This is a genomic window from Salmonella sp. 3C (assembly GCF_025426275.1).
GTDB lineage: Bacteria > Pseudomonadota > Gammaproteobacteria > Enterobacterales > Enterobacteriaceae > Salmonella > Salmonella enterica.
Genome location: NZ_CP104858.1, coordinates 4,312,585 through 4,427,927 on the forward strand (window position 1 = coordinate 4,312,585; position 115,343 = coordinate 4,427,927).

General features: G+C 50.3%; 114 protein-coding genes, 2 tRNA genes, 1 other RNA gene and 5 pseudogenes (2 of these 122 only partly in view). 62 read left to right on the plus strand and 60 right to left on the minus strand.

Translation table 11 applies throughout. From position 1 onward, the window contains the following. The 4 genes from ompS2 to tus all read left to right on the plus strand — a co-directional run. Positions 1-925: the 3' portion of a porin OmpS2 gene (gene ompS2 / locus N7E69_RS20840; protein ID WP_000824320.1), read on the plus strand. Its footprint begins 227 nt before the window's first position; the window shows 925 of its 1,152 coding nt (coding positions 228-1,152); its start codon lies beyond the left edge, outside the window; it ends in the stop codon at positions 923-925. A gap of 152 nt (positions 926-1,077) precedes the next feature. Further along, complete coding sequence (locus N7E69_RS20845) at positions 1,078-2,784, plus strand: amidohydrolase (protein ID WP_000928671.1); 1,707 nt, start codon at positions 1,078-1,080, stop codon at positions 2,782-2,784. Positions 2,785-2,894: 110 nt separating this feature from the next. After that, positions 2,895-4,196 carry a two-component system sensor histidine kinase RstB gene (gene rstB / locus N7E69_RS20850; protein ID WP_000732946.1) on the plus strand — a complete coding sequence of 434 codons (1,302 nt, stop codon included), beginning with the start codon at positions 2,895-2,897 and terminating at the stop codon, positions 4,194-4,196. A gap of 75 nt (positions 4,197-4,271) precedes the next feature. Then, positions 4,272-5,201 carry a DNA replication terminus site-binding protein gene (tus, locus tag N7E69_RS20855; protein WP_000092497.1) on the plus strand — a complete coding sequence of 310 codons (930 nt, stop codon included), beginning with the start codon at positions 4,272-4,274 and terminating at the stop codon, positions 5,199-5,201. Here tus and fumC read toward each other — a convergent pair. Together fumC and fumB are read right to left on the minus strand one after the other, a co-directional pair. Then, a complete protein-coding gene (gene fumC / locus N7E69_RS20860) occupies positions 5,198-6,601 on the minus strand; it encodes a class II fumarate hydratase (protein ID WP_000259117.1) in 1,404 nt (467 codons plus the stop codon). The two genes, tus and fumC, sit on opposite strands and share 4 nt — an antisense overlap. Positions 6,602-6,768: 167 nt before the next feature. Further along, positions 6,769-8,415 (minus strand): class I fumarate hydratase, encoded by a 1,647-nt coding sequence (fumB, locus tag N7E69_RS20865; RefSeq protein ID WP_000066611.1) that lies wholly within the window; start codon positions 8,413-8,415, stop codon positions 6,769-6,771. Positions 8,416-8,614: 199 nt separating this feature from the next. Here fumB and manA point away from each other — a divergent pair, with 199 nt between their 5' ends. The 5 genes and pseudogenes from manA to add all read left to right on the plus strand — a co-directional run bounded on the left by manA (position 8,615) and on the right by add (position 13,108). Continuing rightward, complete coding sequence (gene manA / locus N7E69_RS20870) at positions 8,615-9,790, plus strand: mannose-6-phosphate isomerase (RefSeq protein ID WP_001751495.1); 1,176 nt, start codon at positions 8,615-8,617, stop codon at positions 9,788-9,790. 102 nt (positions 9,791-9,892) lie between these two features. Beyond that, the gene (locus N7E69_RS20875) at positions 9,893-11,401 is read left to right on the plus strand and encodes a YdgA family protein (RefSeq protein WP_108610893.1); all 1,509 of its coding nucleotides are present in this window, start codon (positions 9,893-9,895) and stop codon (positions 11,399-11,401) included. Positions 11,402-11,519: 118 nt separating this feature from the next. After that, positions 11,520-11,740, plus strand: a pseudogene (locus N7E69_RS20880) (glucose PTS transporter subunit EIIB); the annotation flags it as partial. Between the two features lie 9 nt (positions 11,741-11,749). Then, a pseudogene (locus N7E69_RS20885) lies at positions 11,750-11,881 on the plus strand (transcriptional regulator); the annotation flags it as partial. A gap of 225 nt (positions 11,882-12,106) precedes the next feature. Continuing rightward, positions 12,107-13,108, plus strand: coding sequence for an adenosine deaminase (gene add / locus N7E69_RS20890; protein ID WP_000565572.1), 1,002 nt, complete (start codon positions 12,107-12,109; stop codon positions 13,106-13,108). 74 nt (positions 13,109-13,182) lie between these two features. Here the strand turns inward: add and N7E69_RS20895 are convergent, their stop codons facing one another. Further along, positions 13,183-14,223: an oxidoreductase gene (locus N7E69_RS20895; RefSeq protein WP_000998243.1), complete on the minus strand. Its 1,041-nt coding sequence runs from the start codon at positions 14,221-14,223 to the stop codon at positions 13,183-13,185. Between the two features lie 207 nt (positions 14,224-14,430). Between N7E69_RS20895 and blr the strand changes: the two genes are divergently transcribed. From blr to gstA, 12 genes are all read left to right on the plus strand, one after another. Next, positions 14,431-14,556, plus strand: a complete 126-nt coding sequence (blr, locus tag N7E69_RS20900) for a division septum protein Blr (protein ID WP_001708800.1) — start codon at positions 14,431-14,433, stop codon at positions 14,554-14,556. A 309-nt stretch (positions 14,557-14,865) separates the two neighbouring features. Further along, the gene (gene ydgT, locus N7E69_RS20905; RefSeq protein WP_000217946.1) at positions 14,866-15,081 is read left to right on the plus strand and encodes a transcription modulator YdgT; all 216 of its coding nucleotides are present in this window, start codon (positions 14,866-14,868) and stop codon (positions 15,079-15,081) included. An 88-nt stretch (positions 15,082-15,169) separates the two neighbouring features. Then, entirely contained in the window at positions 15,170-15,610 is a 441-nt protein-coding gene (locus N7E69_RS20910; RefSeq protein WP_000214061.1) for a DUF2569 domain-containing protein, read from the plus strand. Positions 15,611-15,686: 76 nt separating this feature from the next. Then, complete coding sequence (gene rsxA, locus N7E69_RS20915; RefSeq protein WP_000133179.1) at positions 15,687-16,268, plus strand: electron transport complex subunit RsxA; 582 nt, start codon at positions 15,687-15,689, stop codon at positions 16,266-16,268. Further along, positions 16,268-16,846: an electron transport complex subunit RsxB gene (gene rsxB, locus N7E69_RS20920; protein WP_001092597.1), complete on the plus strand. Its 579-nt coding sequence runs from the start codon at positions 16,268-16,270 to the stop codon at positions 16,844-16,846. Before rsxA ends, rsxB begins: the two co-directional genes overlap by 1 nt. Continuing rightward, positions 16,839-19,046, plus strand: coding sequence for an electron transport complex subunit RsxC (gene rsxC / locus N7E69_RS20925; RefSeq protein ID WP_058113774.1), 2,208 nt, complete (start codon positions 16,839-16,841; stop codon positions 19,044-19,046). The genes rsxB and rsxC overlap by 8 nt, the downstream gene beginning before the upstream one ends. Next, positions 19,047-20,105 carry an electron transport complex subunit RsxD gene (rsxD, locus tag N7E69_RS20930; RefSeq protein ID WP_000231964.1) on the plus strand — a complete coding sequence of 353 codons (1,059 nt, stop codon included), beginning with the start codon at positions 19,047-19,049 and terminating at the stop codon, positions 20,103-20,105. 3 nt (positions 20,106-20,108) lie between these two features. Beyond that, positions 20,109-20,729, plus strand: a complete 621-nt coding sequence (gene rsxG / locus N7E69_RS20935) for an electron transport complex subunit RsxG (RefSeq protein WP_000920822.1) — start codon at positions 20,109-20,111, stop codon at positions 20,727-20,729. A gap of 2 nt (positions 20,730-20,731) precedes the next feature. Continuing rightward, a complete protein-coding gene (locus tag N7E69_RS20940; protein WP_001752000.1) occupies positions 20,732-21,424 on the plus strand; it encodes an electron transport complex subunit E in 693 nt (230 codons plus the stop codon). Further along, positions 21,424-22,059 carry an endonuclease III gene (nth, locus tag N7E69_RS20945; protein WP_001030327.1) on the plus strand — a complete coding sequence of 212 codons (636 nt, stop codon included), beginning with the start codon at positions 21,424-21,426 and terminating at the stop codon, positions 22,057-22,059. Before N7E69_RS20940 ends, nth begins: the two co-directional genes overlap by 1 nt. A gap of 601 nt (positions 22,060-22,660) precedes the next feature. Further along, positions 22,661-24,166 (plus strand): dipeptide/tripeptide permease DtpA, encoded by a 1,506-nt coding sequence (gene dtpA / locus N7E69_RS20950; protein ID WP_000100903.1) that lies wholly within the window; start codon positions 22,661-22,663, stop codon positions 24,164-24,166. A 103-nt stretch (positions 24,167-24,269) separates the two neighbouring features. Then, complete coding sequence (gstA, locus tag N7E69_RS20955; protein WP_000765727.1) at positions 24,270-24,875, plus strand: glutathione transferase GstA; 606 nt, start codon at positions 24,270-24,272, stop codon at positions 24,873-24,875. Positions 24,876-24,933: 58 nt separating this feature from the next. Here the strand turns inward: gstA and pdxY are convergent. From pdxY to anmK, 5 genes and pseudogenes are all read right to left on the minus strand, one after another. After that, positions 24,934-25,794, minus strand: a pseudogene (pdxY, locus tag N7E69_RS20960) (pyridoxal kinase PdxY). 59 nt (positions 25,795-25,853) lie between these two features. Next, complete coding sequence (gene tyrS / locus N7E69_RS20965; RefSeq protein ID WP_000168626.1) at positions 25,854-27,128, minus strand: tyrosine--tRNA ligase; 1,275 nt, start codon at positions 27,126-27,128, stop codon at positions 25,854-25,856. A 126-nt stretch (positions 27,129-27,254) separates the two neighbouring features. Further along, positions 27,255-27,911: a pyridoxamine 5'-phosphate oxidase gene (pdxH, locus tag N7E69_RS20970; RefSeq protein WP_001282334.1), complete on the minus strand. Its 657-nt coding sequence runs from the start codon at positions 27,909-27,911 to the stop codon at positions 27,255-27,257. A gap of 58 nt (positions 27,912-27,969) precedes the next feature. Further along, a complete protein-coding gene (mliC, locus tag N7E69_RS20975; protein WP_001132086.1) occupies positions 27,970-28,299 on the minus strand; it encodes a C-type lysozyme inhibitor in 330 nt (109 codons plus the stop codon). A gap of 87 nt (positions 28,300-28,386) precedes the next feature. Then, positions 28,387-29,508 (minus strand): anhydro-N-acetylmuramic acid kinase, encoded by a 1,122-nt coding sequence (gene anmK, locus N7E69_RS20980; RefSeq protein WP_000835011.1) that lies wholly within the window; start codon positions 29,506-29,508, stop codon positions 28,387-28,389. Positions 29,509-29,780: 272 nt separating this feature from the next. Here anmK and slyB point away from each other — a divergent pair, with 272 nt between their 5' ends. Beyond that, positions 29,781-30,248: an outer membrane lipoprotein SlyB gene (gene slyB, locus N7E69_RS20985; protein ID WP_000597179.1), complete on the plus strand. Its 468-nt coding sequence runs from the start codon at positions 29,781-29,783 to the stop codon at positions 30,246-30,248. A gap of 47 nt (positions 30,249-30,295) precedes the next feature. On the opposite strand, the gene slyA is transcribed toward slyB, so the two are convergent. Next, on the minus strand, positions 30,296-30,736 hold the full coding sequence (slyA, locus tag N7E69_RS20990) for a transcriptional regulator SlyA (RefSeq protein WP_000764553.1): 441 nt from the start codon (positions 30,734-30,736) through the stop codon (positions 30,296-30,298). Between the two features lie 201 nt (positions 30,737-30,937). Between slyA and N7E69_RS20995 the strand changes: the two genes are divergently transcribed. From N7E69_RS20995 to N7E69_RS21005, 3 genes are read left to right on the plus strand one after another with little or no spacing between them, the layout of a single operon-like run. Further along, entirely contained in the window at positions 30,938-31,174 is a 237-nt protein-coding gene (locus N7E69_RS20995) for a DUF1656 domain-containing protein (protein WP_000649755.1), read from the plus strand. Between the two features lie 2 nt (positions 31,175-31,176). Further along, entirely contained in the window at positions 31,177-32,037 is an 861-nt protein-coding gene (locus N7E69_RS21000) for an HlyD family secretion protein (protein WP_001531609.1), read from the plus strand. Beyond that, a complete protein-coding gene (locus N7E69_RS21005; protein WP_000777629.1) occupies positions 32,037-34,076 on the plus strand; it encodes an FUSC family protein in 2,040 nt (679 codons plus the stop codon). Before N7E69_RS21000 ends, N7E69_RS21005 begins: the two co-directional genes overlap by 1 nt. Here N7E69_RS21005 and sodC2 read toward each other — a convergent pair. The 3 genes from sodC2 to N7E69_RS21020 form a co-directional block, all read right to left on the minus strand. Next, positions 34,052-34,573, minus strand: a complete 522-nt coding sequence (gene sodC2, locus N7E69_RS21010; RefSeq protein WP_000826822.1) for a superoxide dismutase [Cu-Zn] SodC2 — start codon at positions 34,571-34,573, stop codon at positions 34,052-34,054. The two genes, N7E69_RS21005 and sodC2, sit on opposite strands and share 25 nt — an antisense overlap. Before the next feature lie 79 nt (positions 34,574-34,652). Beyond that, on the minus strand, positions 34,653-35,549 hold the full coding sequence (locus tag N7E69_RS21015) for an aldo/keto reductase family oxidoreductase (RefSeq protein ID WP_000250727.1): 897 nt from the start codon (positions 35,547-35,549) through the stop codon (positions 34,653-34,655). Between the two features lie 50 nt (positions 35,550-35,599). Next, positions 35,600-35,839 carry a DUF1289 domain-containing protein gene (locus N7E69_RS21020; protein WP_001538148.1) on the minus strand — a complete coding sequence of 80 codons (240 nt, stop codon included), beginning with the start codon at positions 35,837-35,839 and terminating at the stop codon, positions 35,600-35,602. Between the two features lie 102 nt (positions 35,840-35,941). Here N7E69_RS21020 and N7E69_RS21025 point away from each other — a divergent pair, with 102 nt between their 5' ends. From N7E69_RS21025 to rnt, 4 genes are all read left to right on the plus strand, one after another. After that, positions 35,942-36,541 carry a TetR/AcrR family transcriptional regulator gene (locus tag N7E69_RS21025; protein ID WP_001041823.1) on the plus strand — a complete coding sequence of 200 codons (600 nt, stop codon included), beginning with the start codon at positions 35,942-35,944 and terminating at the stop codon, positions 36,539-36,541. 58 nt (positions 36,542-36,599) lie between these two features. Then, on the plus strand, positions 36,600-37,697 hold the full coding sequence (locus N7E69_RS21030) for an alkene reductase (RefSeq protein ID WP_000092939.1): 1,098 nt from the start codon (positions 36,600-36,602) through the stop codon (positions 37,695-37,697). 68 nt (positions 37,698-37,765) lie between these two features. After that, positions 37,766-38,173: a lactoylglutathione lyase gene (gene gloA / locus N7E69_RS21035; RefSeq protein WP_001237787.1), complete on the plus strand. Its 408-nt coding sequence runs from the start codon at positions 37,766-37,768 to the stop codon at positions 38,171-38,173. A 100-nt stretch (positions 38,174-38,273) separates the two neighbouring features. Next, on the plus strand, positions 38,274-38,921 hold the full coding sequence (gene rnt / locus N7E69_RS21040) for a ribonuclease T (RefSeq protein WP_001282272.1): 648 nt from the start codon (positions 38,274-38,276) through the stop codon (positions 38,919-38,921). Between the two features lie 77 nt (positions 38,922-38,998). Here the strand turns inward: rnt and grxD are convergent, their stop codons facing one another. Next, entirely contained in the window at positions 38,999-39,346 is a 348-nt protein-coding gene (grxD, locus tag N7E69_RS21045; RefSeq protein WP_000108176.1) for a monothiol glutaredoxin 4, read from the minus strand. Between the two features lie 335 nt (positions 39,347-39,681). Between grxD and N7E69_RS21050 the strand changes: the two genes are divergently transcribed. Next, positions 39,682-40,503 carry a C40 family peptidase gene (locus tag N7E69_RS21050; protein WP_001520344.1) on the plus strand — a complete coding sequence of 274 codons (822 nt, stop codon included), beginning with the start codon at positions 39,682-39,684 and terminating at the stop codon, positions 40,501-40,503. Positions 40,504-40,629: 126 nt separating this feature from the next. Next, positions 40,630-41,211, plus strand: coding sequence for a superoxide dismutase [Fe] (sodB, locus tag N7E69_RS21055; protein WP_000007300.1), 582 nt, complete (start codon positions 40,630-40,632; stop codon positions 41,209-41,211). Between the two features lie 82 nt (positions 41,212-41,293). On the opposite strand, the gene N7E69_RS21060 is transcribed toward sodB, so the two are convergent. Beyond that, on the minus strand, positions 41,294-41,383 hold the full coding sequence (locus N7E69_RS21060; protein ID WP_000102277.1) for a YnhF family membrane protein: 90 nt from the start codon (positions 41,381-41,383) through the stop codon (positions 41,294-41,296). 295 nt (positions 41,384-41,678) lie between these two features. Here N7E69_RS21060 and purR point away from each other — a divergent pair, with 295 nt between their 5' ends. Beyond that, positions 41,679-42,704: an HTH-type transcriptional repressor PurR gene (gene purR, locus N7E69_RS21065; protein ID WP_000190993.1), complete on the plus strand. Its 1,026-nt coding sequence runs from the start codon at positions 41,679-41,681 to the stop codon at positions 42,702-42,704. Here purR and punR read toward each other — a convergent pair. Next, positions 42,701-43,633: a DNA-binding transcriptional activator PunR gene (punR, locus tag N7E69_RS21070; protein ID WP_000269523.1), complete on the minus strand. Its 933-nt coding sequence runs from the start codon at positions 43,631-43,633 to the stop codon at positions 42,701-42,703. The genes purR and punR overlap by 4 nt on opposite strands. A 112-nt stretch (positions 43,634-43,745) precedes the next feature. Here punR and punC point away from each other — a divergent pair, with 112 nt between their 5' ends. Together punC and cfa are read left to right on the plus strand one after the other, a co-directional pair. Then, positions 43,746-44,951, plus strand: a complete 1,206-nt coding sequence (gene punC, locus N7E69_RS21075) for a purine nucleoside transporter PunC (protein ID WP_001182316.1) — start codon at positions 43,746-43,748, stop codon at positions 44,949-44,951. Between the two features lie 289 nt (positions 44,952-45,240). After that, a complete protein-coding gene (cfa, locus tag N7E69_RS21080; protein WP_000098879.1) occupies positions 45,241-46,389 on the plus strand; it encodes a cyclopropane fatty acyl phospholipid synthase in 1,149 nt (382 codons plus the stop codon). Positions 46,390-46,430: 41 nt separating this feature from the next. Here cfa and N7E69_RS21085 read toward each other — a convergent pair whose 3' ends face one another. Further along, positions 46,431-47,072: a riboflavin synthase gene (locus N7E69_RS21085; protein WP_000493971.1), complete on the minus strand. Its 642-nt coding sequence runs from the start codon at positions 47,070-47,072 to the stop codon at positions 46,431-46,433. A 216-nt stretch (positions 47,073-47,288) separates the two neighbouring features. Between N7E69_RS21085 and mdtK the strand changes: the two genes are divergently transcribed. From mdtK to N7E69_RS21100, 3 genes are all read left to right on the plus strand, one after another. Then, entirely contained in the window at positions 47,289-48,662 is a 1,374-nt protein-coding gene (gene mdtK / locus N7E69_RS21090) for a multidrug efflux MATE transporter MdtK (RefSeq protein WP_001175077.1), read from the plus strand. A gap of 151 nt (positions 48,663-48,813) precedes the next feature. Then, positions 48,814-48,890: transfer RNA gene (locus tag N7E69_RS21095), tRNA-Val, on the plus strand. 10 nt (positions 48,891-48,900) lie between these two features. After that, positions 48,901-48,977, plus strand: a tRNA-Val gene (locus N7E69_RS21100). 157 nt (positions 48,978-49,134) lie between these two features. On the opposite strand, the gene ssaU is transcribed toward N7E69_RS21100, so the two are convergent. The 30 genes from ssaU to spiC form a co-directional block, all read right to left on the minus strand. Then, the gene (ssaU, locus tag N7E69_RS21105; RefSeq protein ID WP_001291719.1) at positions 49,135-50,193 is read right to left on the minus strand and encodes an SPI-2 type III secretion system apparatus protein SsaU; all 1,059 of its coding nucleotides are present in this window, start codon (positions 50,191-50,193) and stop codon (positions 49,135-49,137) included. Continuing rightward, positions 50,190-50,969, minus strand: coding sequence for an SPI-2 type III secretion system apparatus protein SsaT (ssaT, locus tag N7E69_RS21110; protein WP_000068761.1), 780 nt, complete (start codon positions 50,967-50,969; stop codon positions 50,190-50,192). The genes ssaU and ssaT overlap by 4 nt, the downstream gene beginning before the upstream one ends. Continuing rightward, positions 50,970-51,236: an SPI-2 type III secretion system apparatus protein SsaS gene (gene ssas, locus N7E69_RS21115; RefSeq protein WP_000999979.1), complete on the minus strand. Its 267-nt coding sequence runs from the start codon at positions 51,234-51,236 to the stop codon at positions 50,970-50,972. Then, complete coding sequence (ssaR, locus tag N7E69_RS21120) at positions 51,233-51,880, minus strand: SPI-2 type III secretion system export apparatus protein SsaR (RefSeq protein WP_000056367.1); 648 nt, start codon at positions 51,878-51,880, stop codon at positions 51,233-51,235. Before ssaR ends, ssas begins: the two co-directional genes overlap by 4 nt. 67 nt (positions 51,881-51,947) lie before the next feature. Continuing rightward, positions 51,948-52,916, minus strand: coding sequence for an SPI-2 type III secretion system cytoplasmic ring protein SsaQ (gene ssaQ, locus N7E69_RS21125; RefSeq protein ID WP_000944195.1), 969 nt, complete (start codon positions 52,914-52,916; stop codon positions 51,948-51,950). Further along, positions 52,897-53,271 (minus strand): SPI-2 type III secretion system apparatus protein SsaP, encoded by a 375-nt coding sequence (gene ssaP / locus N7E69_RS21130; protein WP_001223304.1) that lies wholly within the window; start codon positions 53,269-53,271, stop codon positions 52,897-52,899. The genes ssaQ and ssaP overlap by 20 nt, the downstream gene beginning before the upstream one ends. Then, positions 53,252-53,629: an SPI-2 type III secretion system apparatus protein SsaO gene (gene ssaO, locus N7E69_RS21135; protein ID WP_000449091.1), complete on the minus strand. Its 378-nt coding sequence runs from the start codon at positions 53,627-53,629 to the stop codon at positions 53,252-53,254. Before ssaO ends, ssaP begins: the two co-directional genes overlap by 20 nt. A gap of 2 nt (positions 53,630-53,631) precedes the next feature. Continuing rightward, complete coding sequence (gene ssaN, locus N7E69_RS21140; protein ID WP_000787214.1) at positions 53,632-54,933, minus strand: SctN family type III secretion system ATPase SsaN; 1,302 nt, start codon at positions 54,931-54,933, stop codon at positions 53,632-53,634. Continuing rightward, on the minus strand, positions 54,923-56,968 hold the full coding sequence (gene ssaV / locus N7E69_RS21145; RefSeq protein WP_001258231.1) for an SPI-2 type III secretion system apparatus protein SsaV: 2,046 nt from the start codon (positions 56,966-56,968) through the stop codon (positions 54,923-54,925). The genes ssaN and ssaV overlap by 11 nt, the downstream gene beginning before the upstream one ends. Next, complete coding sequence (ssaM, locus tag N7E69_RS21150) at positions 56,953-57,321, minus strand: SPI-2 type III secretion system apparatus protein SsaM (RefSeq protein ID WP_000383703.1); 369 nt, start codon at positions 57,319-57,321, stop codon at positions 56,953-56,955. Before ssaM ends, ssaV begins: the two co-directional genes overlap by 16 nt. A gap of 57 nt (positions 57,322-57,378) precedes the next feature. Further along, positions 57,379-58,395: an SPI-2 type III secretion system apparatus protein SsaL gene (gene ssaL / locus N7E69_RS21155; RefSeq protein ID WP_000238880.1), complete on the minus strand. Its 1,017-nt coding sequence runs from the start codon at positions 58,393-58,395 to the stop codon at positions 57,379-57,381. Further along, positions 58,361-59,035 carry an SPI-2 type III secretion system apparatus protein SsaK gene (gene ssaK / locus N7E69_RS21160; protein ID WP_000011203.1) on the minus strand — a complete coding sequence of 225 codons (675 nt, stop codon included), beginning with the start codon at positions 59,033-59,035 and terminating at the stop codon, positions 58,361-58,363. The genes ssaL and ssaK overlap by 35 nt, the downstream gene beginning before the upstream one ends. Beyond that, positions 59,032-59,580, minus strand: coding sequence for a type III secretion system domain-containing protein (locus N7E69_RS21165; protein WP_001526945.1), 549 nt, complete (start codon positions 59,578-59,580; stop codon positions 59,032-59,034). Before N7E69_RS21165 ends, ssaK begins: the two co-directional genes overlap by 4 nt. 17 nt (positions 59,581-59,597) lie before the next feature. After that, positions 59,598-60,347, minus strand: a complete 750-nt coding sequence (gene ssaJ, locus N7E69_RS21170; RefSeq protein WP_000862875.1) for an SPI-2 type III secretion system apparatus lipoprotein SsaJ — start codon at positions 60,345-60,347, stop codon at positions 59,598-59,600. Beyond that, positions 60,344-60,592, minus strand: coding sequence for a SctI family type III secretion system inner rod subunit SsaI (gene ssaI / locus N7E69_RS21175; RefSeq protein ID WP_001574409.1), 249 nt, complete (start codon positions 60,590-60,592; stop codon positions 60,344-60,346). The genes ssaJ and ssaI overlap by 4 nt, the downstream gene beginning before the upstream one ends. 11 nt (positions 60,593-60,603) lie before the next feature. Continuing rightward, positions 60,604-60,894, minus strand: a complete 291-nt coding sequence (locus N7E69_RS21180) for an EscG/YscG/SsaH family type III secretion system needle protein co-chaperone (protein WP_000444713.1) — start codon at positions 60,892-60,894, stop codon at positions 60,604-60,606. Next, complete coding sequence (ssaG, locus tag N7E69_RS21185; RefSeq protein WP_000350226.1) at positions 60,872-61,087, minus strand: type III secretion system needle filament protein SsaG; 216 nt, start codon at positions 61,085-61,087, stop codon at positions 60,872-60,874. Before ssaG ends, N7E69_RS21180 begins: the two co-directional genes overlap by 23 nt. Before the next feature lie 93 nt (positions 61,088-61,180). Continuing rightward, the gene (gene sseG / locus N7E69_RS21190; RefSeq protein WP_000805846.1) at positions 61,181-61,870 is read right to left on the minus strand and encodes a pathogenicity island 2 effector protein SseG; all 690 of its coding nucleotides are present in this window, start codon (positions 61,868-61,870) and stop codon (positions 61,181-61,183) included. Next, the gene (sseF, locus tag N7E69_RS21195) at positions 61,867-62,649 is read right to left on the minus strand and encodes a type III secretion systems effector SseF (protein WP_000690716.1); all 783 of its coding nucleotides are present in this window, start codon (positions 62,647-62,649) and stop codon (positions 61,867-61,869) included. Before sseF ends, sseG begins: the two co-directional genes overlap by 4 nt. Before the next feature lie 15 nt (positions 62,650-62,664). Further along, positions 62,665-63,099 carry a SycD/LcrH family type III secretion system chaperone SscB gene (sscB, locus tag N7E69_RS21200; protein WP_000979963.1) on the minus strand — a complete coding sequence of 145 codons (435 nt, stop codon included), beginning with the start codon at positions 63,097-63,099 and terminating at the stop codon, positions 62,665-62,667. Positions 63,100-63,150: 51 nt separating this feature from the next. Then, positions 63,151-63,567, minus strand: coding sequence for an LcrR family type III secretion system chaperone SseE (sseE, locus tag N7E69_RS21205; protein WP_000249606.1), 417 nt, complete (start codon positions 63,565-63,567; stop codon positions 63,151-63,153). Positions 63,568-63,569: 2 nt separating this feature from the next. Further along, complete coding sequence (sseD, locus tag N7E69_RS21210) at positions 63,570-64,157, minus strand: SPI-2 type III secretion system translocon protein SseD (RefSeq protein ID WP_000388329.1); 588 nt, start codon at positions 64,155-64,157, stop codon at positions 63,570-63,572. Between the two features lie 15 nt (positions 64,158-64,172). Further along, the gene (sseC, locus tag N7E69_RS21215; protein ID WP_001079751.1) at positions 64,173-65,627 is read right to left on the minus strand and encodes an SPI-2 type III secretion system translocon protein SseC; all 1,455 of its coding nucleotides are present in this window, start codon (positions 65,625-65,627) and stop codon (positions 64,173-64,175) included. A 2-nt stretch (positions 65,628-65,629) separates the two neighbouring features. Then, the gene (sscA, locus tag N7E69_RS21220) at positions 65,630-66,103 is read right to left on the minus strand and encodes a SycD/LcrH family type III secretion system chaperone SscA (protein WP_000711026.1); all 474 of its coding nucleotides are present in this window, start codon (positions 66,101-66,103) and stop codon (positions 65,630-65,632) included. Next, positions 66,100-66,690, minus strand: a complete 591-nt coding sequence (sseB, locus tag N7E69_RS21225) for an SPI-2 type III secretion system translocon protein SseB (RefSeq protein ID WP_000094422.1) — start codon at positions 66,688-66,690, stop codon at positions 66,100-66,102. The genes sscA and sseB overlap by 4 nt, the downstream gene beginning before the upstream one ends. Before the next feature lie 6 nt (positions 66,691-66,696). Continuing rightward, on the minus strand, positions 66,697-67,023 hold the full coding sequence (gene sseA, locus N7E69_RS21230) for an SPI-2 type III secretion system chaperone SseA (protein WP_000972855.1): 327 nt from the start codon (positions 67,021-67,023) through the stop codon (positions 66,697-66,699). 202 nt (positions 67,024-67,225) lie between these two features. Continuing rightward, entirely contained in the window at positions 67,226-67,468 is a 243-nt protein-coding gene (gene ssaE / locus N7E69_RS21235; protein ID WP_000210202.1) for a YscE family type III secretion system co-chaperone SsaE, read from the minus strand. Between the two features lie 7 nt (positions 67,469-67,475). Then, positions 67,476-68,687 (minus strand): SctD family type III secretion system inner membrane ring subunit SsaD, encoded by a 1,212-nt coding sequence (ssaD, locus tag N7E69_RS21240; RefSeq protein ID WP_000323791.1) that lies wholly within the window; start codon positions 68,685-68,687, stop codon positions 67,476-67,478. Then, complete coding sequence (spiA, locus tag N7E69_RS21245) at positions 68,668-70,161, minus strand: SPI-2 type III secretion system protein SpiA (protein ID WP_000261279.1); 1,494 nt, start codon at positions 70,159-70,161, stop codon at positions 68,668-68,670. The genes ssaD and spiA overlap by 20 nt, the downstream gene beginning before the upstream one ends. A 1-nt stretch (position 70,162) precedes the next feature. Continuing rightward, a complete protein-coding gene (spiC, locus tag N7E69_RS21250) occupies positions 70,163-70,564 on the minus strand; it encodes an SPI-2 type III secretion system protein SpiC (protein WP_001562740.1) in 402 nt (133 codons plus the stop codon). A 400-nt stretch (positions 70,565-70,964) separates the two neighbouring features. On the opposite strand from spiC, the gene N7E69_RS21255 reads away from it, so the two are divergent. The 4 genes and pseudogenes from N7E69_RS21255 to mlrB all read left to right on the plus strand — a co-directional run bounded on the left by N7E69_RS21255 (position 70,965) and on the right by mlrB (position 76,433). Continuing rightward, positions 70,965-73,727 (plus strand): two component system sensor kinase, encoded by a 2,763-nt coding sequence (locus N7E69_RS21255; protein ID WP_001050775.1) that lies wholly within the window; start codon positions 70,965-70,967, stop codon positions 73,725-73,727. A gap of 30 nt (positions 73,728-73,757) precedes the next feature. Next, positions 73,758-74,396: a two component system response regulator gene (locus N7E69_RS21260; protein ID WP_000666335.1), complete on the plus strand. Its 639-nt coding sequence runs from the start codon at positions 73,758-73,760 to the stop codon at positions 74,394-74,396. A gap of 178 nt (positions 74,397-74,574) precedes the next feature. Beyond that, positions 74,575-75,302, plus strand: a pseudogene (locus N7E69_RS21265) (MerR family transcriptional regulator). Between the two features lie 171 nt (positions 75,303-75,473). Beyond that, positions 75,474-76,433: a transcriptional regulator MlrB gene (gene mlrB / locus N7E69_RS21270; RefSeq protein ID WP_001060733.1), complete on the plus strand. Its 960-nt coding sequence runs from the start codon at positions 75,474-75,476 to the stop codon at positions 76,431-76,433. A gap of 121 nt (positions 76,434-76,554) precedes the next feature. Here mlrB and fumD read toward each other — a convergent pair whose 3' ends face one another. The 3 genes from fumD to ttrS all read right to left on the minus strand — a co-directional run bounded on the left by fumD (position 76,555) and on the right by ttrS (position 79,238). Beyond that, entirely contained in the window at positions 76,555-76,767 is a 213-nt protein-coding gene (fumD, locus tag N7E69_RS21275) for a fumarate hydratase FumD (RefSeq protein WP_000165779.1), read from the minus strand. A gap of 97 nt (positions 76,768-76,864) precedes the next feature. After that, complete coding sequence (ttrR, locus tag N7E69_RS21280; protein ID WP_000190927.1) at positions 76,865-77,485, minus strand: tetrathionate respiration response regulator TtrR; 621 nt, start codon at positions 77,483-77,485, stop codon at positions 76,865-76,867. After that, positions 77,460-79,238 carry a tetrathionate respiration histidine kinase TtrS gene (gene ttrS / locus N7E69_RS21285; protein WP_001214400.1) on the minus strand — a complete coding sequence of 593 codons (1,779 nt, stop codon included), beginning with the start codon at positions 79,236-79,238 and terminating at the stop codon, positions 77,460-77,462. Before ttrS ends, ttrR begins: the two co-directional genes overlap by 26 nt. 181 nt (positions 79,239-79,419) lie before the next feature. Here ttrS and ttrB point away from each other — a divergent pair, with 181 nt between their 5' ends. The 10 genes from ttrB (at position 79,420) to N7E69_RS21335 (ending at position 91,533) form a co-directional block, all read left to right on the plus strand. Then, positions 79,420-80,154, plus strand: coding sequence for a tetrathionate reductase subunit TtrB (ttrB, locus tag N7E69_RS21290; RefSeq protein ID WP_001523928.1), 735 nt, complete (start codon positions 79,420-79,422; stop codon positions 80,152-80,154). Continuing rightward, the gene (ttrC, locus tag N7E69_RS21295; RefSeq protein WP_000149758.1) at positions 80,155-81,177 is read left to right on the plus strand and encodes a tetrathionate reductase subunit TtrC; all 1,023 of its coding nucleotides are present in this window, start codon (positions 80,155-80,157) and stop codon (positions 81,175-81,177) included. Further along, a complete protein-coding gene (gene ttrA, locus N7E69_RS21300) occupies positions 81,170-84,232 on the plus strand; it encodes a tetrathionate reductase subunit TtrA (protein ID WP_000002382.1) in 3,063 nt (1,020 codons plus the stop codon). Before ttrC ends, ttrA begins: the two co-directional genes overlap by 8 nt. Before the next feature lie 322 nt (positions 84,233-84,554). Further along, positions 84,555-85,781 carry a PfkB family carbohydrate kinase gene (locus N7E69_RS21305; RefSeq protein ID WP_000471803.1) on the plus strand — a complete coding sequence of 409 codons (1,227 nt, stop codon included), beginning with the start codon at positions 84,555-84,557 and terminating at the stop codon, positions 85,779-85,781. An 11-nt stretch (positions 85,782-85,792) separates the two neighbouring features. Further along, entirely contained in the window at positions 85,793-86,530 is a 738-nt protein-coding gene (locus N7E69_RS21310; protein ID WP_000697179.1) for a glutamine amidotransferase, read from the plus strand. A 58-nt stretch (positions 86,531-86,588) separates the two neighbouring features. Continuing rightward, positions 86,589-87,482: a proline iminopeptidase-family hydrolase gene (locus N7E69_RS21315; RefSeq protein WP_001000514.1), complete on the plus strand. Its 894-nt coding sequence runs from the start codon at positions 86,589-86,591 to the stop codon at positions 87,480-87,482. Between the two features lie 21 nt (positions 87,483-87,503). After that, a complete protein-coding gene (locus N7E69_RS21320; RefSeq protein ID WP_000756074.1) occupies positions 87,504-88,847 on the plus strand; it encodes an APC family permease in 1,344 nt (447 codons plus the stop codon). Positions 88,848-89,248: 401 nt separating this feature from the next. Then, positions 89,249-90,661, plus strand: coding sequence for a pyruvate kinase PykF (gene pykF / locus N7E69_RS21325; protein WP_000751447.1), 1,413 nt, complete (start codon positions 89,249-89,251; stop codon positions 90,659-90,661). Positions 90,662-90,971: 310 nt separating this feature from the next. After that, positions 90,972-91,208 (plus strand): murein lipoprotein Lpp, encoded by a 237-nt coding sequence (lpp, locus tag N7E69_RS21330; protein WP_001082307.1) that lies wholly within the window; start codon positions 90,972-90,974, stop codon positions 91,206-91,208. Between the two features lie 82 nt (positions 91,209-91,290). Then, positions 91,291-91,533, plus strand: coding sequence for a major outer membrane lipoprotein (locus N7E69_RS21335; RefSeq protein WP_001082333.1), 243 nt, complete (start codon positions 91,291-91,293; stop codon positions 91,531-91,533). A gap of 65 nt (positions 91,534-91,598) precedes the next feature. Here N7E69_RS21335 and N7E69_RS21340 read toward each other — a convergent pair whose 3' ends face one another. The 7 genes from N7E69_RS21340 to sufA all read right to left on the minus strand — a co-directional run bounded on the left by N7E69_RS21340 (position 91,599) and on the right by sufA (position 98,274). Next, positions 91,599-92,600 (minus strand): L,D-transpeptidase family protein, encoded by a 1,002-nt coding sequence (locus tag N7E69_RS21340; protein ID WP_000817059.1) that lies wholly within the window; start codon positions 92,598-92,600, stop codon positions 91,599-91,601. Between the two features lie 154 nt (positions 92,601-92,754). Further along, positions 92,755-93,171: a cysteine desulfuration protein SufE gene (gene sufE, locus N7E69_RS21345; protein ID WP_000729468.1), complete on the minus strand. Its 417-nt coding sequence runs from the start codon at positions 93,169-93,171 to the stop codon at positions 92,755-92,757. A gap of 12 nt (positions 93,172-93,183) precedes the next feature. Continuing rightward, on the minus strand, positions 93,184-94,404 hold the full coding sequence (gene sufS / locus N7E69_RS21350; RefSeq protein ID WP_000143871.1) for a cysteine desulfurase SufS: 1,221 nt from the start codon (positions 94,402-94,404) through the stop codon (positions 93,184-93,186). Continuing rightward, on the minus strand, positions 94,401-95,672 hold the full coding sequence (gene sufD, locus N7E69_RS21355) for a Fe-S cluster assembly protein SufD (protein ID WP_000907943.1): 1,272 nt from the start codon (positions 95,670-95,672) through the stop codon (positions 94,401-94,403). The genes sufS and sufD overlap by 4 nt, the downstream gene beginning before the upstream one ends. Next, entirely contained in the window at positions 95,647-96,393 is a 747-nt protein-coding gene (sufC, locus tag N7E69_RS21360; RefSeq protein WP_000948904.1) for a Fe-S cluster assembly ATPase SufC, read from the minus strand. The genes sufD and sufC overlap by 26 nt, the downstream gene beginning before the upstream one ends. Positions 96,394-96,409: 16 nt before the next feature. Next, positions 96,410-97,897, minus strand: coding sequence for a Fe-S cluster assembly protein SufB (gene sufB, locus N7E69_RS21365; protein ID WP_000089384.1), 1,488 nt, complete (start codon positions 97,895-97,897; stop codon positions 96,410-96,412). Positions 97,898-97,905: 8 nt separating this feature from the next. Next, positions 97,906-98,274, minus strand: a complete 369-nt coding sequence (gene sufA, locus N7E69_RS21370) for a Fe-S cluster assembly scaffold SufA (RefSeq protein ID WP_000418970.1) — start codon at positions 98,272-98,274, stop codon at positions 97,906-97,908. A gap of 426 nt (positions 98,275-98,700) precedes the next feature. Between sufA and N7E69_RS21375 the strand changes: the two genes are divergently transcribed. Beyond that, on the plus strand, positions 98,701-100,047 hold the full coding sequence (locus N7E69_RS21375) for an L-cystine transporter (protein ID WP_000261863.1): 1,347 nt from the start codon (positions 98,701-98,703) through the stop codon (positions 100,045-100,047). Between the two features lie 287 nt (positions 100,048-100,334). Here N7E69_RS21375 and N7E69_RS21380 read toward each other — a convergent pair whose 3' ends face one another. The 3 genes from N7E69_RS21380 to N7E69_RS21390 form a co-directional block, all read right to left on the minus strand. Then, entirely contained in the window at positions 100,335-100,523 is a 189-nt protein-coding gene (locus N7E69_RS21380; RefSeq protein WP_001537749.1) for a YdiH family protein, read from the minus strand. A gap of 98 nt (positions 100,524-100,621) precedes the next feature. Then, on the minus strand, positions 100,622-101,032 hold the full coding sequence (menI, locus tag N7E69_RS21385; RefSeq protein ID WP_000637930.1) for a 1,4-dihydroxy-2-naphthoyl-CoA hydrolase: 411 nt from the start codon (positions 101,030-101,032) through the stop codon (positions 100,622-100,624). Then, the gene (locus N7E69_RS21390; RefSeq protein ID WP_000612922.1) at positions 101,029-104,085 is read right to left on the minus strand and encodes an FAD-binding and (Fe-S)-binding domain-containing protein; all 3,057 of its coding nucleotides are present in this window, start codon (positions 104,083-104,085) and stop codon (positions 101,029-101,031) included. The genes menI and N7E69_RS21390 overlap by 4 nt, the downstream gene beginning before the upstream one ends. A gap of 264 nt (positions 104,086-104,349) precedes the next feature. On the opposite strand from N7E69_RS21390, the gene ydiK reads away from it, so the two are divergent. The 9 genes from ydiK to N7E69_RS21435 all read left to right on the plus strand — a co-directional run bounded on the left by ydiK (position 104,350) and on the right by N7E69_RS21435 (position 113,817). Further along, positions 104,350-105,468: an AI-2E family transporter YdiK gene (ydiK, locus tag N7E69_RS21395; RefSeq protein ID WP_000248551.1), complete on the plus strand. Its 1,119-nt coding sequence runs from the start codon at positions 104,350-104,352 to the stop codon at positions 105,466-105,468. Positions 105,469-105,650: 182 nt separating this feature from the next. Then, positions 105,651-105,758: antisense sRNA RprA (rprA, locus tag N7E69_RS21400), an RNA gene on the plus strand. A 167-nt stretch (positions 105,759-105,925) separates the two neighbouring features. Continuing rightward, on the plus strand, positions 105,926-106,285 hold the full coding sequence (locus N7E69_RS21405; RefSeq protein WP_000980452.1) for a YdiL family protein: 360 nt from the start codon (positions 105,926-105,928) through the stop codon (positions 106,283-106,285). A 140-nt stretch (positions 106,286-106,425) separates the two neighbouring features. Beyond that, on the plus strand, positions 106,426-107,568 hold the full coding sequence (locus N7E69_RS21410; RefSeq protein WP_000797674.1) for an MFS transporter: 1,143 nt from the start codon (positions 106,426-106,428) through the stop codon (positions 107,566-107,568). 363 nt (positions 107,569-107,931) lie between these two features. Further along, positions 107,932-109,167 carry an MFS transporter gene (locus tag N7E69_RS21415; RefSeq protein ID WP_000081213.1) on the plus strand — a complete coding sequence of 412 codons (1,236 nt, stop codon included), beginning with the start codon at positions 107,932-107,934 and terminating at the stop codon, positions 109,165-109,167. Positions 109,168-109,233: 66 nt separating this feature from the next. Beyond that, positions 109,234-110,100, plus strand: coding sequence for a quinate/shikimate dehydrogenase (gene ydiB, locus N7E69_RS21420; RefSeq protein WP_000383488.1), 867 nt, complete (start codon positions 109,234-109,236; stop codon positions 110,098-110,100). Between the two features lie 44 nt (positions 110,101-110,144). After that, positions 110,145-110,903 carry a type I 3-dehydroquinate dehydratase gene (gene aroD / locus N7E69_RS21425; RefSeq protein WP_000860224.1) on the plus strand — a complete coding sequence of 253 codons (759 nt, stop codon included), beginning with the start codon at positions 110,145-110,147 and terminating at the stop codon, positions 110,901-110,903. A gap of 153 nt (positions 110,904-111,056) precedes the next feature. After that, on the plus strand, positions 111,057-112,652 hold the full coding sequence (locus N7E69_RS21430; RefSeq protein ID WP_000700599.1) for an acyl CoA:acetate/3-ketoacid CoA transferase: 1,596 nt from the start codon (positions 111,057-111,059) through the stop codon (positions 112,650-112,652). Positions 112,653-112,665: 13 nt separating this feature from the next. After that, positions 112,666-113,817 (plus strand): acyl-CoA dehydrogenase, encoded by a 1,152-nt coding sequence (locus N7E69_RS21435; protein WP_108610901.1) that lies wholly within the window; start codon positions 112,666-112,668, stop codon positions 113,815-113,817. A gap of 75 nt (positions 113,818-113,892) precedes the next feature. On the opposite strand, the pseudogene N7E69_RS21440 reads toward N7E69_RS21435, so the two are convergent. Then, positions 113,893-114,447: pseudogene (locus N7E69_RS21440) on the minus strand (helix-turn-helix domain-containing protein); the annotation flags it as partial. A 492-nt stretch (positions 114,448-114,939) separates the two neighbouring features. On the opposite strand from N7E69_RS21440, the gene N7E69_RS21445 reads away from it, so the two are divergent. Next, positions 114,940-115,343, plus strand: partial view of an electron transfer flavoprotein gene (locus N7E69_RS21445; protein ID WP_001751923.1) — the 5' portion only. Its footprint extends 361 nt past the window's final position; the window shows 404 of its 765 coding nt (coding positions 1-404); the start codon lies at positions 114,940-114,942; the stop codon falls past the right edge of the window.

The following is a 115,343-nucleotide window of genomic DNA, read 5'->3' on the forward strand; positions in this document are numbered from 1 at the left end:
GTGGGAATATAACGTTCAGGCTAACACTACCGAAGGCGAAGGCGCTAATTCCTGGACTCGTCTGGCATTCGCCGGCCTGAAATTCGGCGACTACGGCTCATTCGACTATGGTCGTAACTACGGCGTCCTGTACGACGTAGAAGGCTGGACCGATATGCTGCCTGAGTTCGGCGGCGACTCCTATACTTACGCTGACAACTACATGACCGGTCGTGCTAACGGCGTGGCCACCTACCGTAACACTGATTTCTTCGGTCTGGTAGACGGTCTGAACTTCGCGTTGCAATATCAGGGTAAAAATGAAAGCCAAAGCGCTGACGATGTAAATATCGGTACCAATAACCGTAATAATGGCGACGATATTCGTTACGATAACGGTGATGGCTTCGGTATTTCTACTACCTATGATATTGGCATGGGCTTCAGCGCAGGCGCTGCGTATACCACTTCCGATCGTACTAATGAGCAAGTCAATGCTGGCGGCACGATTGCTGGCGGCGACAAAGCGGATGCATGGACAGCTGGCTTGAAATATGATGCCAACAACATCTATTTAGCGACTATGTATTCTGAAACCCGTAATATGACGCCTTATGGTAAAACGGATGCGGGTTATGCTGGCGGCGTAGCAAACAAAACGCAAAACTTCGAAGTTACAGCCCAATATCAATTTGATTTCGGTCTGCGCCCGGCGGTTTCTTTCCTGATGTCTAAAGGTAAAGATCTGACCTATAACAACGTTAATGGCGATGATAAAGACCTGGTTAAATATGCTGATGTAGGTGCTACCTACTATTTCAACAAAAACTTCTCCACCTATGTTGATTATAAAATCAACCTGCTGGATGATGACGACCAGTTCTATAAAGATGCCGGTATCAGCACTGATGATATCGTCGCGCTGGGTATGGTTTACCAGTTCTAATTATTCATTAATTCTTCTCAAGCCCGCCGTTTCGGCGGGCTTTTCTTTTTTTATCACCACCGTTCTAAAAACAGAACGCACTGTTCCCTGGGCACAGATTGAACAATTCTTGTTCGCTCTCTATGGTTTGCTTATCGCCCGACAAAAGGAACATGCTAATGATCAGTCTCGTCCCGCCTCTGCTTTCCAGAACCGCGCTTCTCTTTCTGCTCACGGCCACAGGCGCAGCCACCGCCGCCCGCCCGGCAGCGGATATTATTTTGCATAACGGTAATATCATCACTCTGAATGATGCCCAGCCGCAGGCCAGCGCGCTGGTGATTTCCGGCTCGCGGATTGTGGCGATTGGCGATGATACGGCGACAGATGAATGGCGCGGCGACCATACCCGTACCATCGATTTACAGGGTAAAACCGTGATACCCGGCCTGACCGATACCCACATCCACGCCATTCGCGGCGGACAAACCTGGACATTCGAAACCTACTGGTACGACAGCCCTTCGCTTAAAGACGCGCTGGATAAATTACGCGCCGACGCTAACCGTCGTCCCCACGATCAATGGGTAGCCGTAGTGGGATCGTGGATACCGGCGCAATTTGCAGAAAACCGGGCGCCGACGGTAGCCGAATTGAGCCACGCCCTTCCCGATCATCCGGCTTATATTCAGTATCTTTACGACTATGCTTTAGTGAATCAGCGCGGTATAGACGTACTTGGCCTTAACGACACCCCTCCTCCTGATTTAGCGGGAATCCGCGTAGAGCGCGACGCAAAAGGTAGCGCCACGGGGAAATTATTTGGTGACATCGCCGCGTTTAACCAGCTTTTTGCCAGCATAAGTAGTAACGCCGATCGCGAGGGCGGTCTGCGACAATTTTTCGCTGATATGAACGCTCGCGGCGTGACCGGCATCATTGACCCCTCTGCCGGGCCTGCCGCCGCTTATGAGCCTTTATTTGCAATGCGAAACCAGGGGGATTTACCGCTGCGCGTGGGGTATCGCATTCCGGTACAGCCAGAAGCGAAAGGTCATGAAGCGCAGTGGTTCAGCAACCTGATGGCCTTTCGCCCGGCGCGTGCCGATGACGGGCAACTGGCTTTTCTTGGCCTGGGGGAAAGCCTGGTGGCCGGAATGAATGACGGCGTGCGGATGGCCCCAGGGTTTTCTTCCTCAGAGCAGGACAAAACCGCGCTTCGCCAGGTCGCGACATTTGCGGCAAAACGGGGAATACCGCTTGAGATCCACGCCTATACCGATGACAGCGCCGACGCGATATTGACGATTTTTGAGCAGGTAGCGCAGCAGTACGATCTGCGCCCTCTCCGCTGGTCTATTGCGCATCTGAATACCGGTTCGCCACAGACGCTTGAGCGAATGCGTAAGCTGGGTCTGGCATACACTGTGCAAATGGGGCCTTACTTTGAGGGGCTTGCCATCCGTGACGCCAATCCACCCGGCGCGACGGACAATTCGCCGCCGGTTCGACTGGCGCTGGATAAAGGGCTTGTCGTAGCTGGCGGTACCGATTCGACGCGTATTGGCATTGCCGGTGTCTGGCACGCTATCGAATATCATATCATCGGTATAGCGTCAGGCGGTTCCGTGCGTAAACCCGCCAGCGAGCGGCTCACGCGTCTGGAAGCGCTAGCGTTATATACACGTCATGCCGCCTGGCTCGCCTTTGCCGAACAACACCGGGGCCAGCTTCGCGTCGGAAAACAGGCCGATCTGGCGGTACTCAATCAGCCATTTATGACGATGCCGGAAGACAGAATTGATACCATTCGCGCTGTTTTGACGCTTGTCGATGGACGCATTGTTCACGAAAGTCCGGACCTTAACGCCGGACAATGAGGTTGTCAGTTGACGCAAAGCCTGCTTTTATAACCCACCAGCGGCGCTGACGGGAAATCTTTTTCGTCAGCGCGCGATAGAGCTAATGTATTGAGATCCGGTGGGCGTTGATGAAAAAGCTGTTTGTGCAGTTTTACCTTTTGCTGTTCGTCTGTTTTCTGGTCATGACCTTATTGGTCGGACTGGTGTACAAATTCACCGCCGAACGCGCGGGCAGGCAATCGCTCGACGATCTGATGAAAAGTTCGCTCTATCTGATGCGCAGCGAACTGCGGGAAATTCCGCCGCGTGAATGGGGGAAAACGTTAAAAGAGATGGACCTGAACCTCTCTTTCGATTTACGCGTTGAACCGTTAAATCACTATAAGCTTGATGCCGCCACCACGCAGCGACTGCGTGAAGGCGATATTGTCGCGCTTGACGATCAATACACCTTTATTCAGCGTATCCCGCGCAGCCATTACGTCCTGGCGGTTGGCCCGGTTCCCTATCTCTATTTCCTGCATCAAATGCGACTGCTGGATATCGCCTTAATGGCGCTCATTGCCTTTTCTCTCGCCTTTCCTGTGTTTATCTGGATGCGCCCGCACTGGCAAGAAATGCTCAGGCTCGAATCCGCCGCGCAGCGCTTTGGCGAGGGTCATTTGACTGAACGCCTGCACTTCGATAATGGCTCCAGTTTCGAACGTCTGGGCGTCGCGTTCAACCAGATGGCGGATAACATTAATGCCCTGATCGCCAGTAAAAAACAGCTGATTGACGGTATCGCCCATGAGCTTCGCACGCCGCTGGTACGTTTACGCTATCGGCTTGAAATGAGTGAAAATCTGACACCGCCGGAATCACAGGCGCTCAATCGCGATATTGGTCAACTGGAAGCGCTGATTGAAGAACTGCTCACCTATGCGCGCCTTGACCGACCACAAAATGAACTGATGTTGACCGAACCCGACCTCCCCGCATGGTTGCTCGCGCATTTGCAGGATGTGCAGAGCGTGACCCCGGAACGTGCCGTAAACCTTCTCACATGTGTAATCGGCGATTATGGCGCGCTTGATATGCGGTTAATGTCGCGAGTGCTGGATAACCTGCTGAATAATGCGTTGCGCTACAGTCGTACCACCGTTCAGGTCAGCCTGTTACTCGACGGCAGTCAGGCAACGTTGATAGTCGAAGATGATGGCCCCGGCATTGAAGCGGATGCGCGTGAGCGCATATTTGAACCTTTTGTCAGACTCGACCCCAGTAGAGACCGGGCGACAGGCGGCTGCGGGCTTGGACTCGCCATCGTACACTCTATCGCCCTGGCGATGGGCGGTAGCGTCGTCTGTGACGAGAGCGAACTGGGCGGCGCAAAATTTAGTTTTCGCTGGCCGGTCTGGCACGCGATGCCCGACATGACCGCTGCCTGACGCATTTTGCACGCTGGTTGAGCGGCGGGAACTGTGCTATATAGATAGTATGTTGTAACTAAAGTGAGTGATACCATGTCCCGCTACGATCTCGTTGAACGCCTGAATGGCACTTTTCGCCAGATAGAACAACACCTGGCGGCGCTGACGGATAATCTACAGCAGCATTCGCTACTTATCGCCCGTGTCTTTTCACTGCCGCAGGTGACCAAAGAGGCGGAACATGCGCCGCTGGATACTATCGAGGTAACGCAACATCTGGGGAAAGAGGCCGAAACGCTGGCGCTACGTCACTATCGCCATTTGTTTATTCAACAGCAGTCCGAAAACCGCAGCAGTAAAGCCGCCGTCCGCCTGCCTGGCGTTTTATGCTATCAAGTGGATAATGCGACACAGCTAGATCTGGAAAATCAGGTACAGCGCATTAACCAGTTGAAAACCACCTTCGAGCAGATGGTTACGGTAGAGTCCGGTCTTCCCTCAGCGGCACGTTTTGAGTGGGTGCATCGGCATCTACCCGGCTTAATTACGCTGAACGCTTACCGCACGCTGACGCTTATCAATAACCCCGCCACCATACGTTTCGGTTGGGCAAATAAACATATTATTAAAAATTTAAGCCGGGATGAGGTTCTGAGCCAGTTGAAAAAAAGCCTCGCGTCGCCGCGCAGCGTCCCGCCGTGGACGCGCGAACAATGGCAATTCAAGCTGGAACGGGAATATCAGGATATCGCTGCCTTACCGCAGCAGGCCCGACTCAAGATTAAGCGTCCGGTTAAAGTACAGCCGATCGCCCGCATCTGGTATAAAGGCCAGCAAAAACAGGTGCAACACGCCTGCCCCACGCCGATTATCGCATTAATCAACACGGACAACGGCGCTGGCGTGCCGGATATTGGCGGGCTGGAAAACTATGACGCCGACAATATTCAGCACCGTTTTAAACCACAGGCGCAGCCGCTGCGACTGATTATTCCGCGACTGCACCTGTATGTGGCGGATTAACGTCCCGGCGTCATACTGCCAACCATCAACTCCGGACGTACCCAGGCGTCGAACTCCTCGTCGCTAAGGTATCCTAATGCCACGGCTGAGGCTTTGAGCGTCAGCCCTTCTTTATGCGCCTTCTTCGCAATCTCCGCCGCTTTATCGTAACCGATGTGCGTATTGAGCGCAGTGACCAGCATCAGCGACTCATTCAGCAACTGCGTAATACGCTCGCGGTTTGGCTCGATTCCTGACGCACAGTGTTGATTGAAACTCGCCATGCCATCGGCCAGCAGGCGCACCGTTTGCAGAAAATTATGAATAACCATCGGACGATAGACGTTGAGCTCAAAGTTGCCCGATGCGCCCCCCATATTGATGGCCACATCGTTACCCATCACCTGGCAACATAGCATCGTTACCGCTTCACACTGGGTCGGATTCACTTTACCAGGCATAATGGAACTGCCTGGCTCATTCTCCGGGATAGCAATCTCGCCAATGCCGCAGCGCGGGCCGGACGCCAGCCAGCGAACATCGTTGGCGATTTTCATCAGCGAGGCCGCCAGTCCTTTTAATGCGCCATGCGCCTGTACCAACGCGTCACAGGTCGCCAGCGCTTCGAATTTATTCGGGGCGGTAACAAACGGCGCCGCGGTAATCGTCGCCAGTTCCTCGGCCACGCGCCGGGCATATTCCGGGTGGGTATTAAGCCCTGTCCCTACTGCGGTTCCGCCGAGCGCCAGTTCCGCGACGTGCGGTAAACTGTGCTCAATATGCCTGAGGTTATGTTCCAGCATGGCTACCCAACCGGAAATCTCCTGGCCTAAGGTGAGCGGCGTCGCGTCCTGCAGGTGAGTACGGCCAATTTTGACAATATCGGCGAAAGCGTGGGATTTATCGCGAAGCGTATCCGTTAATGCGGATAATTGCGGGATAAGGTGTTCGCGTAACGCCAGTAACGCCGCCACGTGCATGGCGGTTGGGAACACATCGTTTGAGCTTTGACTCTTATTGACGTCATCATTGGGATGCACCTTGCGTTCCATACCGCGAACGCCGCCCAAAATTTCACTGGCGCGGTTCGCTAACACCTCATTCATATTCATGTTGCTTTGCGTACCGGACCCGGTCTGCCAAATCGCCAGCGGAAACTCATCAGCATGTTTTCCCGCCAGCACTTCATCAGCCGCCTGGATAATCGCGCTGGCTTTTTCCGCCGCCAACAACCCTAAGTCCTGGTTGACCTTCGCAGCGGCGCGCTTGGTCAACGCCAGAGCGTGAATGAGCGAGACGGGCATTTTCTCCGTGGAAATCCGAAAATGCTCCAGCGAACGTTGAGTCTGCGCCCCCCACAGTTTATCTGCCGGGACTTCAATCGCGCCCATTGAATCTTTCTCGCGGCGTACCGTTACCATTACCTGCTCCTTACTCAAGTTGATGAGATCATGTGTCGACATTGCTCACATGTTTGCGGTCTTATGAGTATTAACGATAACAACACAACGGTGTAGACCGGATAAGGCGCTTGCGCCGTTCTCCGGCAAAATAGCGAATCATGTTACCGCCCCGCAGGGCGGCGACATTACTTAACGCAGCGTGCGCACTGCGATGACTGAATCTGCTGGAAGAAATCGTTGCCTTTATCATCCACCAGAATAAAGGCCGGAAAATCCTCCACTTCAATTTTCCAGATAGCCTCCATACCCAGTTCAGGATATTCCACGCACTCCAGGCGCTTGATACTGCCCTGCGCCAGAACGGCTGCCGGGCCGCCGATACTGCCCAGGTAGAAGCCGCCATGTTTCTTACAGGCATCGGTCACCTGCTGGCTGCGGTTGCCTTTCGCCAACATGATCATACTGCCGCCCTGCGACTGGAGCTGATCAACATAAGAGTCCATCCGTCCTGCGGTAGTCGGCCCAAGCGACCCGGAGGCGTACCCTTCCGGCGTTTTTGCCGGCCCCGCATAATAGATAGGATGATCTTTGATGTACTGCGGCAAACCTTCGCCGCTGTCCATCCGTTCTTTCAGTTTAGCGTGCGCGATGTCGCGGCCCACAATAATTGTGCCGTTCAGCGACAGGCGCGTTGATACCGGATACTGCGACAATTGTTGCAGTATCTCGCTCATGGGACGGTTAAGATCAACGCGCACCGCCTCGCCCTCTCCCGCCTGGCGCAGCGCCTCAGGAATATATTTACCGGGATTGCGCTCCAGCTTCTCGATCCAGATCCCTTCCCGGTTGATCTTCGCTTTAATGTTTCGATCCGCGGAGCAGGACACGCCCATACCTACCGGACACGATGCCCCGTGACGCGGCAATCGGATGACACGAATATCGTGAGCGAAATATTTGCCGCCGAACTGCGCGCCTAAGCCAAGATTTTGCGCCTCAAGCAACAATTCTTTTTCCAGCTCAATATCGCGGAAGGCCTGCCCGTGTTCATTGCCTTCGGTTGGTAGCGCATCATAGTATTTTGCCGAGGCCAGCTTAACGGTCTTCAGGTTCGCTTCCGCCGAGGTGCCGCCAATGACAAACGCAATGTGATACGGCGGACAGGCGGCGGTGCCCAGCGTACGCATCTTATCGACGAGATAATTTTTGAGCTTACCCGGCGTCAGAAGCGCTTTTGTCTCCTGATAGAGGTAGGTTTTATTCGCCGAACCGCCGCCTTTAGCAATACAAAGGAATTTATATTCATCGCCATCGACGCTGTAGAGATCGATCTGCGCCGGCAGGTTAGTACCGGTATTGACCTCTTTGTACATATCCAGCGCCGCGTTCTGCGAATAGCGCAGGTTATCTTCGATATAGGTGTTATATACGCCGCGAGCCAGCGCCGCTTCATCACCTCCACCAGTCCAGACGCGTTGGCCTTTTTTGCCGACAATAATGGCCGTACCGGTATCCTGGCAGGTGGGCAACACGCCCTTGGCCGCGATATCGGAGTTTCGCAGGAATTGCAGCGCGACATATTTGTCGTTTTCACTGGCCTGCGGATCGCGCAGAATATCCGCCACCTGCTGCTGATGCGCGGGACGTAGCATAAAAGACGCATCGTGGAAGGCCTGACGCGCCAACAGCGTTAGCGCTTCCGGCGCGACTTTCAGGATCTCTTGTCCTTCGAATTCGGCGACGGAAACATGTTCGCTGGTCAACAAGTAGTACTCGGTATCGTCCTTTTTGAGGGGAAAAGGGTCTTGATAAAAGAAGGGTTTGTTTGACATTGTGCTCTCACTTACCGCTCGGTATGGTTATTCTCTGGGCAGGTGTTCCATTGCCCGACTCAAAGCGAGTAACACTATCCTACACAATTTTTTAACAAAAACTGAGACAAGTACGACTTTTTACGCCCGGAGGTTACTTCATGCGGGTTTCTTGGTTTAATACCTCCCATTGATCTCCACATTGAAACAGGGCTTGATAATGCAAAAACTCATTAACTCAGTGCAAAACTATGCCTGGGGAAGTAAAACTGCGTTAACGGAACTTTATGGCATCGCCAATCCGCAGCAGCAGCCAATGGCTGAACTCTGGATGGGCGCGCATCCCAAAAGCAGCTCGCGAATCACCACCGCCAACGGCGAAACCGTCTCCCTGCGTGACACCATCGAAAAGAATAAAACCGCCATGCTGGGCGAAGCGGTAGCCAACCGTTTCGGCGAACTGCCGTTTCTGTTTAAAGTACTGTGCGCCGCGCAGCCGCTCTCTATTCAAGTGCACCCGAATAAGCGCAATTCCGAAATCGGTTTCGCGAAAGAAAATGCGGCGGGTATCCCCATGGATGCCGCAGAGCGGAACTATAAAGATCCTAACCATAAACCAGAGCTGGTTTTTGCCCTGACGCCTTTCCTGGCGATGAACGCGTTCCGCGAATTTTCTGACATTGTCTCTTTACTGCAACCTGTCGCCGGCGCGCATTCCGCTATCGCCCACTTTTTGCAGGCGCCGAATGCTGAACGTCTGAGCCAGCTTTTCGCCAGCCTGTTGAATATGCAAGGCGAAGAAAAATCCCGCGCGTTAGCCGTACTCAAAGCGGCGCTTAACAGCCAGCAAGGCGAACCGTGGCAAACGATCCGCGTGATTTCAGAGTATTATCCTGACGACAGCGGGCTTTTCTCTCCTTTGTTGCTGAATGTGGTCAAACTGAATCCCGGCGAGGCGATGTTCCTGTTTGCCGAAACGCCTCATGCTTATCTGCAGGGCGTTGCGCTGGAAGTCATGGCGAACTCCGATAACGTTCTGCGCGCTGGCCTTACGCCAAAATATATCGACATCCCTGAGCTGGTCGCGAACGTGAAGTTCGAACCTAAACCTGCCGGCGAGTTGCTGACTGCCCCGGTGAAAAGCGGCGCGGAGCTGGACTTCCCAATTCCGGTTGACGATTTTGCTTTTTCACTGCACGACCTGGCGCTTCAGGAGACGAGCATCGGCCAACACAGCGCCGCGATTCTGTTCTGCGTTGAGGGTGAGGCGGTGTTACGTAAAGATGAACAGCGTCTGGTACTGAAGCCGGGTGAATCGGCCTTTATCGGCGCGGATGAGTCTCCGGTTAACGCCAGCGGCACAGGCCGTTTAGCGCGTGTTTATAACAAGCTGTAGCAACGTACTGAATTTTTTAACAACTCTTGCTAAGCTTATAACAGACGTAAAACTCCTCCAGGCGGTTTAATCCGCCTGGTTTCATTTTTATGGACAATTGATATGAAAAAAACACTGGTAGCTGCAGGTGTAGTTATTGCACTTGGCATCGTCTGGACAGGCGGCGCCTGGTATACGGGGAAAAAGCTGGAGAACCATCTTTCAGAAATGGTGACTCAGGCCAATGAACAGCTCAAGCGTACTGCGCCGGAGGCCGGTGTCGAATTAAGTTATCAAAACTACCAGCGTGGCGTGTTCAGTAGCCATCTGCAACTGGTTGTCAAACCGGTTGCCGGCGCAGACACTACCTGGTTGAAGCCCGGGCAAAGCATTGTGCTGGACGAGTCCGTTTCACATGGCCCCTTCCCGCTCGCCCAGCTCAAAACGCTCAATCTGATCCCTTCTATGGCGTCGGTAAAAACCACGCTGGTGAATAACGATGCGGCAAAACCCCTCTTTGATATCGCGAAAGGCGACACGCCCTTTGTTATCAATACCCGCATTGGTTATGGCGGCGATACCCGCTCCGATATCTCTCTCAAGCCGTTAAACTACGAGAATGCCGGTGAAAAGGTCGCCTTTAGCGGCGGCGAGTTCCAGCTTAACGCCGATAAAGACGGTAATGTGGTTTCGCTGTCGGGCGAAGCGCAGAGCGGCCTGGTCGATGCCGTTAACGAATATAACCAGAAGGTCCAACTCACCCTTAATAATTTGAAAACCGACGGTACCAGTAAACTGGCAAGCTTTGGCGAACGTGTGGGCGACCAAAAGTTAACGCTGGATAAACTGTCCATCGCCATTGAGGGTAAAGAGATGGCGGTGCTGGAAGGGATGGAAATTGCCGGCAAGTCCGATCTCGTCAACGACGGAAAAACCATTAACAGCCAGTTGGATTACTCGCTTAACAGCCTGAAAGTGCAGAATCAGGATTTGGGCAGCGGTAAATTAACGCTGAAAGTCGGTCAAATCGACGGCGAAGCCTGGCACCAGTTTAGTCAGCAATATCATGCACAAACGCAGGCGCTGCTGAATCAGCCGGACGTGGCGCAGAATCCTGAGCTTTATCAGCAAAAAGTCACTGAAGCGTTCTTTAGCGCTCTCCCCGTGCTGTTAAAAGGCGATCCGGTACTGACCCTGGCGCCGCTTAGCTGGAAAAACGCCAAAGGGGAAACCACGCTGAATCTGTCGCTGTTCCTCAAAGATCCGGCAACCACAACGGCACAACCGCAAACGCTGGCGCAGGAAGTCGACCGCTCCGTGAAATCGCTGGATGCGAAACTGGCAATTCCGATGGACATGGCGGTCGAGTTTATGACGCAGATAGCAAAGCTGGAAGGCTATCAGCAGGATGATGCGGAAAAACTGGCAAAACAGCAGGTGCAGGGGCTGTCCGCAATGGGTCAGATGTTCCGACTGACAACGCTGAAGGATAATACTATCGCCTCCAGTTTGCAGTACGCCAATGGCCAGATCACGCTCAACGGACAAAAAATGCCGTTGGAAGACTTTGTCGGCCTGTTTGGGATGCCGGCGCTTTCCGTACCGGACGTTCCGGCGCTGCCTCAACAATAATCGCCTTGCCGGGTGTCGCGACGCTGCACCCGGTCTGCGCCGAACGACGCGCAGCCTCTACTTTTGCGTTACCAGGCGAGCGGCTATCGTTTGACTCCGCACATGGTGCTCGTCGTGAGCATTAGGCGGCACGGAAAACATCGTGAGTCTGGACAACTGCATCCCCCCCTACGCCTGTCAGTGAAAGATATGTCGTTTGTCGATGTCCAGGCATTGAAGGACAATCACGCGACAGGCATCGTACAGCTCAATCAGCATAATTTGCAGGTAATTATCGGCCCGCAGGTTCAGTCGGTAAAAGATGAAATGGTTGGCCTGATGAATACCGTTCAGGCATAAAGAAGGGATATGTTCGATTTTTCACAGGAAGTTGACCGACGCGGGACATGGTGTACGTAGTGGGATTATGTCGCCGATCGTTTTGGCGAAGCCGATCTGCTCCCCTTTACGATCTCGGATATGGATTTTGCCACCGCACCGTTCGCTGATACTGTCTACAAGCGGGGGGTTGACCCTTTATCCTGAGAGGCGATAACAGAGACGGCCCCCGTGAGCTGACTGGGGGCGCGTTAAAGAGAATGATACAAAATTTCTCCCGCGCTCTCGCGAAGTTGCAACGTAATGACTCCGTTTTTGCAAAATTTCCAGAGCATTATCAATCTGTAGTATAATGGTGCGCACTTTTATTAAAAATTGAGTGCGCCCATGATTGATATTACGCTTCCTTTGACTGACATCCACCGCCACCTTGATGGCAACATTCGCGCCCAAACAATTCTGGATCTTGGTCGGCAGTTCAACATCGCCCTTCCCGCCCAAACGCTGGAAACGCTGATTCCGCATGTCCAGGTCACCTCAACCGAACCCGATTTAGTGAGCTTTCTCACGAAGCTCGATTGGGGGGTAAAAGTCCTGGCATCGCTTGACGCCTGCCGCCGTGTGGCCTTTGAAAATATTGAAGATGCCGCACGTAACGGCCTGCATTACGTCGAGCTTCGCTTTTCGCCCGGCTATATGGCGATGGCGCATCAGTTACCGATAGCAGGCGTGGTTGAAGCCGTTATCGACGGCGTACGCGACGGCTGTAACACGTTTGGCGTCGAGGCGCGACTCATTGGCATTATGAGCCGTACCTTCGGCGAGGCGGCATGTTTACAGGAGCTTGATGCGCTGCTGGCGCACAGAGAGAACATCACCGCGCTGGATTTAGCCGGTGATGAGCTGGGCTTTCCCGGCAGTCTGTTTTTGTCGCACTTTAATCGGGCGCGCGATGCGGGCTGGCATATTACCGTTCACGCTGGCGAAGCCGCAGGGCCGGAAAGTATCTGGCAGGCGATTCGCGAACTGGGGGCCGAACGTATCGGACATGGCGTAAAAGCTGTCGAAGATCGCACGTTAATGGATTTTCTTGCACAGCAGCGTATCGGTATTGAATCCTGTCTGACCTCGAATATTCAAACCAGTACCGTCGCATCGCTGGCAGATCATCCGCTCAAAACCTTCCTTGAGCATGGCGTTCTCGCCAGTCTTAATACGGACGATCCGGCTGTTCAGGGCGTAGATATTATCCATGAATATCACGTTGCCGCGCCAGCGGCAGGATTGAGCCGCGAACAGATTCGCCAGGCCCAGATTAACGGTCTGGAAATCGCCTTTTTGAGCGATGGCGAAAAACGTGCGCTGCGCGAAAAAGTGGCCGCGGCGTAAGATTGCTTTATTGATGCTAACGCCCTCTCTCCGCCTGCGATTTAATGCTATCCCAGGCGGAGAAATGCGACATCTCAGGCAAGACACAGCGTCGCGCGATGTTTTGCCGATTCCATGCCCAGTTCAATCAACTCCATAATTTGAATCGCCTGGCTTGCCGGCACGGGATTTTCACCGTTACCGTTTAACGCATCGCGGATGACGGCATAATATGCCGGATAGTTACCCGGCAACGTAAGCCAGTTCTCTTCTTTGCGCGTCTCTCCCTCAACCAGGGTCAATACGCCGTCACGCATGTCATATCCCCAGTCTTCCTGCGGTAAACGCTCGCCGTTTTTTAACCGTTCTTCCCGGGGATCGAGGCCATATTTTACATAGCTACCGCGCGAACCATGAACGATGTATCGCGCGGATTCCGCCGCGGCCAGCATCGTACCGTGCAAAATCACGCGGCGCTGGGGGTAGGATAAAATCGCGTGGAAATAATCTGTAGATTGCGCGCCCGGACGCAGTTGCGCTAAATCCACCGTCATGCTGACCGGCAGGCCAAAAAGTTGAATGGCCTGATCCAACAAGTGCGGCGCCAGATCGTACCAGATACCACTTCCCGGCCCGCCTTGCTCGCGCCAGCGGTCGCGCACCTGGGGACGGAAGCGATCAAAGTGGGATTCAAACAAGGACACCTCGCCGAGCACGCCATCCGCCAGCAAGGCCTTCAGCGTCAAAAAATCGCTGTCCCAGCGTCGGTTGTGGAAGACGGAAAGTACCCGGCCAGTGCTCCGCGCAAGCGCATCCAATTCTCGCGCCTGTGACAGTGTCACGGTAAAGGGTTTATCAACCACCACATGCTTACCGGCTTCCAGCGCAGCTTTCGCCAGCGGGAAATGGGTATCGTTGGGCGTCGGGATCACGATAAGGTCGATATGCGGATCGTTAAATAAATGTCGGGGCTCAGAGACCACGGAAACCGCCGGCCAATCTGCTTTCACTTTTGTTTCATCGCTGCTGGATACCGCCGCAAGCTCTAGCCCTGGCGTTCCCATAATTAAGGGCGCATGAAAGGTTTTACTGGCGTAGCCATAACCGATTAACCCAACGCGGATTTTGTCATTCATCTCACTGCCTCCGGTTTTAGATATCGCTATTCCACACCATCGTGCGATTAGCCGCAATAGCGTCCTGACCATCAACGTAGCATCAAATGATTAACTTGTTACAGAACAGAGGCTGAAAACGTTTCCCTCCCTCTTGCCGACCGTTCGCCAGGAAAGTAACATTTACCCCCTGTGTTTATGGATAAATCAAAGCAAATGTCGTCAATAATGAATCGTCTTATTGAATTAACTGGGTGGATAGTTCTCGTTATCTCAGTCATTCTTTTAGGTATTGCCAACCATATTGACAATTACCAACCACCAGAGCCCACGGCTTCCGTTCAGAAGAAGTAAGCGTCAGATAATGTAAAGGCATTTTCGCGTGGCACGGTAAGCGGCGCCCCGGGGGGGGGGGCAAAGAAAAGTCAAAAACCGGCAAAAAAAACGAAAGTATGTCCTATCTGGTCTGACGTTTATTGCCTGTTGTAGGAAAGCGCGTTAACCTTTCGCCCCAGGCGCCATGTGGCGCCTGACTCTTTACCGGTAAGAATATTCCCTTTTTACCTGCACCCCTGCACCCCTGACCTCTCACTGGTGCGGTTTTGTTTATTTTTTATCAGTGACTACTCCGTTGGCATTATATTTAATATGGATCAACTTTATATGACTGTTCAGGATTATCTATTAAAATTCCGCAAAATTAGTTCGCTCGAAAGTCTGGAAAAACTGTTCGACCACCTTAACTATACCCTTACTGATGACATGGACATTGTTAATATGTATCGCGCTGCAGATCACCGCCGTGCCGAACTGGTTTCCGGAGGACGCCTGTTTGATGTAGGTCAGGTTCCGCAATCCGTCTGGCGCTATGTGCAATAAAGAAAGTAGCGTTTAACATCAAAAACCTTATAATATTTGCCCCAAAATGAGCGGCATGACCGTTAATGCGCGTAACCCCGGAGAAGATATGACTACAACACCGCCACAACGAATTGGAGGCTGGCTTCTTGGCCCGTTAGCCTGGCTGTTAGTCGCGTTGTTGAGCGCCTCGCTGGCGTTATTACTCTACGTTATGGCGCTTGCCACACCGCAAACGTTCAAGACGCTTAGCGGACAGGAAACCGGTAATTTACTGCTATGGGGCATTTCATTTATTACCGCTATCGCCATGTGGTACTATACCCTGTGGTTGACGATCGCATTCTTCAAGCGCAGACGCTGCGTGCCGAAGCATTACATTATCTGGCTGCTGGTGTCGGTGTTACTGGCGGTTAAAGCATTTGCCTTTTCGCCCGTCTCAGATGCCTTTGCCGTGCGTCAGTTACTCTTCCCACTGTTGGCGACGGCGCTCATTGTGCCTTATCTCAAACGTTCAGCGCGCGTTAAAACAACGTTTGTTAATCCGTAATAACCCTACAGTTAACCTGTTGTCGCCTGTGGTAGTTTGACAGATAATAGGCGGCTTTTTTATTTCAGGCCGAAACATGACTGATTACCTGCTGCTCTTTGTCGGAACTGTACTGGTCAATAACTTTGTACTGGTCAAATTCCTGGGCCTTTGTCCCTTTATGGGCGTATCCAAAAAACTGGAAACCGCCATGGGGATGGGCCTCGCGACGACCTTTGTCATGACGCTGGCGTCGATATGCGCCTGGCTTATCGACACCTGGATACTTATTCCGCTGGATCTGATTTATCTGCGGACGCTAGCCTTTATCCTCGTCATTGCTGTGGTCGTGCAATTTACCGAAATGGTTGTGCGGAAAACCAGCCCGGCGTTATACCGCTTGTTAGGCATCTTCTTACCACTGATTACCACTAACTGTGCGGTTCTGGGCGTAGCGTTACTGAATATTAATCTCGGTCATCACTTTCTTCAGTCGGCGCTGTACGGATTTTCCGCCGCCGTCGGTTTTTCATTAGTGATGGTTCTGTTCGCCGCCATCCGCGAACGCCTTGCCGTGGCGGATGTGCCCGCCCCTTTTCGTGGTAACGCGATAGCATTGATTACCGCAGGATTAATGTCTTTGGCCTTTATGGGCTTTAGTGGTTTGGTGAAGTTGTAATGAATACTATCTGGATTGCCGTTGGCGCCCTGACCCTTCTGGGCCTGGTGTTCGGCGCCATTCTGGGTTATGCCTCCCGCCGATTCGCGGTTGAAGATGATCCGGTTGTTGAAAAAATCGATGCGATTTTGCCGCAGAGCCAGTGTGGTCAGTGCGGCTATCCCGGCTGCCGCCCCTACGCCGAAGCCGTGGGTCTCCAGGGCGAGAAAATCAATCGTTGCGCGCCCGGCGGCGAAGCCGTCATGCTGAAAATTGCAGAGTTGCTAAACGTAGAGCCGCAGCCATGCGATGGTGAAGAACAGCAGGCCGCGCCAGTACGTATGCTGGCAGTTATTGATGAAAATAACTGCATTGGCTGCACAAAATGCATTCAGGCCTGCCCGGTTGACGCCATCGTTGGCGCAACGCGCGCCATGCACACGGTCATGAGCGATCTCTGTACTGGCTGTAATCTGTGCGTCGATCCGTGTCCGACGCACTGCATCGAATTACGTCCGGTGAATGAGACGCCCGACAGTTGGAAATGGGATTTGAACACCATTCCCGTTCGCATCATTCCCGTGGAACAACATGCTTAAACTATTTTCCGCTTTCAGAAAAGATAAAATCTGGGATTTCGACGGTGGTATTCATCCGCCCGAAATGAAGACCCAGTCAAACGGCACGCCGCTGCGCCAGGTGCCTTTAGCGCCGCGCTTCGTTATCCCCTTAAAACAGCACATTGGCGCTGAGGGCGAGCTGTGCGTTAGCGTCGGCGATCGCGTGCTACGCGGCCAGGCGCTTACCCGTGGACGTGGGAGAATGCTGCCGGTACACGCGCCCACCTCCGGGACAGTTATCGCTATTGCGCCCCACTCGACGGCGCATCCTTCGGCGCTGGCGGAGTTAAGCGTCATCATTGATGCCGACGGCGAGGACCGCTGGATTGAACGCGAGGGCTGGTCTGATTACCGCGCCCACAGCCGTGAGGCGCTCATTGAGCGCATTCATCAGTATGGCGTTGCCGGGCTTGGCGGCGCGGGGTTTCCCACCGGCGTTAAATTGCAGGGCGGCGGCGATAAAATCACCACGCTTATTATCAATGCCGCAGAGTGCGAACCTTACATTACGGCGGACGATCGTTTGATGCAGGACTGCGCCGCGCAGATTGTGGAAGGTATTCGCATCCTGGCGCATATTCTGCAACCGCGTGAGGTATTAATCGGCATTGAAGATAACAAACCGCAGGCTATTTCCATGCTGCGCGCCGTACTGGCTGACGCTCACGACATTTCGTTACGTGTTATCCCAACCAAATACCCTTCCGGCGGCGCAAAACAGCTTACCCAAATATTGACGGGAAAACAGGTTCCCCACGGCGGGCGCTCCTCTGATATTGGCGTGCTGATGCAAAACGTCGGTACGGCTTATGCCGTGAAACGCGCCGTGGTTGACGGCGAACCGATCACAGAACGCGTTGTCACCTTAACGGGTGAAGCGGTAAGCCGACCGGGTAACGTCTGGGCACGGCTCGGCACTCCCGTTCGTCATTTGCTTAACGATGCCGGGTTCTGCCCTTCTGCTGACCAGATGGTCATCATGGGCGGCCCGTTGATGGGATTCACCCTTCCCTGGCTTGACGTACCGGTCGTAAAAATCACCAACTGCCTGCTGGCGCCATCCGTGGCTGAAATGGGGGCGCCTCAGGAAGAGAAAAGCTGTATTCGTTGCAGCGCTTGCGCTGACGCCTGCCCTGCCGACCTTTTACCGCAGCAGCTTTATTGGTTCAGCAAAGGGCAGCAGCATGACAAGGCTACCGCTCACCATATTGCTGATTGTATAGAATGCGGCGCCTGCGCCTGGGTCTGCCCGAGTAATATTCCGCTCGTCCAATATTTCCGTCAGGAAAAAGCGGAGATTAATGCGATCAGGCTTGAAGAAAAACGCGCCGCCGAAGCCAAAGCGCGTTTTGAGGCTCGTCAGGCAAGACTGGAGCGCGAAAAAGCCGCCCGCCTTGCACGTCATAAGAGCGCAGCGGTACAACCAGCGGCAAAAGATCAGGATGCCATTGCCGCTGCGCTGGCGCGGGTAAAAGAGAAACAGGCGCAGGCCACGCAACCGGTGGTTATTCAGGCGGGTAGTCAGCCAGACAATAGCGCCGTCATCGCGGCCCGTGAAGCGCGTAAAGCGCAAGCGCGCGCTAAACAAGCCGCTCATCCGATGGCTGACAGCGCGATACCCGGCAACGACCCGAGTAAAGCTGCAGTGGAGGCAGCCATCGCCCGCGCCAAAGCCCGTAAGCAGGAGCAGCAGGCCGGAAGCGAACCTGCCGAACCGGTCGATCCGCGTAAAGCCGCGGTGGAGGCAGCCATCGCCCGCGCCAAAGCCCGTAAGCAGGAGCAGCAGGCCGGAAGCGAACCGGTCGAAGCGGTCGATCCGCGTAAAGCCGCGGTGGAAGCGGCTATCGCCCGCGCCAAAGCCCGTAAGCAGGAGCAGCAGACCGGAAGCGAACCTGCCGAACCGATCGATCCGCGCAAAGCCGCGGTGGAAGCGGCTATCGCCCGCGCCAAAGCCCGCAAGCAGGAGCAGCAGACCGGAAGCGAACCTGCCGAACCGATCGACCCGCGCAAAGCCGCGGTGGAAGCGGCGATCGCCCGCGCCAAAGCCCGTAAGCAGGAGCAGCAGACCGGAAGCGAACCTGCCGAACCGGCCGACCCGCGTAAAGCCGCGGTTGCTGCGGCTATCGCCCGCGTTCAGGCAAAAAAAGCAGCACAGCAGCAGGTTGTTAACGAGGACTAAATGGTATTCAGAATCGCAAGCTCGCCTTATACCCATAACCAGCGCCAGACATCGCGAATCATGTTACTGGTAGTAATCGCCGCTCTGCCGGGGATTGCCGCGCAGACGTGGTTTTTTGGTTGGGGAACGCTTTTCCAGATCGTTCTGGCAGCCATCACAGCGCTCGTCGCGGAAGCCATTGTCCTCAGGCTGCGCAAACAATCGGTCGCCAGTCACCTGCAGGATTATTCCGCGTTATTGACGGGGCTTTTGCTGGCGGTCAGCATCCCTCCGCTTGCGCCATGGTGGATGGTCGTGCTGGGAACCGGATTCGCCATTATTATCGCTAAACAGTTATATGGCGGGCTGGGACAAACCCCCTTTAATCCGGCCATGATCGGTTACGTGGTGCTATTAATTTCCTTTCCGGTGCAAATGACAAGCTGGTTGCCGCCTTATGAAATAGCCGCAACAACGCCCGATATGCTGGACACGTTGCGGATGATTTTTACCGGGCATACCGCCAGCGGCGGCGATATGACGCTGCTACGTATCGGTATTGACGGTATCAGCCAGGCGACGCCGCTGGATACGTTTAAAACGTCCTTGCGCGCCGGGCACTCCGTTGAGCAAATCATGCAGTACCCGATATACAGCGGCGCGCTGGCTGGCGTGGGCTGGCAGTGGGTTAACCTCGCCTGGCTTGTCGGCGGCGTATTCCTGCTGTGGCAAAAAGCTATCCGCTGGCATATCCCGGTCAGTTTTCTGCTCACGCTGGCGCTATGCGCCGCGTTAGGTTGGCTTTTCTCGCCCGCTACGCTGGCCTCGCCGCAGCTTCATCTGCTGTCAGGCGCCACCATGCTGGGCGCATTTTTTATCTTAACGGATCCGGTTACCGCCTCCACGACCAACCGTGGACGTTTAATTTTCGGCGCGCTGGCTGGGGTATTAGTGTGGCTGATTCGTAGCTTCGGCGGCTATCCGGACGGCGTTGCTTTTGCTGTCCTGTTGGCGAATATCACGGTTCCTCTGATCGACTACTACACGCGCCCCCGCGTCTATGGACATCGCAAAGGATAAACCATGCTGAAAACGATTCGTAAACACGGTATTACGCTGGCGCTTTTTGCCGCAGGCTCTACGGGATTGACCGCGGTGATTAATCAGATGACAAAATCAACCATCCACGAACAAGCGCTGCAACAACAACATGCCTTGTTCGATCAGGTATTGCCGCCAGATCGTTACAATAATAATCTGCAAGAGAGCTGTTATCTGGTCGATGCGCCCGCCCTCGGCAAAGGCACACACCGTGTTTTTATCGCTCGCAAGGATGATAAACCCGTAGCGGCCATCATTGAGGCCACCGCGCCAGATGGCTATTCCGGCGCTATCCAGCTTATTGTTGGCGCAGATTTCAACGGTACCGTCCTGGGGACGCGCGTGACGGAACATCATGAGACGCCAGGGTTAGGTGATAAAATTGAGCGCCGTTTGTCTGACTGGATTACCCACTTTAGCGGTAAAACCATCAGCGGTGAAAATGATACGCACTGGGCGGTGAAAAAAGATGGCGGTGATTTTGATCAATTTACCGGGGCGACAATAACGCCGCGTGCCGTAGTGAATGCGGTTAAACGCGCCGGGCTGTACGCCGAATCACTGCCCGCTCAGCTCCCCCATTTAACCGCCTGTGGAGAATAGCCATGAGCGAAATAAAAGACATTGTTGTTCAGGGGTTATGGAAAAATAACTCTGCTCTGGTGCAGCTACTTGGCCTGTGCCCTTTACTGGCAGTGACGTCTACGGCAACCAACGCTCTGGGGCTGGGTCTGGCCACAACGCTGGTATTAACGCTGACCAACCTTACGGTGTCCGCACTACGTCGCTGGACGCCGGCAGAAATCCGTATCCCGATTTACGTTATGATCATTGCCTCGGTGGTAAGCGCAGTACAGATGCTGATCAATGCGTATGCGTTCGGTTTGTATCAGTCTTTAGGGATTTTTATTCCGCTGATTGTAACGAACTGCATTGTTGTTGGTCGCGCCGAAGCGTTTGCCGCGAAAAAAGGACCGTGGCTTTCCGCGTTGGACGGTTTTTCTATCGGCATGGGCGCGACAGGCGCGATGTCCGTGCTGGGCTCACTGCGCGAGATCCTCGGGAATGGTACGCTTTTCGATGGCGCGGATAGCCTGCTGGGAGGCTGGGCAAAAGTATTACGGGTCGAGATATTTCACACCGACTCGCCTTTCCTGCTGGCGATGCTGCCGCCAGGCGCGTTTATCGGTCTGGGACTCATGCTGGCGGTAAAATATCTTATTGATGAAAAAATGAAGAAACGCCGCGCCGAAACCGCGCCTTCCGCAGTTCCGGCAGGTGAAACAGGGAAAGTCTGATGAACAAAGCAAAAAGGCTGGAAATTCTGACGCGCCTGCGCGACAGCAACCCGCACCCCACAACGGAACTCAATTTCACGTCGCCATTTGAGTTGCTGATTGCCGTGTTGCTTTCCGCGCAGGCAACCGACGTCAGCGTGAACAAGGCTACCGCCAAACTTTACCCGGTCGCCAATACGCCAGCCGCGATGCTGGAGCTGGGCGTAGAGGGCGTGAAATCCTATATCAAAACTATCGGCTTATTTAACAGTAAAGCGGAAAACGTGGTTAAGACCTGCCGTATTTTACTGGACAAGCATAATGGCGAAGTGCCGGAGGATCGGGCGGCGCTGGAAGCGCTTCCCGGCGTGGGGCGTAAAACCGCTAACGTGGTGCTAAATACCGCCTTCGGCTGGCCGACCATCGCCGTTGATACGCATATATTTCGTGTATGCAACCGAACGCAGTTCGCGCCGGGTAAAAATGTCGAGCAGGTAGAAGAGAAGTTGCTGAAAGTGGTGCCGAATGAGTTCAAAGTGGACTGCCATCACTGGTTAATTTTGCATGGTCGCTATACCTGTATCGCCCGAAAACCCCGCTGCGGCTCCTGCCTCATTGAAGACCTTTGCGAATACAAAGAAAAAGTCGATATTTGATATGGTCGGAGTGCGTCCGTCACGCCAGCGCGCTCCCACCTTCGGCCTGGATCTATTTTAGCCATCAATCATTCCAGTCTCTGTCCTTTTTCTGATGTAATGTGCTTTCGTTTTCCCTCCACGTCAGGTTAATCATTTTTTTAATCGCAAAAATTTCTATCTATCCGTGATCAGGATCACTTTGATAACTTCATGTGAAATTTAATGACATCTAAGGTTACATTTACAACCGGATAGACTGACGCCCCGTTTTCACTACAAAACATTACTCTGCCATTTTTTCAGATAATGGCCTATATCACTGCTTTTTACCTTAAATAGCAGAAGATATCGCCTTTCACCCAAACTAATGGCCTTTTTGCAGTGTAAAAATCTGCCATTCTTCAAATGAAGAAATTTAACGCTGGATAACATTTCTGACATCGGACGATTCAACCAGAAGAGTTATATGTAACAGATTATTACAAAGCTCTTGTCTGGAGAGGAAAGATAGTGAACATTACCTGCCGTTTCCCCTCCAATATAACAATCGGACGGATGAGTCTGACTCATCACGCGCCAGACAATCCCTGTTAATACGGGGCGTAAAAAAGAGGTAAAAGTGTCTACTGCAAACAAAAAACCAACTGAAAGCGTCAGTTTGAACGCTTTCAAACAACCGAAGGCGTTCTATCTCATCTTCTCGATAGAGTTATGGGAGCGTTTTGGTTATTACGGCCTGCAAGGCATTATGGCCGTCTACCTGGTAAAACAACTGGGTATGTCAGAAGCGGATTCCATCACCCTTTTCTCTTCCTTCAGTGCGCTGGTGTACGGCCTGGTCGCCATTGGCGGTTGGTTAGGTGATAAAATTCTGGGCACCAAACGCGTTATTATGCTGGGTGCCGTGGTGCTGGCTATCGGTTATGCGCTGGTCGCATGGTCTGGTCATGACGCTGGCATCGTCTATATGGGCATGGCGGCTATCGCTGTGGGTAACGGTCTGTTTAAAGCTAACCCGTCTTCCCTGCTGTCTACCTGTTACGCGAAGGACGATCCGCGTCTCGACGGCGCATTTACGATGTATTATATGTCCGTCAACATCGGCTCCTTCTTCTCTATGCTGGCGACGCCGTGGCTGGCGGCGCGTTATGGCTGGAGCACCGCGTTTGCGCTTAGCGTCGTCGGTATGCTGATAACCGTCGTTAACTTTGCTTTCTGCCAGCGCTGGGTGAAAAGCTACGGTTCCAAACCCGACTTTGAACCGATCAACTTCCGTAATCTGCTGCTGACAATCGTGGGTATTGTCATTCTGATTGCGGTCGCCACCTGGCTGCTGCACAACCAGGATATCGCGCGTATGGTGCTGGGCGTAATCGCTCTTGGCATCGTCATTATCTTCGGTAAAGAAGCGTTTTCCATGCACGGCGCGGCTCGCCGTAAAATGATCGTCGCCTTTATTTTGATGCTGCAGGCGATTATCTTCTTCGTACTGTACAGCCAGATGCCGACGTCGCTGAACTTCTTTGCCATTCGTAACGTCGAGCACTCTATTCTCGGTATCGCGTTCGAACCGGAACAGTATCAGGCGCTGAACCCATTCTGGATCATTATCGGCAGCCCGATTCTGGCCGCTATCTATAACAGGATGGGCGATACGCTGCCGATGCCGATGAAATTCGCCATTGGTATGGTGCTGTGTTCCGGCGCGTTCCTGATTCTGCCGCTGGGCGCCAAATTTGCGAACGATGCCGGCATCGTATCCGTAAACTGGCTGATCGCAAGCTACGGCCTGCAAAGTATCGGTGAGCTGATGATCTCCGGTCTGGGCCTGGCAATGGTCGCACAGTTGGTTCCGCAGCGTCTGATGGGCTTCATCATGGGTAGCTGGTTCCTGACAACGGCAGGCGCTAACATCATCGGCGGTTATGTCGCCAACCTGATGGCTGTGCCGAGCGACGTGACTGACCCACTGATGTCCCTGGAAGTCTATGGTCGCGTGTTTATGCAGATTGGCATAGCAACCGCCGTTATCGCCATCCTGATGCTGCTGACAGCGCCTAAGCTGAACCGTATGACCCAGGACGATGATACCGCTGAAAAAGGCTCTAAAGCCGCTACAGTTTAATTTTCCGGGAAACAACATTCAGGCCGCTAACTGTGCGTTAGCGGCTTTTTTTTGCTCGTCCCCGCACTACCATACTTTAAACCTCAGCAAAAAGGAGTTACCGATGAAACTGTTCTACAAACCGGGTGCCTGCTCTCTTGCCTCCCATATTACCCTGCGCGAAATTGGCAAAGACTTTACGCTTGATGGCGTCGATCTCGCAAAAAAACGCCTGGAAAATGGTGATGATTACCTGGCAGTCAACCCTAAAGGACAGGTTCCGGCTCTGCTGCTGGATGACGGCACACTGTTGACTGAAGGCGTCGCCATTATGCAGTACCTCGCCGACAGCGTTCCCGACCGCCAGCTTCTGGCGCCGGTAAGTAGCCTTGCTCGCTATCATACGCTGGAATGGCTCAACTATATTGCAACGGAACTGCATAAAGGCTTTACCCCGCTGTTCCGCCCTGACACGCCGGAAACACTCAAACCCGCCGTTCGCGCCGGTCTGGAAAAGAAATTGCAGTATGTGGATGAGTCGCTTTCAGACGACCAGTGGATTTGCGGCCAGCGTTTTACCATTGCAGACGCTTATCTGTTTACCGTATTGCGTTGGGCCTATGGCGTAAAACTGAATATGGACGGGTTAACGCATATTGAAAGTTATATGCAGCGTGTCGCAAAAAGACCGACCGTTGCGGCAGCGCTTAAAGCGGAAGGACTGAATTAATGTCATGTTGCCGGATAGCTCGCTGTACCGCCATCCGGCCTCTTTTTAGCAGCAATAATTACAGCCGCGTTGCGCTGAAGTAATGTTCAGGGTTAGCGATCCTGTCCTGGGCCGCCACGACCTGCAGTTCGTACTCCTGCATCGTTTTGGTGGCGATCATAATCTCATAGACTGCCGCCGTAACGTGCTCCAGCGCCTGCTGCAACGTCGCGCCCTGCAAAAGTTTGACCAGCAATAAACCACTGGTGACATCGCCAACGCCAACCGGCTGACGTGAGCCGAAATCCACCAGCGGACGGCTAATATGCCAGGCTTCCTGCGCTGTCACCAGCAGCATTTCAAAGCGTTCTGAACTGTAACCGGCGCGGGCGAGATGTTTTACCAGTACAATTTCTGGCCCCTGAGCAATCAGTTCACGCGCCGCCTGCACGGCGTCATCCACATTATTCACGCTATGTTTGCTGAGAATTTCCAGTTCAATCAGGTTAGGCGCGATAATATCGCTGGCGGGTAGCGCATAACGCACATGGAACTCTGCGACGCCAGGCGCCACGATACAGCCCTTTTCCGGATGCCCCATCACGGGATCGCAGAAATATTTTGCCTGCGGATTTGCCGCTTTAACCTAGCGCACAATACCGAGAATGTGTTCTCCCTGCTCGGCAGATCCCAGGTAACCGCTAAGTACGGCGTCGCAGTGCGCTAACTGGCCAATGTCCGCAATCCCCTGGACAATCTCAGTCAGATGGCTGGGCGGCATGACACAGCCGGTCCATTTACCATATTGCGTGTGGTTAGAAAACTGAACGGTATTCAGCGGCCAAACATTCGCGCCAAGACGGCGCATGGGAAATTCGGCGGCGCTGTTGCCCGCATGTCCGAAAACAACATGGGACTGGATAGCGAGGATATTCTTCATTTTTTTACCTGAACATCAAAAATAAGGGAGTGATTTCTCACTCCCTGTTACTTAATGCCTTATTTCCAGCAAATCAGACAATAGTTCTTTTTGCCGCGACGTAATAAGGTATAGCGGCCAAACAGACGGTCCTCATCGTTAAAGATGTATTCAGGATCGGATTGTTTTTCACCATTGATAGTGACAGCGTTGGAGGCGATAGTCTTACGCGCCTGACCACGCGACGGCTGGAGTTCGGCATCTACCAGCGCCTGCATCAGGTCGGCGCCTTTTTCCATTTCAACCATCGGTACGCCGTCCTGCGCCAACTGCTCAAAGTCAGCTTCGCTCAGCGCGCTCAGTGAACCGCTGAACAGGCATTCAGTGATCCGTTTCGCCGCGACCAGCCCCTCTTCACCATGAACCAGGCGCGTCACTTGCTCGGCCAGTACATACTGCGCGCGCGGCGCTTTACCGCTGTTTTTATCTTCTTCTTCCAGGGCATTGATCTCTTCAATGTCCATAAAAGTGAAGAATTTCAGGAAGCGATAAACATCGGCATCTGCGGTGTTAATCCAGAACTGGTAGAATTTGTACGGACTGGTTTTCTTCGGATCCAGCCAGACAGCGCCGCCTTCGGTTTTACCGAATTTCGTGCCGTCAGCTTTGGTGATCAGCGGAACGGTCAAACCAAATACCTGATTCTGGTGCAGGCGACGGGTCAGGTCGATACCGGAAGTGATGTTCCCCCACTGGTCAGAACCGCCAATCTGTAAGGCAACGCCGTGCAGTTTATTCAGACAAGCGAAGTCGTACCCCTGTAGCAGGTTATAAGAGAACTCCGTGAAAGAGATACCCTGATCGTCACGGTTCAGACGCTGCTTCACCGCTTCTTTGTTGATCATCTGATTAACGGAAAAATGTTTACCGATATCGCGCAGGAAAGTCAGCACATTCATGCTGCCGAACCAGTCATAGTTATTGGCCGCGATGGCGGAGTTTTCGCCGCAATCAAAGTCCAGGAATGGGGCAACCTGTTTACGAATTTTCGCCACCCACTCCTGAACGGTCTCTTCAGTGTTCAGTTTACGCTCGGCAGCTTTAAAGCTCGGGTCGCCAATCAGACCGGTCGCGCCGCCTACCAGCGCAACAGGTTTGTGCCCTGCCTGCTGGAAGCGTTTCAGGCATAACAATGGAACCAGATGCCCCAAATGCAAGCTGTCAGCGGTAGGATCGAAGCCGCAATAGAGCGCGATCGGGCCTTGCGCCAGTCGCTCTGCCAACGCGTCTTCGTCCGTCACCTGGGCTACCAGCCCCCGCTCTTGCAATTGTTTAATCAAGTTACTGCTTGCCATCAAAATCTCCATGTATAAAACGACTGCACCTTTGCCGGTACACGACTTTTCGCCAGACGCGAAAGAGACATAGCATAAAACGGCGGATTCATCCGCACCAGTGCTTAAAACAAGATTTTTGCATCTTTAGGGCGCAAGACGGTCGATTTTCCATGCGCCGTCGTCGCGTTGGTATAAAAAGCGATCGTGCAGACGATGTTCGCCGCCCTGCCAGAACTCCATCTGTTCAATACTCACGCGAAAACCGCCCCAGAAGCTGGGTAGCGGCACTTCGCCCTGTTGAAACTTCTGCTTGAGCTCCAGGAATTTGCTTTCGAGGATACCGCGCGCGGAAATCCGGCTGGATTGTTTAGAGACCCATGCGCCGATCTGGCTGTCGCGCGGACGGCTGTGGAAATACCTCACCACCTCAAGAGTGGAGAGACGCTCGGCTTTGCCTGTCACCATCACCTGGCGTTCAAGCATATGCCAGGGAAATAACAGGCTGATACGCGGATTGTGCTCAATTTGATGCGCCTTGCGGCTTCCCAGGTTGGTATAAAAGACCAGGCCTTTTTCATCATAATGCTTGAGCAATACAATACGCTGGTACGGTTGCCCCTTGTCATCTACGGTCGCCACGACCATTGCCGTCGGATCGGCCAGTCGCGCGTCGCACGCTTGCCCAAGCCAGCGCTCAAATAAGGTTAACGGTTCAGCGGGTAAATCGCGGCGACGCAAGCCGCCTTTCGTGTATTCACGGCGCAGATGCGCGATCTGCTGCAATTGGTCGTTATCAGACATGGCGTTGATCAGAAATAATCAGTGGGTGGCGCTATTGTGCGCCCCCATACTGAAAATCTCAACGCTTCGGATTTTGTAACTGACAGTTATTAAGCACAATTCTGTCTCGTTTATAGACCGTGGCGCTCTCGCCTTGCGACCAGAAAACATAAATCCCGTCGGTATAACGCGCGCCCGAGGCCGAGATTCCTTGCTTCAGGGTCAGCAGCTTATTGTCATAAACAAAACTGACCTCTTCACGCGGGTTATTGACTTTAACGGTAAGCGGCTTCTCATCACACTGGTATTCCAGCGTATCCGTTTGCATACGTTCAACAAATTGTTGATAAACGCTACAGCCGGTCAGCAGCACAGGTAAACACATTATTGCGATCTTTTTCATAGGCATATCCCGAAAGCTCTCCTGCTTCTGGAAGGGCAAACGCCCCTTCCTGACCTTGCCAGTTTACCGATATAGGGTCAGGGAAAAATTCAGTTAACTCTGAGTTATTGGGTTAGCCGGGTAAATAGCGCCTAAAACACTGGCTTCTGTAGCCCCCGTCACGGAAGGCAAATTTCCCGGCAGGCCCGCGAGCGTTCGCCAGGCAAGCCAGGCAAAGGCCAGCGCTTCCATATCATCGCCGCTGATCCCCGCCTTATCGGTGGTCGAAACCTCGATACCTGGCAACAGCGCCGCCAGACGGGCCATCACTAACGGATTCCGGCCACCGCCGCCACAGACCATCAGCCGCTCGCAGCCGCCGTTGAGCAGCACCTGTTGGGCGATGGAGACCGCCGTCAGCTCCGCCAGCGTGGCCTGTACATCGCGCGCGTCTGCGCCAGGGAAAGCCGCAAGATGGCGCTCTAACCAGCCATAGTTGAAATATTCGCGTCCTGTACTTTTGGGCGCCGACGCAGCAAAGTACGGATCGCGCAACATCTTTTGCAGCAATGGAAGAATAACCTGACCTTCTTTCGCCCATGCCGCGTCTTTGTCGTAGGGCTGCGCGCATTGTCGCCAAATCCACGCATCCATCAACATATTACCCGGCCCCGTGTCGTACCCGCGCACCGCCTGTCCGGGGAAAAGCAGAGATAAATTGGCGATGCCGCCGATATTCAGGACCATACGTTTTTCCGTCGGATGTCCCAACAGCGCGTGATGGAAAGCAGGCACCAACGGCGCGCCTTGTCCGCCCAGCGCAATATCCCGCCGCCGAAAATCGCCGACCACTGTAATCCCCGTATGGGCGACGATGTGATTATTATCGCCAATTTGCAGCGTATGCGGGGCCTCGCCGGTCGGTTCATGCCAGACCGTTTGCCCATGACAACCAATGGCGACGATATCCCGCGGCTGCAAACGTTGTTGCGCTAACAGCGCATTAACCGCCTGTGCAAAAAGCCGGCCTAACTGGGTATCAAGCTGGCCGAGTTGCGAGAGCGTAAGCGGCTGTCCCTGGCAAATATCGAGAATGCCTTTTTTCAGATGAACGGGAATGGGCCAGGTGAGACTTGCCTGTTGCGCAACCATGGTTTCATCAATTGCCGCCAGTACAACATCCACACCATCAAGGCTGGTCCCGGACATAACGCCAATAAAACGGCCCGATTTCATACCTCTTCCTTATTAAGCTGGGTTAAGCCTTAACACTCGGCATAACGTATTTTGCAATGCGATGCCCGCGTCACGTTTTTTGCCGTGCCGTCCACGGATATCAATAACCTATCTTTTCTTGCTTCCCACTTCGTTTAAGATTAGTTAATTAACTTCTGATTATGATTTTTACATTCTTTCGGCAGAAGATATGACCTTAACTGCATAAATGCCATATAATTTAGCTATAGGGATGCTGAAATAGCGTTTCGTGAAGAACAGGAGATGGGTAAATGATTAAACGTGTACTGGCCGTTTCACTGATGGGGTTATCCCTAGCGGGGTGTGTTAACAATGATAGCCTTTCGGGTGATGTTTATACCGCATCCGAGGCTAAACAAGTTCAGAATGTAACGTACGGTACTATCGTTAACGTTCGTCCGGTTCAAATTCAGGGCGGTGATGATTCTAACGTGATTGGCGCTATCGGCGGCGCGGTGTTGGGCGGATTCCTCGGCAACACTATCGGCGGCGGTACGGGTCGTTCACTGGCGACCGCGGCAGGCGCGGTGGCTGGCGGCGTAGCGGGCCAGGGCGTCCAGAGCGCAATGAATAAAACCCAGGGTGTGGAACTGGAAATTCGTAAAGACGATGGCAACACCATTATGGTTGTGCAGAAACAAGGAAATACGCGTTTCTCGGCAGGTCAGCGTGTCGTGCTGGCCAGCAACGGCAGCCAGGTTACCGTCTCTCCACGCTAAACCAGGCTTTACGTGTGGTCACATGGCCACACGTATGCCCCTGCACCTCAATCGTGAGAGTGCAATTCCATAATATTGTGTTCAAGTTTGGCGATAAGTTTAATCAGAAGCTCAATCTCCTCTGAAGAAATCCCAGCCAAAATTTCACCGCGCGTTTTATGAATGACCTCTTCCATCTCAGCGATCAGCGGCTCCGCTTTTTCGGTCAGTTTAATCCGCTTAGCGCGACGATCGCTGGCGCAGGTTTGCCGCGAAATTAGCCCCTTATCTTCAAGTTGATCCAACGTGCGTACCAGCGATGGCTGCTCAATGCCTATCGCTTTAGCCAATTGAATCTGCGACTGGTCAGGCGGCAATTGATGAATATTGTGCAACGTGACCCAATGTGTCTGCGTCAATTCCAGAGGCTTGAGGCGATGGTCAATCAGAGCACGCCAAATGCGCACCAACCGTGCCAGATCAGAACCTAGTGGCGATTCCAATTTCATCTCCTTATAATTAGCTTGCTAAGTTATTATACTGATTTTAGAATAGTGTGCAGTATTTGTATTCTCAAAACAAATGTATTGCTAAATTTGCTTACCAATAGACATTTTTTCAGACATAGTGCATAGTGCGCACCTGGCACCTGTAGCCTCAGTTTTGGCTAAAACTAAAGCATCGATGTCTGACGCAAAGGAACATTGCTTGTGAAGTGTATACTCAACGCCACAGGATTGCCCTTACAAGATCTCATGTTGGGAGCATCTGTTTACTTTCCGCCATTCTTTAAAGCCTTTGCGCTTGGGTTCGTTATCTGGTTGTTTATTCACCGACTCCTGCGTGACCGGATATACTCTGATGAAATCTGGCATCCCCTGTTAATGGATCTCTCCCTCTTTACGCTTTGCGTATGTCTGGGCCTCGTTTTACTGATCGCGTGGTAAATATGTCGTTAAAAACAATAAAATATTTTTCTACTCTCATTGTCGCCGTCGTCGCCGTTCTGGCCGCATGGTGGTTATGGAATTACTATATGCAATCGCCATGGACGCGCGATGGTAAAATCCGCGCGGAACAGGTCAGCGTAACGCCGCAGGTTTCTGGCAGCATTACCCAACTCAATATCAAAGATAATCAGTTCGTCAACGCCGGGGACGTTCTCTTTGTCATTGATAAAACGCCCTTCCATATTGCAGAACTTAACGCACAGGCGCAGTTGGCCAAAGCGCAGTCCGATCTGGCAAAAGCGAATAATGAAGCCGATCGACGTCGACATTTATCGCGTAACTACATCTCTGCTGAAGATCTGGATAGCGCCAATCTGAATGTTAAAGCGATGCAGGCCAGCGTAGATGTCGCACTGGCGACGTTAAAACAGGCGCAGTGGCAGCTTAGCCAGACGGAAGTAAAAGCGCCGGTATCCGGCTGGGTGACCAACCTTTCCACGCGTACCGGTGATTATGCCAGTACTGGTAAGCCACTTTTCGCCCTGGTAGATAGCCATTCATTTTATGTAATGGGATATTTCGAAGAAACCAAACTACGCCACATCCGCGAAGGTGAGCCTGCATTAATAACACTGTATAGTGGCAATGTTAAGTTACAGGGTCACGTTGGCAGTATCGGGCGCGCTATTTACGATCAAAGCGTGGAAAGTGACTCCGGTTTAGTGCCCGATATCAAACCCAACGTACCGTGGGTACGTCTGGCGCAACGCGTACCGGTACGTATCGAATTTGACGCTTTGCCGCAGGATATCACGCTCGTCTCCGGCACTACCTGCAGCGTAGCCATTGGACAGCAGTAATGAAACTCTCCCTGCCGGCCCTGCGAAATACGCCCTGGTTTAAAGCGACCTCCGGCCAATGGCGTTACGCGTTGCGCAATACCATTGCCATGTGTCTCGCGCTGACATTCGCTTATTATCTCAATCTGGATGAGCCCTACTGGGCGATGACTTCGGCCGCAGTGGTGAGCTTTCCGACCGTAGGCGGCGTAATCAGTAAAAGTCTGGGGCGTATTGCCGGGAGTTTACTCGGCGCGACCGCCGCGTTAATTATTGCCGGCCATACGCTGAATGAACCCTGGTTGTTCTTATTTAGCATGGCCGCCTGGATCGGTTTTTGTACCTGGGCCTGCGCGCATTTTACCAATAATGCCGCTTATGCTTTCCAGTTGTCCGGCTACACGGCGGCGATCATCGCGTTCCCGATGGTTAATATTGTAGAAATCACGCAGTTGTGGGATATCGCCCAGGCACGTGTATGTGAAGTTATCGTCGGCATCCTCTGTGGCGGCATGATGATGATGATCCTACCCAGCACATCGGATGGTACCGCCCTGCTCACCGCGTTGAAAAACATGCATGCGCGCTTGCTGGAACATGCCAGTCTACTGTGGCAGCCGGAGACTACCGACGCTATCCGCTCCGCGCATGAGGGGGTCATTGGGCAAATCCTGACCATGAACCTGCTGCGTATTCAGGCCTTCTGGAGTCACTACCGTTTTCGCCGCCAGAATGCATTGCTAAATGCATTGTTACACCAGCAATTACGGCTAACCAGCGTGATCTCCAGTCTGCGTAGAGTGCTTTTAAACTGGCCGACGCCGCCGGAAAACAGCCGCGAAGTCATTGAACAACTCTTAGCTGAGTTGGCAAAACCGCGCGCGGACAGCTACACCGTGGCGCGGATTATTGCGCCGCTACGCCCGCAGGATGAACAGGATTATCGTCACCTCGCGTTCTGGCAGCGATTACGCTATTTTTGCCAGCTATATCTGCGCAGCAGCCGTCAGTTATATCTGATCGAAAGCGGCGCGCCGGTAGATCAAATCCATATCCGCCGCACTCCCGGCCTTGCGCGGCATACGGATAACGCAGAGGCCATCTGGAGCGGCGTGCGTACCTTTTGCACGCTCACGGTAATTGGCGCCTGGAGTATTGGCGCGCAATGGGAATCCGGGCCCGGCGCATTAACCCTGGCGGCGATCAGTTGCGTCCTCTACTCCATCGTCGCCACGCCGTTTAAGTCGCTTTCCTTATTGATGCGTACTTTAGTGCTGCTGTCCTTATTCAGCTTCGTGGTGAAATTTGGCCTGATGGTGCAAATCACCGATCTGTGGCAATTCTTGCTTTTCCTTTTTCCGCTGTTCGTCACGATGCAACTGCTTAAACTGCAGATGCCTAAGCTGGCGGGACTGTGGGGGCAGCTTATCGTTTTTATGGGCTCATTCATCGCCGTGACCAATCCACCGGTGTACGACTTCGCCGACTTCCTTAACGATAATACCGCCAAGATCGTCGGCGTCGCGATTTCCTGGCTGGCGTTTGCGATTTTGCGCCCCGGTTCCGATGCCGTAAAAAGCCGCCGCCATATCCGCGCGCTACGCCGGGATTTCGTCGATCAGCTTAGCCGTCACCCTTCCCATAACGAAAGCGAGTTTGAATCGCTGACCTATCATCACGTCAGTCAGCTCAGCAATAGTCAGGATGCGCTGGCGCGCCGGTGGTTATTACGTTGGGGAGTGGTGCTGCTGAACTGCTCGCATGTGGTGTGGCAGCTGCGCGCCTGGGAGTCGCGTTCCGATCCGCTTTCCCGGGTGCGGGATATTTGTATATCCCTGCTGCGCGATGTGATGAGCGAGCGCGGCGTACAGCAACGCCCGCTTGCCGTCACGCTACAGGAACTACAGCGTATCTGCGACACGCTCGCACATCATCATCAACCCGCCGCGCATGAACTGGCGGCGATTATCTGGCGTTTACACTGTTCGCTGTCGCAGCTGGAACAGGCTCCAGCGCAGGGAACACTGTCTCCGGGTTATTTAATGACGCCGCAGGCGTAACGCGTTCCGCCGCCGCCGAGCGGTTTCGGCTGATCGGACATGTTATCGCCGCCCACATGGATCATGAGCGCTTTATCTTTCACTTCATCAAGAGACTTCAGACGCGGCGCAGTAACCGGTTCGGTGGCGATACCATCATTATTAACGACTAACACCGGGAGGTCGCCCAGATGCCCCTGACCTTCCGGTCCTTCATGCTTACCGGTATTTTGTGGGTCCAGATGACCACCAGCGGCTTCTGCGGCAACCGCTTTGCCGTCTTTAATCGCGGGCTGGCAGCTACCGTTGGCATGAATGTGAAAACCATGCTCGCCCGGCGGCAACGCTTTAAGGTGTGGGGTAAATTTTAAGCCGCCTTCGGTTTCATCGATGACGACGGTGCCGATAGACTGTCCTACGCCTTGCGCCGTCACCAGATTCATCTCTACTTTCTCGCTGGCAGCCTGCGCACCCGCACAGGCCAGCAGCGTCACCATCGCTAAACTTAATCGCTTCATAAAACCTCCGTTACATGTGGTCGCCTGTTAAGTGTAAACCACTGGCGAAAACATGTACGGAAAGTCAACGAGTTGGCGATTACGGCACGTCATAACCCAGTGCCGCCTTGCGGATTCGGAACCACTGTTGACGCGACAATGACAGCGTTTCCGCTTCTAGTGCGGCGCGTACGCGTTCGATTTTACCCGAGCCAATAATCGGCAGCGGCTGCGACGGCAAACGTAAAATCCAGGCATAGACCACCTGTTCAATAGAACTGGCGTTGAGTTCTTGCGCGATAACGGAAAGTTCCTGGCGCAACGGCTGATAAGCCTCATCATTAAACAGCCGACCGCCGCCAAGACATGACCAGGCCATCGGACGAATACGCAGTTGCTGTAATTGATCTAATGTGCCGTCCAGCAACAAAGGCTGGTGAACCGGCGAGATCTCCACCTGGTTGGTCGCCAGGGTGAAAGGCAGGCGCGATTGCAGCAACGTAAATTGCGCTGGCGTAAAATTAGAAACGCCAAAATGGCGCACTTTGCCGCTTTGGTGCAGATGTTGAAACGCCTCGGCGACGTCATCCGCATCCATTAACGGATCGGGACGGTGAATTAACAACATATCCAGATAATCTGTCGCCAGATTTTTTAATGACTGTTCGGCGCTCAGAATAATATGGCGGCGATCGGTAATATAATGACCGAGTCTATTTTCCGCTCTGGCGGTGGTCGCAATACCGCATTTGGTGACGATTTGCAGTCTTTCCCGCAAATGCGGTGCCAGCGTTAGCGCCTCGCCAAACGCCGCTTCGCACTGATAACCGCCATAAATGTCCGCATGGTCAACGGTAGTGACGCCCAAATCCAGATGTTCTTCGATAAAACTCACTAACTGACGCGCGGACATATTCCAGTCCATCAAACGCCAGTAACCCATGACAAAACGCGAAAACTCCGGGCCTTGTGGAGCGATGGTGACACGCTGAACCATAACAGATTCCTCATAGAGAATAATGAGGTTGAGTATACGCAATTCCGCGTTTAAAAGAGTGAAGGTTGTTGAGGATCTTCCGATGGGAGAGGCTTATTTGCGCGTATTTTACGCAAGAAACGCTGGCGACAAAGCCGCAGTACATTTTGTTTCTCGGCATCGCTCATTTTTTGCCAGTTAAAGCGTTCGTCGCGGCTGCGCATACATCCCCGACAAAAGCCACGCTCATCAGACTGGCAGATACCGCGACATGGGCTTGCTACAGGAAAAAACTCCAACTGCTCGGCCACATCCCCTCCTCAACGTTTGGCGCTTATGACTATTGAAGACGCTAACTGACATTATGGCAACTCTGCTTGCAGTAGACCGACTGGTCTACTATACTGCCTGCTATGAATAAGCAAACCGAACACGATACCCGCGAACATCTGCTGGCCACCGGCGAGCAGCTTTGTATGCAACGGGGTTTTACCGGCATGGGGCTTAGCGAGTTGCTCAAAACCGCCCAGGTGCCTAAAGGGTCGTTTTATCACTACTTTCGCTCGAAAGAAGCCTTCGGCGTCGCCATGCTTGAGCGACATTACGCCTGCTATCATCAGCGTCTTACGGCGCACTTCACCTCCGGTCCCGGTAATCATCGCGATCGTCTTCTCGCCTGGTATCAGGAAACGTTAAAGCAGTTTTGCCAGCAAGGCGCCATCAGCGGTTGCCTGACGGTGAAACTGTCAGCGGAGGTCTGCGATCTGTCGGAGGATATGCGCTCTACGATGGATAAAGGGGCGCAGGAGATCATGGCACTGCTTGCACGCGCGCTGGAAGATGGCCGTAATAGCCACTGTTTACATTTCACCGGCCAGCCGTTGCCACAGGCGCAGGTACTTTATGCTCTGTGGCTGGGCGCCAATTTGCAGGCCAAAATATCCCGTAGCGCCGCGCCGCTGGAAAATGCGTTGGCGCATGTTAAGACCATCATTGCAACGCCTGAGCAGTAACAGGCGTTTTTATTTCCTTTATTACAAGACGACCGGTCTACTTATATCAGGAGCCACTATGTCATCAGCAAAACTGTTTACCCCCCTCAAGGTGGGTGCCATCACGGCGACAAATCGCGTATTTATGGCGCCTTTGACGCGTTTGCGGAGTATTGAACCGGGCGACATTCCTACGCCGTTAATGGCGGAATATTACCGTCAACGCGCCAGCGCTGGATTGATCATCAGCGAAGCCACACAAATCTCCGCACAGGCGAAAGGCTATGCCGGCGCACCGGGATTACACAGCGATGAGCAGATCGCCGCCTGGAAAAAAATCACTCAGGGAGTCCATGCCCAGGGCGGCCATATGGCGGTGCAACTGTGGCATACGGGCCGTATTTCACACGCCAGCCTGCAACCAGGCGGACAAGCGCCCGTCGCGCCATCCGCTATCAATGCGGGAACCCGCACCTCTTTGCGTGACGAAAACGGTCAGGCCATCCGCGTAGAAACTTCCACGCCGCGCGCGCTGGAGACTCATGAGATCCCCGGGATCGTCAACGATTTCCGCCAGGCTATCGCCAATGCCCGAGAGGCAGGCTTCGACCTGGTGGAGCTGCATTCCGCGCACGGTTATCTGCTGCACCAGTTCCTCTCACCGTCTTCTAATCACCGTACCGATCGGTACGGCGGCAGCGTAGAGAATCGCGCCCGTCTGGTGCTGGAAGTGGTTGATGCCGGCATTAAGGAATGGGGCGCGGACCGTATCGGCATCCGCCTTTCTCCTGTCGGCACTTTCCAGAATGTCGATAACGGCCCGAATGAAGAAGCTGACGCCCTTTATCTGATTGAAGCGTTAGGCAAACGCGGCATTGCTTATCTGCATATGTCTGAACCAGACTGGGCGGGCGGCGAACCGTACAGCGACGCGTTCCGTGAAAAAGTGCGCGCGTGTTTCCACGGCCCCATCATCGGCGCTGGCGCCTATACGCCAGAAAAAGCGGAAGATCTGATCGAAAAAGGGCTGATTAACGCCGTGGCGTTTGGTCGCGATTACATCGCTAACCCGGATCTGGTGGCGCGTCTGCAACGTAAAGCGGAACTTAATCCACAGCGTCCCGAAAGTTTTTATGGCGGCGGCGCGGAAGGCTACACTGACTACCCTACTCTGTAATTTCATTGATAGCGGCCGCACATCGCCGCTATACTTTGAATATCTTGACTATTTTAAGGACAACGAAAATGCGTTTATTGCATACTATGCTGCGCGTCGGCGATTTGCAGCGTTCCATCGCTTTTTACACCAACGTTCTGGGCATGAAATTGCTGCGTACCAGTGAGAATCCGGAATACAAATACTCGCTGGCCTTTGTGGGATATGGTCCGGAAACGGAAGAAGCGGTCATCGAACTAACCTATAACTGGGGCGTTGAGAGCTACGACATGGGCAATGCGTATGGGCATATCGCGCTGAGCGTTGACAATGCCGCTGAAGCCTGTGAACGCATTCGTCAGAACGGCGGCAACGTGACCCGTGAAGCGGGGCCGGTAAAAGGCGGTTCGACCATCATCGCCTTCGTTGAAGATCCGGATGGCTATAAAATCGAATTGATTGAAGCTAAAGACGCAGGCCGCGGTCTGGGTAACTGATCCCCCGCCGGGCGCAGGTCACTGCGCCCGTTGTTTTACTGCATCCCGGCGTAAAATTTGCCATAATACGCGCTGCATTTTTTCGTATTAAGAGACTCAGATGTCCGATAACGCTCAACTTTCCGGTCTGTGCGACCGTTTTCGTGGTTTTTATCCTGTCGTCATCGATGTTGAAACTGCAGGATTTAACGCTAAAACCGATGCGCTGCTCGAAATCGCCGCCATCACGCTGAAAATGGATGAACAAGGCTGGCTGATGCCGGACACGACGCTGCATTTCCATGTGGAGCCGTTCGCTGGAGCCAACTTACAGCCGGAAGCGCTTGCGTTTAACGGTATCGATCCCTCTAACCCGCTACGCGGCGCGGTGAGTGAATATGAGGCGCTACACGCTATTTTCAAAATGGTGCGTAAAGGTATCAAAGACAGCGGTTGTAGCCGCGCCATTATGGTCGCGCATAACGCCACTTTTGATCACAGTTTTATGATGGCCGCCGCAGAGCGCGCCTCGCTGAAACGTAACCCGTTTCATCCGTTCGTCACCTTTGATACCGCGGCATTGAGCGGACTGGCGCTGGGGCAAACGGTGTTATCAAAAGCGTGCCTGGCGGCAGGTATGGAGTTTGATGGTGAAAAGGCCCATTCCGCTTTGTATGATACCGAGCGGACAGCGGTGCTGTTTTGTGAAATTGTCAATCGCTGGAAGCGCCTGGGCGGCTGGCCGTTACCTTTGCCGACGGACAAATAACGAGGCTAACAACGCCGCTCTTGTTCACGATGGCGGTAAAAAAGCGACCTTTACAGGTCGCTTTCTCCTTGCACAGATTACTCTGCGTCCGGCTCCTGAGTTTTATATTTTGCCGCAGTTTCTTTAATAAGCTGCTGCAACTCACCACGCTGATACATTTCAATCACAATATCACACCCGCCGACCAGCTCGCCGTCCACCCACAGTTGTGGGAATGTCGGCCAGTTGGCGTATTTCGGTAATTCAGCGCGAATATCCGGGTTTTGCAGGATATCAACATAGGCAAAACGTTCCCCGCAGGCTGAAAGCGCCTGAACGGCCTGCGCAGAGAAACCACAGCTTGGCAGTTTCGGTGAACCTTTCATATACAGGAGAATCGGGTTTTCAGCGATCTGGCGCTGAATTTTTTCGATAGTGGTGCTCATTGTCTCGCTTCCTTAAACTACTTTTACGACTGAAGCCTGTCATTGTAACGGGTCAGGCTGGCAACGGAAAATAACATTTTCATCATGCCTTATTATTTTACCGTCTGCGGGAATAAGTTGTATACAAAATATCTTTTAAGCGGGTTGCCGCGCAGTGATTTGTAGATAACGCGTTCGTGTTTAGCATTAATTGCTATTTTTTTTACATCTGTTAACGAAACACAGCTTCAGAAACCAAAAGCAATTACCAATCTGTGCTTTTGTAGATTAGAATTATCAGGTTTTGTAAATCATACGCAGGCATGAATCGCCTGCCTTTAACAGAGGATTGCTCAGTGGCGCGGATAAACAAAATCTCGATCACGCTCTGTGCTTTACTTTTTACTACTCTCCCCTTTACGCCAATGGCCCATGCTTCCAGGCAAGCCAAAGCGACGCCTGCTGTTTCTCATGTCACGAAAACGGCAGATAAAAAGAAAAGCACAACGAAAAAGATCAGTAAAACCAGCAAAAAAAACGTAAAAAAAACCTCAAAAACCAGCCGTTCTTCTTCCGCTTCTACGCCAAAACGTACCACCGCCTCCACGAAATCTCGTCATACGACGCATCGTCGTAACAGAACCGCGCCCACGTCAATCGCCGCCCTTGACGTAACGGAAAAATGCACGACGCGTAAAGGCCGTAAGCCGCACTGCGTGAAGGGGAAAGGAACATTGCCGGTCTCTATTGCCGATGCGCATCGTGCAAAAGTACAAAAAGCGACGAAAACCGCGATGTCCAAACTCATGAATCAGATTGGTAAACCGTATCACTGGGGAGGCGCGTCGCCGCGCACCGGTTTTGATTGCAGCGGTCTGGTTTATTATGCCTATAAAGATTTAGTGAAGATCCGTATCCCCCGAACGGCGAATGAGATGTATCACCTGCGTGACGCGGCGCCCATTGAGCGTAGCGAGTTGAAAAACGGCGATCTGGTGTTCTTCCGTACGCAAGGGCGCGGCACCGCCGATCACGTTGGCGTCTATGTCGGCAACGGTAAGTTTATCCAGTCTCCGCGCAGCGGTCAGGAAATTAAGATCACTTCACTGAACGAAGAATACTGGCAACGTCATTATGTCGGCGCCCGCCGGGTGATGACGCCTAAAACAATTCGCTAATATTTTATCCTGTCGTTTAACGACAGGATAACTTCTTCTTTTGCGCCACCGCTCAATTTGCTACCCTATCCTTACGCGCACCAGGGGTATTGTGCGTGCGCAATATTAATAATAAGGAGAGAAGCAATGTCGTTCGAATTACCTGCATTACCGTATGCCAAAGATGCTCTGGCACCGCATATTTCTGCTGAGACGCTGGAATATCACTATGGCAAACATCATCAGACTTACGTGACCAATCTTAACAATTTGATCAAAGGCACGGCGTTTGAAGGCAAATCGCTGGAAGAGATCGTGCGCACTTCCGAAGGCGGCATCTTTAATAACGCCGCTCAGGTATGGAACCACACCTTCTACTGGAACTGCCTGGCGCCAAACGCTGGCGGCGAACCGACCGGGAAACTGGCTGAAGCTATCGCGGCATCTTTTGGCAGCTTCGCGGAATTTAAAGCGCAGTTCACCGATGCCGCTATCAAAAACTTTGGTTCCGGATGGACATGGCTGGTAAAAAGCGCTGATGGCAAACTGGCTATCGTTTCTACCTCAAATGCCGGTACGCCGCTGACTACGGATGCAACGCCGTTGCTGACGGTTGATGTGTGGGAACACGCGTATTACATCGACTACCGCAACGCCCGTCCAAACTATCTGGAGCATTTCTGGGCGCTGGTTAACTGGGAATTTGTTGCGAAAAATCTCGCCGCATAAGTCTGAGTACGCAGAAGGTACGCCTTCTGCGTTTTAGAGAGGGATAGAATAGAGGAGACGCCCACCCTCAGAAGAGAGGAAATCAGTGCAGAGCGGCCGTTAATCCACCTGCGACAATCACGCCCAGAACAATCAGCGTAGTAATCAACGAAAATTTCAGGTCGGTACTCATCAAGTTTTCTCCTTTTTATTCCCACACAAAAAGTGATATAGCGCATTTTTGCACATTCCCGCACAAAAATCTCTCATGTTTTATATTGATAACTGTTTTTAACGCTTCCCCTTTTCCTCAAGATCAGACAAAATTCCAGGCTTACTGAATTAGCGTAACGGCCATTGACCCCTTCCTGACGTTCCGTGTCGTTTTTCCGGCGTGCCGCAACCCTGATGTTGCGATTAGGGTGTGTGTAGGCAAACGTTTACCTGGCGTTTCTCAGGAGCTTAGCGAGGGTCTGGAGTGAAATGTAATGGCAACAATTAAAGATGTAGCGAAACGAGCAAACGTTTCCACTACAACTGTATCACACGTAATCAACAAAACGCGTTTTGTCGCTGAAGAAACGCGTAACGCGGTCTGGGCGGCAATTAAAGAGCTGCACTACTCTCCCAGCGCCGTCGCGCGTAGCCTGAAGGTTAACCATACCAAGTCGATAGGCTTACTGGCGACCAGCAGCGAAGCGGCCTATTTTGCCGAAATTATCGAGGCGGTTGAAAAAAACTGTTTCCAGAAAGGCTATACGCTGATTTTAGGCAACGCCTGGAATAACCTGGAAAAACAGCGCGCCTACCTGTCCATGATGGCGCAAAAGCGCGTGGATGGCCTGCTGGTGATGTGTTCTGAGTATCCAGAACCTCTGCTTTCCATGCTGGAAGAGTATCGCCATATTCCGATGGTGGTGATGGACTGGGGCGAGGCGAAGGCCGATTTTACCGACACGGTGATTGATAACGCCTTTGCAGGCGGCTATATGGCGGGTCGTTATCTGGTTGAGCGCGGCCACCGGGATATCGGCGTTATTCCCGGCCCGCTGGAGCGCAACACCGGCGCGGGCCGGCTGGCAGGCTTTATGAAAGCCATGGAGGAGGCGCTGATCAACGTGCCGGACAACTGGATTGTTCAGGGCGACTTCGAGCCGGAATCCGGTTACCACGCGATGCAGCAAATTTTATCGCAGTCACATCGCCCTACCGCCGTTTTCTGCGGCGGCGATATTATGGCGATGGGCGCGCTTTGCGCGGCTGACGAAATGGGGCTTCGCGTACCGCAGGACGTTTCGGTGATCGGTTATGACAATGTGCGTAACGCCCGTTACTTTACCCCGGCGCTGACGACGATTCACCAGCCCAAAGACTCTTTAGGCGAAACCGCATTTAATATGCTATTGGATCGCATCGTCAATAAGCGTGAAGAGTCACAGTCTATTGAAGTTCATCCACGCCTAGTTGAGCGTCGCTCGGTCGCTGACGGCCCGTTCCGCGACTATCGGCGTTAATCCCCGCTGTCGGGAGCCTCTTCTGGCTCCCGCAGCCACTCCCGATTCAACGTTTCGCTATCGCCCAAATAGTCCAGCAGCCATGCCAGCGCGGGCGAGGCCTCGTTTTGCTGCCACGTCACGCAACAGGCCGCATCGGGAAACGGATTCTCTAACGTCAGCGCCACCCATTTTCCGCTGTCTATCCACTGTCGGGCAAAATGCGTCGGCACCATTCCCACGCATAATCCTGCCGACAGGCAGGTTGCCGATGACTCCCAGTCCGGTACGACGACCCTTTTTTGGTTATCCAGCAGCCAGGTAATCCGTTTCGGTAAGGTTCGCGAAGTGTCTTCCCTGACCAGCGACGGCCAGTTGCGCAGGGTATCATCGCTTAACGGCCCAGGCATTGACGCCAGCGGATGATCGCTTGCCACTACACAGCTCCAGCTCAGGGTCCCCATATCCCGAAAAGCGTAACGCCCCCCTACCGGAATCGCCTGCGTCGCCCCAATCGCCAGTTCGACACGCCCGTCGGAGAGCGCGTCCCAGACGCCGTTAAACACCTCCTGAAAAACCAGCAGTTCCACATCGTCAAAATGGCGATAGAAATCGACGATCATCTGCCGGGTACGTTCTGGTCTGACGATATTGTCCACCGCAATAGCTAACTGCCCGCGCCAGCCATTAGCAATTTGCTGACACTGTTGGCGAGTGATCTGCATTTTTTTGATAACAGAACGCCCTTCTTTTAAAAACCAGACGCCAGCAGGCGTCAGTTCAACATCACGGTGACGTCGTACAAAAAGCGGTACGGCCAGCCACTCCTCTAACTGACGAACGGTGTAACTGACTGCTGAAGGCACACGGTGCAGTTCCTGCGCCGCCGCGCTAAAACTGCCATTGCGCGCTACGGCGTCAACCACTTCAAGCGAGTATTCCGACCACATAATTTGCCTACAAAAATTTTGAATTCACTGGACAAATATTAACGTTTCACAACCGTAATTTCACTCCCTACACTCTGCGACAATGTCTGTCTGATAAGAAAGAGAAACAAATATGCAACCTGGAAAAGGTTTTTTAGTCTGGTTAGCCGGTCTTAGCGTGCTGGGATTTCTGGCTACGGACATGTACCTGCCCGCGTTTGCCGCCATACAGGCGGATTTACAAACGCCTGCCGCCGCGGTCAGCGCCAGCCTCAGCCTGTTTTTAGCTGGCTTTGCCGTCGCGCAACTCCTCTGGGGACCGCTATCGGATCGTTATGGCCGTAAACCGATTTTACTGCTGGGGTTATCTATCTTTGCACTCGGAAGTCTGGGGATGCTGTGGGTAGAAAGCGCGGCAGCACTGCTGACGCTGCGCTTTGTGCAGGCCGTCGGCGTTTGTGCGGCAACGGTAATCTGGCAAGCGCTGGTGACCGATTATTATCCTTCGCAAAAAATTAATCGTATCTTCGCCACTATCATGCCACTGGTGGGATTATCCCCGGCACTTGCGCCCTTACTGGGAAGCTGGATACTGACGCATTTCTCATGGCAGGCGATTTTCGCCACTCTGTTCGTGATTACGTTGTTGCTGATGTTGCCGGCGCTGCGTTTAAAACCATCGGTAAAAGCGCGTACCGAAGGACAGGATAAACTCACTTTCGCGACGTTGTTACGCTCTAAAACCTATCGCGGTAATGTGCTGATTTATGCCGCCTGTTCCGCCAGCTTTTTTGCGTGGCTAACAGGGTCCCCGTTTATTCTCAGCGCGATGGGTTACAGCCCGGCAGTGATTGGCCTGAGCTATGTTCCGCAAACCATCGCTTTTCTGATTGGCGGATATGGTTGCCGCGCGGCGCTACAAAAATGGCAGGGCTACCAATTGCTTCCGTGGCTGTTAGGGCTGTACGCGCTGAGCGTTATCGCCACCTGGGGAGCGGGCCTTCTGAATAATGCCTCACTGGTGGAGATCCTGATTCCTTTCTGCGTAATGGCGATTGCTAATGGCGCCATCTACCCTATCGTCGTCGCGCAAGCGTTACGCCCTTTCCCTCAAGCCACGGGGCGCGCTGCGGCGCTACAAAATACGCTGCAACTGGGGTTATGTTTCCTGGCAAGCCTGGTGGTTTCATGGCTCATCAGCACGCCGCTGCTGACCACCACCAGCGTAATGCTCTCTACCGTTGTTCTGGCGGCGTTAGGTTACAAAATGCAGTCTCATGCAGATTGCGCTGAGACCGGATTTCCCCATGCCAATGTCGCCCACGACAAGTCTCACTAAACACTTGTTAACCGCTGGTAATTAGCACGCTAACAATTTTCGGTTGAATCATCAAAAATTGCGGCCTATACTGATTCCCGGTTGTTTATATTACGATAATTATTAGGCATTAACGGGAACCGGAGCGTTCCCGATTCACCATGGATGGCCTTTTCGGCAAGGGCTCCTCCCTTCCTCTGTTCTACGTCGGATAACTGGCTCACGGAATTGTCCGTGGGATTTCTCACAAAGCCAAAAAAGCGTCTACGCTGTTTTAAGGTTCTGATCACCGTCCAGTGATGGAGAAACTATGAGTTCATCGTGTATAGAAGAAGTCAGCGTACCGGATGATAACTGGTACCGAATCGCCAACGAATTGTTAAGTCGCGCGGATATTACAATTAATGGTTCCGCCCCGTCTGACATTCGTGTTAAGAATCCCGATTTTTTTAAACGCGTCCTTCAGGAAGGATCGTTGGGGTTAGGTGAGAGTTACATGGATGGCTGGTGGGAATGCGAGCGTCTGGATATTTTCTTCAGCAAAGTCTTACGTGCCGGTCTTGAAAATCAACTCCCCCACCATGTTAAAGATACGCTCCGTATCCTCGGCGCGCGTCTGATTAATCTACAAAGTAAAAAACGCGCCTGGATTGTCGGCAAGGAACATTACGATCTTGGTAATGACCTTTTTTCCCGTATGCTCGATCCCTATATGCAATATTCTTGCGCCTACTGGAAAGATGCCGATACGCTGGAAGCGGCACAGCAAGCCAAGCTGAAATTAATTTGCGAAAAGCTACAGCTACAACCGGGGATGCGTGTGCTGGATATCGGCTGCGGCTGGGGCGGTCTGTCGCAATATATGGCGACCCATTATGGCGTTAGCGTGGTGGGCGTAACGATCTCCGCTGAACAACAAAAAATGGCGCAGACGCGTTGCGAAGGTCTGGATGTCTCCATTCTCCTGGAAGATTATCGCGACCTTAACGATCAGTTTGACCGAATCGTCTCCGTCGGCATGTTCGAACATGTCGGGCCAAAAAACTACAACACCTATTTTGAGGTCGTTGACAGGAATTTAAAACCGGATGGTCTTTTCCTGCTCCATACTATTGGTTCTAAAAAAACCGATCATAATGTCGATCCGTGGATCAATAAGTATATTTTCCCCAACGGTTGTTTGCCGTCTGTTCGTCAAATCGCCGAGGCCAGCGAATCACACTTTGTAATGGAAGACTGGCATAACTTTGGCGCCGACTATGACACGACTCTGATGGCGTGGCATGAGCGCTTTATCAATGCCTGGCCAGAGATTGCGGGCAATTATAACGAGCGCTTTAAACGTATGTTCAGCTATTATCTCAACGCCTGCGCGGGTGCGTTTCGCGCGCGTGATATCCAGCTTTGGCAGGTGGTATTTACGCGCGGCGTTGAAAACGGACTGCGCGTTCCTCGCTAATCATCTCCCCCGCATTTCATGCGGGGGAATCTTATTTTCCGTTAGCCAATGTCGGCCTGATTTCTGACCGCATTTTCTCGCGCAGCCAGTACGCGTTCTACGGTATCGACAACCGCCTGCGTTTGCGGATCGATCTCGATATTCACACGCTCACCCAGTTTTTTTCTGCCAAGCGTAGTACGTTCCAACGTTTCCGGAATGAGATGCACGCAGAAGCGCGTTGGCGTTACCTCGCCGACGGTCAAACTGATGCCGTCGACGCCGATAAAGCCTTTGTACAGGATATACTTCATCAGGGACGCATCCTGCACTTTAAACCACACCTGATGGTTATTTTCGGAGGTCAGGATTTTCGCGATCTCCGCCGTCGTAATAATATGCCCCGACATCAGATGACCACCGATTTCATCGCTGAATTTGGCGGCGCGCTCTACGTTGACCTCATCACCTACCCTCAACGCGCCCAGATTGGTGATGCGCAACGTTTCTTTCATCAGATCAAAACTTATCTGGTTACCGTTTATTTCAGTCACCGTCAAACAGCATCCGTTATGCGCTACCGACGCCCCCGTCTCCAGCCCCTCCAGCATGTAGTCCGGTAACGTCACCACATGGGTGCGAAAGTTGGGTTTTTCATCAATCGATACCAGTTTCGCGGTACCCTGCACGATCCCCGTAAACATATCTTCAACTCCTGAAATAAATAAAAGCAGAACTGTTCAGCACAATAGCAGGTGGAAAAACAGCTTGCCAGCAATGCGCCGTTAACAACTGTTTTTTCACTGGAGAAATAGTAATACCCCGCTACAATAGACTGAAATTTCCCCTGCTATTTCTTTTGGCTGCCACTACGGCGGCTTTTTAGTCTTTCATATAACAACAAAATAAAAGGTGAATACGTGCAGAAGTATACCAGTGAAGCGCGTCAGTTATTAGCGTTAGCGATACCGGTGATCCTTGCGCAAGTGGCACAGACCGCAATGGGATTCGTCGATACCGTCATGGCGGGAGGCTATAGCGCTACGGACATGGCTGCCGTCGCTATCGGCACCTCTATCTGGCTTCCCGCCATTTTGTTTGGTCACGGCTTACTGCTGGCCTTGACGCCTGTGATTGCGCAACTCAATGGCTCCGGCCGTCGTGAGCGTATCGCGCATCAGGTTCGACAAGGGTTCTGGCTGGCGGGCTTTGTCTCCGTGCTGGTGATGATCGTCCTGTGGAATGCCGGATACATTATCCGCTCTATGCATAATATTGATCCGGCGCTGGCCGATAAAGCCGTGGGTTATCTTCGCGCGCTGCTGTGGGGCGCGCCAGGATACCTTTTCTTTCAGGTAGCGCGAAACCAGTGCGAAGGTCTGGCCAAAACCAAACCGGGTATGGTGATGGGATTTTTGGGCCTGCTGGTGAATATTCCGGTGAACTATATTTTTATCTATGGCCATTTTGGTATGCCGGAACTCGGCGGTATCGGCTGCGGCGTTGCGACTGCGGCGGTCTATTGGGTGATGTTTATCGCCATGCTTTCTTACATTAAACACGCGCGTTCAATGCGTGATATTCGTAATGAAAAAGGCTTTGGCAAACCTGATAGCGTCGTCATGAAGCGCCTGATTCAACTGGGGTTGCCGATTGCGCTGGCGCTGTTCTTTGAAGTGACGTTATTTGCGGTCGTTGCGCTGCTGGTTTCGCCATTAGGTATTGTGGATGTCGCCGGTCATCAGATTGCGCTTAACTTTAGCTCGCTGATGTTCGTACTGCCGATGTCGCTGGCTGCGGCGGTAACGATTCGAGTGGGTTATCGTCTGGGCCAGGGCTCAACGCTGGATGCGCAAACCGCAGCGCGTACCGGTTTAGGCGTCGGCATTTGTATGGCTGTGGTTACCGCTATTTTTACCGTTACTCTGCGTAAGCATATTGCTTTGCTCTACAATGACAACCCTGAGGTCGTGGCGCTTGCCGCGCAATTAATGCTGCTCGCTGCGGTTTACCAGATTTCCGACTCTATACAGGTTATCGGCAGCGGTATTCTGCGCGGTTATAAAGATACGCGTTCCATCTTTTTTATCACCTTTACCGCCTACTGGGTGTTAGGTTTACCCAGCGGTTATATCCTGGCGTTAACGGATTTGGTGGTGGATCGTATGGGACCGGCAGGCTTCTGGATGGGGTTCATCATCGGCCTGACCTCGGCGGCGGTGTTAATGATGCTACGGATGCGCTATCTACAACGTCAGCCGTCCGCCATCATTTTGCAGCGCGCTGCGCGATAATACGACGATAGCCGTCGCATGGCGGCTATTTTCTCGACATGTTGCATATTTCCACCGCAATCAGGTGATTTCAGGAAGAAAATTGCGATTTCCCTCTTGCCTCATTGCGGTTGTGACGCTAATATTCGTCCCCGTTGTCACCTACAACGTTGCGTTCATAGCTCAGTTGGTTAGAGCACCACCTTGACATGGTGGGGGTCGTTGGTTCGAGTCCAATTGAACGCACCATCATTTTAATGCGTCTGTAGCTCAGTTGGTTAGAGCACCACCTTGACATGGTGGGGGTCGATGGTTCGAGTCCATTCAGACGCACCAATCCATTATCTTGTTTAATTTTATAATACGCTATCTGGTGCTTGTGCCAGGCTAAAAGCGATTATTTTCAGTCTCTCACCTTTATCGTCAAGCACTGCTCTATACGCTATTACCCTCTTAACCTTCGCAGTGGCCTGAAGAAGCATACCAAAAGCATTTATGGTGTTTCGGTAGAATGCGCATAATCTATCTTCATCACCATACGTAACAAGGCTGCAACGGGTTCAAATAACGTTTCAGGAATTTTATCTCCGCGTTCCACTTCAAAAAATAATGAGCGGGCCAGCTCAACATTTTCAACAACGGGGATGCAGTTGCGTTCAGCGATGTTAACAATATAGTTAGCTTGAGCATCACTGCCTTTTTCCAGGACACGTGGTATTGGCATATCGGTGGGATGATAGCCAAGACAAACCGCAATATGCGTTGGATTACGCACTACCGCAACAGATTGTTTAACAGATTGAGCTAAACTCCCACTTTGTATTTCACTCTGCATTTCCCGACGCCGTGTCTTCATTTGAGGGTCGCCCTCCAGATCTTTATGCTCTTGTTTTACGTCATCTTTACTCATTTTTAGATCTTTTCTAATCTTATAATATTGAAAAGAATAGTCCAGTATGCCAACGACGATATAAAAAGCCATCACCCCTACCCATAACCATTTTATTAAAGAAGAAACCACAAGCACGCCACAGGCTAACCCACAGTACGGTAACGCCCGAAAAGTACTGGCATAATAATAAAAGAAAAAGGCAAAGATAAGAGATAACATGATAACTTTTAGGCTGGATTTACATAATTCTACTACGCTATGTAAAGAGAATATCTGCTTAAAATTACTTACCGGATTTATATGCTCGCTTTTAAAACCAATGGCCTTGCTGGCAATAACCACCCCCACCTGAAGAAACACGCTACCCACAGTAGCAACTATTACCCCAGCGCCCAGAAACAGCAGTACAGAAGCCAATGACTCTATTAAAATATGACTCAATTGCGTTAATGCATAAGAAAATGGTTTATTTACTAATTGTAATGTGAAAGTTATTGACTCAATCAGTATCAAAATCATCTTTTCAGTAAAGAAATGAAAATACAAATAAAGCGCAATCAGCTGAAATAATGATGTTATTTCAATACTTTTGACAACCTGCCCTTCCTTACGGCCATCACGTAATTTCTTTTCTGTAGGCTGTTCTGTTTTCTCGCTCATACAGATGGAAACCAGTCTTTTAGATAAATATAAAATTTATCGCTTTCAACCAAATAGTGATGAAGAGCATAAGGGAATGAGATCAGGAGCGTCAGTAGAACCAATATACTTTTGAGCGGCATTGAGAAGAAAAACACATTCAATTGTTGTGCCGACCGATTTAAAAGACCTAAAGCCAGATCGGCTAATACCATACATATTATGGCAGGAAGAGAGAAACTGACACATAATTGATAAAGCGTTCTCCACTCTGCCTGGATATATTTTAAAAATTGCCGGTCAAATAATAAAGTACGCCCTGGTGGTAAATATTGATATGACTCATACAGAATGTTTAATATAAACTCCATGCCGCCGCTTATAAAGAAAATAACACACAAAAACTGGCTGAAAAGCAAGCCAAAAAGTGAGGTTTCAGCTTCTATTGTAGAATTGAATATCGTACCCATTGTCGCGCCACGTAAAGTATCAAGCAGAAACCCCGCCATATCAACGGCCCAAAAGGGAACCGCCGCACAAAACCCAATTAAAAAACCAATAATCACCTCTCCGGTGACTAACCCTAACCAACTGTAATCTTTACCAATATGCATCATAATCTTCTGCTGGTAAATGATTGGTAATATGGGAAAGGTAAGTGACATAAGCACGCCATTACGTAAAAGAGCGGCCCCTAAACTGCCACTTTTTAATAGGGGAAGTAATAAAGAAAGGCTTAATGGTCGAATAAAAGCCACAGCCAATGCAATAAGCCACTCATTTACCTGTTGTGCCATTCAACCATGCTCTCCAATTCGTAACATTATCTGCCGGGTATAATTCAACAGGATACCGCTAAGCCATGGGTAGCTGACCATTAAGGTTATTGCAATTGCCAATAATTTAATCATGAACTGTAGCGTTTGGTCCTGTATTTGAGTCAAGGCCTGAACAAGGCTTACGATGACACCAACTACCGATGCCACCAACGCCACCGGCATAGACGTAAAAAGGACGATCCATAAAAGTTGCGTTACAAATTGCGTCAATTCAGAATCATTCATGAAAAGCTCTGTACCAATTGCGCCAGTGTCAGATCCCAACCGCCTGCCAGTAAAAATATTAGCAGCTTAAACGGTAATGAAATGGTCATCGGCGACACCATCATCATCCCCATAGCCAGCAGTATATTTGAAATAAGCAGGTCAATAGCCAGAAAGGGAAGATAAATAAGTAATCCAATCCGAAATGCCTGCGTTAACTGACTCACCGTAAATGCCGGAATTAATATGAGCAAAGAATCAGGTTTTATCTTTCTTTTTATGTCTTCAGGCCAAGTTCGTTTTATCAAATTCCGAAAATAATTGGCTTCCTTCTCTTCAGAGTTTTTTTGCAAAAACTGTCGATAAGGCGCTAATGCTTTACTGTCCCACTCAGACGTCCAGAAAGGAGCGCCAGCGACCTGAACCGGATGCCAGCGCTCTTTTACCGCTAATAGCGTCGGCCCCATAATGAATAAGGAAAGTACAAGTGCGAGGCCATACAGTGCGATATTTGGGGGAACTTGTTGAATACCCAGAGCATTTCGTAAAATCGAAAATACCACCGCCAGTTTAAGGAAAGAGGTTCCCATGACGATAATGAGAGGCAGTATTGAAAGCAGAAACAATATACCAATCAGTTGCAAAGGCGAATCGGGTAAAGACATACTGTATCTCTCATGACACGACCTGGAACGCTATTATATTGTTCGCATATTATTTTTCTTATCAGGTTTACGCTGTATTTTTGCAAAGATACCAACGTGTAATACGCACCATAAATTCATTGCCACAGGCAATCAACTCACCTTGCCCAATAATACGGTCATTTACTCTTATCGTCACCTCTGGCGCAAAACATCCACCTACAGGCAAAACGTCCCCCGTTTTAAGTTGTCGTAATTGTCCAATTTCCAGACTCGCACGTCCGATCTCAAAGAGCACCTGTTGTGGTATCTGCTCAAGTTCTACTGAAGATGTTCCGTCACTCTTTGACATTGGACTCCCTGACGCAAGTAGCGTTTCGATATCCTGGACTAATTCATCAAATTTCATCGTGTTATCCTCTGTCAGCAACACCCTCGCGTAGATCCCCCCAGGTAGTTGAATAGCAAAAAAACCGAGTCTGATGTCGCCAAAGCAATGAATCCGAACGCCCATGCCGATTTCGATAGACTCAAGTTCAATTAACGTAAGCTGGCACCAGCCTAAATATACAGGGACTACTACAGGAGGGGCAGGATAAATCTGTTGTCGCTCAGCAGAAAGCTCTCCGACTATATTGCGCAAAAAACCCGTTGGCCATGTAAAAATAATGCTATGGAACTCATGTTCTTCAACTGTCCATTTAATATGCAACGCTAGCTGATGTGGTAGATTACTGCAGGATGTTGGCGGCTCGTTCTGACAGAGGGTTGCATCACTGGCTTGCAATAACGGCGCCAGCCCCCATTCAGCTATTCCATATAGCAATTCAGGATCGATAACCGATCGATTAGCGGTGCCAATTAGCCCTTCACACCAGCGCTGCCAGCATTGTTCTGCAATCCACACCCTACCCAGCTCATTATGATAATTTATGGTAAATAATGTCCCTTGCTGTACTGGATATTGTTGCATACTCAATGTCAGCTCACCAATGGTAGCGCCTTGCGTTGGAAGTATCTCCACCCACGGACGCTCTTCATTCGCTATTCTTAACATAGAATATCTCCAGGGAAATTATATACCCCATATGCAGCAACTGAGACTCCAGCCACTGCTTTAGCGCTTTCATCGAACGGTAAATTTCATGATGAGGGACATTGATTCTTAACTGGATTAGCCCCCCTGATTCACAGACTTCACACTCTACACCGTCAAGATAACCGCCACTAACACGATAACGTTGCGTGAAAACCACGTTCTTATTCAATGCTGCAGGAGGATTATTCTCACCAATGGGTAATGCCTGGTGCATGAGTTGTTCAAAGTCCATACGTTCCGCCTCCGCCTCGTTATCATCCTGATAAGACTGGCATGGCAACCCAAGACTTCCCTCAACTTTGGTAATACGCATCGCTTAATACCATAGTAATTTTTTCTTTCTTTTTCATAAGCGCATTAAAATTCTTCTGTAATTCGCTTCGCCGGGAGACAAGCTGCTGATACTGATTCTCTAACTGCTGCCGTTGCGTCAAAAAGCTCTGCGCCTGAGTGAATAACCCGGCCATTTGTTGTTTCTTATCCCACAATAAATGACAAGATAACGTACCTTGCCAGCCCATTAATTCTTTCAGTCTGGTAGACACTGCTAAAGCGCGCGTCTGGCAAATCTGCTGTTCCGTAATAATCGCCTGTTGCTGCTGATCAAGTACGGTAAGCTTGCCGCGTAATTGCTTTTCACGCCGCGCGATTATCTCCAGCAAAGTTTCCATGATCACTCGGTGAGTATTTGGTGTAATTTTTCTATAAGTAGCTCGGGTCCGCATACTTCATCCTTACTTTGTCGCAAAAATGTGCAAATATCCGGATAGGTATCAATGGCTTTGTCAGTATCAGTATCAACTCCTCGCTGGTATTCCCCAATGCGTATTAACAGTTCAACCTCCAGGTAAAGCGCCAGGCGCCGCCGCAATATCGCCGCCAGTTGACGATGCTCATGGCTGGTAACGACTGGAAAAACGCGGCTGAGCGTTGCCAGCACGTCAATGGCAGGATAATGCCCCCTCTCTGCAAGCCGCCGGGATAGCACAATATGTCCATCAAGTAGTGAACGGACTTCATCCGCCAACGGCTCATTCATATCATCGCCTTCCACCAGTACCGTATAAAATGCGGTAATACTGCCTTTTTCCCCCATTCCTGTACGTTCTAAAAGTCGTGGCAATGCACTAAATACGCCTGGCGGATATTCTCCAGAAACCGCGGTCTCTCCGGCGGCCAGAGCGATTTCCCGTGCGGCCCTGGCATAACGCGTCAGTGAGTCGGCAAGCAAGACGACTCGCTTTCCATTATCGCGAAAAAATTCTGCTATCGTGGTGGCCACAAACAGCGCCCTCACGCGCTCTAAGGCGGGTCTGTCAGAGGTTGCGACAACAATGACACAACGTTTTCGGGTCTCTTCAGACAGTGTAAAATCGATGAACTCGCGGACTTCTCGTCCACGTTCACCAATTAACACCAGAACATTGCTGTCTGCGTCTGGCGCATTACACAGCATCGCCAGAAGCGTGCTTTTCCCCACGCCAGGAGCAGAAAAAATACCCACTCGTTGCCCTTCGCCACAGGTCGCAACGCTATCAATAGCGCGAATCCCCGTCATTAATGGTTGAGTGATAGGCTGTCGAACCATTGCGGGAGGAGGCATTGCATCATAGTCTTTCCAGCAGACGTCGGGCAGTTCGCGGCCATCAAGGGGACGACCAAAGCCATCAATAACTCGCCCTAATAACGCTTCGCCCACGGGAACCTGATGGCGTCGCCTTAAGGCCATCACTTGCTGCCCGCAGTGAAGCCCGATTGTACTCGTAAAAGGAGATAGCAAAGCTTTGCTGCCATTAATCCCCACGACTTCAGCAAGTTCTTCTCCAGGCTTTATACAGCACAACTCGCCCATAAATACCCCAGGCAACCACGCATTTAACAACGTTGCGCTGACATCCTGAATTCGGCCCCATCGACAATAACCATCGGGGGGCGGATATTTCAGCCTCAGACGTTGCATCAATTCATTCTTCATTGTCCGCCAACTCCTCTTCGCTAAGGTCAATACTTTCTACCACTTGTATAAGGCTCTCCTCTCCTAATTCCTGCCATGACAAAATCGGTACGTCGAACAAGGTGGCTTCTGTAATTTTTCGCAAGAAACGTCGGGTGTCGACAGAAGTGACAATGAATAATTTGGCTGACTGCTTCAGCGCCTGCTCGATAAGTTGCAGGATCTGCGTCTTATGACGAGACGACAGCGCAGTATAGGTCCCCATTGCCGTCTGGCGAATGGATTCACGCACGAGGTTTTCAATACCTTCGCCGATCCGCAAAATCGGCAGCGGTTTTCCTTCCGGATTAAGACGACGCAGAATATGACGACGAAGCGCGATACGGACATATTCTGTCAACATCAGGACATCTTTTTCACGTGGCGCCCAGTCAATTAAGGTGCCGAAAATAAGACGTAAATCTCTAATAGAAACCCGCTCTGATACAAGCCGTTGCAAAGTTTCAGCGATTTTATTAATGGGTAACTGGCGCTGAAGCTCTTTCACCAGCTCAGAGTAGTTTTTTTCCATCGCATTCATTAGATAACGCGTTTCCTGAACACCAATAAACTCTCCCATATGCCGAAGCAGGACACATTTTAATAAGGCAGAGATACGTTGGCTGCCCGCGAAAACGTCCAGTCCAAAACCTTGCGCCTTATGGGCCATGTCTTTTGTAAGCCAACAGATCTGCCCCATCCCGTTCGGTAACGTCTGGCTGTCACCCACCACACTAGCGTCCGCGCCTATCAATAAATAATCCGCCTGAGCGGGAATAGATAAACTAAATACGGGTTCCTGATATAGCAGTACCGTCAATTTTTCGGTGGGTTCAGGCAAAACCTCAATATTCACCTCAGGGAGAGGGACGCCGGTATCCTCAAATAAAAACCATCTCATGGCGTCAATATCACGAATCAGGTCGGCAGAATGTAACGTCGGGCTAAGACGTAAGATTAGAGGACATGCGCCGGGAACCATACTATCTTTTTCCGGTGCTTCGACGCCATTTGCGGAAACCACAGACTTTTTGCGGCGAATGAGGATAATTGGCAATGCTAACAACGCTGAAAAGAAAGCGAGAGTGATAAAAGGAAAGCCAGGAATTAAAGCGAGGAGCATTAAAACCACAGCGGTTAATATGAGCGACTGAGGTTGTCTGGCAATTTGAGAACTCAACTCTGTCGCCAGGTTCTGGCGTTTCTCACCCGGGACACGGGTGACAATAATTCCCGCGCTAAGGGAAATCAGCAGCGATGGAATTTGCCCACATAAACCATCTCCGATTGACAGTACGCTATAAGTGTGAACAGCCTCACTCATCGACATATCATATTGTACGATAGCGATAATGATACCGCCGATAATGTTCACCAGAACAACAATAATACCGGCAATCGTATCGCCTTTAACAAATTTCATCGCACCGTCCATCGCACCGAGAAAGCGGCTTTCCTGCTGGACATGCTGTCTTAATGTACGGGCATGGTCTGCATCGATAACTCCGGCACGCAAATCGCCATCGATACTCATTTGTTTGCCTGGCATCCCATCAAGCGAGAAACGTGCGCTAACTTCCGCCACCCTCTCGATACCTTTTGTAATGACAATAAATTGCACGATAGTAATGATGGTAAATACGACCAACCCAACGGTGAGATTTCCTCCTACGACAAACTTACCGAAAGCATCCACAATATTACCGGCATTATGTTGTAACAGTACCAGCCGTGATGTGCTGATTGTGAGTGACAAACGATATAATGTAGTAATAAGTAATAAAGACGGAAATACCGATAAATCGAGAGGGTCACTAAGATAAATAGCAATTAAGAGCAGGATCACTGAAAACATAAGGTTGATAGTAATCAGGATATCAACCATCCAGGTCGGCAAAGGTAACAGCATCATCACAATAGCGATTAATAACACCGTCGCCAGAACCATATCCTGCCGACCCGCGCATACACTGAGCCACTGTTGCGCCCTGACTCCCTCACCTAACCATGAACGCATTGCGACTCCAGAAATTTTATTTGTCGATGATGTAATCGTAACCAGAGCTCGGCGGAGCTGGAAAGAGGTGGAGAAAAACTCATTGCAAGCCCATCGCGCAACAAAAATAATCGTTGAGGAATACCCTGGAACGCTGCGGGTTTCCAGTTAGCCAACGCTTTAAAAAGCAGTTCTTCGTCTAAGAAGGTTTGCTTGAGTATCTGACATAAGTGAATACGACCGTTATGATAGTTTAGATAGGTTTCATATTGTCCTTGCCGCCAGAACATATTGGTCGCTAAAGGCCGTTCAGCTAATCCTGCTAATTGAATAAAAAGCTGAATATTACGTTCAGTAATGAGATCCCAATCCATCCTGACGCCTCATGATGAGCCAGAAAGCCAATTTACCTAAATATTGAAAGCCAGGTATCAGAATAAAACCTGATTTATCTTTACTTCACGAAGCGTTTCGAGAATTTGTTCACGTTGATCTTCGTCGTTAAAACAGTTATCGGGTATCAGCATAAACTGCGCATCAAGTTGTTGGAGTAACCGATTGAACATCTTCGATGAAGAAACTATAGCGGTAAGTCTATCAAGCAACCAATCACTGAAAAGCCAGCGCTCACAAATAATATCGAGTAGTAGCGGCAGTAATGTATTAGGCGGCAACTGGCAAATCCACTCCTCACGCTGGCACTCTTTTTCAAGGCCAAGGAATAACAGCAAACGACGCAAACGTACTAATGCTGCGGCCAAACGACTTTGCTCCGAGGGTTCGATGCATATGCTAAGCTCAAAGGCTATTGCTCTTAGCAAAATACGGACCCGTTCACAGCGATCCGGCCAGTCTGCCACGCGTCTGAACCACTGCGATAAGGGCATTTCATCGTTGTCTATCGCCTGTTGCATAAAACGCTTCAGCGAGGACAGCGTAGCGGTATCCACTTCGCCAAGTTCCAGTAAACTAAAAACGGCAAGTTCCCATCCCTCCTCCGCTGTAAGCGTATCCAGTTGCGATTGCAAATCGCGTTTTTTCTTTTTTGACAACCCGCCGGCAGTAAGCGCCATTGCAAGAGCGATAATTTGATACGCATTCTGTAAATCAGGATCACTATTCTCTTCGGTAAGCGGACGCAACGCTGCCCCATTATCCTCCTGTATTTGTTTTATCAAACGCAGCAAAGCCTGCTGCCTGCGCTCCAGTTTCTCAGCATCAGTGAATTTATTACTTTCGCGCAGTTTACCACTCAGCGCCATTCCTATTTCTTCCATCGTCTCATAGAGCGCTGCCCCCGTCGTTTCCTGTAACTCCTGGAGAGCTAACATTGAAGGCGAAATAACCTCTTGTTCCTCTATAACCTGGCCAGGGGTAAATGCTGTAGGGGGCGTCATTTTTATCTCATTAATTTTAATATTCATCGCTACCTCTTTTATCTTCACCATTACGTAACCATTTCAGTAACGCGTTGAAATGACGAGAAAGTGAAAACTCAACGGCATATCGTGTTGAGGAAAGTTCAGCCTGATCGGGAGAGAAACCAGGCTCGATAATCAACGTAAACCGCTTGCCAAAAGTTTCACGCATCAATGCCTCTTTTTCAGGATGAATACGCAAATAAAGCGCTCCCTCTTCCGCCATAGCCGTGGCCTGGCGTGCCAGACGATGGCACATAACACTGTCTACCGACTGTTGGTCGAACCAGGCCAACAGAACCTGTTCTATACTATTTTTAATATGATGCGCTGCGTGATCGACCAATGAACGAAATTGATTTTCATCTTCTTGTAAATGTTTTACATGCTGTTCCAACCATTCCACTTCCATTTTTTCCAGCGTATTTTTACGCAAGCACGCTAGTTCTTGTTGCTGCTCAACTTTCTGTTCACGCTGATAACGATAGGCGTCTCGGATGATTTTTTCAGCCTTACGGTAAGCGGAGCTCACAATAGCATGTGAAACTCTCTTAGCTTGTTGCTCTTGCGCAAATAAAGTTAATTGTAATGTTATCCACTGTGACTCAATAATATTTCGAGCGGGTAGCTTATGGTTAATTTCCGTCAGAGGAAGTGAAGTAAAACTCATAGCAAATGCTCCATGAAGATAATCTCGGTAAGAGAAGTCTTCGGCCAAAGTATACGCTGCGGAGGGGGTAATAATACTAATAGCGCATGTAAAACCGCATCGTCATGCGCTTCCCGATTAAGAATGGCGGTACCGATCTGCAATGCAGTTTGTTGCATCACTTGCGGAGGAAGTAATTTGCCATCTCTTTGCCCCAACCAACCATATAGCTGCCAGATCTCATCCTCGCTAAACCACTGTAGAAGCAATTGCCGATACTCTGGTAGCATAAAATAGTCACTACACCTGAGTTTGAATAATCCCAGCCCAAAGGCAAATGCCGATATACGCGGCGCAAGACGAACCTGCCGTTTTTGCCTGTCATTTAAACAGGCTGGAATAACAGAGCTTCCTCTTAGTCTATTTAACGCTCTGTCAAGAAGACGATCCAACTCGGGCCGATCGCCATAACGCCAGCAGTTTGAAAGATGAAAGCCCAGCTTATCCAGCCATTCCGGTACAGCGTAACGAGCAGGTTGCCAGAAATAACGATAAAGTTGCAACACCTCGGGATCAGGTCGGCTCAAAAACGGCGTCTCAGGCAAAAATAGCCGATCAGGATGCCCACTCCTAATAACAGTCCTGTCAACAATAACATCAACTGATAAGGGTATTTCATCAACCACTTCACCACCTTCCCTTTATTGGCGTTGATAACGTCCATAATCCAGAATGTTTGTCTCGCGGGTACGTCAGCTACCATTCTGAATTCAGCAGGCTGCATCAAGATACTAATCTTACTGTATTGCAACCCAGGGATTGACATCTCTATTAAATCCTTAATTTTTACCCGAAAGGCCTCCATATTGACCTGTGGTGAATATTTTATAAATACGGCAACTGAGCTCGGAGAAGCGTTACTTCCCTCATCATAAGTCGGTAGCGCAATGGTCACTTTTGCATTAATCACGCCCTCCATCTGACTCAGCATTCCTTCAATTCTTTGTTCTTTTAAAAAATTAATCTTCTGCTGTTCTTCCTGGGGTGATACCACTAACTGATTAGCCGGAAACATCTTATCCGCCGTTGTAAACTGACGATGCGGATAACCGTTAAGTCTAAGTAGCTCAACCGCATTAATAAACTGCGACTGCTCGACACGTAAGGTAACACCGTCCTCTTCCTGTTTTTTTTCCGCATCAATATGATGCTGCATAAGTAATGCCAGCATTTGATTCGCCTCATCCTCTGGCAATGAGCGATAAAGATCCACATCACATGCCGTAAGAAAGAACGTAAGGACAGTAAGAAATACTATACGATGAACCTTCATGCCATGTTATCCAGCTTATTAAGCGCTTGCGATGCTGCGCCTGATATTCTGGCAAGATAATCGACGCCTACCGTTAACTGCATATAATCCATTTGTCTGGTCAACATAACCTGCGGTAATAAAGCACTGGCGTTACTGGTGGATGCTTCATCTTTCAGCAATTGTTCAAAAAAATTAATTTGCTCCTGGCTCGGTTCTGCAGAGGACTTTACATAAGATTGAGTGCTTACAGGCACTACGCTCATATCAGAAATATTCAATTTTCAAACCCCTCATTTGGTGCAGGAAATAACAGACGCAGCGCCATAGCCTCTGGCAAATCTATATCCGATAAAATTTTCGCGGCTTTTAGCGGCTCATTTAAACCCGCCAACAATAATGCCAGACATACCAACTGTAATTTTTTATCCGGAACAATAACCGTTAGCGCTGGTAACATCGCATGTACCTGGGAAATCAGGCTATGGTTAACGCCCGCAAACATGATTTCCAGCAGCAACCGTCGAACATCGTCGCTAATAACTTCAGATTTTAGCAATGATTCCACTAAGCATATCCTTGATCATTTTGATCAGTGAACTTTCGTAATTAATAAATGTAGAATACTGCTGTAAGGCAAATTGCGCTTTAATCATCGATTCTGGGTTGAGCAAATCATTACCATTCATTTTGTCATTAATGGCCTGGCCTGCCTGGTGCGCCATGTGGGAGAGCATATCCACTAATTGTGCAATATCCATAATGCTTTTCCTTAAAATAAATACATCGTAAGGATACTGGCAACATAGCAAAATTTAGAAAGCAATGAACATCCGGTATATACCTGAAAACGATTACTCCGGCGCACGTTGTTCTGGCGTTACCTGAGCCAGCAAACGATATAATGGGCTGCTGACCTGCATACCGGTCATTGCCATCCCATCCATACCGAAGCGAGTAAAACTCATTAGTCCATAGGTAATATCATTAAGACGCTCTAATAAATGAGGCTGTAGTCCCAAACTACCACTCCAGTATGAATGCGTCATTACCGTCGCGGTTAAGGCTAATCTACCGCCCAGGGAGACGGCTTTAGCAATCGCCATACTTTTGCGTTGATTGGCGAAACAATTAGCAATATAAAAAACGGCATTGCCTATACTGTCGTGAGCCATAGGCAAATGATGTTTATGATGGTAGATAAGACAGGCGACATCCGCGATGGCAATAGCAAGGCCAATCCCTGCCAGGGCTACGAGCGGCGCGCCTCCACCACTTAGCACTGTTAATGCTATTCCAGCGGAACAGCATAAAATCTGTCCGCCCAAAATAACCGTTTGCCAACTAAAAATTTCTTTTGGAAAACACTCTATCACTCGTTTCGCAAGTCCGGCCAATAACCGCTCTTTTCCTTGTTGAGGACCTATTCTACCACTCTCCATATTGGTTTCCGGATGTGGCAATGAGGGACATGGAGGTGATTCCTCAGGCGCGTTAACAGGACGTTGCCCTCCTACCTGAGCATTTGGGCTAACAGGTTTCATGGTTCTCCCCGAGATGTATGACCAGAACTGTCCATTAATGCAGGTGCAGTAGCAGATTGACAGAGCGCTGCCATTTGTTCCGCCAATAACGCACTGGGATCGGCATAAAGTTCATCAACAGAATTTTCCTGATCGTCGCCAGAGATGCGGGCAAGGCAATAATCCAGTACCGCACCTATCGCCGTCAGGCTAACGGAGGTAATTACACTCCCCATGTCCAAAGAGGCCGCAATATTTTCAGCCGCGGGCAGTGGAAACTGTAGGGGTAAAACCAACATAGAAATAGCGATTCCTGAACGTATTAATAAAGAAAGACAATTAGCAAGGGTGTTAGCGCAGTTAAGACTTGCCCCACATTTTAAGGCCAGCGCACTGACCACAAGAGCAACGCTATCACTGGCGGTTTGTAATGGCTCCTTTTGCTGACATATCGATTGATAATTATGATACGCACAGCAAGCATCCCCAATAGCAATCACGAGCGCCGCCCCCGCAAGAATAGCAATGGGTAATCCTGCCCCGCCAGAAATTACCGCTGCAGCAACCGATAACCCAAACACGACTGTCGCACCCAGCGCACGAATAGTGTATTGCATAAAATGTATAGCATAATCCCTCTGCTGCCTTATTTGTTCAGGCGTAAGCAGCACAGGGGCTGCGGGGGTACCAGGCGCTGGAATTTCAGGGGGAGGAAACGATACCTCCTTCGCTTGTATATCGGAAGGAGGACTATTACCATCGACTATATTACTTGCCGCTGACGGAATATGAATTTTCATATTTCGTTCTGTTATTTAAGCAATAAGAGTATCAACCATTATTTGCGCATTCTGGCGAATCTCACTCCATGAGGCATCCGCATAACTCATCTTGATTGCGGTTTGAAAAGCCTCTCTCGCCAACCCGGGTTCCCCCATCATTTTGAGACAGACGCCCGTTTGGTAAACCGGTTCTGGATGGCTGGCATCCAGCATCAAGGCATGTCCATAGAAATTAATGGCCGTCGTGTATTCTTTAAGCATCATCCAGGTGCCAGCCAATGCAATATGGGCACGCCAACTCCATGGCTGGGCCATCACCAGCCAACTAAAATCGATTACGGCGCGCGAATAATCCCCCTCCTGCCATGAGGCGTAACCACTGGCATAAACGGTTTCCGGATCAACGGATAATAGCTGTTTCAGAATGTCTTCGGGTATTTTATTTTTCTGATCTTCTTTCATCATCATACCTATTGATTGTTATTTTCACGTGATAATGATTTACGTCAGGAAGGTCATTTAAAAACGTCGCTGGATAAGATGCTCGGCGGATAAAACTGTCCAGTTATCGCCATCAAGCTGTGTAAAGGTCGCTCCCATTACTGTCAGGATGCGCAATAATTTCCTGCGTAGCATGGCTTTTTTTTCATCCAGAACGTCGGTGATTATCAACATCTTTAAACATGTTAACTGCGGGTGATGCACAAATATCCCGCGTAAAAGTCCCAGTAAGTGAAACAATTGCTGTGGTCGAGGTTGCCCGGGCGTCAGGCGCCTGAACTCACAAATAATCATTTCTTTTGCCTCAATACGATAGATCACCAGGTAAGGCGATAATATAAACTGCTGCCCAAGTAATATGGCGGTCTCCCCTAAATATGCAGGCTCAGTAAACACCTGATGCCGACGCAACCATTGCTCTATTTCTTGCACCATATTTACCTCGTTAATGCCCGGAGTATTTCAGCAAGAACCGTGACCAGTGACGACCCCACGCCGATGATTTGCTGCATAATTTCAGTTGCTTTCTCCATAATGTCCGTCAGGGATTTATTATAAGATTGGGCCCCATTTTGTTGCAGGTCGGCAATCGCTTTATCTTGATCACTTTGACGTTGCGCTACACCGGCCCCCAGGCCCATGACTCCCCCAGCGGTGTGTCCTACGGCTTGACCCGCTATAAGACCGGTTTCCCCGCCTACAGCCCCTAATCCTATCGTCAGCACTCCCGACAACATGGCGCCACCCGCAGTAATCATTGATGCTTTAAACGCTTGATCAATTGTTTTCATTTGCGTCTGCAAAACATTGACTTGCAGTTCCCAGGACAGTCGTTGTTTTTCTACGTTATAGCTGCGCATGATATCGCGCAGCTTTTTGGCAAGCTCCATTAGCTTCATCCAGATATCATCAAATAACAGAAGCATTGATTCAGTACCCATTCCCTCCCCGGAGGGAGATGGAGTGGAAGAAGGCGTTAACAAGGAAGGCGCTGGTAATACCAGTGCTACGTTACTCGCTTCCATATTTTTATCCTCAGATTAAGCGCGCCAGCCAGCTATTCTCGCCTGAACGCTACTATAGTGATCAATGGTATCTAATACATCTCTAAGCGCGGCACCGCTACCCTTATAAAGCTCCTCTAAGCGTTTTTGTTCTATCTTTTTTTGGTCATCCGTTTGTTGCATTATGAAATCCAGAAACCGTTGCTGAGTTATTAATTGCTCTATTTTCTTTTCAAGCTTCGCTTTTTCTGTGTTAACCATGCCAGTATTCATCTGATTGGCACCCTCGGTTGCACATCTGATAGCCTGTAAGCCTTTAAATGAACAATCCCTCAGTAAGGCATACAGGATTTTTTTGAACATATTGAAGAGAACTTTATTACGAAAATTTTTTAACAGAAACTTTTCCCCTTCTTGCACACATTTTTCCAGGGCTTCTTTTGCCGCTTCTTTTGCCATGGCTTTCACCCCCTCTTTCGTAAAGCTTTTTCCCGCGCTTCGCGTCATATTATTTTCTACGTTACGAGAAAACTCGGCAGCCTCCTCTGCCATCTCATTCGCCATAGCCATTTCACGTTCAAGCGGCTCAAATTGTTTGGAAAAACTTTCGCTCACTTCTTCGCCAAACTTTTCAGCCAACGCCTCTATTTCTGCTTCCCCTGCACCTACCATACGCTCAACCATTTCCTCGCCAAAACCGGAGTCAAGCACTTTTGCAGCTGCGCCAGATAAACCTCTCGTCGCCATAAAAGCACGGCCAATCTGGAAAACATCCAGTGCCAGCGCGACGGCTTCACAACCAAATTGAATCTTACTTGTCACGTCAATAATCGCCTGACAGGTATCGTGGTCAGCACCGCACATCATTGCCGTTTCGGCTCCGGCTTTAACCATTCCTGCACAACCTGCGGCCATATAAGCTACGCCGCTAGCCATTTCTGCGGGATTACCGGACAGAAAACCTTCCACAACTTTTAAGGCGCCAATCACGGTTTCAAATATGCCGGTAATCCAGTCAAAAATAGCGCCAAAAATGCCCGCTTTACGCGCTTTATCCTCCTGCTCTATCGCTTTCTGGATCTGCTCCTGATACTCCTTTACCTGCTTATCACGTAATGCATTTTGCACCTCAGTTGCCCGCTCAAGCTGTTGGCATAACGATTGAGCGTTATTACCAAAAACGCTGAGTATTAATGTCGTCATCAACATTGATAAAACCGCGGGATTGGTCTGCAAAAAGTCAGGCAATGATGGACGCTTATGATTTCCGGGTACGGCATCAAGCAGTTGCTTCAACGCATTGCTTGCCTCCTGAAGACTAATTTTCCCGGATAGCAGACACGCGGCGTTGCCATCGCCAAAAGTAGAATTCACACGATGCTGGCGCTTTCCCAGCGAACCCGAGGAAACGCAACTGACATTGCTTAAGTGATGATGTGTTAAGGCGGTTACTCCTGCGGCGCTATCGCTATTACTGTGAATTCGATTCATTTTTAGCTCCTGTCAGAAAGTTGCTGTAACATCTTTTCTGCACGCTGTCGGAGAATTTGATGTTCACTGACCTCGCCGCAAATACGCACCACGGCCTTTAACGCTTTGATTGCATAATAGACGTTATCACACGCGAGATAGCATTCCGCTGCGGCCCATGGCGCCTGCGGCGCATCAATCTTAATTTGTGCCGCGCGTCCATAAGCGTATATCGCTTCCCCCCAATGTTTTTGAGCCTGGCAGCATTCCCCTAACCTAAACCAGTAGTCAAATGACCAGGCATCATATATCGTCAACAATTGAAAAAGTCGCGCTGCGCCGGCGAACTCTTTTACCTCCATAAGCTGCATGGCATAGCGATACAGAGTATTAAGCGGCTGTGTAACATCGTCATCCAACAACATACGCAGCGAGCCGCCACGCCGGAAAAACCGCATCGTGTCATGTGCCTGTTGTAGGGTCGGGTCTTTTTTCATGAGTACGTTTTCTGCGCTATCATACTGGAAATTTCCCCCCACTTACTGATAAGCCCTGTCAGTTGGGTAAGGACAGCGTTAAGCTCCTGAGACATTTTTTGAATTGTTATCTGCCCCTGACTCATAAGATCGGTATTCCGGTTGGCGTCATTATCCAAAGCCGCTTTGATCGCCTGTAGGCCACCTTTATCCAGCTTCCCATGATCGCCATATTTAGCCATATAATCATCAATGGTCATACCATCGATGAGAATACCATTATCACGCATGTATTTAATTACATCCTCAGGCACCTCCTCTTTGGTTTTAGCATCCCCTTTGGCTGCTTTAGCAATCACCTCATCCATCTCATTTGACTTTTCCTGGGTATTTCTGGCACGTTCAGCGTTCTTCTGGACTTCAATAAATTTATTATTTGCGATAGCCTGAATAACCATAAGGAGAATAAGCAAAACACCATACCCTTCGGCAAACGGATTTTGCTGGGATAAGTCATCCTGGCTCCCGGTATCAGCGTTGCTGACGCCGAAGCTATTTTTAAACACAATAGGGTTTTGACTTCCCCATAAGATGTTTCCTGAAGACATTATGCTTTACCTTTTTGTTTTTCCTGACGGTATCTCCACCGGGGCTTGAGCATTAAGTTGTTTCAGTCGTACTTCAAGTTGTTTAAACAAACTTACTATTTTCTTTAAATCCTTCTCGGCCTCCTGGTTAACCCCGGCAACGCCTTGTGGAAATAGGTTATGAAGAATACTCTCTGTCTCTCTGCTCTTTTTGGGGCTCTCTGCCCTTTCAGCAAGCTGTTGACTCACCTTAGCCCGGATTTGGTGAAATTTTTTAAGACAGTGATTTAGCTGCATGTAACTTTGCTCTAAATCACGATATTCACTAAACGCAGCCTTTTTCTTTATCATCATTCCCCTCCATATACACGATAGATAATTAACGTGCTAACTAAGAGTCTATCCCATTAGGGCTATTTTACTTGCCATTTTGAACCTGGGCAGTGCTCAAAATCCTCACGTACTACGTGTACGCTCCGGTTTTTGCGCGCTATCCGTGTCCAAACTGGCTGCGCCAATTAACGCCTGGTGGGATAGGCTCTAAGATATTTTTACTTTACTCTTGCTCACTCACTACAAGTGCGCTGTTATGGTAACGATAATAAATAATGTTGATGATATTTTCGGCCTGCTCGATCGCTTCAAGCAATAAGGTGTTTTGCTGATATTGCTGCGGATCCTGTAACTTGCCGTTGTTCTCTTCTAACTGTTTCCGGGCAGCCCTTAATTGTAAAATTATGCCTTTGGCCTCTTCACGCGAATGAAGCAGCAAATCTTCTAACCGGGTCAAAGTTGTCATTTTCCACTCACTTAAAATCTAATGGATAGTTAATCAAAGTATCATAATGTTTAATCGTTACCACATCGGCACTCAGATGGACAATTTCTCCCCCATTGGGTAACAATGCCCCTACACGTAAACGCTCTTTATTCGTCAGTAATAAGTAATTACCATGGCGACTCTGTACAAAGCCAGCCACTGGCGCAGGCAGATACTTGCTTTCATCATGGGAAGGCGCAATATCCTGATAAATTAAAGAAAGAGCGGGATCCTTTTTCTTTAATGCTGCTAACGTTTCTTGCAAAATGCGTTGATGAGATTCATCCAGTACACCACTGATAACAAAAGAGCGCCGCATTGGCGTAACATTGACAAGCCCCACTAAACCGTTCTCTATTATCGCAGAAATAATATCATCTCCCTGAGACTGATGAGAGTGACTAATCTGCCAGTGCAATAACCCGGGAATATCTGCAAGTAATGGTTGAACCTTACGCCATTGCTGATCCATTTGTATATCATCATGAATTAACACGCTCCCCGGCCCTTCGCTGGATACTTCAGCATGCGGGTAACCCATTTTTATCAAAACATCCTGCACTTCTCGTACCAATAAGTCATCACAGATTACACCATCCCGATACATGACCCCCCATGATTCGAGAGTCGCTCTCACCTTTTGCATCTGTTCGCTTGACGAGCAATAACCGGACAGCTGCAGGCTGCCATCTTCTTTCCATTGCGCCCGCACATAATGAATATTGCTTTTGTCTAATAAAAACTTAACCCGCAAAGGTAAGTCATTTACCGTTTCAGGCTGACCACTAATACTTAACAGGACACCCATTCCACCGATGAAAATCAAGAATACGCCAGCCAACCACCAGTACCCTGATCTGGAAACGGGTATTTGATAATCAGCAAGTTCACAATCCTGTTTACCAAACGCGATAGCCACTCCCGCAACCTGCAAAACCCCACTGGATGGTAGCGGCTTATTTGGATTAAATCTGCGGCCATTAACTCTAACTCTGGCTTTCCCGGCATCAACAAATAAATTATCTGCCTGTTCTCTCAGAATAATTTTTTCATTTATAGTAAGCGGAATACAAATATCGCATCCTTTCTCCCCCAGTGACAGGTTACCTTCATTCAGCCATACTTCCCGGCCTTGTAAAACGTGACCTAAAAAACGTATTTTCCAGGAACTCTTTGGATTAACCATGAGATATGCCATTATTTACTACTGAGGCTTTAATCAAAAAAAGCCTGATTACACTATGTACTTGAGTCGTATCATTGCGAAACAAATGGCCTACGACAGGAATATCGCCCAATAAAGGAATTTTATTTTGCGAGTGGATTTGTTTACCTTGTTTAAATCCTCCCAGCAATAGACTTTGCCCGGCCAATAATGTGGCCTGCGAAGCAATTTCAGAATTTTGCACTTCGGGCAGCGGGTCTGTTTCGCTTTGCGTATCACTTTGTTGTCCATCCTGAATATTAAGATTAAGCATTATTTTTTGCGTGCCATTATCATTTAACAAGCGAGGTGTAACGCGCAACAAAGAACCCGTAGTGATGGATTCAAGTTTAGCCACTTTTTCTCCCTGCAGTTTGGTATAGAAAGTAATATTTTTATCCAGCACAGCCTGGATATTATTTAAAGTCACCACAGATGGCTGGGAAAGTACATAAGCCTGAGAGCTTTTTTCCAGGGCATTCAAACGCACCATAAAGTTTGAGGTATCGCTGATTACCGTTGAAAAACCGCTAGCACCACCGTCATTCAAACCTGTATTGAACGCAATTTTCTTGCCACCCAGCGACACTGCCGTTCCCCAGTCGATGCCTAACTGGTTAATATCTCCAGCATTAACATCGATAATTTTCACCGAAATCTCTATCATCTGCTGGCGTTGATCTAATTCTGTGATAAGTTTCCGATACCCGGCCATATTGGCCGCATAATCACGAACGATCACTGCATTCTGGCGTGGGTCGGCAGCAAACATGGGCAATGCCTGTGTAGCGGGTGAACCATTGTTCGTCGATGACGCCGGTACGCTGGTTTTACTCATCTCACGCAATACACTCACGACCCCTGGAACCACGACGGACTGATCGCGATATTGGTATTGGGTATCCATCGCAGTGGCATACTTAAGCGTGTATATACTTACACTCACCGCACTGTCTTTTCGTTTGATTAACGCATTATCCAGCACTGAAGCTAATTGACTAATACGAGTCAGGCAGCTGGGAACACCGCTCACCTCCACAGCTTTGGTACCGGTAATTTCTTTAACCTCGCATCCCGGTGATGAAAGGATATTCTGGCTGCGTAAGTAATGAATGAACCGTCCAGTAGATAAAATATTGAAAGTGATAACCTGATGTTTTAATAACGATGCAGGATATACATATAACATGCTGCCATCAAACCAGGTAAGCAAATCATATTGTGCTGCCAGGTTATTCAAAATATCGACCGGTGGTCCAGGCGGAATTTTTCCACTAAATGTAGCTGTTATCAATGGGCTAATAGTAATAGCCGTATCATAGTTCTCTGAGAGCAGATGTAAAACCTCTGCTAATGGCATTTGTCTGGCATAAAGGGTGAAGTCATTACCTTTCCATGATAACTCATCACTCTTTGCTGTATTGAGTATAAATAGTAAAATTAAGATTAAACGTTTATTTACTACCATTTTATACCCCACCCGAATAAAGTTTATGGTGATTGCGTATTACATTTTTTAAAATGCAAGTTAAAGCCAGGTGTTTTTCTATCTCAATAGCAATAAGCTCAGAGCTACTACTTGTGGTATAATAACCGTTTAACCATCCCCCATCCGCTGTGAGCTGTATAGCATAATCATGGACGTCCGGGTGTGCTGCAAGCAGTAGTGTCACATAGGCAAGACAAGGCTTAGGTAAGCTTTCCAGGTCATTTAAGAACAAAGAAATAGAAAATGCTTCTGAGAAAATTTCTCCTCTGGCAGGATGCCCATCAATAGTCATTATCCAGGATCGGCTATTACCTTCGGCCTTGATATCCTGAATTAATGGAATGCCTTTTAAAACTGCCAGCATGAATCCCTCCTCAGACATAAATGGGAGTTTCTATCAAATTCGCTCACAACCACATCCGTAAAAAGCCTGATTCACATTTATTTCGACTATACTTTTCTTGTACAATATCAGGATGCTGTCTACATATACCTTGTCACAGGCGATTCTATCATTCGGATTTTCCGATAAATTCACAATTACATTTTCAGCACTGACATAAAAACTTACAATTTGAAAAATTATTTATTAAATAAACTGTTACGATGTTTTTACATCGCCATCTTATTAAAAAGTAATTGTAGTCATCGACTGGGTTATATATGAAGAAATTTATCTTCCTAATGATAACACCATCGATTAATCTTCTGATGAAACTATATGTACTGCGATAGTGATCAAGTGCCAAAGATTTTGCAACAGGCAACTGGAGGGAAGCATTATGAATTTGCTCAATCTCAAGAATACGCTGCAAACATCTTTAGTAATCAGGCTAACTTTTTTATTTTTATTAACAACAATAATTATTTGGCTGCTATCTGTGCTTACCGCAGCTTATATATCAATGGTTCAGAAACGGCAGCATATAATAGAGGATTTATCCGTTCTATCCGAGATGAATATTGTACTAAGCAATCAACGGTTTGAAGAAGCTGAACGTGACGCTAAAAATTTAATGTATCAATGCTCATTAGCGACTGAGATTCATCATAACGATATTTTCCCTGAGGTGAGCCGGCATCTATCTGTCGGTCCTTCAAATTGCACGCCGACGCTAAACGGAGAGAAGCACCGTCTCTTTCTGCAGTCCTCTGATATCGATGAAAATAGCTTTCGTCGCGATAGTTTTATTCTTAATCATAAAAATGAGATTTCGTTATTATCTACTGATAACCCTTCAGATTATTCAACTCTACAGCCTTTAACGCGAAAAAGCTTTCCTTTATACCCAACCCATGCCGGGTTTTACTGGAGTGAACCAGAATACATAAACGGCAAAGGATGGCACGCTTCCGTTGCGGTTGCCGATCAGCAAGGCGTATTTTTTGGGGTGACGGTTAAACTTCCCGATCTCATTACTAAGAGCCACCTGCCATTAGATGATAGTATTCGAGTATGGCTGGATCAAAACAACCACTTATTGCCGTTTTCATACATCCCGCAAAAAATACGTACACAGTTAGAAAATGTAACGCTGCATGATGGATGGCAGCAAATTCCCGGATTTCTGATATTACGCACAACCTTGCATGGCCCCGGATGGAGTCTGGTTACGCTGTACCCATACGGTAATCTACATAATCGCATCTTAAAAATTATCCTTCAACAAATCCCCTTTACATTAACAGCATTGGTGTTGATGACGTCGGCTTTTTGCTGGTTACTACATCGCTCACTGGCCAAACCGTTATGGCGTTTTGTCGATGTCATTAATAAAACCGCAACTGCACCGCTGAGCACACGTTTACCAGCACAACGACTGGATGAATTAGATAGTATTGCCGGTGCTTTTAACCAACTGCTTGATACTCTACAAGTCCAATACGACAATCTGGAAAACAAAGTCGCAGAGCGCACCCAGGCGCTAAATGAAGCAAAAAAACGCGCTGAGCGAGCTAACAAACGTAAAAGCATTCATCTTACGGTAATAAGTCATGAGTTACGTACTCCGATGAATGGCGTACTCGGTGCGATTGAATTATTACAAACCACCCCTTTAAACATAGAGCAGCAAGGATTAGCTGATACCGCCAGAAATTGTACACTGTCTTTGTTAGCTATTATTAATAATCTGCTGGATTTTTCACGCATCGAGTCTGGTCATTTCACATTACATATGGAAGAAACAGCGTTACTGCCGTTACTGGACCAGGCAATGCAAACCATCCAGGGGCCAGCGCAAAGCAAAAAACTGTCATTACGTACTTTTGTCGGTCAACATGTCCCTCTCTATTTTCATACCGACAGTATCCGTTTACGGCAAATTTTGGTTAATTTACTCGGGAATGCGGTAAAATTTACCGAAACCGGAGGGATACGTCTGACGGTCAAGCGTCATGAGGAACAATTAATATTTCTGGTTAGCGATAGCGGTAAAGGGATTGAAATACAGCAGCAGTCTCAAATCTTTACTGCTTTTTATCAAGCAGACACAAATTCGCAAGGTACAGGAATTGGACTGACTATTGCGTCAAGCCTGGCTAAAATGATGGGCGGTAATCTGACACTAAAAAGTGTCCCCGGGGTTGGAACCTGTGTCTCGCTAGTATTACCCTTACAAGAATACCAGCCGCCTCAACCAATTAAAGGGACACTATCAGCGCCGTTCTGCCTGCATCGCCAACTGGCTTGCTGGGGAATACGCGGCGAACCACCCCACCAGCAAAATGCGCTTCTCAACGCAGAGCTTTTGTATTTCCCCGGAAAACTCTACGACCTGGCGCAACAGTTAATATTGTGTACACCAAATATACCAGTAATAAATAATTTGTTACCCCCCTGGCAGTTGCAGATTCTTTTGGTTGATGATGCCGATATTAATCGGGATATCATCGGCAAAATGCTTGTCAGCCTGGGACAACACGTCACTGTTGCCGCCAGTAGTAACGAGGCTCTGACTTTATCACAACAGCAGCGATTCGATTTAGTACTGATTGACATTAGAATGCCAGAAATAGATGGTATTGAATGTGTACAATTATGGCACGATGAGCCGAATAATTTAGATCCTGACTGCATGTTTGTGGCGCTATCCGCTAGCGTAGCGACAGAAGATATTCATCGTTGTAAAAAAAATGGGATTCATCATTACATTACCAAACCAGTGACATTGGCTACCTTAGCTCGCTATATCAGTATTGCCGCAGAATATCAACTTTTGCGAAATATAGAGCTACAGGAGCAGGATCCGAGTCGCTGCTCAGCGTTACTGGCGACAGATGATATGGTCATTAATAGCAAGATTTTCCAATCACTGGACCTCTTGCTGGCTGATATTGAAAATGCTGTATCGGCTGGACAAAAAATCGATCAGTTAATTCACACATTAAAAGGCTGTTTAGGTCAAATAGGGCAGACTGAATTGGTATGCTATGTCATAGACATTGAGAATCGCGTAAAAATGGGGAAAATCATCGCGCTGGAGGAACTAACCGACTTACGCCAGAAAATACGTATGATCTTCAAAAACTACACCACTACTTAATATTATCTTAATTTTCGCGAGGGCAGCAAAATGAAAGAATATAAGATCTTATTAGTAGACGATCATGAAATCATCATTAACGGCATTATGAATGCCTTATTACCCTGGCCTCATTTTAAAATTGTAGAGCATGTTAAAAATGGTCTTGAGGTTTATAATGCCTGTTGCGCATACGAGCCTGACATACTTATCCTTGATCTTAGCTTACCTGGCATCAATGGCCTGGATATCATTCCTCAATTACATCAGCGTTGGCCAGCAATGAATATTCTGGTTTACACAGCATACCAACAAGAGTATATGACCATTAAAACTTTAGCCGCAGGTGCTAATGGCTATGTTTTAAAAAGCAGTAGTCAGCAAGTTCTGTTAGCGGCATTGCAAACAGTAGCAGTAAACAAGCGTTACATTGACCCAACGTTGAATCGGGAAGCTATCCTGGCTGAATTAAACGCTGACACGACCAATCATCAACTGCTTACTTTGCGCGAGCGTCAGGTTCTTAAACTTATTGACGAGGGGTATACCAATCATGGGATCAGCGAAAAGCTACATATCAGTATAAAAACCGTCGAAACACACCGGATGAATATGATGAGAAAGCTACAGGTTCATAAAGTGACAGAGTTACTTAACTGTGCCCGAAGAATGAGGTTAATAGAGTATTAACCAGGGGCGTCCGATGGTATTAAGCATTGGTCATATTTTGATGAGCCTTACGCCACGCAGTATTGCTCATCATCGACAAAATCCATACGGATGCCCTGGTATGCCGCACCATTTATCACTACCTTAGTCTTCATTTGATCATGATATAGTAGAATCCCCTTATTTAACGAGCTTTACCATGTCGTATTCTATAGGCGAATTTGCCAGACTATGCGGTATCAATGCCGCCACGCTAAGGGCATGGCAGCGACGCTATGGTTTATTGAAACCGCAGCGTACTGATGGCGGGCATCGCTTATACAGCGATGACGATATTCGACAAGCGCTTAGCATCCTCGACTGGGTGAGAAAAGGCGTACCGATAAGCCAGGTCAAACCCTTACTGTCGCGTCCGGTCATTCGCCTGGCGATAACTGGATAACGATCCAGGAGACGATGCTCCAACATCTCCACGAAGGGCGAATTGACGCGCTGCGGCAGTTGATTTATGACTGTGGCCGGGAATATCCTCGCGCAGAACTGGTGACCCATTTATTGCGTCCGTTGCGCAGCAAAGTGTCCGCGCACCTTCCCGCCGTGATGACGCTGCGCGAAATACTGGATGGCATCATTATTGCTTACACCTCTTTTTGCCTTGAAGGCGACAGAAAAGCGCCTGGCAACAATGCCTTTATTAGCGGATGGCATCTCTCGGATCACTGTGAAATCTGGCTGGAAGCGTTGACTCGTACCGGACAAGAGCTGCGGCTCAATGTGCTTCCCTCTCCACCAGCCGCGCTGGCGCCCGAGCTGTTCGCCCAGAGAAAATGGTTCCTGGTGACCACCGGAAAGCTCACTGCCGGGCAGAAAAAACAGCTTGCCCAGTGGCGCAACGTGGTCGCTTCGCTGGAGGTTATCACGCTATAAGCGCTGAAATAGATTTCTTCCCTTCATTCTATCTTATTGATATTTAACTACGCAAAAAAAATCTCCGCGAAAACTTAGACAAAAAAACAAAGTTGTGTAAGTTTTAAATAAGCGTGAGATAACATTTTGCGCCATTGGCGTCAGTCGTCGTACTTTCAATAAGGGGGAATCATGAATAACAAACCCGTAGTCGGCATTAGCGGATGTCTGACTGGCGCCACGGTACGCTTTGATGGCGGACATAAGCGTATGGATTTTGTCATGAACTCTCTGGCGCCGTGGGTGGACTACAAACCGATCTGCCCGGAGGTGGCGATCGGCCTGCCCGTGCCTCGCCCTGCGCTGCGTCTTATCCAGACGACCTGTGGCGACATTCGGATGCGCTATAGCCATGCCCCGCACGATGACGTCACCGAGCGAATGAATGCCTTTGCCGATCGGTTTCTGCCAACAATAGGCGAACTGGCGGGGTTTATTGTGTGTGCAAAATCGCCCAGTTGCGGAATGGAGCGCGTTCGCCTGTATGATGAAAAGGGTAACAGGGGCCGCAAAGCTGGCACGGGGCTGTTTACCGCCGCGATGATGGACAAATATCCCTGGCTGCCGATAGAGGAAGATGGTCGCCTGCACGATCCGGTACTACGCGAGAATTTCATCGCACGTATCTTCGCGCTACATGAATTAAATGCGCTACGCGCGCAGGGCTTGAGTCGTCACAGTTTGCTCGCGTTTCATAGCCGATACAAACTTCAGCTTCTCGCCCACCACCAGGCCGGCTACCGCGAAATTGGCCCTTTCGTCGCGCGTCTGCATGAGTGGGGCGATCTGGATGCCTTCTTTGTCCGATACAGAGAAAAACTGATGGCTATCCTGCGCCACCCCGCTTCACGTAAAAATCACACCAATGTGCTGATGCATATCCAGGGCTATTTTCACCGCGCGTTGAACAGCAGGCAACGCGCGGAATTACGCGAGGTGATTCTCGGCTACCGGGCGGGCCAACTACCTATCCTGGCACCGTTAACGCTGCTGAAGCACTATCTGGCGGAACATCCAGATGACTATCTACGCAGCCAGAATTATTTTGAGCCGTACCCTGATACGTTAGGGCTGCGCTTAGCCATCACCTGATAACCCTGCGCATCGCTAACGGCGGGCAACCAGCCCGCCATGGTGACAATCGCGACGATTCAAAGGCGATGCCCACTAGCATTTCGTCATTGCCAACAGGCCGTTCCCACCATGATACCGGCTATGACCGCGCCAGAGCGTTAATCACGGTTTCCATAGCCTGTTTTTCTAACGCGCTACGTTGGATGCGTTGATTCGCCAGCGCGGTTCTTAACACGCCCGCAATAACAATATATTTAGGCTCCTGCCCCAGATCGCGCATTTCCAGCACGACCTTGCCCACCACCCGGCACATCTCGCGGTACAGTTCGTCATCTTTTGTCGGTTTTGTCATACGCTTTACTCGTCGCCAGCTCAAACCAACAGAATATAACAGTCTTCTCAATTAAACAAAATTTGATAAAAATCAAAGAAATAACGCGGTTTATTATTCATGGCTCATACGTTGTTCGTATTCTGGTCTCTGGCGAGGCCATTTTTTCGAAACGCCTAATCAGTTCCGCCAGGCTACCGGCCTGCATTTTTTCCATGACTCTGGCGCGGTGCACCTCTACGGTACGCACCGCGATATTCATCGCTTCCGCAATTTCACGGTTCATAAATCCTTTTGCCACCAGGCTGGCCAGCTCACGCTCTTTCGGCGTCAACTGCTGGTAACACAGTATAATCTCACGACGCGCCACCGCTGCCGATGAAACCGTCAGCGCACGCTCCAGCGCCGCCTGTAGCGGTTTTACCGATACCGGTTTTTGCAGAAAATCGACGGCGCCGCGTTTCATCTGCTCCACGGCCATCGGTACATCGCCATGCCCGGTAAGAAAAACAACCGCCAGGGTACTTCCGCACTGGCGCAACGCATCATGAACGCCCTGCCCATCCAGTACCGGCATTCGCATATCCAGTAATACGACCCCGGCCTGATACAGACTGGCCTGCGCCAAAAAATCCGCCCCCTGCGTCCAGCATTTTACGTCATATCCCAGACTTTCCAGTAAAAACGCGCACGCGTTAGTGACCGCCGTATCATCATCCAGTAGATGAATTGTCGCCATCCCTGCCCCCATTTTCATGTAAGAAATGTATCGTGACCACCGTTCCCGACAGACCGTCCGGCGCGGTCTGGTTCCTGATACTGATATCGCCCCGCCCATACCGCACCAGCCGCTGGCAAATCGCCAGCCCTAAGCCCATCCCCTCTTTGCGGGTGGTCATAAACGGCTGAAACGCCTGACGTAATAGCGCCTCATCGATTCCCCCGGCGTTATCCTGTAAAGCGATACTGATGCCGTGTTCAGTGCGTTCAGCAACGACCCATAAATGGGTGGCGCCCGCCTGAGCCGCATTAAGAATGATATTCGCCAGCACCTGTTCCAGCAGCACTGACGGCAGCGTTACGCGCAGCGCAGCGCTAACCTCGGTATGCAGAGTCACTGTCGGAAACTGTTGCGCCATACGCAACAATTGCCAGACATGATCAATCGCCTCGCGAATGGCTATGGCCTTCCACGCTTCGGTTAGCACCGGGTTGCCCTGCGCCTGGCTGACCCAGTGACGCAGGTTACGCAGAGTATCCGCACCGCGTTGCGCCTGCTGGTCAATCTGCTCCAGCGCCGGCAGCAAGGGATGCTGTTCATCTGCAGCGCGCAGTCGAATCAGGCACCCCTGGGCATAATGTCGAATCGCGGAAAGCGGCTGATTAAGCTCATGGGCAAACCCGGAGGTCATTTCACCCAACACGCTCATTTGCCGGGCGGTTTCCAGCGCCCGCTCATGCTGATGAAGGACTACATTATTACGTTCCAGTTGTTTTCCGCGTCGACGCACCAGCAGCATGACCCAAATATAATTGAGCGTGAGCAACAGGAACGCCAGAATCACGCCACCGACCATTAGCTGGTGCTGGATTAACCAACTTTTGACATCCAGCCACAGTCGGCGCTGCTGAGGGTGCTGACGAACATCACGCAGCAAAGCTTCCACCTGACTGGTCGACGCTGGCGCGCCCCAGTGAAATGACGCGGCGGCGGGCGCGTTGAATAGCGCTCGCGTTACGCGATCCGCCAGCGCATCGCTTACCGCAGGTAGCGCCGCGAACGACCAGTCAGGATATAACGGCGTACTGGTTAAGCAAGGCAGTGGCGTCGGTCGGGAAAGCAGCGCGATAAAGTCCTTTTTATTAATCAATCCTTCCTGATCCATATTTTCTAACAGGCACACTGGCACAATTGCCGCCTGCACCGCTTTTTCGCGCAGCATATAGACTAAGGCATCGCCAGGAAATCCGGTAAAACGAAGATGAAAATCGCGCTCCGGGCGTAAGCCCGCGTCGCTGAGCGCTTTATAGCCTAATAAATAGCCGCCAAACGCCTGAGCATCAATCGCGCCGACTGTCTTACCGATGAGATCATGCGCCGTGGTGATGCCGCTATCGCGCCGGGTCAAAATCACGCTGCCAATAACATTACTCACCGCTTTCCCATCGCGCGTGGAACGCAGGGAAGCTAACCAGCGCAGCGGCGCATGGCTGTTCAGTTGGACAAATTGCGCCGGGTTGGTTATCACAAACTGCACGGTTCCCTGGTTAACGGCTTCCTGCATTTGATGCAGATCCAGCGGCTGGATATGAAAGGTTTCGCCTGGAAACTGTTGGCTTAATGTCTTTGCCAACGGTTGCCAGTGGCTACGCGTAGACGCCTCGCCGCGCATGGCCAAAATACCGATATTCCACGTCCCTGCCCACGCGCCATGACAAAGTAGCCCTACTGCCGCCAACACCGCCAGGCGCCTTACGGTTTTACCTCTCACCCCAATATCCCTGTCAATTATGTTGTTTTAGATCAACAACAAGCCGGGTATGTGGTTAACCACAATAGAGCACACCCCGTCTCGATTTTTACACTGTAAATCATCAACATTTTTTATTCATTACACATGAACCAACATCGTGACAAATGTTTCATTGTTGGCAATGTGGACGGGAGTCAATATGGACAGCAGTAAACGGCAATTTCTCCAGCAGCTCGGCGTCCTGACCGCTGGCGCCTCGCTGGTTCCGCTGGCTGAAGCGAAATTTCCTTTTTCGCCGGAGCGGCATGAAGGCTCTCCCCGACACCGTTACGCCATGCTTATCGACCTGCGGCGTTGTATCGGCTGTCAGTCCTGTACCGTAAGTTGCACTATTGAAAACCAAACGCCGCAGGGCGCGTTTCGTACGACGGTGAACCAATACCAGGTCCAGCGTGAAGGTAGTCAGGAAGTCACGAATGTGCTATTGCCGCGTCTGTGCAACCATTGCGATAACCCCCCCTGTGTGCCGGTCTGCCCGGTACAAGCCACCTTTCAGCGGGAAGATGGCATTGTGGTGGTGGATAACAAACGCTGCGTCGGCTGCGCCTATTGTGTCCAGGCGTGTCCTTACGACGCCCGATTTATCAATCATGAAACGCAAACTGCCGATAAATGCACGTTTTGCGTCCATCGTCTGGAAGCCGGGCTGTTACCCGCTTGCGTAGAGTCCTGCGTCGGCGGCGCGCGTATTATTGGCGATATCAAAGATCCCCATAGCCGCATCGCCACCATGCTTCATCAGCATCGCGACGCTATCAAGGTATTAAAGCCGGAAAACGGCACGTCGCCCCATGTTTTCTACCTGGGTCTGGACGACGCCTTTGTCACCCCATTAATGGGCCGTGCGCAGCCCGCGCTTTGGCAGGAGGTCTGAATGACGCATTCACTCATCATTGAAGAAGTGCTGGCTCACCCGCAGGACATTAGTTGGCTGCCGTGGGCGGTACAATATTTCTTTTTTATTGGCATTGCCGCCTGCGCCGCACTGTTTGCCTGTTATCTTCACTGGCGGAAAAAAGACGCCGCAACAGAAGAAAATCGGGCATTACTGATTGCCATTACCTGTGCGATTACCGCACCGCTGGCGCTGACGGCGGATCTGCACCAGACTGCCCGCGTCTGGCATTTCTATGCCTGGCCGACGCCCTGGTCGTGGATGCCCTGGGGAGCGTTGTTCCTGCCGCTGTTTACCGGATTTCTCGCTCTGTGGTTCCTGGCGCAGCAGATTAAACGATTATTCAATAAAAGTTACAACGTCACTAAATGGTTGGCGTTAGCCAGCGCGCTTTGCGCGGTGGGCCTGTTGATTTATACCGGCCGCGAAGTCTCCGTTGTGCTGGCGCGCCCAATCTGGTTTAGCTACGCCTTCCCCGTGGCGATGTTCCTTAGCGCCTTACAGGCGTTCTTCGCGCTGATGATTGTCGCCGCCCGACGCGACTCGGTAAGGCTGCCAAAAATATTGTGGGGACAAATCTGGACGCTGGCGGCGCTGGGGCTGGTTGTGGCCATGTGGGTTAGCGGCGATACGCTTTCCGGCACGGCAATCCGTCAGTGGATTACCGTCGCCCTGTCAGCCAAATATTACGCTGTCGGCTGGCTAGCGCTGTGGGTATTCACGCTGCTGTTCTGTAGCCTGACGCTACGTCATCCGTTATCGCAGCTAAGACGCGTCCTGCTGGTTCTCAGCGCGCTGGCGCTATGTTGGCTGATGCGCTGGACATTGTTGATTCAGGTACAAACCGTCCCCAAGTTCAACGCGCAATTTAACCCTTACTCGTTACCAGGCGGAACGGATGGCTGGCTGGCTATTCTCGGCACCTTCGGCCTGTGGATAGCGCTACTGATTATTATTCGTGAAACGCTGAACGGACTCACCAGGAGATTACAACATGGCTAATTTAACCCGTCGTCAGTGGCTAAAAGTCGGTCTCGCCGTCGGTGGGATGGTCACTTTTGGTCTGAGCTACCGTGATGTGGCGAAACGCGCAATTGATGGCCTGTTAAACGGGACATCCGGCAAGGTAACGCGCGACCGCATCTTTGGCAATGCGTTAATTCCGGAGGCGCAGGCGCAAACGCACTGGCAGCAAAATCCACAACAAACCATCGCCATGACGCAATGCTTCGGCTGTTGGACACAGTGCGGTATCCGCGCCCGGGTTAATGCCGATGGCAAAGTGATACGCATCGCCGGCAATCCCTATCACCCCTTGTCGCAGGAACACCCGATTGACTCGTCCGTCCCTTTTAGCGAAGCCATGGAGCAACTGGCGGGAGAAAGCGGTCTTGACGCCCGCTCAACCGCCTGCGCGCGCGGCGCCACGCTGCTGGAAAGCCTGTACAGTCCGCTACGACTGCTTGAACCGATGAAACGCGTGGGTAAACGCGGCGAAGGGAAATGGCAGCGCATCAGCTTTGAGCAACTTATTGAAGAAGTCGTGGAAGGCGGCGATCTGTTTGGCGAAGGTCATGTGGACGGACTGCGCGCTATTCATGCGCCGGATACGCCAATTGACGCAAAGCACCCCAGTTTCGGGCCCAAAACCAATCAGTTACTGGTCACGAATACCAGCGACGAAGGCCGCGATGCGTTTCTGCGTCGTTTTGCGCTAAATAGCTTCGGCAGCAAGAATTTCGGCGCGCATGGCGCCTACTGTGGACTGGCTTACCGGGCCGGCTCCGGGGCATTGATGGGCGATCTGGATAAAAACCCGCATGTCAAACCCGACTGGGAAAACGTGGAGTTTGCGCTCTTTATGGGCACCTCCCCGGCACAGTCCAGCAATCCGTTTAAACGCCAGGCACGTCAGTTGGCGAGCGCCCGACTGCGTGAGAATTTTCAATACGTCGTGGTTGCCCCCGCCCTCCCCTTATCAACGGTGCTCGCCGATCCTCGCGGTCGCTGGCAACCGGTCATGCCCGGCAGCGATTCGGCGCTGGCAATGGGGATGATCCGCTGGATCATGGATAATGAACGTTATAATGCTGATTATCTGGCGATTCCCGGCGTACAGGCTATGCAGCAGGCCGGCGAGCAAAGTTGGACCAACGCCACGCACCTGGTCATTGCGGATGAACTGCCGACGCTTGCCGGACAACACCTGACGCTGCGCCATCTTACGCCCGATGGCGAAGAGACCCCTGTCGTGCTGAATACCGACGGCGAGTTGGTCGATGCGTCCACTTGCCGACAGGCACGGCTTTTCGTGACGCAGTACGTTACGCTCGCCGACGGCCAACGGGTCACGGTGAAGAGCGGGTTGCAACGCCTGAAAGAGGCGGCAGAAAAGCTCTCGTTGGCGCAATACAGCGAACAGTGCGGCGTACCGGAAGCGCAAATTATCGCGCTGGCGGAAACCTTTGCCAGTCACGGACGTAAAGCCGCGGTCATCAGTCACGGCGGCATGATGGCCGGCAATGGGTTTTATAACGCCTGGTCGGTCATGATGCTTAACGCGCTGATCGGCAACCTCAGCTTGTCCGGCGGCGTCTTTGTCGGCGGCGGCAAATTCAACGGCGTTAGCGACGGCCCCCGCTACAACATGAACAGTTTTGCCGGAAAAGTGAAACCGTCCGGGTTAAGTATTGCCCGTAGCAAAACCGCTTATGAAGCATCGGAAGAATACCGCGACAAAATTGCCGGCGGGCAATCCCCTTATCCAGCCAAAGCGCCGTGGTATCCCTTTGTGGCAGGCCAGCTTACCGAACTGTTGACCTCCGCGCTCGAAGGCTATCCTTATCCGCTTAAAGCCTGGATTTCCAATATGAGCAACCCGTTTTACGGTGTTCCCGGTCTACGCGCCGTGGCGGAAGAAAAGCTAAAAGACCCTCGCCGACTGCCGCTCTTTATCGCGATTGACGCCTTTATGAATGAAACGACGGCGCTGGCGGATTACATTGTGCCGGATACGCACAATTTTGAGAGCTGGGGCTTTACGGCGCCCTGGGGCGGCGTAGCCAGTAAAGCCACTACCGCCCGCTGGCCGGTTGTCGCCCCCGCCACTCGCCGAACGGTGGACGGGCAACCTGTCTCAATGGAAGCATTTTGTATTGCGGTAGCAAAACGGCTCCATCTGCCCGGCTTCGGCGACCGGGCGATAACCGATCCGCAGGGCAATACTTTTCCACTGAACCGGGCGGAAGACTTCTATCTGCGCGTAGCCGCTAATATCGCCTTTATGGGCAAGACGCCGGTCGCGCTGGCAAATCAGGAAGATATTTCGCTTACCGGCGTCAGCCGCATTCTGCCAGCAATTCAGCACACGCTTAAAGCTGATGAGGTCGGTCGCGTGGCGTTTATCTACTCGCGTGGCGGCCGGTTTGCGCCCGAGGATAGCGGCTATACGGAGCAACGGTTAGGTAACGCGTGGAAAAAACCCTTACAGATCTGGAATGCAGATGTCGCCGCCCACCGTCACGCCATCACCGGGGAGCGCTTCAGCGGTTGCCCGGTCTGGTATCCGGCGCGTTTGTCAGATGGTCGTGCGATTGACGACCAGTTTCCCATTGGGCAATGGCCGCTGAAACTGATTTCATTTAAATCAAATACCATGTCCAGCTCAACAGCCGTCATCCCGCGCTTACACCATGTGAAGCCAGCAAACCTGGTGGCGCTGAATCCGCAAGACGGCGAGCGTTATGGACTGCAACATGGCGATCGGGTACGGATCATTACGCCGGGCGGTCAGGTCGTGGCGCAAATCAGTTTGTTAAATGGCGTGATGCCAGGCGTCATCGCCATCGAACACGGATATGGCCACCGCGAGATGGGCGCAACGCAGCACTCTCTGGATGGCGTGCCTATGCCGTATGATCCACAAATCAGGGCAGGCATAAATCTTAACGATCTGGGCTTTGCCGATCCGACAAGAACCATTACCAACACCTGGCTCGACTGGGTTTCTGGCGCGGCAGTACGTCAGGGGCTGCCGGCAAAAATCGAGCGTATATAACCCCCGGGCCGGAGAGCGATATCGTCTTATTTCGTCGAGGGTAGCGACTGATAAGCGAACGCTGTCCGGCTGCATATACTCACTGAATCGTGCAAGCCCAACTATTTTACGTTCACCCCGTCATATTACATAGAAAATATATGACAACACTCACAAAACTATTTTCCCCTTCTGTAAGCAATTAATATTTAACACATTGGCTGCGCTTCTGATTATTGACATTCATTTGGGGTTACTTCCGGTTGACCGCATAATCTGTGATTGAATTCACCGCATGACAACATTGCCATAAATACAATTCAACTCACTACCCGGAGGCAATATGTTTAAAGAAGAAAGACGTCATGCCATCATTAATTTACTGATAAAGGATAATAGTGTTAGCGTCAGTAAACTTTCAGACCTTTATAAGGTTAGCCAGGAGACTATTCGTTCCGATCTACGCTATTTCCAGAAATCAGGTATGCTTCAGCGTTGCTATGGCGGAGGGATTTTAAACCGTGACGCGCTGAGTAAGCTTATCACTGAAAATAAGATTGATATCTCCAGCACTATCGCCACGCCAATCCATCAGGATGCAAAACTGCGCCGGGAAAACCCAAAAAAAGCAGGCAAGGTGTGTGTTTTAGGCTCATTCAATATTGATGTTTCAGCAACCGTGCCGTGGTTTCCACAAAGCGGAGAATCCATTCTGGCCAGTCAATTTGGATTCTATCCTGGCGGTAAAGGAGCCAACCAGGCTTTAGCGGCGAACAATGCCGGCGCTGCGGCACATTTTATTTTTAAAGTGGGCAAAGATCAGTTCAGCGCATTTGCTATGAATCATATTATTCAATCAGGTATCGCCTCATACAGCGCGTATCAAACAGATAAAGCGCCCACCGGTAGCGCATTGATCTATGTCTCCGCCGTGGATGGCGATAATATTATCGCCATCTACCCTGGCGCCAATATGATGCTCACCACGCAAGAGATTAACGAGCAACACCGTTATATCGCCGAGTCTGACGTTATGTTAATGCAGCTCGAAACGAACATTGAAGCGTTGACTGAATTTATTCGTCTGGGCAAACAAGAAAATAAAATGATCATGCTGAATCCTGCCCCCTATACGAAACAGGTGACGCATTTATTATCTGATATTGACATCATCACGCCGAATGAAACTGAAGCCTCTTTTTTATCCGGCGTAACCATTACTGATATTAATGATGCGAAAAAAGCCGGAAATATTATTCTGCAATCCGGGGTGAAAAAAGTCATCATTACCCTTGGCGCCCGTGGATCTCTGCTCTGTGAGCACGCCCGCACGTTGTATATTCCTGCGTGGAGCGCCGTGGTAAAAGATGCCGCCGGGGCCGGTGACGCTTTTAATGGCGCCTTAGCCGCCGCGCTGGCGCGACAAGCAGACATGGTCGCAGCCATTCAATATGCCTCCGCTTTCGCTTCTCTGGCGGTGGAACAAGTCGGTGCGTCGAGTATGCCTCAGCACTTGCAGGTTTTACATCGAATGCGTACCCAATCTAATAAAGTCATTCACATTAATTAACAGGTGACATAATGAAAATTTTATTTATTGGCGAATCCTGGCACATTCATATGATTCACTCTAAAGGTTTTGATAGCTTTACATCGAGCAAATATGAAGAAGGCGCAGACTATTTATTATCCTGCTTACGCCAGGGTAATATCGATGTGGACTACATGCCTGCCCATATTGTGCAAACTCGTTTTCCACATACCGCCGAAGCATTAGCCTGCTATGATGCGATCGTCATCAGTGATATCGGTAGCAATACGTTCCTGCTACAAAACAGAACGTTTTATAATATGGACATTATTCCTGATGCATTACAACTTATCGCCGATTATGTTGCTGAGGGCGGCGGTCTGTTGATGATCGGCGGGTATTTATCCTTTACGGGAATAGAAGCAAAAGCCAATTATAAAAATACGGTTCTGGCGGAGGTATTGCCGGTTGATATGCTGGATGTAGATGACCGCGTAGAACTACCGCAAGGATGTAAAGCAGTAAATACTGCGGTAGAGCATGTTATTACCCAGCCATTTAGCGAATGGCCGCCGCTGTTGGGCTATAACAAGCTTATCGCCAAAGAAAATAGTCAAGTCCTTGCTGAAATTAATGGCGATCCACTGTTAGTTATGGGTACTTACCATAAAGGGAAAGTATGTTGCTTTGCCAGTGATTGTTCGCCGCACTGGGGAAGCCCGCAGTTTCTGCAATGGGAACATTACGCCACCTTCTGGTGTAATGTTTTACACACAATAAAAAAATAATATTACCCAGGCGAATATAAATTTCGCCTGCCCTGCCACACACTGAGTCATTAAGAATATGAATGATACTTATCTCTATGGCGAAATGTTTTCTGAAAACATATTGACAAGCTATCGGATTTATGGAGACAGAAAATCATTACTCACGCCGCTCATTATCCTTCATGGCGGCCCTTCTGGCGGCTTTGATTATTTATTAAATTATCGCCGTCTGGCTGATGACGGGCGCATGGTAATATTTTACGATCAATATGGCTGCGGTCGTTCAACGCATTTTCCTCATGCTGACGCGTCTTTCTGGACTATTGCGCGTTATCTCAGTCAATTAACCCAATTAATTCATCACCTGGGTATTGGACACGGGTATTCGATACTGGGACATTCCTGGGGCGGAATGCTTGCCGCAGAGCACGCCTGCTTACAGCCTGCCGGGCTTCGCGGGACGATACTGGCCAGTTCGCCGGCCAGTATCGCCCTGTGGCAACAGGAAGCCATACGGCTCTTTAACGCTCTGACGCCAATGTCCGATGACGATATCAAAAACGTCATTATGCCCGCCGTCATTTATCAAAACCCACCGGAACAGCTGGTCGCTTATTATGCCAGACACGTTTATACCCTCGCGGAAGAAGCCGTTCATGTTCAGCGCTCTAATGCGCAGTTCGCCGCCGACCCTACGGGTTATCACATTTTATGGGGAACCAATGAACTGGCGGCAAATGGCAAACTTGCCGACTGGGATATTACGCCCCATTTGTGCCAGATACGCTGTCCTGTTCTGGTACTGCGCGGCGAAAACGATCAGGCAACCGAGCGCGTCGTCTCTCCGCTTCTCTCTCACATTTCAGACTGCCGCGCGGTCACTATTCCTGGCAGCAGCCATAACCCGCATGAAGAAAATATCGCGCCCTGCCTCGCAGCGGTAAGCGCGTTTTTACGCGATCTGGCATAAAAAGCCATTAAGGTATTTATCATGAAAAAAGTCAAAAAATTGTCTCTTACCGATTTAGTGCTTTATGCTCTGGTGTTTATGGTGCCTATCGCGCCAGTCTCTCTTTATGGCGTCGTTTATAATCTTTCGCACGGTATGGTTGCGCTGGTTTATATTATTGGCGCTATCGCGATGTTTTTTACCGCGTACAGCTACTCTACCTTATCGCAGCATATCTCCTCGTCGGGTTCGGCCTATGCGTATGCTGGCGTATGCATTAATCCCGCCGTAGGGTTTCTGACCGGATGGATATTACTGCTGGATTATCTTTTGTTCCCTACGCTCGTGGCAGTGCTGGGCGGCGTCGCGGTCCACGCTATTTTACCGCAAATCCCGGTCTGGGTCTGGCCGTTGATTTATGTGGCTATCGGCACCGGAGTCAACTATCTCGGGATACAGCAAACGGCGAAATTCGATAAGTTACTGGTCTTTATTCAACTCGGTATTCTGGCGATTTTCGTGCTACTCATTGTCCGTCTGATGCTGCTGGACAGTAGTCAGATAACGCTTTCCTTCCGGCCTTTTTTCGATTCACAGTGGTTCACCCCAGGGCTCATCGCGACGGCGATTTCGGTGGCTGCGCTGAACTTTCTCGGCTTTGACGCTATCAGTACATTAAGTGAAGAAAGCGAAGGCGGGGGACGCGCCGTCAGTAAAGCAACGCTGTTGGCGTTAGTTTTGGCGACGGTACTGTTTATTATCGTTGTGGCGTTTGCGGCGTTCGCCACCGGTAATGTCGACCGCTTCGCGGAAGGCAATGCGACGAATGAAGCATTTTTCACCATTGCCGGCAACGTTGGCGGTATCTGGCTCAAAGTGGCATTTTCCATCATTGTGGCGTTTGTGTGCGCCGTCGGCAACATTATTACCGCGCAAACGGCGGTGTCCAGAGTGCTATTTTCAATGGGGCGCGACCGAATGTTGCCCGCCTTCCTCGCTCACGTCCATACCACGCGTAAAACGCCGGATTATGCCATTCTGTTTACCGGCGGCGTCACCCTGCTGCTCAGCTACCTGTTTTCCGGCAAGATTGAGTCTATCTCCACGCTGGTGAACTTTGGCGCGCTTTTCGCTTTTTTTGTCGTGAGCCTGTGTGTGTTTATCCTGTTCAATTTCCGGATGAAAGCCCAGCGGCGCATTTTCGCCCATGTCATTTCGCCGATCATGGGGATGATCGTCATCGGCTACGTCTGTTTAAACATGAACATTCACGCTCTGATACTCGGAATTAGCTGGGCGGCGATCGGGATAGCGATTCTGTGCTATCGAAAAGCACATAACCAAAACATCGCCATCGACCTGGAAGGCAAAAAGTTGCTCGATTGACATTATGCGCAACAACACCCACTGTTGCGCAACGCCGCCCCTGTTCGGGCGGCGTTATCGCCAGCGACATCGTAAACAGCGTAATAACAAACCGTTGTGGATCTGCACAGATGTCTTTTGAAACAGGGTTTTCATTTTCCTTTTTTGTAAATTTCAGCGTATAATGCGCGCCAATTGTCTCTTGAATGGTTTCAGCGCATTGGACTGTAAAACTCAACGACTAAAATTATCCCCTTCCCGTTGGGCTGAAACGCGAGCACACATTCCTCTGCACGCTCTTTCGATGTCACCTATCCTTAGAGCGAGGCATCATCACTTTAGCAACACAGGCTTAGCTTCCGGGCCGTGCGCGCCCGAAGCCAGATTTCCATATCCTCCTCAACTTAAAGACTAAGACTGTCATGAAAAAGACGAAAATTGTTTGTACTATCGGTCCGAAAACCGAATCCGAAGAGATGTTAAGCAAAATGCTGGACGCGGGCATGAACGTGATGCGCCTGAACTTCTCTCATGGCGATTATGCAGAACACGGTCAGCGTATCCAGAACTTGCGCAACGTGATGAGCAAAACCGGGAAAAAAGCCGCTATTCTGCTTGATACTAAAGGACCAGAAATCCGCACCATTAAACTGGAAGGCGGTAACGACGTTTCGCTGAAAGCGGGTCAAACCTTCACTTTTACCACCGACAAATCCGTGGTCGGTAATAATGAAATCGTTGCCGTCACCTATGAAGGCTTCACCAGCGACCTGAGCGTTGGCAACACCGTCCTGGTTGACGATGGTCTGATCGGTATGGAAGTGACCGCCATCGAAGGCAATAAAGTCATTTGTAAGGTGCTGAACAACGGCGATCTGGGCGAGAACAAAGGCGTTAACCTGCCGGGCGTTTCTATTGCTCTGCCAGCGCTGGCTGAAAAAGACAAACAGGACCTGATCTTCGGTTGCGAACAGGGCGTTGACTTTGTTGCTGCGTCCTTTATCCGTAAACGTTCTGACGTTGTCGAAATTCGCGAGCATCTGAAAGCCCACGGCGGCGAAAACATCCAGATTATCTCTAAGATCGAAAACCAGGAAGGCCTGAACAACTTCGATGAAATTCTCGAAGCTTCCGACGGCATCATGGTTGCGCGTGGTGACCTGGGCGTAGAAATCCCGGTTGAAGAAGTGATTTTTGCGCAGAAAATGATGATCGAAAAATGTATCCGCGCACGTAAAGTCGTGATCACCGCGACTCAGATGCTGGATTCTATGATCAAAAACCCGCGTCCGACCCGCGCAGAAGCAGGCGACGTAGCGAACGCCATCCTCGACGGTACGGATGCGGTTATGCTGTCCGGCGAATCCGCCAAAGGGAAATACCCGCTGGAAGCCGTTTCTATCATGGCGACCATCTGCGAACGTACCGACCGCGTCATGAACAGCCGTCTGGACTACAACAACGACAGCCGTAAACTGCGCATTACGGAAGCAGTATGCCGCGGCGCGGTAGAAACCGCCGAAAAACTGGAAGCGCCGCTGATCGTGGTAGCGACCCAGGGCGGTAAATCCGCTCGCGCCGTGCGCAAATACTTCCCGGACGCCACCATCCTGGCATTGACCACCAATGAAGTGACCGCCCGTCAGTTAGTACTGAGCAAAGGCGTGGTATCGCAGCTGGTGAAAGAAATCAATTCTACTGATGATTTCTACCGTCTGGGCAAAGATGTCGCCCTGCAAAGCGGCCTCGCCCAGAAAGGCGACGTCGTAGTGATGGTCTCCGGCGCGCTGGTTCCAAGCGGCACCACTAACACCGCCTCTGTTCACGTACTGTAATAATTGTTGTGTGAATTAATTTGTTTAAAAAAGCGCCCTTCCGGCGCTTTTTTTATTTAATCGATAGCCACTATTAATAAAAAAATCAAATCGGATTTTACTATCTAATTGCGGATTATCTAAGAAGAATCCGATGAAAGCCCCCTGTTTTCTTTCGGTTTTTTAGGGACTTTCATGCATTTCGATGCTTCTTTGAGCGAACGATCAAAAATAAGTGCATTCCCATCAAAAAAATATTCTCAACATAAAAAAGTTTGTGTAATACTTGTAACGCTACATGGAGATTAACTCAATCTAGAGGGTATTAATAATGAATCGTACTAAACTGGTACTGGGCGCGGTAATCCTGGGTTCTACTCTGCTGGCTGGTTGCTCCAGCAACGCTAAAATCGATCAGCTGTCTTCTGACGTTCAGACTCTGAACGCTAAAGTTGACCAGCTGAGCAACGACGTGAACGCAATGCGTTCCGACGTTCAGGCTGCTAAAGACGACGCAGCTCGCGCTAACCAGCGTCTGGACAACCAGGCTACTAAATACCGTAAGTAATAGTACCTGCGTAATAAAAATGGCGCACATCGTGCGCCATTTTTTTTACCCATATAACCACACAAAGTATAATGTTATTGTTATGAACCGTACTAACCAGCTGATCTTAGGTGCAGTAGTTCTGGGTTCCACGTTACTGGCAGGTTGTTCAAGCAACGCTAAAATCGATCAGTTGTCTTCCGATGTACAGACGCTGAGCGCTAAAGTTGAGCAACTGAGTAATGACGTAAATGCAATGCGTTCCGACGTTCAGGCTGCTAAAGACGACGCAGCTCGCGAGAACCAGCGTCTGGACAACAAAGTAGTATCCCACGTCCGTAAGTAATTTGACGCACGATATAAAATGGCGCACATCGTGCGCCATTTTTTTGTCCGTCGTTTGCGCGAAGGCTACTGCGTCGCGCGCGTTTGCCCCTCTTCCCCGACAAAACCGTTCTGAGCGGATTCGACTGCGGTCGTATTTACCGCTGGCGTCTGCCCGGCGCTCACGCTGACTGGATACCCGGCTCGCCGGTATAGCGCCTTATCGACCAGGCGACTATCCACCCCTTGCGCGTTTCTGAACGCGGTAAATTCCGCAGGCAACACGTAGGGCATCGTCTGCACGTTTTGCTCTTCTTCCGGCGATAGCGGCCTGTGCACCTCTACATAACGAATGCCATTCGGCTCGACAGAGAATTTCACCGGCTGGTTAATCACTTTTACCGGCGTCCCCGTTCTGACCTGCGCAAATAACGCTTTGATGTCCGGCGCGTTCATGCGAATGCAACCGGAACTCACGCGCAGACCTACGCTATCCGGCGCGCTGGTGCCATGAATGAGATATTCCCCATTACCGTGCGCCAGACGCAGCGCATAGCGTCCCAGCGGGTTATTTGGCCCGGCAGGGATCACCGGCGGCAGCGTGATCCCCCGCTCAAGCGAACGTTGGCGTATGCCCGCCGTCGGCGTCCACGTCGGGTTGGGGATCTTTTGCCCTATCCGGGTGTCCATGACGGGAGTTTCCAGTCCCTGCAAACCGATGCCGATGGGATACACCTGAACGCGGTTTTCTCCCGGCGGGTAATAATACAGCCGTAGCTCCGCGAGGTTGACGATAACGCCTTCCCTGGGCGCATCCGGCAATAGCATCTGCGAGGGAATGGTAATTAGCGTACCGGGCTTAGGCACCGGCGCAATCGTATTGTTCGCTTCAAGAATGAGCATCGCCGCCGTATCAAAACGCCGGGCGATAGCCTGCAGGTTTTTATCACCTTCCTGTACGGTATAGGTTTGATTCTGACCAATAAGACGGCTGCCTTCGGGCGGTAATGGATAATCAACCGCCCAGGCTGCCTGTAACGCGCTATACGCGCCGATAATAGTTAGCGTAATGAAAGACGCACGTTTCATACCAAACCTCCTGTATTCCTGGTGATGCCCTCTGCGACGACTGGTAGCGCTTCGCTTATCAGAACAACAAAATATACGCTCTGTCCACTCTGGATAAAGCGACGTCGCCGTCCGACAAAGGATTTGACATCAGGTAGAACGCTGTCTGTACAGTTTAGCTAAGAGTGGCGGCCTTAGCGCGAATTGCACGAATCATTGCTTCCAGCCCCTGAGAACGAGAAGGTGTGAGGTGCTGCGCAAGCGCCATTTTTTCGAACCATGGCCGGACATCAAAATGCACAATATCCTGCGCCGTCATTTGGTGGTACAAAATAAATACCACCGCCATAAGGCCCTTAACGATCGCCGCGTCGCTGTCGCCCTGCAATTCGATAATGCCGTTGGCGTTTCGCCGCATCACGATCCACACCTGGCTCTGACAGCCATGAATCGTATTTTGCGGATTACGATCCTGCGGATTTAACTCCGCCAGGCGCTGCCCCAACTCAATAATATATAAATATTTCTCTTCCCAATTAGCGCAACGCGTAAAGTTACGCAGCAGTTTTTCTTTATCCGGTAGCGCAGCCATAAAACCTCACTGTTATCCCAATAAGCGGTGGATACGCGTTAATCCTGCCACCAGTCGGTCCACTTCTTCATGGGTGTTATACATCGCCAGCGAAGCCCGGCACATTGCCGGCACGCCATACCAGGCCATGAGCGGCATTGCGCAGTGATGTCCCGTTCGTACCGCGATACCGTAATTATCAAGAAAGCTGCCGACGTCGTAAGCATGGTGTTTACCCAGATTAAACGCGATGACGCCCAATCGCTGCGCCGGACCATACAGCGTGATATCAGGCACCTGCGCCAGTTGCTCCAGCGCATAGCGCATCAGCATCTGCTCATAATCGCCAATCTTATCCAGTCCCAGCGACGTCACATAGTCAATCGCCGCGCCGAGACCGATGATGCCGCCAGTATTCGGCGTTCCCGCCTCAAAACGCCAGGGCGCTTTCGCCCATGTCGTTCCCTGCGTCAGGCTGACGGTCGAGATCATCGACCCGCCCCCTTCCCACGGCGGCATTTCTTGCAGCAACGCCTCTTTAACATACAGAATGCCGATGCCGGTCGGCCCGTAAAGTTTATGGCCGGAGAAAACGTAAAAATCGCAGTCCAGCGCCTGGACGTCAACAGCATGGTGCATCACGGCCTGGGCGCCATCCACCAGCACTTTCGCCCCATGCTGGCGCGCCAACGCAATCATGTCCGGCAGTGGGTTTTCCGTCCCCAGCACATTGGAAACATGGGTAATGGCCAGCAGCCGGGTCCGGTCATCGAACAGCGCAGCTAAGGTCTCCAGCCGCAGCGTACCGTCAGGATGCAACGGGATCACGCGCAGTTCAGCGCCTTTGCGCTCGCACAGTATCTGCCAGGGAACGATGTTGGCGTGATGCTCCATCTCGCTGATGATAATGTTATCCCCGGCGCGAATATTTTCCGTTCCCCAACTGTTGGCGACAAGGTTAATGCCCTCCGTCGTACCGCGCACGAACACCAGTTCTTCTGCGGAGCGGGCGTTAATAAACCGCGACGCCTGCTTACGCACATTCTCCATGCTTTCGGTCGCCTGCACGCTTAACGTATGGATACCTCGATGTACCGCAGCATAGCCGTGACGGTAGAAGGCAGATTCAGCATCAATCACCTGATTAGGTTTTTGAGCGCTGGCTGCGCTGTCCAGGTAAGCCAGCGGCAGGCCGTTAACTTCACGCTGCAGTATGGGAAAATCCGCCCGTACTTTTTCTACAGGAAATGTCATACCAGGCCTCCGGGCAGTCGCTGGCCGATTCGCGCCAGCACCTGCTGTTTAAGGGCGCTATCATGGATAGCTTCCGTTAACTCTGCGGCAAACGCGTAAAGAATCATGTGCCGCGCCTCCTGCTGTCTGATGCCGCGTGATTGCAGATAAAACATCTGCTCATCGTCAATACGCCCGATCGTCGCGCCGTGGCTGCACTTCACGTCATCGGCATAGATCTCTAATTGCGGTTTGGTATCGACTTCAGCCAGTTTCCCCAACAACAGGTTATTATTGGTCATCTGGCCGTCGGTTTTAATGGCGTGTTGCGCCACGTTAATCAGGCCATTAAAGACCGCGCGTCCTTTGTCGCTGACGATGGTCTTGTGCGACTGGCGGCTGTTACAGTAGCCTTTGTTATGTTCCAGCCATGTCCGCGTATCGCAAACTTCATTTTTCACCGGCATCGCCAGACTATTCAGTCGAAGCGTCGCGTTTTCACCATTCAGTTGTGAGCTGCTGTGGTGACGTAGCACTGCGGCGCCCAGCAGAAAACTGTGGCTAAACGCCGAGGCGTCTGTCGCCAGCAGAAGATCGTTATGCGCAAAGTGATAGCTGGACGCATTTTCAAACGCCAGTTTGATATGATGCAGTTGCGCATTGTCTGCAACGTTCATCGTCAGACGCGCGCCGGTAAAATGTTTTGCCGCTGTAAGGCTGACATAATGCTCAATAACCGTCGCTTCCGCGCCTTCCGCCAGCGCCAGATGGTGGCGATAATGCGCGGTGTTCAGCTCGTCGCCATCCACGCCCTGCGTGATATGCATTAACAGTAGCGGCCTGGTCGGACGCTGATTTCGCCGTACCTGTATATACGTGACACATTGCGCCAGGCTTTCCGTCAGATGCAGAAAAACCTCAGGCTGTACCGGCGCGGCAAGCGTCTGGCGCTCATCCCTGACGCTAACGTCAAATCCACTGTTTTGCGTGCTATCACTGAGCTCTGGCATAAACCGACCATCGACAAACAACAGCCGCACGGCATCGATTTGCAGCGCCAACGCATCACGCTGTGCGGAGCTGATAGTCGCACACTGCTGGATAAACTGGCTATGGGTTAAGCCCTCCAGCGGCGTGTATTTCCAGTCTTCATGTTTACGCGTCGGCAATCCCAGACGTAACATCTGTTGTAAATGTTGTCTTGCCTGCTCAGTTCGACTTTCTCTTTTTTCCTCAAAGAGATGCTGCCATTGCTGTAGCGCTTTACTGCTGTTCGGTAAGCCAGCCATAACCCTGCTCCTCCAGTTGTTTGACCAGAGTAAAATCGCCGGATCGGACAATTCGCCCCTGATAGAGGACATGGACGTAATCGGGTTTGATATAGTCCAGTATGCGCTGATAGTGGGTCACGATAATAAAAGCGCGTTTATCGTCGCGTAACGCGTTGACGCCTTCCGCCACAATTTTCAACGCATCGATATCCAGTCCGGAGTCCGACTCATCAAGGATGCACAGTTCCGGCTCCAGCACCGCCATTTGCAAAATATCATTGCGCTTTTTCTCCCCGCCGGAAAAACCGACGTTTACCGAACGGGTCAGTAAATCTTCCGGCATTTTCAGCAATGCGATCTTTTCTTCCATCAGATCCTGAAAATCAAAGCGATCCAACGACGTCTGCCCGCGGTAGGCGCGCACGGCATTCAGCGCGGTTTGCAGGAAAAACTGGTTACTGACGCCGGGGATTTCTACCGGGTACTGGAAGGCCATAAAAATCCCTTCGCCCGCCCGTTCCTCCGGCGACAGTTCAAGCAGATCTTTACCCTTGAACGTAACCGAGCCGCCGGTGACCTCATAATCTTCACGTCCCGCCAGGGTGGCGGAGAGCGTGCTTTTCCCGGAACCGTTCGGCCCCATAATGGCGTGAACTTCGCCGGGGCGAATCTCCAGATTCAGGCCACGCAAAATCGCTTTTTCTTCCACACTGACCTGTAAATCTTTAATGCTTAACATGGGTTTTCCTTCATCATTAACCGACGCTGTGCTCAAGGCTAATCGTCAGCAGTTTTTGCGCTTCAACGGCGAACTCCAGCGGTAGTTCCGAGAAAACGTCTTTGCAGAAACCGTTGACGATCATCGAAATAGCGTCTTCTTCGCTGATGCCGCGTTGCAGACAATAGAAAAGCTGATCTTCACCGATGCGTGATGTTGTCGCCTCGTGCTCCAGCTGCGCGCTGTTATTGCGGCATTCAACATACGGGAACGTATGCGCGCCGCAGTCCGCTCCAATCAACATGGAGTCGCATTGGGTGAAATTTCGGGCGTTGGTTGCCGTCGGCATAATTTTTACCAGCCCACGGTAGCTGTTCTGGCTGTGGCCGGCAGAAATGCCTTTTGAGATAATGGTTGAGCGCGTGTTTTTACCGATATGGATCATTTTGGTGCCGGTGTCAGCCTGCTGATGTCCACTGGTCAGCGCAACGGAATAGAACTCGCCGATAGAATTATCACCGCGCAGGATACAGCTCGGGTATTTCCAGGTAATCGCCGAACCGGTTTCCGACTGGGTCCACGACATCTTGCTGTTTTCCCCTTCGCACAACGCCCGCTTGGTCACAAAGTTCAGAATGCCGCCCGTGTTGTTGTCGCCCGGGAACCAGTTTTGTACGGTGGAATATTTTACTTCAGCATCTTTATGGATGATGACTTCCACTACCGCGGCGTGGAGCTGATAACTGTCGCGTACGGGCGCGGAGCAGCCTTCGATATAACTCACATAGCTGCCTTCATCCGCCACCAGAATCGTGCGCTCAAACTGACCGGTTTTCTCGGCGTTAATGCGAAAATAGGTGGATAACTCCATTGGGCAACGCACGCCTTTGGGAACATAGATAAATGTCCCATCGGAAGCGACTGCCGCATTCAGCGCGGCAAAAAAGTTATCGTTCCCCGGCACGACGGTGCCAAGATATTTCCTGACCAGGTCAGGGTGATCGTGTATCGCTTCGCCAAAAGAACAGAAAATAATGCCCTGTTCCGCCAGTTTTTCACGGTATGTGGTCGCTACGGAGACCGAATCAAAAATCGCATCGACGGCGACCTCTTTCCCTTCGCGAACCGGAACGCCAAGTTGCTCGAAGGCGTCTTCAACCTCTTTACTCAAAAAGGTATTCGCGCCCGTTTGCTGTACGGCTCCCGGCTGGGAAACGCAGCTATCGTCGCAGTTTCCGCATGATGGCGCAGAGTAATAGCTGTAGTCCTGATAGTTCAGTTTATCGTAGTGCGCCTTCAGCCAGTGCGGTTCATCCATGTCCAGCCAGGCTCTATAGGCATTGAGACGAAATTCCAGCATCCACTCAGGTTCGTTACGCTTTGCGGAAATCGCGCGCACCACCTCTTCGCTGATGCCTTTTGCCAGTTCATCAGTGGGTAGTTGCGTGAAAAATCCTTCTTTGTAATTAAGGCGTCCGCCTGTCCAGATGCCGACCTCTTCCGTTGCTTCAGTGTTACGAGACATAGTACCGCCTATACCCCAAAACTTTCGCCGCAGCCGCATTCATTCTGGGCTTTGGGGTTATGAAATTTAAATAACTGGTTCAGCCCTTCCTGTACGTAATCCACTTCTGTTCCGTCAATAAAAGGCATCGCCTGTAACGGTGCGAAAAGCTTTGCGCCTTCGGCTTCAAAAACCAGATCGTCTTTATCCGGCTCCCGAACGGTATCCAGAACATAGCCAAATCCGGCACATCCCGTCTGTTTTACGCTTAACCGCACGCCCAACATGCCCGGCTGCTTTTCTGCCAGTTCACGTATGTGCGCTGCCGCCGCTGGCGTTAGCGTCAGCCCTTGCCAGGGGAAGTCCTCCGGGTTAAACGTGTCTGAATGCAATTCCATAGAGTTACCTCGCGTTCTAAATCACCAGGATATAACAGCATGTTAGTGATAATGATTATCACTTCAACCCCTTAACCGCAGGGGCTTTCCAACAAATGGTCATATTGAGCGCCTTTTATTAAGCATAGACCCTGTCCGCCAGGTCATACGACAGACAAAAAACAACTTAACTTTTTGATAAGTAATGATTTATAAGATATTAACCGTTCTGGCAGGTCAAAAACGAAAAGATGTATAGAAAATGACTATTTAATTAATAGGCTGTCGACATTGCCGGGCGGCGAGGTCAGAACCCCATTTTTTGTATGGATACCTGGCGTTGCGCTCTTTATAATCCGCTGCGGTTCTATAACTCAGTTTGAGCTATAGGTTTATGTAAACTCTTTCCGGCATTTCAGGTGCTGAATGAGGCAAGAGGCTTAAAATATGGTTGTTACGCTCGCGTATATCGCACTTTTTTTGGTTTTCTCGTGGGTCATCTTGAGAATTAATCAAAAAAGCGATTCCCTGTCGAAAAGCGTTTTTATCGCTATCTTTTTAGGGGCTGTTATTGGTTTATCCCTGCATTTTATTTCAGCAAATCACACTAAAACTATTATCGAATGGTACAGCATCGTCGGCAATGGTTACGTCCACCTGTTAAAACTGGTCGCTATACCGCTAATTTTTATTTCTATTCTTTCCGCCATCAATAAACTGGAAAATAGCGCCGGCATCGGAAAAATGTCGCTGACGATCGTCGGATGCATGTTATGCCTGGTGATGGTTGCCGGTTTTATCGGATTACTGACCGCTCATGTGCTGGGGCTTGACGCCAGCGCTTTTGTGCACATGCCGTCAATGTTAACTACAGAAGAAGTCAATAAGACTGCCGCGGTGTCGATTCCCCAGTTAGTGACATCGCTGATCCCGACTAATATTTTTCTTGATCTTACGGGAGCCAGAAGTGTTTCCGTTATCGGCATCGTTATCTTCACGCTAATAGCGGGGATCGCTCTGTTAAAGGTCAAAAAAGAGGCGCCGGAAGAAGGTCAGAAATTAAGCGCAGGCATTAACGCTATCCAGATCTGGGTCATGAAGATGGTACGTATCGTTATTGCATTAACGCCCTATGGCGTCATGGCATTAATGACTACCGTATTTTCATCATACCACTTTGAACAATTCGCCAGCTTACTTGGTTTTATCGGCGCCTGTTATATCGCGATTTTCATGATGTTTATCGTGCATGCCATCTTGCTGATCCTCAGCGGTAATAATCCAGCGCGTTATTTCAGTATGGTCTGGCCCGTCTTAACCTTTGCGTTTGTTTCCCGCAGCAGCGCAGCCTCTATCCCGCTGGCCATTTCCGCCCAGGAAAAATTTGGCGTACAAAGCACTATTGCCAATATTTCCGCCTCGTTTGGCTCCAGTATGGGGCAAAATGGCTGCGCCGGGATTTATCCGGCTATTATGGTAGCGATGATTGCGCCCACCATCGGCATTGATCCGCTCTCGCTGCATTTTCTGGCCGCGATGTTGCCTGCCATTGCGCTAGGGTCTATTGGCGTAGCCGGCGTCGGCGGCGGCGGTACGTTCGCGGCGCTGATTGTCCTGTCGACGTTGAATTTTCCCGTTGCGCTGGTCGGTATTTTTATTGCCATCGAACCTATCGTTGATATGGCCCGCACGGCTCTGAACGTTAACGGATCGATGATGTCAGGTGTGCTGGCTAACCGTATTTTGAATAATCATACGGCTGACGACATGCCAGCGGTTATTGACAGACCTTAGTTTTTTACGCGCCCGGAAAAGAAAAACCCTTAAGTCTGTTCAATACAGGCTTAAGGGTTCCGGCCCCATCCGGCGCTTATCTCCGGCACTCTTAATGGCTTAGCTCTTGAAGGGGCATAAGAATAATCTCATAAAGAACGCGCGCCTTTTTAGCACAAATGGCGATCTGTATTTTTTTTAAACAAAATCAAGGGGGTTATCTATTACCTGGGGACAGTGTCTGGTGAGATTGCCTGGTAACATAGCCGGATGGCGGCTAACGCCTTATCCGGCCTACACAGACTTTATTAATGCACGCCCAACCGCCAGGCGAAATAGATCTCTTCTTTCAGTTCGGTTGCAGAGAGGGTGAGGAGATCGGCAAACTCTAACTCCAGCTGTTTTAAACGCTTCAAATACTGCGCGGGAGAAAGTTCGGTTTTATCACGGCGTAAAAATTCAATCGCCAGTTGGGTCGGGTCTAAATCAGTAGACATATCATCCTCGCTTATGTGTAAACGTGCACAGTATATCACCTTTTTCTGCGCACATTTTGACCAAAAGCAATATGCATCACACTTTTATGGTGACAACGTCACACAATCGCCGTAGTAAGACGCGAAGAACAGCACAGACGTCCCTGTTCATCAAAGATCTCTATCTGCCAGACCTGATGGCGAGCCCCGGTATGCAACGCTTTACAGACGCCTCGTACGCGCCCCTGACGCGCCGACCGTACATGGTTGGCATTCACCTCCAGCCCCACCACCTTTTGCTCCCCCTGCGTACACAGATAACCTGCGACCGAGCCGATACTTTCCGCCAGCACCACAGACGCTCCGCCATGCAGCAAGCCGAACGGCTGTTTGGTGCGATGATCGACGGGCATTGTCGCTTCCAGCGTATCGTCCCCAATACGCTCAAAGCGGATATCAAGCAGGCCAACCATATTTCCTTCCCCCATCGCATTAAGCGCATCGAGGGTCACTTCACGTTTCCAGATCAACCTATAATCTCCAGTAATGCCTGCAACGGGTGACGCACGCCCGTACCTTCAATGCGTTTAACCTGGCTTCGGCAGGAATAGCCGGTTGCCAGGCAGCGGTTTCGCGGTAGACGTTGCATCGCCTGATGCCAGGATAGCTCATAAATTCCCAGCGAATTTTTATGATTGGTGAGTTCATGTCCATAAGTGCCCGCCATACCGCAGCAGCCTACGCTGACATTTTCCAGCTTCGCGCCAAAATGGGCAAAGATGGCGGCCCACTGCGCAGGCGCGCCGGGTAAAGCCGTGACTTCCGTACAATGACCAAAAAAGTACCACGGTTCGCCGCTCACCTCGACGGACAGTCTTGCATTTATTTCCTGCGCCAGCCATTCATTCACCAGCAACACATGAAAATCGCCGCGCTGTTCACCCAGCGCCAGTTTGTATTCGTCGCGATAACACAGAACCAGCGCCGGATCGACGCCCACCATCGGCATCCCCAACGCGGCGATCCGATTAAGGAACTCAGAGGTTTTTTTCGCCGTTTTCGCAAAGCGATTAAGAAAACCTTTAATATGCTGCGCCTTACCATTCGGCGAGAACGGTAACAATACCGGCCTCCTGCCCAGTTTTTCCGCCAGGCGGATAAAGTCCGCCACGACCCGGGCGTCGTAGTAGCTGGTAAACGGATCCTGAACCACCAGTACCGTTTTCGCTTTTTGCTCGGCGCTCATGCGTTCCAGTTGCTCAAGCGTCATATTGGCAGACGGATGGCCCACCAGTTGCTGTTGCAATGAAGGGGCAGAAAGCAGAGGTAAATCCACCATACCGATATGTTTTTTCGCCAGATTACGAACCACCGGTTGGTTAATAAAAAAGTTAAAGGTCTTTGGCGCACGCGCCATCAGCGGCGCGTAGGTCTCGACCGTCGCCACCAGATGATCGCGTACCGGGCGCAGATAACGCGTATGGTAAAGCTGTAAGAAACGTGAACGAAACTCCGGAACATCGATTTTAATCGGACACTGGGTCGTACAGGCTTTACACGCCAGACAGCCGGACATGGCCTCTTTAACTTCATGGGAAAAGTCATACTCGCCTTTGCGTTTGTGCCAACTATTCCGGGTGCGGGCAATCAGCGTGCGTAAGCTGGCGCGTTTTTCTGGCAACTCCTTTTCCAGCTTCAACGGATCGACGCCGCGATCGGCCAATAGACGGAGCCATTCCCGCACCAGCGTCGCCCGCCCTTTCGGCGAGTGGATCCGGTTAAGGCTAATTTTCATCGACGGGCACATTGGGCTTTTCGCATCGAAATTAAAGCACAGGCCGTTACCATTACACTCCATAGCGCCGCGCCAGGTCTGCCGCACTGCCAGCGGGATTTGCCGATCCCAGGTGCCGCGTTTTACCGCATCCACCTTCATCATCGGCGCCTCTATCCCTTGCGGCGGACAGATTTTACCCGGGTTAAGTCGATTATGCGGATCAAAAGCCGCTTTTATTTTGCGCAGCTCGCCATACAGAACTTCGCCGAAAAAGGCCGGGCTGTATTCCGCACGAAAACCTTTTCCATGCTCGCCCCACAACAGCCCACCGTATCTGGCGGTCAGCGCGACGACCTCATCGGAGATCTGTTTCATCAACAGTTCCTGCTGCGGATCGCACATATCCAGCGCCGGACGCACATGCAGCACCCCGGCATCCACGTGGCCGAACATGCCGTAACTTAAGCCATGACCATCCAGCAGGGCGCGAAATTCGGCGATGTAATCGGCCAGATGTTCAGGCGGCACGCAGGTATCTTCCGCAAAAGGAATCGGTTTGGCAGCGCCTTTCGCATTACCCAGCAGCCCTACCGCTTTTTTACGCATCGCGTAAATACGCTCAATACCCGTCAAATCGGTACAAAGTTGCCAGCCGATCACGCCCGCTTCCGCTCGCGCCATCAGGCCATCCAGCCGGTGGCACAGCGCCTCGACCTGTCCGTCAATAAGCGCTTCATCATCACCCGCGAATTCCACGATATTCAGGCCAAGCATCTCTTTATCCGGCACATCGGTAATCAATTCGCTAACGGAGTGCCAGACAATATCTTCCCGCGCAAGGTTAAGGACTTTGGAATCGACCGTCTCGACGGATAAGGCGCGCGCGTCAACCATAAAAGGGGCGTTACGCAGCGCGGAATCAAAGGAGTCGTATTTTACATTCACCAGACGGCGGACTTTGGGTATCGGGGTAATATCCAGCCGGGCTTCAGTAATAAACGCCAGCGTCCCTTCCGACCCCGTTAAGATGCGGGTGAGATCGAAGCGGGTCATGTCATCGTTAAAGACGTGGCGTAAATCGTAGCCTGTCAGGAAGCGATTGAGCTTTGGAAAGCTATCGAGGATAAGTTGGCGGTTTTCCAGGCAGGACTGATAGACGGTCTGATAGATGCGGCCTGGCGTCGTCGTGTTTTCACCCAGCGTCCGGGCAAGCTCTACGGGCATCGATTGCGTGTCAAGGATATCGCCCCCCAACAATACGGCCCGTATGCCTAAGACGTGATCTGACGTTTTTCCATAGACCAGCGAACCCTGACCGGAGGCATCGGTATTAATCATACCGCCAAGCGTGGCGCGATTACTGGTGGAAAGTTCCGGCGCAAAAAAATAGCCATACGGCTTTAACGCTTGATTAAGCTGATCTTTTATCACTCCCGCCTCTACCCGCACCCATCCCTCTTCAGGATTAATTTCAATAATGCGGTTCATATAGCGGGACATATCAACAATAATGCCCTGGTTTAGCGCCTGGCCATTCGTGCCAGTACCGCCGCCTCGAGGGGTAAATATCAGCGACGTAAAGCGCGGCTCCGCCGCCAGACGGGCAAGAAGCGCGACATCCGCCGTAGAACGGGGAAACACAACAGCATCGGGAAGAAGCTGGTAGATACTGTTATCGGTCGACATTGTCAGACGGTCGGCATAGCTGGTTGCCGTATCGCCCGTAAACCCTTGCTGCTCCAGCGCCTGCAAAAAATTGAGCACCAGCTGAACGACGCCGGGTGCCTGAGAAATTTGTGGAATCATTATATTGACCTTTTCCTGCGGTCTATGTTGTGAACGGTGGCGCCCAACCCGGCGAGCGCGAGCGGTCTACGCACAGGAAGGGATGCTTAATCGTTTGCGTGTTGCGTTATTTGTTGTATCACATTTTTTTCCTGTGCGCCCAACAGAATTACATGCAGAATCGGCCTGTTAAAAACCGCTGAAATTGCTCATCATTATAGGGTGTGGTTTGCATGTTCACGTCGCGCCAACGTTCTGGCGCAAAGACAAAGGTGAAAAGTATTTATGGTAAATGTTCATCAGCCCAGGGATATTGCGCAAGTGCTGCTATCGGTGCTGTTTTTAGCCATCATGATTGTGGCCTGTTTGTGGATAGTACAGCCTTTTATTTTGGGGTTTGCATGGGCAGGTACGATTGTTATCGCGACCTGGCCCGTTTTGCTGAAATTACAAAAAATATTGTGGGGCCGCCGCTCGCTTGCCGTATTGGTCATGACGCTGCTGTTAGTGCTGCTCTTCGTTATTCCCGTCGCCTTGCTGGTGAACAGCATTGTCGATGGTAGCGGCCCGCTCATCCATGCAGTGACTGGCGGCGATATGACGCTACCCGATCTGGCATGGTTAAATAATATTCCGTTGGTTGGCGCCAAACTGTATGCCGGATGGCATAGCCTGCTGGATATGGGCGGTAGCGCTATTATGGCGAAAGTGCGGCCTTATATCGGCACAACCACGACCTGGTTTGTCGGTCAGGCGGCGCATATCGGACGCTTTATGATGCACTGCGCCCTGATGCTGTTGTTTAGCGCCCTGCTTTACTGGCGCGGCGAACAAGTGGCGATGGGTATACGCCATTTTGCCTGTCGTCTCGCGGCTAAACGCGGCGATGCGGCGGTTCTGCTGGCTGCCCAGGCGATCCGCGCCGTGGCGCTTGGCGTGGTGGTCACCGCGCTGGTACAGGCGGTACTTGGCGGCGTCGGGCTGGCGATTTCCGGCGTGCCTTACGCTACTCTGTTGACGGTAGTGATGATCCTTTCGTGTCTGGTTCAGTTGGGGCCGTTGCCGGTATTGATTCCAGCCATTATCTGGCTTTACTGGACAGGCGACACCACCTGGGGCACCGTGCTGCTGGTTTGGAGCGCCGTCGTCGGCACTCTGGATAACGTGATTCGCCCGGTACTCATCCGCATGGGCGCCGATTTACCGCTGCTTCTGATCCTTTCCGGGGTAATCGGCGGCCTGATTGCATTCGGTATGATTGGTCTGTTTATTGGACCGGTGCTTCTGGCCGTGACCTGGCGTTTGTTCTCCGCATGGGTACATGAAGTTCCGGCGCCGACGAATGAACCAGAGGAGATCCTTGAAGAGCTGGATGACATCGAGGAAGCCAACAAGCAGTCATAATCCCGTCGGGCGGCATTGCCGCCCGATGCTTTAGCGACGTTTATCAATTCAACGCACACTCCATTTTGATTCGCCCGTCTGTTCCCCGCCGCATCTCATTTCTGTCGCAAATCCGTTACAGTTTTTAAACTATTGAGACGAATCTGATCGACGCAAAAAGTGCTCATGCCTACTATTAGTACACGGTTATAAATCAACACATTGATTTATAAGCATGGAAATCCCCTGAGTGAAACAACGAATTGCTGTGTGTAGTCTTTGCCCGTCTCCTACGATGGGCTTTTTTTTTAACTTTTTTCGCCGCATTGTTACATAAGCCAGCTCCCGTTTTCCTTCAACACCGCGATATCTGCAACGAACAAATAATATTGCACAAAATAGTGTGATTCTGTTCAAGTCGAAACGGTGTCGGTGGTGCTATTTATAGCATCACTTTTTTCATATAAAAGCCTAAAAAATGATGAACGCGTTAGAACTACAAGCACTACGGCGTATTTTTGATATGACGATTGAAGAATGCACAATCTATATCACCCAGGATAATAATTCGGCAACCTGGCAACGATGGGAAGCTGGCGACATACCCATCTCTCCAGAAATCATTGCCAGGCTAAAGGAAATGAAAGCCAGGAGACAGCGACGAATTAACGCCATTGTTGACAAAATAAATAACCGCATCGGCAATAATACAATGCGTTACTTCCCTGATTTATCTTCTTTTCAGTCCATTTATACAGAGGGGGATTTTATCGAGTGGAAAATTTATCAATCTGTTGCTGCCGAACTTTTCGCACATGATCTGGAGCGGCTGTGTTAGACGTAAACTTTATCGCCGCATCGTATTGATACCGGATAGAAAACCACACAATCACGACATTGACTTGTCACCCTATCCAATATGCTTCCTGCCTGTGTATACCACTGTAACGTTCAGGCGGCATCTCTGAGTCAGATAATATGAAAAATCGTTATTTCCCTACCGCTGTAGGGTTGTATTTTAATTACTTTGTACATGGCATGGGGGTTATCCTGATGAGCCTGAACATGTCATCGCTTGAACAGCAATGGCATACCAGTGCCGCAGGCGTATCTATTGTGATCTCTTCGCTTGGTATTGGCCGGCTAAGCGTTTTGTTAATCGCCGGTATGCTTTCCGATCGCTTTGGTCGCCGTCCTTTTATCATTCTGGGGACCGCCTGTTACCTGATTTTTTTCATTGGCATTCTTTATGCTCAGACGATTTTTGTCGCTTATGCCTGTGGTTTTTTAGCGGGTATGGCCAACAGTTTTTTAGATGCAGGTACCTATCCCAGTTTGATGGAAGCCTTCCCTCGCTCCCCCAGTACGGCAAATATTCTGATTAAAGCATTTGTCTCTGGCGGGCAATTCTTGTTGCCCATTATTATCAGTTTATTAGTCTGGGCTAATATGTGGTTTGGCTGGTCCTTCCTGCTTGCCGGGGCGATCATGCTTATTAATGCTCTGTTTTTATTACGCTGTCCTTTTCCACCCTATCCTGGTCGGATATTGAAGCCCAAAATCTCGCAAGCGCCAGTCACAGGCGTACATCATTGCTCCCTCATCGATCTTATCAGCTACACCCTTTATGGCTATATCTCGATGGCAACCTTTTATCTTTTAAGTATTTATACCTGCGGATCGCTACTCTGCGTTTTTATTACCGCCCCGCTGGTCAGAAAAACAATTCGCTCTACCACATTATTGATGTTTTATACCTTTATCTCTTTTATTGCGCTTCTGACGGTCTGCCTGCATCCTCAGACCTATATTGTTATGATCTTCGCATTCGTCATTGGATTCTCTTCCGCCGGTGGCGTAGTACAAATCGGCCTGACGCTGATGGCGTCCCGTTTTCCACAGGAGAAAGGTAAAGCGACCGGTATTTATTACAGCGCCGGCAGTATCGCGACGTTCACTATTCCGTTGATCACAGCGCGGATTTCAGAAATGAGCATTGCACATATTATGTGGTTTGATACCGGTATCGCCGCAGCGGGATTTCTCCTCGCGCTGTTCATCGGTTACCGAAGTCGGGCTGAATCACAACATCACGCTGAAGCAGCGTCAACTGCGCAATAAATGTTAGCGTGCCAGTTGCAATATTATTGCCTTGCTATGCAAAATAAAACGTTAGCCATTATCACCGGGAAACAAAAAATGTAATTTTCGTGTTAATTATTATTCATTATCTTCACACTTATCAGAAAAATTGCGATGAGCATCACGAGTTATATGTATTAAACAACAAATTCGCAGCAATTTTTATATTTCCTGGCTAACAAATGAAATGCTATCAATGCAATAAACCTGGCATTTTAAACGCCATGTTATGTACATATAACGACAGTACCGAATTATAGTGTTACTGAACAATCGCTGCATGTAGTAAAGCAGTAATAAGCAGGACATTGAATCAAACCATCAGCAAGGAGCTGTGAACAAATGTCTCAGAACAAGGCTCGCAACATGCCATATTTGCTGGCTGTTATCTGCATTTATTTTAGTTACTTTCTCCACGGCATGAGTGTTATTACACTAGCCCAGAACATGACCTCCCTTGCACAGAAATTCTCCACGGATAGTGCCGGTATCGCCTATTTAATCTCTGGCATTGGTCTTGGCCGTCTGGTCAGTATTTTATTCTTTGGCGTACTGTCCGATAAATTTGGCCGTCGGGCAATAATACTGCTTGGCGCCGTACTATATATGCTATTTTTCTTCGGTATTCCCGCCAGTCCTAACCTGATGATCGCTTTCATATTAGCGGTGTGTGTCGGCGTGGCGAACTCCGCGCTGGATACCGGCGGATACCCTGCATTAATGGAGTGTTTTCCCAAAGCATCGGGCTCGGCAGTTATTCTGGTTAAAGCGATGGTCTCTTTTGGGCAAATGATTTATCCCCTTATTGTCAGCGCCTTGTTAGTCAACCATATCTGGTACGGCTACGCGGTGGTAATCCCTGGTATCCTTTTCGTCCTCATCACGTTGATGCTGTTGAAAAGCCGTTTTCCCAGCCAACTTGTCGATGCCAGTATTGCGAAAGAATTACCCCAGATGAACAGTACTCCCCTCGTCTGGCTGGAAGGCGTAGCTTCCGTTTTATTTGGCGTCGCCGCGTTCTCAACCTTCTATGTGATTGTGGTCTGGATGCCTAAATATGCGATGGCCTTCGCCGGAATGGCGGAATCCGACGCGCTGAAAACCATCTCTTATTACAGTATGGGATCGTTGGTTTGCGTGTTTATTTTTGCCGCATTGCTGAAAAAAATGGTTCGCCCCATCTGGGCCAATGTTTTCAATGCCGGGCTGGCGACACTCACCGCTGCGGCAATTTACCTGTATCCCTCTCCACTGATCTGTAATGCTGGCGCCTTCGTGATTGGTTTTTCCGCTGCTGGAGGTATTTTACAATTAGGCGTATCGGTAATGTCGGAATTTTTCCCTAAGAGTAAAGCTAAAGTCACCAGTATATATATGATGATGGGGGGCGTAGCTAACTTTCTTATCCCACTGATTACCGGTTATCCCTCTACTATTGGCCTGCAATATATCATTTTGTTAGATTTTGCCTTTGCACTACTGACATTTATCACCGCCATTATTGTATTTATTCGCTATTATCGCGTATTTAAGATCCCGCAAAACGATGTCCGATTTGGCGAGCGTTATTTCCAGTAAAAATGTTAACTATGCGCAACAGGCATGCGCCCTGCTCTGCACTGTCCACTTATTAAGGAGTATAAAATGGATGTTACCGCAAAATATGAATTAATTGGTCTTATGGCGTATCCTATCCGTCATAGCTTATCGCCCGAAATGCAAAACAAAGCGTTAGAAAAAGCGGGGCTACCGTATACCTATATGGCTTTCGAAGTGGATAACACGACGTTTGCCAGCGCCATTGAAGGACTGAAAGCATTAAAAATGCGCGGTACGGGCGTCTCCATGCCAAACAAACAGCTCGCGTGTGAGTATGTCGATGAATTAACGCCAGCAGCAAAACTGGTTGGCGCTATCAACACCATTGTTAACGATGACGGCTATCTACGCGGCTACAACACGGATGGTACGGGCCATATTCGGGCAATTAAAGAAAGCGGTTTCGATATTCGGGGAAAAACCATGGTGCTGCTCGGCGCGGGAGGCGCGGCTACCGCCATTGGCGCCCAGGCAGCCATTGAAGGCATTAAGGAAATTAAACTGTTTAACCGTAAAGATGACTTTTTCGAAAAAGCGGTTGCCTTTGCGAAGCGGGTGAATGAAAACACCGATTGCGTCGTTACCGTCACCGATCTTGCCGATCAGCACGCTTTTACTGAAGCGCTTGCCAGCGCAGATATTCTGACGAACGGTACCAAAGTTGGCATGAAACCATTGGAGAACGAATCCCTGATCGGCGATGTTTCCCTGCTCCGGCCTGAATTGCTGGTCACCGAATGTGTTTATAATCCGCATATGACAAAGTTATTGCAGCAGGCGCAACAAGCTGGTTGCAAAACAATTGATGGTTACGGCATGTTGTTATGGCAAGGAGCCGAACAGTTTGAACTGTGGACAGGAAAAGCATTTCCATTGGACTATGTGAAGCAGGTGATGGGATTCACAGCCTGACCGGTAAAATTATAATTGCGACGAATGACAATGAAGGGTACCAAATGAAAACCGTAACTGTAAGAGATCTCGTGGTTGGCGAAGGCGCGCCAAAGATCATTGTGTCGCTAATGGGAAAAACCATTACCGATGTGAAATCGGAAGCACTCGCCTACCGTGAAGCGGATTTCGATATTCTGGAGTGGCGCGTTGACCATTTTGCCAACGTGACAACGGCGGAAAGCGTACTTGAGGCCGCCGGCGCCATCCGGGAGATTATCACCGATAAACCCTTGCTATTTACCTTCCGCAGCGCGAAAGAAGGCGGCGAACAGGCGCTAACCACCGGACAGTATATCGCTCTGAATCGTGCAGCGGTTGACAGCGGTCTGGTCGATATGATCGATCTTGAGCTTTTTACCGGCGACGATGAGGTGAAAGCCACCGTCGGCTATGCTCATCAACACAATGTTGCGGTGATCATGTCTAACCATGATTTTCATAAAACGCCCGCAGCGGAAGAGATTGTTCAGCGTCTGCGTAAAATGCAGGAACTGGGCGCCGATATTCCGAAGATCGCCGTCATGCCGCAGACTAAAGCCGATGTCCTGACCTTACTTACCGCCACTGTAGAAATGCAGGAGCGCTATGCGGATCGTCCGATTATTACCATGTCGATGTCGAAAACCGGGGTAATATCTCGTCTTGCCGGCGAAGTGTTCGGTTCTGCAGCAACGTTTGGCGCGGTGAAAAAAGCATCTGCGCCGGGACAAATATCAGTAGCCGATCTGCGTACCGTATTAACTATATTGCACCAGGCGTAATACTTTATCGTGTGGCGGAATATTCTCTTTCTGCCACAATAAAATAAATAGTTATCTGACATGAATATGTTCCATATTCATTGAAAGCCGCTGTCTTTATTACCTTAACACGGTTATATCGATATTGCTTTCAGGGATAATAGTGGAGTAAATATGAAAATCAATAAGCCATCACGCATTAATGGCCGCGTTCCCGTGCTCTCTGCACAAGAAGCAGTAAATTATATTCCAGATGAGGCCACTTTATGTATTCTGGGCGCAGGCGGCGGTATTCTCGAAGCGACAACATTAATTACCGCACTGGCAGATAAATATCAAACAACCCAGTCACCACGAGATTTATCTATTATTAGCCCTACCGGATTAGGTGACCGCGCCGATCGCGGCATCAGCCCGCTGGCGCAGGAGGGACTGGTAAAATGGGCGCTATGCGGACATTGGGGGCAATCTCCCCGTATTTCTGAACTGGCTGAACAAAATAAAATCGCCGCCTATAACTACCCACAAGGCGTATTAACCCAGACGCTGCGCGCCAGCGCCGCACACCAGCCGGGTATTCTGAGCGATATCGGTATTGGTACCTTTGTCGACCCTCGCCAACAGGGCGGAAAATTAAACGACGTGACTAAAGAAGATCTCATTAAGCTGGTAGAGATCGATAATAAAGAATATCTCTATTATAAAGCGATAGCGCCTAATGTGGCTTTTATCCGCGCCACCACCTGCGACAGCGAAGGCTATGCATCATTTGAAGATGAGGTGATGTATCTTGATGCGCTGGTGATCGCCCAGGCCGTTCACAATAATGGCGGTATTGTAATGATGCAGGTGCAGAAAATGGTAAAAAAAGCCACGCTGCATCCAAAATCCGTGCGTATTCCCGGCTATCTGGTGGATATTGTGGTTGTCGACGCCGACCAGACGCAACTCTATGGCGGCGCGCCGGTGAACCGATTTATCTCCGGGGATTTCACTCTTGATGATAGTACGCAGCTTACCCTACCCCTTAATCAGCGCAAGCTGGTAGCCCGACGCGCGCTGTTTGAAATGCGTAAAGGCGCGGTAGGCAATGTGGGCGTAGGCATTGCCGACGGTATTGGTCTGGTCGCTCGCGAGGAAGGCTGCGCCGATGACTTCGTGCTGACCGTAGAAACCGGCCCGGTGGGCGGTATTACCTCTCAGGGCGTGGCCTTCGGCGCCAATGTCAATACCCGCGCAATCCTTGATATGACCTCACAATTTGATTTTTATCACGGCGGTGGGCTCGATGTCTGCTATTTAAGTTTTGCCGAAGTGGATCAACACGGTAATGTCGGTGTACATAAATTCAACGGCAAAATTATGGGCACCGGCGGGTTTATCGATATTAGCGCAACGTCGCAAAAAATTATTTTCTGCGGAACTCTGACGGCCGGAAGTTTAAAAACTGAAATTACCGATGGCAAATTAAATATTCTGCAGGAAGGTCGCGTGAAAAAATTCGTCAGCGAACTGCCGGAAATTACGTTCAGTGGAAAAATTGCGCTTGAGCGCGGGTTAGACGTGCGTTACATCACTGAACGTGCGGTTTTCACTCTCAAACAAGATGGCCTGCATTTAATTGAAATTGCGCCTGGCGTCGATCTGCAACGGGATATTCTTGACAAGATGGATTTTTCACCGGTTATCTCACCAGATTTAAAACTGATGGACACAAGATTATTTACCGATAGCACTATGGGATTCACGCTTCCTGACGCAACACATTAAAAGGAGTACAAATATGGATTTTTCATTAACTGAAGAACAAGAACTATTACTGGCCAGTATTCGCGAGTTAATCACCAGCAATTTTCCGGAAGAGTATTTCCGTACCTGCGATCAAACGGGCACCTATCCCAAAGAATTTATGCAGGCGCTGGCGGAAAACGGTATTTCGATGCTGGGCGTCCCGGAAGAATTCGGCGGCATTCCGGCTGACTATGTAACGCAAATGCTGGCGCTGATGGAAATCTCAAAATGCGGCGCTCCGGCCTTTTTGATTACCAACGGCCAATGCATTCACAGTATGCGCCGTTTTGGTTCCGCAGAACAACTGCGTAAAACAGCAGAAAGTACTCTGGCCACCGGCGATCCAGCATATGCGCTAGCCTTAACAGAACCTAGCGCGGGCTCTGATAATAATAGCGCCACAACAACCTGGACGCGTAAAAACGGCAAGGTTTATCTTAACGGCCAAAAAACATTTATCACCGGTGCAAAAGAATATCCTTACATGCTGGTTCTGGCGCGCGATACGGAGCCAAAAGATCCTAAAAAAGCGTTCACGCTTTGGTGGGTGGACTCAAATAAACCGGGCATAAAGATTAATCCGCTGCACAAAATTGGCTGGCACATGTTGAGTACATGCGAAGTTTATCTCGATAATGTCGAGGTGGACGAAAGCGACCGGGTCGGTGAAGAAGGCATGGGTTTCCTCAATGTCATGTACAATTTTGAGATGGAGCGTTTGATTAATGCGGCGCGCAGTACAGGTTTCGCCGAATGCGCGTTTGAAGATGCCGCCCGTTACGCCAACCAGCGTATCGCCTTTGGTAAACCCATCGGCCATAACCAGATGATCCAGGAAAAGCTGGCGTTAATGGCCATCAAAATCGAAAACATGCGCAATATGGTGTTGAAAATCGCCTGGCAGGCCGATCGGGAAGAGTCACTGCGTACCAGCGCCGCGCTGGCTAAGCTGTACTGCGCACGCACAGCGATGGAAGTGATTGACGATGCGATTCAGATTATGGGTGGGCTTGGTTATACTGACGAAGCCCGTGTCTCCCGCTTCTGGCGCGATGTTCGCTGCGAACGTATCGGTGGCGGCACGGATGAAATTATGATCTATGTGGCAGGACGCCAGATTCTGAAAGACTATCAGAACAAGTAAAGATCGTACCGGAACGTCTTATTCGGCCTGACTGCTTTACGGCATCAGGCCGAATAAATCAGATATATTTCGCCGTCAGGTATTTGGCAGCAAATACGCCTGCTCAACCAGACTATTTTTAAATTGCTTACGATAATCGTTGGGAGAACATCCTACATGCCGCATAAACAATTTGGCAAAATGGTCCACATTTTCATATCCTACCCGCCATGAAATTTCTGCCAGTGGCGACTCAGTGTTTGTCAGCGCAAACTTGGCCTCGGTCATACGTCGTTGAATAACATAGTTGATAGGGGATATATGATATTCTTTGGCAAATTCATGGCATATATAACTGACGCTGGCGCGAAATTTTTTCGATAGCTGGTCAAGCGTGATTTTTTCACGATAATTATTATTGAGATAAACAAGCACATCCTTAATTAATACATCTTTTTTAATGTAGCCTTGTTCAGAACGATAGGCATTTTTAAAATTTTCATAATAAAGCGCGGTCAGAGTGTAAGCAAATGCATCGTATACAGAGGAAGCCAATACGTTTTTCCCCTGCGGAAGTAACACGCTTAATTCATTAAAGATACTTTTAATGACCTCTTTCCCCTGAACCACGGAAACCACCGGACAGGAATGACTCGCGGAGTCAAAACAGCGCTGATACATAATAACCTCTGTCAGGTTTAAAAAGATAACCAGGATAAAATAAAGCGAGCGTCAGTGTTGTACAACCGTGGAGATTACCAGCAAAACAAGATTATTCGTTCCGAATGCAAGATATTATGTTCTTTTGCAGACAGCTCAGATTACCTGTCGATAGCGTATTATCAGACAAAAATACATAGCCGACATATCTTTGATGTTTTCTTTTAACCTCACAGAAACAACATCGCACGTTTCATGTTAAAAAATGATGATATGCTTCGCACTTATTATTCTCACTACCGTATTTATATTTTTATGACACCCTTTTCAGATGGTTGCTAACGATTCTCTGTTCGCAGATTTTTCGTGCAAGATTGTTGGCAAGGAAAACAGATTGACCCATCGAAAACCTCTTCAGACTGCCGCAGACTATTTTCAGTCAGATTTACGTTACTTATCCGCACGCGACTCACTGGAGATGCAATGAAAATAATAACCTGCTTTAAGTTGGTGCCTGAAGAACAGGACATTACCGTGACCCCGGAGCATTCGCTCAATTTTGATCGTGCCGAGGCCAAAATCAGCCAGTTTGATTTAAATGCAATTGAGGCCGCCGCGCAGTTAGCTGGCGGTGGCGACGAGATCGCCGCGCTCACCGTCGGCGGCTCTCTGTTACAAAATTCAAAAGTCCGCAAAGATGTGTTATCCCGCGGGCCAGATGCGCTTTTCATGGTTCAGGATGCGCAACTGGAGCACGCCCTGCCCAAAGAAACCGCGCTGGCGCTAGCATCCGCGGCGGAGAAAATCGGCTTTGACCTGTTGCTCTTTGGAGAGGGCTCCGGCGATATTTATGCCCAACAGGTGGGCCTGCTGACTGGCGAACTCCT

Excerpts from the sequence above, each read along its gene's own strand:
- sseF (WP_000690716.1), bottom strand. The coding sequence starts at position 62,649 with ATGAAAATTCATATTCCGTCAGCGGCAAGTAATATAGTCGATGGTAAT.
- slyB (WP_000597179.1), top strand. The coding sequence starts at position 29,781 with ATGATTAAACGTGTACTGGCCGTTTCACTGATGGGGTTATCCCTAGCG.
- sodC2 (WP_000826822.1), bottom strand. The coding sequence starts at position 34,573 with ATGAAGCGATTAAGTTTAGCGATGGTGACGCTGCTGGCCTGTGCGGGT.
- ttrA (WP_000002382.1), top strand. The coding sequence starts at position 81,170 with ATGGCTAATTTAACCCGTCGTCAGTGGCTAAAAGTCGGTCTCGCCGTC.
- N7E69_RS21375 (WP_000261863.1), top strand. The coding sequence starts at position 98,701 with ATGGTTGTTACGCTCGCGTATATCGCACTTTTTTTGGTTTTCTCGTGG.
- N7E69_RS21005 (WP_000777629.1), top strand. The coding sequence starts at position 32,037 with ATGAAACTCTCCCTGCCGGCCCTGCGAAATACGCCCTGGTTTAAAGCG.
- N7E69_RS21060 (WP_000102277.1), bottom strand. The coding sequence starts at position 41,383 with ATGAGTACCGACCTGAAATTTTCGTTGATTACTACGCTGATTGTTCTG.
- ssaQ (WP_000944195.1), bottom strand. The coding sequence starts at position 52,916 with ATGTTAAGAATAGCGAATGAAGAGCGTCCGTGGGTGGAGATACTTCCA.
- pykF (WP_000751447.1), top strand. The coding sequence starts at position 89,249 with ATGAAAAAGACGAAAATTGTTTGTACTATCGGTCCGAAAACCGAATCC.
- ttrB (WP_001523928.1), top strand. The coding sequence starts at position 79,420 with ATGGACAGCAGTAAACGGCAATTTCTCCAGCAGCTCGGCGTCCTGACC.
- N7E69_RS21030 (WP_000092939.1), top strand. The coding sequence starts at position 36,600 with ATGTCATCAGCAAAACTGTTTACCCCCCTCAAGGTGGGTGCCATCACG.
- N7E69_RS21310 (WP_000697179.1), top strand. The coding sequence starts at position 85,793 with ATGAAAATTTTATTTATTGGCGAATCCTGGCACATTCATATGATTCAC.
- ydiK (WP_000248551.1), top strand. The coding sequence starts at position 104,350 with ATGGTAAATGTTCATCAGCCCAGGGATATTGCGCAAGTGCTGCTATCG.
- N7E69_RS21380 (WP_001537749.1), bottom strand. The coding sequence starts at position 100,523 with ATGTCTACTGATTTAGACCCGACCCAACTGGCGATTGAATTTTTACGC.
- tus (WP_000092497.1), top strand. The coding sequence starts at position 4,272 with ATGTCCCGCTACGATCTCGTTGAACGCCTGAATGGCACTTTTCGCCAG.
- pdxH (WP_001282334.1), bottom strand. The coding sequence starts at position 27,911 with ATGTCTGATAACGACCAATTGCAGCAGATCGCGCATCTGCGCCGTGAA.
- ssaD (WP_000323791.1), bottom strand. The coding sequence starts at position 68,687 with ATGGCATATCTCATGGTTAATCCAAAGAGTTCCTGGAAAATACGTTTT.
- rsxA (WP_000133179.1), top strand. The coding sequence starts at position 15,687 with ATGACTGATTACCTGCTGCTCTTTGTCGGAACTGTACTGGTCAATAAC.
- ttrC (WP_000149758.1), top strand. The coding sequence starts at position 80,155 with ATGACGCATTCACTCATCATTGAAGAAGTGCTGGCTCACCCGCAGGAC.
- sufE (WP_000729468.1), bottom strand. The coding sequence starts at position 93,171 with ATGGCTGCGCTACCGGATAAAGAAAAACTGCTGCGTAACTTTACGCGT.
- N7E69_RS21260 (WP_000666335.1), top strand. The coding sequence starts at position 73,758 with ATGAAAGAATATAAGATCTTATTAGTAGACGATCATGAAATCATCATT.
- sseC (WP_001079751.1), bottom strand. The coding sequence starts at position 65,627 with ATGAATCGAATTCACAGTAATAGCGATAGCGCCGCAGGAGTAACCGCC.
- gloA (WP_001237787.1), top strand. The coding sequence starts at position 37,766 with ATGCGTTTATTGCATACTATGCTGCGCGTCGGCGATTTGCAGCGTTCC.
- anmK (WP_000835011.1), bottom strand. The coding sequence starts at position 29,508 with ATGAAATCGGGCCGTTTTATTGGCGTTATGTCCGGGACCAGCCTTGAT.
- ttrR (WP_000190927.1), bottom strand. The coding sequence starts at position 77,485 with ATGGCGACAATTCATCTACTGGATGATGATACGGCGGTCACTAACGCG.
- ssaM (WP_000383703.1), bottom strand. The coding sequence starts at position 57,321 with ATGGATTGGGATCTCATTACTGAACGTAATATTCAGCTTTTTATTCAA.
- slyA (WP_000764553.1), bottom strand. The coding sequence starts at position 30,736 with ATGAAATTGGAATCGCCACTAGGTTCTGATCTGGCACGGTTGGTGCGC.
- N7E69_RS20895 (WP_000998243.1), bottom strand. The coding sequence starts at position 14,223 with ATGAATGACAAAATCCGCGTTGGGTTAATCGGTTATGGCTACGCCAGT.
- N7E69_RS21305 (WP_000471803.1), top strand. The coding sequence starts at position 84,555 with ATGTTTAAAGAAGAAAGACGTCATGCCATCATTAATTTACTGATAAAG.
- lpp (WP_001082307.1), top strand. The coding sequence starts at position 90,972 with ATGAATCGTACTAAACTGGTACTGGGCGCGGTAATCCTGGGTTCTACT.
- aroD (WP_000860224.1), top strand. The coding sequence starts at position 110,145 with ATGAAAACCGTAACTGTAAGAGATCTCGTGGTTGGCGAAGGCGCGCCA.
- N7E69_RS20940 (WP_001752000.1), top strand. The coding sequence starts at position 20,732 with ATGAGCGAAATAAAAGACATTGTTGTTCAGGGGTTATGGAAAAATAAC.
- N7E69_RS21015 (WP_000250727.1), bottom strand. The coding sequence starts at position 35,549 with ATGGTTCAGCGTGTCACCATCGCTCCACAAGGCCCGGAGTTTTCGCGT.
- N7E69_RS21415 (WP_000081213.1), top strand. The coding sequence starts at position 107,932 with ATGTCTCAGAACAAGGCTCGCAACATGCCATATTTGCTGGCTGTTATC.
- sufC (WP_000948904.1), bottom strand. The coding sequence starts at position 96,393 with ATGTTAAGCATTAAAGATTTACAGGTCAGTGTGGAAGAAAAAGCGATT.
- N7E69_RS21435 (WP_108610901.1), top strand. The coding sequence starts at position 112,666 with ATGGATTTTTCATTAACTGAAGAACAAGAACTATTACTGGCCAGTATT.
- N7E69_RS20910 (WP_000214061.1), top strand. The coding sequence starts at position 15,170 with ATGACTACAACACCGCCACAACGAATTGGAGGCTGGCTTCTTGGCCCG.
- fumD (WP_000165779.1), bottom strand. The coding sequence starts at position 76,767 with ATGACAAAACCGACAAAAGATGACGAACTGTACCGCGAGATGTGCCGG.
- fumB (WP_000066611.1), bottom strand. The coding sequence starts at position 8,415 with ATGTCAAACAAACCCTTCTTTTATCAAGACCCTTTTCCCCTCAAAAAG.
- N7E69_RS21315 (WP_001000514.1), top strand. The coding sequence starts at position 86,589 with ATGAATGATACTTATCTCTATGGCGAAATGTTTTCTGAAAACATATTG.
- sufD (WP_000907943.1), bottom strand. The coding sequence starts at position 95,672 with ATGGCTGGCTTACCGAACAGCAGTAAAGCGCTACAGCAATGGCAGCAT.
- tyrS (WP_000168626.1), bottom strand. The coding sequence starts at position 27,128 with ATGGCAAGCAGTAACTTGATTAAACAATTGCAAGAGCGGGGGCTGGTA.
- blr (WP_001708800.1), top strand. The coding sequence starts at position 14,431 with ATGAATCGTCTTATTGAATTAACTGGGTGGATAGTTCTCGTTATCTCA.
- N7E69_RS21390 (WP_000612922.1), bottom strand. The coding sequence starts at position 104,085 with ATGATTCCACAAATTTCTCAGGCACCCGGCGTCGTTCAGCTGGTGCTC.
- ssas (WP_000999979.1), bottom strand. The coding sequence starts at position 51,236 with ATGAATGATTCTGAATTGACGCAATTTGTAACGCAACTTTTATGGATC.
- rsxB (WP_001092597.1), top strand. The coding sequence starts at position 16,268 with ATGAATACTATCTGGATTGCCGTTGGCGCCCTGACCCTTCTGGGCCTG.
- sufA (WP_000418970.1), bottom strand. The coding sequence starts at position 98,274 with ATGGAATTGCATTCAGACACGTTTAACCCGGAGGACTTCCCCTGGCAA.
- sufS (WP_000143871.1), bottom strand. The coding sequence starts at position 94,404 with ATGACATTTCCTGTAGAAAAAGTACGGGCGGATTTTCCCATACTGCAG.
- sseE (WP_000249606.1), bottom strand. The coding sequence starts at position 63,567 with ATGGTGCAAGAAATAGAGCAATGGTTGCGTCGGCATCAGGTGTTTACT.
- rsxD (WP_000231964.1), top strand. The coding sequence starts at position 19,047 with ATGGTATTCAGAATCGCAAGCTCGCCTTATACCCATAACCAGCGCCAG.
- ssaG (WP_000350226.1), bottom strand. The coding sequence starts at position 61,087 with ATGGATATTGCACAATTAGTGGATATGCTCTCCCACATGGCGCACCAG.
- add (WP_000565572.1), top strand. The coding sequence starts at position 12,107 with ATGATTGATATTACGCTTCCTTTGACTGACATCCACCGCCACCTTGAT.
- ssaK (WP_000011203.1), bottom strand. The coding sequence starts at position 59,035 with ATGAGTTTTACTTCACTTCCTCTGACGGAAATTAACCATAAGCTACCC.
- rnt (WP_001282272.1), top strand. The coding sequence starts at position 38,274 with ATGTCCGATAACGCTCAACTTTCCGGTCTGTGCGACCGTTTTCGTGGT.
- ssaT (WP_000068761.1), bottom strand. The coding sequence starts at position 50,969 with ATGGCACAACAGGTAAATGAGTGGCTTATTGCATTGGCTGTGGCTTTT.
- ssaN (WP_000787214.1), bottom strand. The coding sequence starts at position 54,933 with ATGAAGAATGAATTGATGCAACGTCTGAGGCTGAAATATCCGCCCCCC.
- sseB (WP_000094422.1), bottom strand. The coding sequence starts at position 66,690 with ATGTCTTCAGGAAACATCTTATGGGGAAGTCAAAACCCTATTGTGTTT.
- sseG (WP_000805846.1), bottom strand. The coding sequence starts at position 61,870 with ATGAAACCTGTTAGCCCAAATGCTCAGGTAGGAGGGCAACGTCCTGTT.
- N7E69_RS21000 (WP_001531609.1), top strand. The coding sequence starts at position 31,177 with ATGTCGTTAAAAACAATAAAATATTTTTCTACTCTCATTGTCGCCGTC.
- sufB (WP_000089384.1), bottom strand. The coding sequence starts at position 97,897 with ATGTCTCGTAACACTGAAGCAACGGAAGAGGTCGGCATCTGGACAGGC.
- ssaI (WP_001574409.1), bottom strand. The coding sequence starts at position 60,592 with ATGAGCGTAGTGCCTGTAAGCACTCAATCTTATGTAAAGTCCTCTGCA.
- cfa (WP_000098879.1), top strand. The coding sequence starts at position 45,241 with ATGAGTTCATCGTGTATAGAAGAAGTCAGCGTACCGGATGATAACTGG.
- rsxG (WP_000920822.1), top strand. The coding sequence starts at position 20,109 with ATGCTGAAAACGATTCGTAAACACGGTATTACGCTGGCGCTTTTTGCC.
- ydiB (WP_000383488.1), top strand. The coding sequence starts at position 109,234 with ATGGATGTTACCGCAAAATATGAATTAATTGGTCTTATGGCGTATCCT.
- rstB (WP_000732946.1), top strand. The coding sequence starts at position 2,895 with ATGAAAAAGCTGTTTGTGCAGTTTTACCTTTTGCTGTTCGTCTGTTTT.
- N7E69_RS21410 (WP_000797674.1), top strand. The coding sequence starts at position 106,426 with ATGAAAAATCGTTATTTCCCTACCGCTGTAGGGTTGTATTTTAATTAC.
- sscB (WP_000979963.1), bottom strand. The coding sequence starts at position 63,099 with ATGATGATGAAAGAAGATCAGAAAAATAAAATACCCGAAGACATTCTG.
- purR (WP_000190993.1), top strand. The coding sequence starts at position 41,679 with ATGGCAACAATTAAAGATGTAGCGAAACGAGCAAACGTTTCCACTACA.
- sscA (WP_000711026.1), bottom strand. The coding sequence starts at position 66,103 with ATGAAAAAAGACCCGACCCTACAACAGGCACATGACACGATGCGGTTT.
- N7E69_RS21025 (WP_001041823.1), top strand. The coding sequence starts at position 35,942 with ATGAATAAGCAAACCGAACACGATACCCGCGAACATCTGCTGGCCACC.
- ssaV (WP_001258231.1), bottom strand. The coding sequence starts at position 56,968 with ATGCGTTCATGGTTAGGTGAGGGAGTCAGGGCGCAACAGTGGCTCAGT.
- sseD (WP_000388329.1), bottom strand. The coding sequence starts at position 64,157 with ATGGAAGCGAGTAACGTAGCACTGGTATTACCAGCGCCTTCCTTGTTA.
- spiC (WP_001562740.1), bottom strand. The coding sequence starts at position 70,564 with ATGTCTGAGGAGGGATTCATGCTGGCAGTTTTAAAAGGCATTCCATTA.
- N7E69_RS21335 (WP_001082333.1), top strand. The coding sequence starts at position 91,291 with ATGAACCGTACTAACCAGCTGATCTTAGGTGCAGTAGTTCTGGGTTCC.
- ssaJ (WP_000862875.1), bottom strand. The coding sequence starts at position 60,347 with ATGAAGGTTCATCGTATAGTATTTCTTACTGTCCTTACGTTCTTTCTT.
- N7E69_RS21085 (WP_000493971.1), bottom strand. The coding sequence starts at position 47,072 with ATGTTTACGGGGATCGTGCAGGGTACCGCGAAACTGGTATCGATTGAT.
- spiA (WP_000261279.1), bottom strand. The coding sequence starts at position 70,161 with ATGGTAGTAAATAAACGTTTAATCTTAATTTTACTATTTATACTCAAT.
- gstA (WP_000765727.1), top strand. The coding sequence starts at position 24,270 with ATGAAACTGTTCTACAAACCGGGTGCCTGCTCTCTTGCCTCCCATATT.
- N7E69_RS21405 (WP_000980452.1), top strand. The coding sequence starts at position 105,926 with ATGATGAACGCGTTAGAACTACAAGCACTACGGCGTATTTTTGATATG.
- sodB (WP_000007300.1), top strand. The coding sequence starts at position 40,630 with ATGTCGTTCGAATTACCTGCATTACCGTATGCCAAAGATGCTCTGGCA.
- punC (WP_001182316.1), top strand. The coding sequence starts at position 43,746 with ATGCAACCTGGAAAAGGTTTTTTAGTCTGGTTAGCCGGTCTTAGCGTG.
- N7E69_RS21255 (WP_001050775.1), top strand. The coding sequence starts at position 70,965 with ATGAATTTGCTCAATCTCAAGAATACGCTGCAAACATCTTTAGTAATC.
- punR (WP_000269523.1), bottom strand. The coding sequence starts at position 43,633 with ATGTGGTCGGAATACTCGCTTGAAGTGGTTGACGCCGTAGCGCGCAAT.
- rsxC (WP_058113774.1), top strand. The coding sequence starts at position 16,839 with ATGCTTAAACTATTTTCCGCTTTCAGAAAAGATAAAATCTGGGATTTC.
- N7E69_RS20875 (WP_108610893.1), top strand. The coding sequence starts at position 9,893 with ATGAAAAAAACACTGGTAGCTGCAGGTGTAGTTATTGCACTTGGCATC.
- sseA (WP_000972855.1), bottom strand. The coding sequence starts at position 67,023 with ATGATGATAAAGAAAAAGGCTGCGTTTAGTGAATATCGTGATTTAGAG.
- ssaL (WP_000238880.1), bottom strand. The coding sequence starts at position 58,395 with ATGGTGAAGATAAAAGAGGTAGCGATGAATATTAAAATTAATGAGATA.
- grxD (WP_000108176.1), bottom strand. The coding sequence starts at position 39,346 with ATGAGCACCACTATCGAAAAAATTCAGCGCCAGATCGCTGAAAACCCG.
- fumC (WP_000259117.1), bottom strand. The coding sequence starts at position 6,601 with ATGGTAACGGTACGCCGCGAGAAAGATTCAATGGGCGCGATTGAAGTC.
- ssaO (WP_000449091.1), bottom strand. The coding sequence starts at position 53,629 with ATGGAAACTTTGCTGGAGATAATCGCGCGGCGTGAAAAGCAATTACGC.
- ssaP (WP_001223304.1), bottom strand. The coding sequence starts at position 53,271 with ATGCGTATTACCAAAGTTGAGGGAAGTCTTGGGTTGCCATGCCAGTCT.
- N7E69_RS21340 (WP_000817059.1), bottom strand. The coding sequence starts at position 92,600 with ATGAAACGTGCGTCTTTCATTACGCTAACTATTATCGGCGCGTATAGC.
- ssaR (WP_000056367.1), bottom strand. The coding sequence starts at position 51,880 with ATGTCTTTACCCGATTCGCCTTTGCAACTGATTGGTATATTGTTTCTG.
- ssaE (WP_000210202.1), bottom strand. The coding sequence starts at position 67,468 with ATGACAACTTTGACCCGGTTAGAAGATTTGCTGCTTCATTCGCGTGAA.
- nth (WP_001030327.1), top strand. The coding sequence starts at position 21,424 with ATGAACAAAGCAAAAAGGCTGGAAATTCTGACGCGCCTGCGCGACAGC.
- N7E69_RS21430 (WP_000700599.1), top strand. The coding sequence starts at position 111,057 with ATGAAAATCAATAAGCCATCACGCATTAATGGCCGCGTTCCCGTGCTC.
- mlrB (WP_001060733.1), top strand. The coding sequence starts at position 75,474 with ATGAATAACAAACCCGTAGTCGGCATTAGCGGATGTCTGACTGGCGCC.
- manA (WP_001751495.1), top strand. The coding sequence starts at position 8,615 with ATGCAAAAACTCATTAACTCAGTGCAAAACTATGCCTGGGGAAGTAAA.
- mliC (WP_001132086.1), bottom strand. The coding sequence starts at position 28,299 with ATGCCTATGAAAAAGATCGCAATAATGTGTTTACCTGTGCTGCTGACC.
- N7E69_RS21320 (WP_000756074.1), top strand. The coding sequence starts at position 87,504 with ATGAAAAAAGTCAAAAAATTGTCTCTTACCGATTTAGTGCTTTATGCT.
- ydgT (WP_000217946.1), top strand. The coding sequence starts at position 14,866 with ATGACTGTTCAGGATTATCTATTAAAATTCCGCAAAATTAGTTCGCTC.
- N7E69_RS20845 (WP_000928671.1), top strand. The coding sequence starts at position 1,078 with ATGCTAATGATCAGTCTCGTCCCGCCTCTGCTTTCCAGAACCGCGCTT.
- ssaU (WP_001291719.1), bottom strand. The coding sequence starts at position 50,193 with ATGAGCGAGAAAACAGAACAGCCTACAGAAAAGAAATTACGTGATGGC.